Raw genomic sequence first — 102,507 nt, 5'->3', positions numbered from 1 at the left:
TGCGTGCTGTTCCCAGGCACAGCGTTCCCTCTGATTTTCCCCGAACAATTTTGGGGAGGTTCAGATTGAGTAGTGGAATATTCCAGCTGAGCTCGCGCTCTGTCGAAAGGTCCAGTCCTCCAACATCCATCGGTATTCGCAACGGTAAGCGAAAGCGCTGATCGCTAAATGCGACCAGCAGGATAGTACCGAGTGGCAGGGATATAAGCAGTGTTACAGGGCAAATGGCGCCGATCAGAAGAGAAAACACCAGTAGTAGTTGTACGGTAGCTGGCGCCAGGAGTATGCGCTCAACTTGTTGGCCATGGACCAGCCGGCTTATTCGCCAACTGTCCACAGGGCCGTGACGTCCTTTTAAATCCATTAAGGCCTCCTTACTGGCGGGTATCGAGGAATGATTTCAGCGCGGTATCACTGGACATGGCCTGCAGCGGGATCATGCGGCCGTCATCGCTGATGACCGTCGGTGTCCCCGGCATGCGATACAGCTCAAATGCCAGGTCATTGCGCGCCAGGGCCAGCTTGCCGGCATCACAGGCGGCCGGTGCAATACTCGCTTTTTCTTTCTCTGCCAGGTTGAGCATGCCGGCGCCGGTGTCGTTCAGGGCCTTCCACATCTGTGCGCGCTTCTCAGGTGTGGCGCAGAGCAGGGGCACCACCTCGTCTGCCGTGCGGGTTTTGCCAATCAGCGTCACCGGAAAAATCTCCACGTTGTAGTCTTCTGCCAGAGCCTGGACAGTCGGTTCAAAGATGCGGCAGTTTGGGCATTCCGGATCAAGGAAGATGTAAAGTGAGCGTTCATGGCCAGAGGACAGTCGAACAGTGAACTCCTGCTTTGCTGCACCATTTTTTAGTCTTTCTGCGAGCAACGCCCTGGCCTCAGCTGCCGCTTCCGGAGAGAGGGATGGGGTACCCTGAACTTGGGCGGTTTGCGTTTGCGGGACCACTTGCGGCGTCGTCACTGCGGTTACTTTAGTCGGCGCAGGCTGAACTTGTGACACCACTGGAACTGGAGTGGCCACCGGTGCCTTTATCGGACCACTGAACTGCGGCGCCAACCAGGCAGCTGCAAGGGCAAGGCACAGAGCACCCGGTGCGAACCATTTCCACTTGGACGTAGTATGAGAAGGCGCTGGATGGGCCTGGCTCGTGACCATGGCCATACGTGTAAGTACGTTGGCCGTGGTATTCATAATCAGGCTGGCGAGCTCAGGATCTTCCGTTGAATAAAGACGGGCGAAGCCATTATTGCTTTGGCGCATCCAGATAACATAGTTTCCGGCATCCTGTTCCAGGGTGAGCTGATAACGCTCAGCGGTCGGCTTGTTCAGGCAGAAAATGCTGCGATCGTTTAAACGGACTTGCAGGTGCTGGTCGTGAATTTCGGTGCTGATATTGAAAATGGTTTGCTCTGACATGGGATTATCTCATTTTTGGGCGAAAGGAATGGATGTGGCGGTGCGCGTGAGGTTCTACTGTGTGGCCAGCTGTTGGGCCAGCATCTTCATCGTCATCCTCAATATCGTCCTCCTCTTCAACAGGAGAACGGACCGTTCCGGGCGTATCATCAACAACTGCCCCGATGTTCCGCAGGTCGTCTTCCAGACCATTCAGCGCGAGGCTCATGATGGGATGGCTCAGGCGAACCCTGTAGCGTGCTGCCAGTGTTTCCCAGTGGGCCTGGCTGACGACGCCAGCTGCTTCAACAAACGGCCAGGGGCGTCCAGTAGACGCCAGGGTGTACCAAAGCGGACGGTCGAGCCCTTTCAACCAGCGGAAACGGCGAATGGGCAAGTGCAGATCGTTGTCATGCAGGGCCGAGATGGCCGTACGAACGTAGCCGTACTGCCTGATGAAGTTCCGGGCCTGTTCTGTAGCGATAACCTTTTTGAATGCGCTGTTGGCCAACGCCAGATTGGGGTAGCCAATTTTGTTTCGGTACCTGCGGTCAGTTTTCAACGTGGAACGGTTGAGCACATCCAGTAGTGCTTCAGCTTCCTTACGCTTGTCCAAGAAGTGCTGCAGGCCAAAGATGGCGAACATGGCCCGTTCATGGTCATTAAACGCGTTGAAGAGTGGCGTCACGTCGGCGCCGGTGGCGACTTTGGGCAGTGGGGTCCCCAGCTGGGCAATGAACAGTTCCTGAGCCACCTCCCGGCGTAACCGCTGATTGACGACCAGTTTATGCTCGATAGCGAACTCATCCGGCGTCTGCGCGCTCCGATGTTCTTCAGGGTCTACATTCAGCAGCTGCTGCTTTTTATCGCCGTAGGTCAGTGCCGGAATAATTGACGGTGAGAAAGCAGACATAATGCGGGGCAGCGTATGGATAGAAATATCACGCCGGGTACGACTTACCTGGTGCCGGCGAACGGCGATAATGCCGGTAATGACAAGAGGGACCAGCGCAATCATCAGAATGCCGGCAGTAACGTCCATTACGGGAAAAAACTCGCCCCAGGTAACGTCCGGGGCGTTATTGTGCGTTCTGGCCAGAAGATTAATACGCCAGGCAGTAAACTCATGTGTGCGAGGAAAATCGGCGATACTCCATAGCCAGTAAAGCACTAAGGAACAGGTCTCGACGGTGAGCTGTCGGAAAAATAGGGCTGCGATAATCAGCGTGATTAAGCCGCCGACCACAGCCATTGACCAGTCATGAGACCGGACGTCATTGCGTGGTGGTTGCGCCATAGGAGGGCCTTTGATAGTACGAATGCAAAAGAAAAGGCACTCTGAAAAGAGTGCCTCTGATGAAGGGGTTGCGACTGCTTAAGAATTATTTCGGTGGCAGAACCAGGTTGATGCCGTTTTTCTCTGCGATCCTTTGTGCCTGATGCTCCACGTAGCCAGGAACATTATTCTCGTAAGTCCAGTTCTGATTGCGCATGGCATAGATTTTTTCATACAACTCGTTCGCCTTGCCGGTTGAAATAGATACTATTGGAAGCTCTGGTATGCCGGTATAGATTCTGAGCGTGTTTCCCTCAACTTCAACAGACTTCCAGTCGTACATACCAAACCCCATGACCCGTACATCTTTTGGAATGAAAAAATTAAAGATAGTAGTGTCTGGATGGTTAATGTATAGGATGGTTCCATTTTTGGTGTCCAATCCTAAGTAGCTCAATCCAGTCCATGATTTTGAAATGTTTGATTTAGTAGGAGTATTGAAATTCATTTCGTGAAAGTAACTTGTGAAAAGTTTGATGTTTTTGTTTTGCCGATATATTGAGTATGTGGTTAGTGAAATTGCTGCTAGTAAAGAAATCCATGTTAATAATGCCATGGGGATGTCTTGTTGACGAAGTCCGTATACATAATCGTTTCTTAACGCAAACAACCAGCCAGCGAAAATTAAATGAAACGGGAATGCAAAAAATAAATACATTCCTGACAAGGTGCCGGCGAAAGCTACAGACCATTTCTTTGAGTAAGTATCTAAATATTTTACAGTCATATGTTTCGTCCTGATTTTATCTTAGCCGTTTGCTAGCCAGATTATAAACTTTGCTGTGCTCCCGTTTGCCTACAGCGACCACAGCAATGATTAGTTCGTCGTTAATAACCTGATAAACCAGCCTGAAGCCCGATGCTTGCAGTTTGATTTTATAGCAATCGGGCATTCCTCGTAACTTTGCGGAAGGGATATGAGGATTCTCCGCACATTTCTTTAGCTTCCGGACAAACTGCTGCTGAATAGCCTTATCAAGATTATTCCATTCTTTCAGCGCATCCGTTCTGAACTTCACCCGATAGGTCATAAGTAGCTATCCAGATCCACATCATGCAATGCCTGTTTGCTGCGTTTAGTAACCAGTTTAGCAAGCTCTTCCTCGTCAATGTATTCGAGCATCTGCTCATAGAGTTCAGCTGGCACACAGTAAAAAGCAGGTTGGTTATGGTTCAGAATAGCCACGGGAGAGCCGGCGCCTGCATTGACAGTGGCCATAGGGTTTTTCTTCAGCTCACTGATGCTGGCTGTTGTATCGCTGTGAATGAGGTTTGGCATAGCTTCTCCATTAGTGAGACTGATTTACAGGTCATATCATAACATAAAATGACCTGTTTTTAAGTCTTTTCTAGTTGTGCTACCTCACACTATTTGAAGCCGTCAGCATCTCCTCCTGGCTTAGCTGCATCAACCTTCTTCAGCCCTGGGGCGTGTCCAGCTTTACCTCCAAACCCAGCAAACATACTACGGGCGGATTCAACGGCCCCTTTCATCATCTGTGCGGCTTCACGACCACCTAACCAGGCAATGACATAATCTGGCAAGTAGACCTGCAGACTGAATGCCGATGAAACCAGCGTGGTACATGTTCTGGCGTATATCATCAGAATGCCAATTAAGCTGGCTAACCCAGTGATTGAGTCAGCCTGAACGTTAGCCATTGCGGGCAATATCAATATATTGAGCAATGTCCCAATAGCAACAACCACGAGACTGGCAAAGAAAAACCCAAAAACCATCAGTGAGGGGCGAATGGCAGCATCAATCAGAAATATATAACCATAATTAGCGCGGCTCCCTTTATCTTCTTCTGTGCCTATATGTGTAGCTGCCCATAAAGATCCTGCTGTAGTACCAATTAGTACGCTTGCCAGCCATGAGGTACAGGCTGTAATCCAATAAATCAGAGGGATGAATGGAAGGAAAATTGATAGTGAGAATCCTATGCTTAACAGTATGAATATGACGAAATATACAATTGGAGCTATTGCGCCAATTATGCTTTTCGCTATGTAACCAGCTCCTGATACTGCATTAACTAATTTTCCAACACCAGTTCCGTTACCCCAATCAACAATTGTTTTAGCAGCGGTAAAAGCAATAAATGTCGCTTGAGCAGTTCCAAGTGTATAGTCTCCAATGGCTTTCATCTGTAAAATAGGGTTAACCTGAGTAGAGCCATCTTTATTCCCGCTAGTCATGACCGAGTTTGCTATCCATGCGGTGAATACCTGCATTTTGGGCATGACTTTTATTATGGCCGAATTGGCTGACTGAACATCATCAAGATTATCATTTCCCGGTAAGTTTGCAGAGCCTAGAGGAGGGGTGAATGTTGAGTTTTTCCTCTGAGATCGTAAAGCTATTTGAATTTCCTCCTGCAATTGACCTACACCTGTTTCCCCGATATTTGATGGTCCTGTAACGATAGGGCTTTGGTTGGCCACGCTATTAACTTTCTGATTTGCTGTAGCGAATGACTGGTACCACGCACCCAGCGAAATCCAGCCGCTTTGCTTCAGATAGTTTGCGAGCTCGCTTCGGATTGTTCCTTCATTGTCCACGCTTGCAGTTGCTGCAGTAATTGTGTCTTCATACTGGCGTGCAGCCTGCTGAATTTCCGCTTCAGCATCCGGAAGTCGGCTTTGTCCTCCATCCTGATAGCTTCGCCAGGCGCTGACAAAGTTATCCGCGTTCTGTGAGAGTGTGCTGTTCATCGCCGTGAAGGCACTCATCTGAGCATTTTCTAGCGGACCGGAATTTATTGGGACACTAAAGGGGAACCAGGAACCACTGTCAGTTGTTTCCGGCAATTTGGCGCTGCCGCAGAGCGCACTGCCGTTCGAAATGCGTATCTCTCGGCCGTCAGAAGACCGCTGTTCAGACATTGGGGGGGTGTTGCTACTACCGGCCTGGTGCATTTCAGCCTGTTCGGTGTTCATCGCCGCCTTGCACAGGTACATGTCGAACATGCCCCGGGCCGCAGTGATGGTTTCACCGGCAACGGGCTGCATAATCATGGACTGTCCGTCCATAATGACGTCTGCCGCTTTATCGGTGAGTAGATTGGCGCTTCCCACGCCCATGATCGATGCCATCCATAAGAACGCGAGATTCGAAATGGACCAGCCAGAAGGTGTGGGTACCAGTGCCATAAATCCCGCCAGCGATGAGACGGGCGCCATCATGGTGTTACCACGGCCAAATACTTTACCGCGGTTTCCGGTCAGTACCGTGGCACGTAGGGTAACCCCCATAAACCAGACGAAAGCAAGACCAGCGATAATAGCGTTAAACACGCCATAAAGCTGGCCGATGAAGCTGACGTTCTGAGGCTGCAGCGGGTTATTCACCACGTCGCCATAAACCATAATAAGCAGCTGGCGTGAGAGGTCGGTGGACCGTGTGGCCGCACCGCTAATCGTGTCGTAGTTGATATTTTCTGCAAATGCCGGCAACGACAGACCGACCAGCGCGAAGGCGGCCAGTAACAGTAGCAGTCTTTTCATATTGGTTTCCGTAACGAACAGAATGCGCATCCGGAGGATGGCAGAGGGAAAAGGTCAGAACGGGGCACGCCAGCTGAAGAGCTCGTTAAGCCAGGTGCCGGTTGCCCGCCATTGAGTAAACGATCCCAGTTCCTGGCTGAGAAGTTGCCAGAGGTGAAACTGGTTTTTCATGGCACACACAAACAACATGCCGGCGAAGGCGGAAACCATGAACATCAGGCTGAACATACGCATCAGCAGCACCCCGGAACCCGGAGGGGCTGCAAGGAGTGTTCCCATCGGTAGCAAAATGACGATGCTTATGGCCACGATGAACATGGCCAGCCAGATCCGTTTAGCCAGTAGGAAGCGGCGCATCAGTGCTTCTCTGCTGTGTCCACTGGCGGCCACGGCTTCGTCAAAAGTGAGAATTTCTTTTTCTCTCTGTGCGGCTTCAGGCCACAGACGCCGGAACCGCTCCGCATTTTTCTCAGCCGCATACCGTGCAGCATTTACCATGCGACCGGCCTCCCAGAGCGGGAGGACCAGATTGGCGGCAAACCAGGCTTTCTTTCCTATTTTCTTCATTGGCGGGTAGCTCCGGCGGCGGCCTGCTGCAGTTTCTGCGCCAGGCGAGGTTCATAGTACTGGGCCCCCTCAAGACTTAACTGCTGGCCAGAGATAATGGCGTTCTCCTGCAGCTGCTGCTTGATGCCTAACAGTAGGGCGGTCTGAAGGCTCTGGATTCGAATGGATTCACGCAAAAGGTTGTCGCCATCCATAGCCTGCAGGTCAATCTGGTAATCGGTATTGGCGTACCGGCGATTGACTTCGAAGGACTCAAATTCACGCAATGACATCATGCCGGTGCGCTTTGCTTCGGCTGAGGCATTCTCATCAAACCAGGCCCTGCTCGATGGCGTCTGGAGTGTTTCGGCCAGCACGTCTTTCGTTGCTTCATTAGGCTGACTGGCCGCGACCATCGCCAGCTGAGGTTGCTCAGCTGCGCTTTGTATGGCGTCATGCTCTGTCATCATCCCGATGTACTGACGACCACTGTCGGTTTTCACTTCTCCCTTTTTCAGCGCCCGGCCGGGGCTACGGCGGGCTGAGTTTTTAAGGTACATCATCGCCGCATCGGTCTGTTCCTGGGTGAAGGTCAGCTCAGGGGCTTTATCTTCGGGCCCGGCGCCAGCCAGTAGCGAGCGGACTTCCTTATCTCCGCCCGGTAACGTTGATTCCCCGCTGCAGAGGTCACCCCAGGCATCCGCATCTTCCTTGGTGCAGTAGTTTCGGTGGATTTCTGCTGTGGCAAAAAGCCCCTTTTCAGGGACGTCGGGTTTAGAAGACAGGGCTTTTTTGATGGCGCTGTTCCGTACACCGCCACCGCTGGAAAGCGCTGATTGTTTCGCGGCCGACTGACGGGCTACCTGCGAGGCCTGCCCGGAGGCAGACTCACTGCAGATGCTGTCCGGCACGGTGTAGCTGCGCCTGGCCTGCTCCAGGTTTTGCACCTGCTGCGCATAGGTGGCGTATTGCTGCATGTTCTCCGTCGATTGTTGGATCATGGCCGCAATCTTGTCGTTGCCGGAACTGATGGCGCCGCCAATCTGCTGGTTGGTTGATAGAATAGTGCCCAACGTGCTGTTGGCCGCACTCAGTTGCGGAACTACTTCGGTGGTGATAGGGCGACTGCTCGTCACCTCCACCGGATAAGCCATCGCCTGTGTAGCAGACAGCAGCAGGCCGCCGATGGTGACGGCCAGGAGTCGTTTCTTCATGGGTTTCGCCTTAATCAGATTTGCAGGCCACGTGCGGCAATCAGCTCGTTGGCCAGTCGGTTAATTACGTTGCCGTGATCGGTTTCTCGCGCTTCTTTCTGGCGCAGGTCGATGAGGCTGACGGCACTACCGGTCGGGAAGGCCTCAGCCAGGATAGCCCTGGCCTTCCTGCCGTCGAGCAGGTCATATAGCTGGTCGCGCAAGGCAGCATCTTTCGGGGTTGAGTTGAGCGCCCACAATTCCTTGGGGCCGAGAGTATTTTTTAGGATCTGCACTACTCTGCCGGTTTTCAGGCGGAAGCACGCCAGGAAGTGCGTACCACTGCCGTCTGGGGAAGCACCGGAGCCAATATGGCGGAACGCCTGTGCGGTATGTGCCGGCACGCCAAAATGCTCAGTCAGCAATGGAAGATCCTCATGGCTGACCTGCATCAGATAGAGACTGTTCGCTGACTTCAGGATTTCATGCGGGAAGTGATTCAGATACTGAGAGCTCAGCACGGTTCGGATGAAGAACTTGCGGTTCTCCAGATCCTGGGTGACCAGTTTATTCATGATAAACGGGATGTCCTTGGCGTTGTGCAGCTCGTCATAAATCTTGGTTTTCACCTCCTGGGACAGTTGGGTCAGCCGTTCGTGGTGGAACGGCTGGTACATTTCCGGCAGTTCGCGCATTAGCTCATTACGGTATTGCGGCAGCTCAAAATGCCCGGCAGCTAGCTGACCGGCGTAGAGATACATAAGACCTGTTTTGACCTGCCCGGCCCGCGTTTTACCGCCGACTACGTTGTTCAGATCAATGGCAATAACACGTGTGTCAGGGCTAAGTTCAAACACGGTACGGCCCGAAAGCATTTTATAAGTGCGTAAGGCATCTGACAGACAGCGACTGATATAAGAGAGCAGCGTTTCACCGCTCCCCTCACGGGTGATGGTGCCGTACTGCATACGGACGTCCTCATCATTGAGGTACACCTGCAGGTCACTCAGCTCCGGCATGGCCTGGTAATGGGCTCGCGTTGCGGCGGCCAGTTCCCCGCGGGAGAAGAGCAAATCCCTGACTTCATACCACGTGGCTTTTGACCACCAGTTACCATCGTACTCATGACGAATACCGGTTTTTTCAAGTGCCTCATCGACCAGGGGCTCAAGCGTCTGTGCGTATCGAACGGGTGTCAGACTGGCATTTGTTTCATAGGCCGTGTCGATAACCCGGCTGAGGATCTGCCGGCAGTCCTGGGAGTTCGGCGGCGTACCGGTTTCCGGGTTCACGCACAGTGTTTCGCAGATGCTGAGCAGATATTCCTTTTCCGGCGTCAGCGGATATTTCATCCCAATCTGGACGTCAAACGGGTTCTTACAGTGCTTGCGACTGTTTTCCAGAACGATGCCAACCACTTCGTTTTGACGTGATTTAGGTAACGCATCACGAATGAGCCTTATCAGTCCCTGGGCAGAAAATCCTTTATCGACGTAGGACAGAAACGGCAGGTTGCTCAGGCCTGAGAATAAGATGGCCTCGCTGAGCGCCCCCAGGGCCACTGACTTCCCCGTGCCGGGTTCACCGGCGACTATCTCCGTGAATTTTGTTTGCAGGTTACTGGCCAGTTTCACAGGAAAGGGCTTGCCGTCAGGGGTGGCAAACACAATGCTGGCATCGTCTGCCCATGGCGTGGCCGGGCGCTGTAGTGGAAGTAAAGCAAGCGCTGCTGAGAGAGGCGGATACATCAGTGATGGAATGCTAAGGGCGTTCGCCCCGACCAGGGTTGATGCCCAGGCGCGCGCCGGGTCGCCAAAGGTCCCCGTTACTTCACAGACGCCCCAGGACTGAAGCCCCTTCTGAAGCAACGTCCGATTACGCTTCGCGGTTTCTTTATCCCGGGCCCACGTGCTGGCGCAGATGGTCATTACGCAGACCGGTTCGCTTTTATCCACCTCTTCCAGCCACTGAACAGAATCATAAACCGGGCGCAGAGGAGGCAGCAGGCCAGCCAGGCCCAGGATGGTTTTCTTTCCGCCGAGTGCCTTCATGCCGCCCGGCATCAGGTCCATACGGATACGCCAGGGCAGGTGACGGTTGATTTTGTCGAACAGCTGGCTGAACGTTTCCGGTTGCTGAGGACCCAGCGAAAGTGCCAGGGTGGTGTGCCAGTGGTCATCAACATGAATGAAGCTGCCATCGATGATAGGTTCACTGTTGAATAACTGATAATGGAGATGAGGTGCGAGGAGCACCGAATGGTCGTTTCCTTTCGGCCGGCCATGTGGCCACTTTACATCCCCGGGCAGAAACGGACGCCAGGAATCTGAGGTACTTTCGCGTTCGATTTGTTCACGTAACGAGAAACCAAATTCATGGGCATTCATCAGCCGAATGCGGGTTCCAAAGTCACCTTTACCAAACTGGTTTTCCAGCATGGTGATAAAAGTATCGTGGCGAATTTTTAGCCCTTCCAGCGCCTGAAATACCGGGTTCTGGCCATATCGCGCACCCGGACTTTTCTTCAGCAAAGCCTCACGGCGCTTTTCTTCATCGCGGATTTCAGTAGAGGAGAGTGCTTCGCGAGCGGTATAGACCACCAGGAATGCGCGCTCCCGGGCGATGAAGGGGGCCATTTTCTCAATACGTTCATCCAGAATATCAGTCAGGTTGAGGCCCATACGCTTCATGCTGCGGTACTGATGAGCCAGCAGTTTTTTCAGTTCAGCCCGGGCTTTGCCCGGATCGCATTCGAAGACGAAACTCAGCTTACGACCGGGTTCTTTAAACTCGCTGGTCAGCAGCGTTGTCAGGCGGGCAATGTAGTTACTGAACAGTGCTTTATCCCGCCTCTCTTCTTCCGTAATGGCCGTCTCCTCATTGAAAGCGCAGTAGGTTCCCTCGATTTCGAACACGCTGGCATAGTGGCCTTCCTCTGTGAGGAATATATACGGAGAGGACATTCCGGGGCGGCGCTTACGATCGTCGTCGGTCAGGCCTATGGTGGTGCGAAGATCGCAGTAACGCGTAAAGTCCTGCCCCAGCGCATAACGCGAGGCCCAGGCAATGGCTTCCTCCACGCATTCCAGCGCGGAGACCAGTGGATTTTTCATGCGAATGTTCTCTGATAGGGCCGTCAGGACTGGCGGCAATACTGGTTGTACAGGGACGTCCATTGACCAGGTGTAAGACTCAGGCTGAACGACCTTGCGGCGATAATGTCCGGGTTGGGAATGAGTGCAACATGGCGCAAGCGCTGTTGTAGCGACTCACGCAGTGGGGGCGATGACTGCTGCAGCGCCTGTCCAAATTCGCCCGGATGGCTGGTTCCCCAGAATCGTTCAGTCTCAGCCCGGTGTGCGGCAAGCCAGTTGAGGATCATGGTCGCACCCTCTTGCTGGCGTTCGTTCCCGTCGCGCCGGGCAGTAATCACCGTTCTTATCAACCGGCTGATGTCAGCAGGTGCAAGTTCAGGCAGGTAAACCATCACGCCATCGTTGGCACCCAGACGATTCAGATGGCGGCTGCAGAGGCATACGCTACAGCCGACAGTGAGGTTATCGTCGTGCGTGTTTTCCGGATTGCCGTCACGAAATGCCAGCAGATTACTGGCACTGACATGCCCGCAGTATTCGCAGGCGTTGCCGGTGAGTTTCACCGCCCGCCGGTACAGAGCGGGACTGTGTCCAGTTTGTTCATGCCCCCAGACCTGCTGCTCGATGTCAAAGTGCTGATAGCGGATAGCTGCAGTCAGGCGCAGGTGTGTGACGCCGTGACGGGACCAGCGCCGGCAGGCTTTAGTGAGAGGTGCAAACAGTTTGATCCCATCATATTGCTCTGGCGTCAGTTTTTGCAGCCGTTCGCTCAGAGGAGCCAGTGGGATCAGCCACACATTACAGTCGTAGCCAGCATCGGCAGTGACACCACAGTGATAAAATTCAGGGAGTAGTGGAATAAGCCACTGGCAAAAGGTAATTGCTTCAGGAGCTTTCAGGTTCAGGGATGGGAGTGCTGTATCGCTGTCGTCTGGCGGGCAAGGCTCCAGCTGAACGGGGAAAAGGAAACTGACTGCTGCCGGGAATCGGTTCAAGAGAGACCTCCATTAAGTCAGGACCCCGGCGCCAGCGCGCCGGGGAATGAAGTTAACCCACGTCAACCGGGTTCAGCTGAATGGTGCTCTGACCTTTCTTGATGAACTGGTCAATGGCAATCATGATGCAACCGGCACCGATACAGGTCAGGACCCAGCCCCAGCCAATCTGAGGGTTCTTTTTCTTGGCTACCCAGAGCACTACGCCAGTAATAACAAGCCCAATACCGCCAAATTTCGCCAGTTTCAGAAAACTTTTTCCGGAATTGTCTGCACCATCAGCGACTTTGTCGAACATGCCGAAAAAGTCATCGTCGGCATAAGCTGGCACAGTCAAAGAGCCCAGGATTGCGACAATCGGTGCCATAAGGCGTTGGCCCAGTGAAGAAGCAGCCAGCCACAGGCGTACGGAAACGGACAGTGTGAAATTACGCATTGTTAAAACCTCTTTTGTTTATGGAGTTAATTCCAGCTCAGATGCAGCGTTTTTTGCAGTGCGTCGAGCAGTTGTGGATTGCAGGCCAGGAGAATGCCGCAGATGAGGATCACCATGCCTGCAGAGACATCTTCACGTGCAGTCAGGCCTGTGTGGCCATCAACCAGAGAGCGACGGACACGAGATATACCCATGAAGAAAAACATCACCCCGACCGCACGCAGCAGGGTAAGAACGGCATCGATGGCGAGCTTGGCCTGACCCATGGATTCCGGGGCGTAAGCGATGGCATCAAAGGAAACATCGCCAAAACTCAGGGTATGGGAGGCTTTATTCATCATCTGATGCAGGGCGATGAGGGCGCCTCCGAGGCAGACCGATGCCAGAACTTTAATCCCGCTGACAGGTTTACCGTGGCGGGCGCGTTGGGCGGCGGAGAACAAGGTGAACATGCAACCACCGAGCCCGAACATAAAGGCCAGAGCCAATATCAGGCGGATACCGCTGGTTTTCAGACCGTCGGCGACCTGAACCAGGATTTGAATGGCGTCCATTAGCCCCCCTGGCGAATGACGCCCCTGTCAGTTGTGACGGTGCGTGCAGTGGCATTAATGCTGCGGATGGTTATGCCGTTGATGTTATCGCCGGCCTGCACCGACCAGGTGAATCCTCCGTGGGTTATCCAGGCCATGCCCGGGTAAATGGTATGTAACCGCCAGCCCTGTACGCCGGTACTGCGCTGATTGCCAGTCCCTGCTCGTGCAGCTGCTGTACGGTGCGTTGATGCTGATGTCGATTTAACGACGGTACGTTTTACTGGTTTGCTGGCGGCTTTGGCTGGGCCAGTTGCACCGGTTCCCATTGCCTTCATTCGTGCTTCAAGTTCTGCCAGACGTCGCTCTGCATCGGTGACACGGCCATCCAGTACGTTTATCCCTTGCTGGTTTGCCTCGCTGACCTGCTGCAGTGCCTGGGCATCTACCGGAGGTACTGCAGGCTGAACAGATTCAGTGTGTTGAGTTGGCTCCGGCACTGGGGCAGGCGCTGGGAGTCGTTCGGGTTCCGGTGCGGGAGCCTCTTCCTCCGTTGGCGCTGCCACAGGTGCGGCCTGATGGTCAGGAACAAAGGCACGCGGAGGTGGTTCATCTGGCCAGACGGCATAGACGAGAAGGGCAATCAGTACGCCGCCGGCAATCAGCAGCGTGCTGAGGTCATACCCCATAAACTGGCGTTTGCTTTTAGGGGTTTCGTCTTTGGCTGGCGTCTCAGATGCTTCCTCTTCGGGCTCCGGATGAAGTTCAGGCAACGGCGAGGCTGCGGGCTCAAGGTCCGAATCGAAATAGTTTTCTTTCATGGCGTTTCTCTTCAGGGATGTAAGGCGGGGACCATGCGGCTGGCGGGTTGCATGCTGACAGCCGCAGGCTCATCACGGGTCCTAATCACTTTGTCGCTTTCTTTTACAGCAGACATGAACAGCACGGCGATGCTCTGGCCACGATCGACAAGAACCTGCTTCACCGGGAGTTTCTGTGCGTCCTGGCTTACCACCTGACCCGCTTGCTGGGCTGCGCCGCCGAGGATGGTACCGGCCACAGCTTTACCGTCAGGCATACCCACGCGCCCTTCAAGGGTGTTGTAACCGTTGCTCAGGATTTGAGTATTGGCACTGGCATACAGCTGACCGCCTAACCCCAGACCATGCGCAAGTGCCGGCAGCAGAATGCGTGTGGTATAGCGGTTGTTAACTGACGAGGCGACGGAGGACTGCAGCGTATCCGGCATGGCTGCCCAGGCATCGATACGCCAGGTATTGTTGTTCCAGTCCATGTTGGTGAAATGGATAGTCACGCCATCGCCGGCGAGCTGGACACCGTTGGCTGTTAAGGTGGCGCCGGCATAAGGGCCTGCCGGAATACGGGCCAGCACCTGCGAGCTTGTGTTGTCGGAATCAATCGCCGTCTCAATCAAGCCACCCGGACGACTGCCCAGAGGAATAACAATGCGTTCAGCTGCTGTGCCGCCTGATCCTGAAACGCTCCCGGTTTGCGATGCCGGGGAAAGGCTGTCCGTCCATCCGGAGAAGGGACTTGCTGCAGCCGCACCTGGTACGCCTGCGGTCTGACCCGTCTGGCCCGGGGCCTGTCCTGTTACACTGGCCAGTTGACCGACCGGAGCGCCGCGCTGGGCTACAAGCTCTTTGAGCAACGCTTCCAGCGTTTTTTTGCGGTCAGGGTCAAGCGTCTGTGCCGGAACATGCTGAGGCGGCGTTAAAGGATTCTCTGCCCGTGGCGGCGGTGGCGTTGGCGGTGCCTCCTGTGAAATTGGCGGAACCTGACGCACGGTACCGGAGCCTGCTGAGGCGATAAAACTGGTGTTATTCGCCATCGCCTGCTTAGCGCCTTCAGCGTTGTTCTCTCTGAGCAGCGTCTGGTACTGCGGGCTTTCTGCGGTGGCTTTTCCTGTTCCACCGGCAGTTTTATCCACGCTGATGTGCGTCACCGCCTCAGGTGGAGCATTGAGCCATGACACCAGTATGAAAAGAAGGGCAACGGCTGCGAAGCCACCAATAACAATGATTAAGCCGGTTTTCTTTACGTCCCGGCGGGCGTCTTTTTCTGCGGCCATGATTACTCCAGAGATAAGGTCATCCAGACCGTTTTACCGGCATGAGAGAAAGCCACTTCCGGGGTCAGTGGAAGTTTGTACAACCAGGTCCCGTCGCCAGAGGCCAGGGTCTGTTCGAAGGCATCACGCAGCTCACTGCGGGTGCGGATGTAGAGGTCGTCTCCCATCTGCCAGACCTGTGTATCCGGTACAGCCCCTTCGGTTTTCAGCCGGCGGGCATCTTTAGGGGGAACGCCATGGAGAAAGGCCTGCAGTGTTGGGTCATTCAGGCCAATCTTTGATTGAGGTGCCGGCATCTTTTTCGCCTGTGGGCCGCGCTGTGGGATGCGCAGATCCAGACGGGTATCAATGACGCGGGATTTGGCTGTGTTACTGGCCTCACCGCTGGTGACATCCACGATGATTGGCACGGCAAGCCCTTTCAGATACACCGTGATATTCCCGCGGTCATACTGCCGCCTGGCCTGAACCGTCATCACGCTGCTGTCCGGGATAAAGTTCACTGTAAAGCCATCGGCGTTAGCGTTATAAGGCGGGGCCGCCAGTGGCCACGGAGCCCCGGTGTTGTCCGTAAACATCACAGTGCTGGCCTGATGCGTGGCTGTTCGCAGTACCGGTAGTGAAGCGCCCGGGGAGAGATTCACTGTCAGAGTGGAAATACGAGGCACGACATCTGCAGGCTGCCAGGCACGTCCACGACTGGCGTCATCGACAGCCCGGCTGACGTTTTCAATCTCACCGCGGTTAAGCGGAGCGGCCTGGCCGATAGCCCAGGCTTCGGCTGCAGAGGGTGGTGCCGGTGGTGACTGGCGTAGCGGAGCAGTAATGTCCGCTGCGGGTTCGCTTTGCTCTGCCGGCGGCGCCGTTGTGGCCACTTCCGGAGCTGCCGGGGAAGGTGCGGGCGGTAACGCCGTCGTGGGGGTGTTTGTTCGGGCGTCTGCCCAGTCAGCAGCCAGCACAGAGCCCGCCGACAAGAGCAAAATTGCTGTCGTGAGAAGTCGAATTTTCATGAGGTTTCCTGATTTCTAGCGGGCATCCCGGGTGACCACGGAGGCCACTTCGATTCCTTCAGGTTTGCGCCTGACGTCGGTTCGCTGAATGCGGATCGTAAAAATGAAGTTCTGAGGTGGCAGGCTGCGGGTCTGGCCATCGATGCTCAGGGTGACGGGATACTGAACTTCCCAGATATAGGGTCCGTCCGAACCTTCACGGCCGCGCCGGTAAATCATCCCCTTACGGGTGATGTTGGCCGACATCAGCAGCTTGTCTGTCTTCACCTTTGCAAACAGGTTGGAGTTTGTCAGCGCGCTGTAGTAACTCCTGAAGCCGTCTTCTGAGAACTTCTGCTGTTGATCGCTTATCTGCGTGCGGAAGTTTTTGAAGTCGAGCTGGAAGGCGCTGCGGACAACTTTGTCACCAAAGGCAATGACGTCATCGTCGCTGTAAGCCGGCTCAGACGTTGGATATTGCGCCAGTACGCTGCCGTTGAGCGTGGCGAAGTATTTCATCGGAGGGTGAGCGACCTGCCAGGCAAGCCAGGCGTTAACCGGAAACTGCACCAGGTTGAAGGAGACGGACACCAGAGCGACCGCCAGACATTTGCGGGCAAAGGAGGCGTTAAGCATCCTGTCTTTTTGAAGCTGCATTGCCTCCATGAAAGGGGCGAGGTGTTTCTCATCAAACTCGTGAACCTTTTTGGGTGTGTCTGAAGACGCCTCCCCCGGGGAGGCTGAAGATTGTTTGGTCACTTGGTGGTTTCCATCAGTTCAGTGAGATAAAAGAACGGCCACTGTTAGTGGCCGCCGGGGACGATTGAGGGCTGACGGGAATGGATGTCGTTCCCGAACTGTAGGACGACAGGCCGCTACTGGAGGCATAGTCTCCCCAGGGGTCGATGGTCGGAGGGACATAGTCACTGATTTTGTCACGGGCTGCCTTGCAAATTTTCTGGCCAATCTGGTTCATTACGTCGGTCAGATTGGGAAACGTTGGCGCCGTAATAGTGGTGGAAATGTTCCCCAGACAGTCACCCAATGACGCTGTGACATTGTTCTGGCGCTGTGACCAGGCATCTGCGGCTTCTTTGGCCCGATTGTAGCCGGCTTCACTACCTGCTTTTGCAGCAGTGCCAGCACGACATGAAGCCGCTTCAGCGGCAGGAAGACACGCCAGAAACAGAAGGGTGGTACAGAGCATTTTTCGCATGAGATCCTCACATGGGTTGCGGTTGGTTAGCCGGCTTGACCTGCGCCCGGGGTGCCTGCTCCGGCTCCGGTGCTTTCGGCGGTGTCCAGGGTTTGTCGAACCCCAGCTTGCTGTGCAGGGCCGGCGGGATCTTTTCCGGTGAAGTCAAAGGAACGGCGAATTTGGGTGAGTCCTTCCCTTTGAGCTGAAAAGCAAAGGTATCCCGCGGGGCTTCACCATTCTTCACAGCGTTTACCGCCGAACCGTGGCCAATCAGAGCGAGAGCGCCGGTATCGGAAACCGTATTCACGGTAAGCCACGTGTTTCCGTTGGCGCCGGTGCATACCCGGGCCAGTACGTGGCGAAGTTCACCTTCATGACGCATCACTCCCTGCAGGTAATCGCCGTGACCTTTCACAAGGTGCGCCAGCAGTTCGCCTTCAGCGCCAGCTGCCTGCATGACCACTGAGCCTGCGGCTTTGGACAAAGCCGGTACCACAGCGTTTTCCGGAGGCGACTGCGGCGGTTTTTGTCCTTCACCGTCCGGGCCGGTATACAGCAGACCGTGGCCTGTGGGGTCCGGAAGCGATAAAGACAGTGCGGCCGCTTTAACAATCTGATGCTGGAGCTGCCAGAAGGCATTGCCGTCATAGGCTGACAGTTCTGCCGGCGCGACGTGGTGTCGGTCAGCAACCAGCAGGTGGTTATCCTGGGCTGGCGTCAGCGACCAGTGATTGCGATGTTTTTCCTGGCGTTCGTATCCGGTTACCACCCCTTCTGCATTCGTCAGCGGAACGTTGATGGTCACCGGCTTTTTGCCCAGATACTGCAGCTTCACCATGTCGCCCTGTTTCTGTCCACTGTCTTTCAGGGCTTGTTCCAGCTCCACACCCCAGTACGTCTTGTTGCCTGCTTTTGTGCGCAGCTGGACATAAAAGCTGTCCGTGTTGGCTTTATCGAACTGATACGGCGCCCGTCCGGATTCGAGTAGCTTTCCGGTCAGGCCTGTTCGCAGCGTCTCTTTCTCGAAGACGGTCATTTCCGGAGTTGAGGGGCCAGCTACTTTTGAAGGTGCCTGACTGGCAGTGTCATTCCCCGGGGCGATCGGTGTCGGGCCAGGTGCAGCAGGCGGTGTATCTACGACAGGTGAGGGTGCTGATTCCTGCCCGGGCGTGCTGATGTTGATGCCATTCTTTGCCATCACCTCAGCGGCTCTGGCCTGCAACAGCGCTTCAAATTGCTCGCGCTGCTGCGGGTTTTTCAGATGTACCTCGATGTTGTGATCGGCAATCAGCGTCAGCGTGCGTTGGATGAACTCCGGACTGCCTGTTACCTCAACAGCACCACGCTGATTGGCTTTAGCGGAGAGAAGGGCGGCCAGGATCATGCGGTCGTTTTCGCTGGCCTGCGGCGAAGCCATCACGATGCGATCGCCATAATCGCGGAATGCGTCTTCGCCATCGAGCGCATACACCCAGGTTCTGTCTTCCTGGCGGCTGGTCAGCCCCTGCAGGAGTTCGTCCAGATTAATCCGGGCGACTTCCGGTCCCCCCGGGCTGGTGTCACCCGGCAGGCGCCCAAAGGTGAATGAGAAGCCATTTTCCTGAGCCGGTACGGTATCAGTGTCCGCCGCTGCCGGCTGCTGTGGCTCTTCCGGTGAAGACACCTTTTTCAATGGCGGCTCTGTCACTGGCGGAATACTGGCATCGGCCAGCTGGGTCTCTGCAGCTGCATCTACTGGAGGTGGACTATCAGCCTGCGGCATTTGTACATTTATAGCTTCTGCCAGAGGTGCATTCTGCAGGTCGGGATTATCCGTGGTCGCATTGGTCACGACTGGCGTCTCTGCCGCTGATAACGATGCTGTTTCTGCAGGCGATGCTCCGACGGCATCTGGTGCAGTGGGTTCAACGTTTAACACCGGCTCCTCAGGGACCTGTTGAGAAGCTCTGTCATCTGGAGATAATGGAGGCGTTGCCTCTGCCTCCGGAGCCAGTGGTGGAACAGAGGGTTCTGGCGGCGCGATTTCAGGTGACGGCTCCGGTAAATCCTGTGCCTGCGCGGAGGTCAGCGTGCTCTCAGGTATATCCTCTGGTGGTGCAAAAGCTTCGTGAATGTCATCGCCGAAGTCCGGATAATCCGTAATGTCAGGGAAGGAAACGGCAGGGTCATCCTGCCGGATGTCGTTGTCAGGCATGCTGTGAGTCTCCGTAAAGGACTGACGCCAGTCGGGAATGAGTTCATCGAAAATCGGTGCCAGCTGTTCGCGAACCGCATTCAGTCCGTTGGCCACGTGGATATCGTTGAAATCGCTGAATGAGGCGGTACCGGCGAACGCCTGCGCACGCTCGCTTTCAGAGAATGAAGGGATGATGTAAATGCCGTTAATAGCCGCTGCGGCTTCCTGTGCCTTTTTCGCTCCCTTATTGTCCTGTTCACCGAGGTTGTTGGTTTTGGTGAAGTCATCTTCGCCGAGGATGATGTGGTGGTTATCCGGATAGCGCTCCTTTAGATTTCGTGACACTGTCACCAGATTGCCTGCATCAACTGTCATTACAACCGGCATTCCGGTCGCAAGATGCAGGCTGGCAGCCGTAGCATAACCTTCGGCATACAGAACAGGGCGCTGAGGGCTAAGTTCACCCCCTACCACAAAGAAGTTGCCCGTCTTCTCCGCGCCTTTCTTCAGGTTCTTGGTACCATCGGGCTTGATGTACTGCAGCGTGCGAATATCGCCGGCGACGTTGCGCAGCGGGATAACGAGGTTGTCGTACTTGTCCAGCTTCACGCCGTCTGCGGCGGGCACCCCTTTACGGGCCAGGTACGGATGGACATCGGAAGGAACCGGCATCTTTTGCCACTGCCCGGCCAGCGTTCTGGCCATGCGGGCATAGTCGGCCTGCGCCTGTGCGTCTCGGTCCCAGCGGTTCTGCGCCGAGAGCGCGCGCTGCTTCATCATTTCCGCCGGGTCTTGCTGAAACTGACCCGATGAGGTCCATTTCACCTTTTCTTCACTGGCGCGATGGTCCTGATACCAGCCGGCCGGGCGGCCGTTCATGTAGCCCTGATAGACGCCGGACTTTTTGCCGTGACTGTCGCCCTCTGTGGCTACCCGATGGCGCTTGCCGTCCATCTCAGGAAGCTCGCCGCCTGGCAACACAAACCCGGCATCTCTGAGGACCTGGCCAAACTCTTCGGCCGGGCTGAGGTCGTACGCGACGTCTTTCACCTGCCCGGTCACGGTATTTTCCGGCAGCCAGGCTTTGATTTTGTCCAGATCCGCATCCGGCCCGGCGAACCAGAGTTTTTGCGACCGATCATACTCAAGCGGGTAGCCGCCGTCGGGCAGGCGTCCGGCCGCACGCAGCGCGTCTTTTTTGTCGTCCGGGGTGATGGTGAGGTAGGTACGTGTTTTCATTATTGCCTCCAGAACAGGCAGCAGAAGGCCTCCGTTGCCGGATGCGCGCGCCTGTGTGAATGAGAGAGGGGTAAGGATGAATGCGGATTAAGGCCCGGTCGTGAATACCGGTGTTAAGGGTTCAGAATGCGTACTGAGGGTGAAACTGAGTCAGTAGTAGCGTGAAAAAAAACGATAAGAGAAGAATAAGCGCCATGATGATCAGCATGACGCAGTTCTTCAGGGCGACGGCGAGAATGATATTCACGATGAGATAGCCCACCATAATCCCGGCTTTAGCCGTGTCCGAAATATCGATAAACGCCAGAACGGCAAGCAGTAGAAATACCGGAACCATCATCATCATCGTAAATATCTGTGCCAGCATGCCGCCATCCCAGGGATACTGCGGTTCTTTCGGTGGCCGGGCCAGTCTGGCCCGTACCGTTAGTGCTTTCACAGTATCTATCATGGACTGAAGGCAGGTCGTTATTTGCGTTGCACGTTGTTTCTCTCGCTTCTCTCTGAATTTCTCTTCCCTCAGTAAACGGGCAAGATAATCCAGGTCATCAGGATCGGGATAACCTGAGGGGTGCGATGCTTTCATCATCCCCTCTATGAGCGCCAGAGCCCGGGCAATTCCGTCCAGCCTATGGCAATTCTCTTCCATCAGGCGATGGCGAAGGAGGCTGAGCTCGTTCAGAACGTCCCGCGCATCATTCAATAATGCAGGATCCTTGAGAGGTTTCGTTGTCATCATGCTCCCGTTATTCGAAGAACATCCGGTACCACCAGGGCCGACCCGTAAGGCGTCTGCCGCGCAGCAGCCGGACCAGCCGCTGCCACAGCACCGTGATGGTAAAGCCACGCCACGAGAGCAGGCGGAAGAAAATAATCAGGCCGGTGACGGCGTAAAGCGTCGACGTCTCCGGCCACTGAAACCACGCGGTATAGAGCGTGAACAGCACCACCGGGATGCCAAAGATTTCCAAGCGCCGTCCCGCGTCCCGCCAGGGGTTCCCCTTCATGACTGCCTCCTGATGTCCAGCTCGCGACGGGTGATGACGCTCAGCAGTTCGCGCTCGTCAATTCGCCCATCCTGATACAGCGACCACGCCCTGTCGCTCATGCGTGCGCCGCGCTCAGACAGATGGTTATCAATCCAGTCGCGCCAGCGGGTGTGGTCGAGCCGCCCAAGTGCCGTGCGGATCTCCTCGTCAAACACCAGATACTCCCTGACCGACTGCCGTTTGCCGTCGGTGGTGCGCAGCAGGCGCTGGGCAATCACGTACTGCAGGTTGCTGAGCAGGTTATGCGCCATCGCCTCATGCTGCTCTTTCGGCACCAGGTTCAGCGCCCGGGGGATGGTCTCCCCGGGCGAGTTGGTGTGCATGGTCGACAGGCAGAGGTGGCCGGACTGGCCGTTCATGATGGCGCCGAGCAGCGTTTCGGGATCGCGGATTTCGCCGACGCCGATAACCCCGGGCGCGCGGCGCAGCGTCAGGCGCAGGTGCTCGGAAAACGACGCCACGTCGCGGCCTATCTGCGACTGTTCCGGCATCAGAACCGCATCGGGAAAGTTGAGCAGAAACTCGATCGGGTCCTCGGCGGTAACGATTTTGCGGTCCGGGTCGGTGCGGGCGCAGTACTGGTAAATGGCCGCCAGCAGCGTGGACTTGCCGGATCCGGTCTCGCCGACCACCAGGCCGATGCCCTTGTGCGGCAGCAGCGCCGGGAATAAATCGGCCTCCAGCCCGAGGGTTTCCAGCGCCGGGATGACCGTCGGGATGGTCCTGAGCGTCAGTGCCGGCACCATGTCGTAGTCACCGACGGTGGCCTGCACGAAGTTACAGCGAAAGCGCAGGCGCTCGCCCCGGTCGAGGCCATAGCGCTGATAGATATCACCGGTCAGCTGCAGGGCGCGGTCGACGCCCTTACCGGCCTTGAGGTCGCCCTTGATCTGCCCGGAAAACACGTCGTCCATCAGGCGCGTCAGCTGCGGCGGCTCGATGCGAAACCCGGTGGCTCTGACCTTGCGGCCGTGAAGGTCAACGACAATCGGCCCGCCGCCCTGCAGGAAGATATCGGACACGCCGTTGCGCGCGCAGTGGACCAGAAACCCGCGCAGCGCGTCGCCGGTGATGCCGCCGTGCCGGTGAAAGTCGAACGCCGGAAAGGTCATTTTTGCTCCTTACGGATAACCGGCTTCCAGTGGTTTTTATCCACCACGAAGCCCGCCGGATCCTGAATGCGTTTCACCTTGTCGCCAATCATCAGCGCGTCGCGCGTGCCGGTGACGCTCTGCTGCGTCTCCTTCACGTCCGGCGCCTGTATCATGCCCTGCTGCAGCAGCGTGGAGTAGCGCAGCATGCCGGTGTAGTCGCGGGTCAGGCGGTTGAAGTTGGACTCCAGGGTGCGATCGGCGCTGAGGCGGCCTTCCTCCCAGCCCCGGCGCACCGCCGCCTCCCAGACGGCCTTCTCTTTGCCGTTTTTGGGGCGGACGCTGACGTCGGGGGCCTCAATACGCTTTGCCGCCAGGCCTGGCAGCAGCCAGGTGCGCCAGCCGGGCGGGTTGCTGACGAAGCGCGCCGGCAGCAGGATGTTGTAGGTACGGTACGCCGAGCGGATCTGGTCGGGCGTCACGTGCGCCATGTCGCTCGCGGTGGCGATGACCGGTGGCAGGTAGCCCTGGCGGCTGATGAGCGGGCGAAAGTCGTACATGTCGTTCAGCACGCCGTCGCGGGCGGTCAGCTGCTGGCGCAGCTCCCACGCGCGCTGGGCCTTGCCGCCCTGAAAGCCCACGGTCTGGCCCGCGTCGTTGAGCATCTGCCAGACCGTGTCGCTCAGGCCGTTATAGTCGTTCACCGGCGGGCTGATGTAGTCCGAAAGGCCGCCGGGCGGGGCGTCCTCCGCCAGTCCGTTGGTGGCGCAGCCCAGCAGCAGCAGGGCGGTCAGGGTACGTTTCATGCGAGGCGCCCTCCCTTATCCGGCAGGGCAAAGTACAGGTGCAGCTCGGCGGACTGCTGCTTCAGGGAGGCGCGCCAGCTTATCTGCGTCTCCAGCTGGCGCAGCAGGCTCTCAAAGGTGACGTTGTCGGCGTGAACGCTGACCGGCAGCGGCAGGCGCACCCCGCTGTAGGCAAAGTGCAGCCCGCGCTGGCGGGCCAGCTGCGCGAGCAGCTCAACGGCGTCGCCCTCCCAGTCAACCGACAGCCGGTCGCTGTTGGCGCTGAAGGTGCCGGGCAGGCGCAGGGCCTTCTGGTTCAGCGCGCCGGCATGGTACAGCTGCTGCTGCGCGCTGCGGAGTTGGGCGGCACCGGCGGATGCCGGGGTCAGCTCAGGTGCGGCATCCGGCTGGCTGGCCTGACAGCCGGACAGCAGAATGACGGCCAGAGTGGCCAGAGGATTAATTTTCATAGTAGCGTGTCCAGAAAAGAAGTAATGAGGCACTGACATCAGGCATGTCACCCAAAACGGGCGCAGGTGACGTACAGCTCGCGGAGGGTATAGAAAGACGCAATCCAGTAGCCGTTCTGAATGTAAATGCTGTAGGTGGCGTTGACGACGGCTGAATCGCCTTCTTTCTTGCCGGTGATGTAGCAGAGGTTGGTATCCGCTGCGGCAATCGGTTTACCAACATCAAGGCCGCCCAGCGTATGTACGGTGTAGGTGATGTTCTGCCCGCCGTTCAGCACCCATTTCAGGTTCTGGCAGGAGAGCGTGGCCCCGGCCGCGTTGCGGCTGATGTTGCCGTTTTTCGGGCAGGCCTGGCCGACCGTGTTGATCCTGTCGAGCTCGATGGTGTTGCCCACCGACAGCTGCCCGTCGCTGCGCACGCTGCCGCCTTTGAGCTGGCCGCTGGTCATGATGCCCTTGCCGTTCACCGACTTTATCCAGCTGTTGTCGTCCATATACAGACCGCCGCCGTGCGCCTCGTTCATCCAGCCCTTGCCGCTGCCGGTTATCAGCCAGCCGCCCCTGGTTTTGATGTCGTCTTCTGCGGTAACGGTCTGGCCAAACGTGCCGGTGTCGGCGCTGACGTCTTTTGCCTTGTTCAGGCTGCTGCCGTTCATGTCGATATCGGTGTGCATGCGGTTCAGATCCGGACGGCCGCTGACCTGATAGCGGTACAGGCGGTCGCTCTCCTGCAGGTCGGTGCCGAGCACCTCGGACGACAGCCAGGTGGCGAGGTGCCCGCGCGCCGCGCTCAGTCCGTACGTGCCGAGGTTCATTTCCCAGCCGGCGAACGCGCCCGTCGCGACGTTGGCCGGCCAGACGTAGCCGCCCGCGCCGTCCACCTTCTGCGAGATGTAGCGCAGCCCCTGGAAGCTGAACTCGCGCCCGCCGGTGGTCAGCACGAACGCCACCAGTTTCTGGTTAAACGTCGGGTCGCGGGCGATGCCGACCGTGTAGCTCTGGGCCGCGCCGTTGCGCAGGCCAAACCCCGGCGGCAGGTAGCCGTCCGTCTGCAGCCTGGCGGCGGTAATGGTTATCGGGGTGCCGCCGCTGACCTGGGCGGTCAGCGCCTCGCGGTTGTCGCGGATAAAGCTTTTGGCCGCGCTGCCCACCGCCGTCATGTTGCGGGCCTCCACGCCCCACTCCAGCTCCTCCAGATAGCGGGCGTAGCGCGGATAGCCGTAAACGGCGGCGAGCATGATGACGAGCAGGACGAGAAGCACCTCGATGCTCAGAAAACCCCGGTTAACGGGGGAGGGAGTCGGTTTTTTCATGCGTGTCAGCCTGTTGAAAAGGGAAAACGCTGCGCCAGGATGGACGCGGCGAGGCACAGGGAGAACCAGGGGGCGAACGGCACCTCCCGCGCGCGCGCCATCAGACCGGTCAGCCCGGCGAGGTGGCGCAGCGCAATCAGCCCGAGCGCGCAAAGCGTCAGCCCGGCCGACACCGGCAGCGTCAGCCAGGCGCTGAAGCCCGCGAGCAGCCAGACGTCGCCCTGGCCAAAGCGCTCCGGGCCGTGCCGGTTCGCCCAGTGGCGAAAGACGCTCAGGAGCGTAAACATCACCAGCCCGTTCACCACCGCAACGGGCAGCGTGACGGCGGCACCGGGCAGCAGTGAGAACAGCAGTCCACTGGCGATGAACCCGCTGGTGTGGCGCAGCGGCAGCCAGCGGCGGGCCAGGTCAAGCGTGCTCAGCAGCAGGCACCATCCCGTCAGCAGCAGGTCGCGCAGCACCTCCGGTGCCGGCAGCGTGAGCACCAGCCCCCGGGTGGCCACCAGTGCGGCAACTCCGGCAAACAGCAGCACCAGTCTGCAGGCACCGGGCAGGGCGCGCGGTCGCTTTCCCTCCTGTTCATGAATAAATCCGGCGGCCTGGCGGACCAGCTGCCGTCCGGTAAGAATAAACGCCGGATAAAAGGCGCAGAACGTCAGCAGCGGCATCGTCATCGCCTCGCCAGCAGGCGGCTGTAGTGGCCGTAAACCAGCCCGGCATAGCGCATGCGGGTCGGTTCGCTCTCCTTCTTAAACCCGGCGTTGTAGGAGCCGAGGCAGCTCCAGTTCACGCCGCACTTTTTAAGATGGGTGGCGAGGATCCACGCGCCAATCTGCACGTTAAGGCAGGCGTTGCTCAGCAGATCCTCCTTCGAGCGGATAATGCCCATTTTGACGAGCGTCGGGATGTGGCTGGAGTTGACCTGCATCACGCCGTAGTCGGTGCTGGTCACCTGGCCGGCCTTATTGCGATTGGCGTTGGTGGCCCGGGGGTTCAGTCGGCTTTCCTGCACCGCGATGGCCTCCAGCAGCACGGGATCTATCTGGTAGCGCGCGCCGGCGGCCTGAAAGCAGAAGGCGCTGGCGGAGCCGGAGGCGAAGAGCAGCAGGAGCAGCGCGATACGTGGCAGGGTTCTTTGCATGGCATCAGTCCGGTAAGGGGGCAGGCGCGCGGCCTGCCCGGTCAGTCAGGTGTTGCTCTTGAACTTCAGGGTGTTGTTGCCCGTGGAACCGGTGTCCGCCTGGCACTGCGAGCCGGCGTCGGATGCCGTAACGGGACCCGCGGTCATCGTGCCGTTGAGGGTGGTCTCCGAGACCACGGAGGTCTGCGACATCTTGGTCGCCATGGTCACGCAGGCCTCCTGCGGCACGGCCTCGTAGGTCAGCGAGAAGCCGGTTTTACTGCCGCCGCCGGTGGCCTCGGCCTGTACCGTCACGCTGCCGCCCCAGGTGTTGATGACGGTGGCACTGCCGCTGCTGCGATCGCCGACGGTCGTCATTGAGGCCGGTACGCCGCCGAACTGAATCAGCGATCCGGTCATGCGGGCCGCGTCGCTGAACTCATAGCCGCCCTGGGTTTTCAGCAGGGTGCGGGTCTGGGTCATGATCTCCTGCATATTGCCGAGCTCCATGGTGGTGTCATTTTTACGGAACAGGCTGCCGCTGTTGGCGAAGATGACCACCACCATCACGACGATGACGGCGAGGATGACGGCCATCTCAATGCTCAGTACGCCGCGATGAACCGGGCGCGCGCAGGCCTGTGTTGCTGATTTTTTCATGGTGTTTCCTTTTTGCTGTGAATGGCGGTAATGCCGGATAGAACTGAAAAAAGCGAGGGTGAAACGGGTCAGCCGCCAAGGCGGGCGGCCATGTCGTTGAGCTGCTGAATCACGCTCACCAGCAGGAACATGTAGCCGCTGACCAGCAGAAACAGCGCCACAGAAAGGCGCAGGATGCGGCGCTTAATCAGCCTGACGGCGCGCACCAGCCAGTGGCGGGCGTAGTTCTCAATGATGATTTCGGCGTTGTCGCCGTCGGTCAGCAGCGCCAGCTTGTTGACGGCGTCGCGCGACGGAAAGTGATAGCCGGTGTTGCGCAGGGCGAGCCCCAGATGCTGCCCCTGCCGCACCAGGCGACGCGTGGCGTTGAGACGCTCCAGCAGCCAGGGCGAGGCGTTGCGCGCCAGGATATCGAGCGATTCGAGCGTCTTCACGTCGGCGCGCAGCAGCGCGGAGACGTTAAGCAGGAAGGCCACGCCCTGAAAATCCCGGTATACCGACCAGGGCACCAGGTGGTCAAGCACGCGCCGTACACGCCCGGTCAGGTTGCCGAACGACCAGATAACCCAGGCGGTCAGCACGGCGGTGGTCAGCGACAGCAGCACGCCGTTCACCACCACAAAGTCTGACAGGGCCCCCAGCCACCATATCCCGCCCTCCCACGTCTCGCGGGGCACGATTTTCGCGAGCTGCGGAATGAAGTGCTCGCTGACCAGCACCATGATGCTGACGACGGTACCGATAAGCGCCAGCGGGTAGCCCAGCGTGCTGAACACCGTGGTCTTCATCTCGTCCACGCCCTGTACCACGGTCATGGCGCGGCGCAGCGCGTCGGCCACGCGCCCGTCCATGACCCCGGCGCTGATAATGGCCGCCTCCTGACGGGGCACCCAGTCGGCCAGCGCCACGTCCAGCGACTGGCCGTGGCTGAGCGACGTCAGGCAGTCGTTGAGCCAGACCGCCGACGGGGACGAACGGCGGCCAAAATCGGTGGCGGTGTCGCGCATGCTGGTCAGCGCCACCTCCAGCGTGCGGTTGTTGTCGAGCAGAAAGGCCAGGTCCTCATACAGCGCCAGCCGGTCGCGGGTGGTAAAGGTGTGCCGGTAGATCCAGCGGGTGGCGGCGTACCGCCAGCCCGCCGTTCCGGCGCTGCCCCGGCGGGCCCGGTTACGCAGGGCGCTCAGGGCCTTCATGACGTCACCCCGGCATCAGATGTCAGCCAGCGGTCCTCGTCCAGCGGGCTGATGCGGTCGGCGGCCAGCGGGTCGACCCGTCCGGCGTTGACGTGATGCAGCAGGTGCGCGTTGCGGGTGATGCCGCCGAGCGTGGTGTGCCAGTACGCGCGGGCGGCAAGCTTGCCCTGTTCGCGGTAGAGCTGCATAAACCTGGCGTCGGGGCTGATGACCTCGGCGATCACCGTGCGTCCGGCGATGCCCCGGTGGCACTGCCCGCAGCCCGCCTCGTGGCGGAAATACAGGTTCTCAGGCTGGCAGCCGTGAGTCAGCAGCGCGTGCTCCTCCGGCGTCAGCGCGTCCTTCACCTCAGACCACGGCCGCTTACAGGCCGGGCAGAGCAGCTGTACCAGGCGCTGGCTGATAAGCCCGATAAACAGCTGCGGGTCGGTCAGCAGCGCCGGGTTGATGCCCATGCCGAGCAGGCGCTCAAGAATGTTGATCGGGTCGTTAGCGTGCAGGGTGGTCATCAGCAGGTGGCCGGTCATGGCCGCGGTGACGCCGGTGCGGGCGGAGTCCGCGTCGCGCAGCTCGCCGACGATGATGGCGTCCGGGTCAAGACGCAGCCCGGCGGACATCATCCGCACCCACGCCGTGGCGACGGCCGCCGGGTTGTTCTTGTCGGCGACGATCGCCGTCTGCACCGCGCCCTCAATGCTGCCCTCCGGCGGATCCTCAATGGTCAGCAGGCGGCGAAGGTTGCCGGTGCTGTCCAGATACAGTTTGGCGAAGGTGCGCAGCGTGGTGCTCTTGCCGGAGCCTGTCGGTCCGGACAGCACGACGATGCCCTCGGGGCGCTGCAGCATGCGCCGCAGGCTTTTTTGCTGCGCGGGCAGGTAGCCGAGCTCGTCGAGGGTGGGCGGCGAGGCGCCGTCGTCGGGGATGATGCGCATTACCACGTACAGGCCGTACACCGCCGGGGTGTGGGCATAGCGCGCCCCGAACAGGTTCAGCCCGTGCAGGAAGTCGCGGCGCAGGCGGCCGTCCTGCTGGCGGTTGGCGTTGAACTGCGCCTCGGCCACGTCGCACATCGACAGCACGATGGTGGAGGCAAGGTTCATGCCGTCCTCCTGTGAAATCGAGTCGACCCGGACCAGGTCGCCGTGGACGCGCATCATGACCAGCGTGGTGCCGCCCCGGCCAATCTCCAGGTGGATATCAGAGGCGTGTAGTGCGGTCGCCTGACGAAAAAGGCCGACCACACGCTTCTGGCTGCTGCTGAAGTCCTGGCCTGCAGACGCATCCGGCTGGGCGGTTTTCAGCTCGCGGAGCTCGTCGAGCGGGATGAATTGCAGGGTGACGGGCTGCTTCTGGCGCAGCGCGTTGACGTAAGACTGGACGCGCACGTCGGCGCGGTGGTGCTCGGCGATGTGCAGCGTGGTCCTGCCTGAGTCATCGCTGACCGGGTGCAGCCAGTCCTTTATTGCAGGGGGGAGCAGTGTCTCTGACATGGAAACCTCATTCGGTGAACGCCAGGGTGTGGGTTTCCCCGGCGGCGGTGGTGACCTGCACTTCCTGCGCGGTGATGTGCTTCACGGTATGGCCCGAGCCCGGCACGCGCTGGCCGGCGACCACCTCGACGCCCGCACCGTCGGCAAGCACCAGGCGGGCCCGCAGCTGCTTCCCGCTGCCGGCAATTTCGGCAATGCGCGGCAGGCTGCCGCGCACCGGGTCGGGCGTTTTGCCCGGCGCGGGGGACAGCAGGGTCTGCGTCAGGGCGGAGGGCACGGAGGCGTCATAGCCGTTGTTCTGCTGCAGCGAAAGCAGGGCTTTGGCGCGCGCGCCCTGCGCTTCGTACAGCAGGGTGTCGCTCTGAATACGCTCAAGGCGGGCGAGGTTCAGGGTGTCCGCCGGCAGGTCAGCGGGCACCGGGATGGCAACGGGCGGCGGCAGTGCCGGTCCGGTGACGGCAGCGGTCGGGACCGCCTGGGCGCCGAACGCGAGTCCGGCCAGCAGAACGCCCGTCAGGGCGCAGTGAAGTTTAACGTCGGGCATAGAGGGTTCCTTCGAGAACGTAGTGCAGGCGGGCCTGGGCGAGGCTGACGGTGATGCGCGTCAGCCGGATGCCGGAGGCGTCGAACTGCGCCGGATTGAACAGCCGGTCCGGCGGGATGTCGGTGCTGAACGTAAAGCTGAAGCTGCGAAACGGCAGCGCCAGCTGCTGCCCGTCGATGCGGGTGGTGGCCGCGCCGTCTTCGGTCAGGCTGAGCCGCGCGCGCAGCTGCTGGGCGTAGTGGGTCAGGCGCTGCGTCTGCGCCTCCATGCTGCCGGCGTCCTCCGGTGAGGCGGGAAGCGGCATGCTGAGCGCCACCGCCACGCCGCCGGTGTCGGCGCTGCCCGGGATGTTGAACAGCGGCGCCAGACCCGGATACCAGTGCGCGAGGCGATGTGCAAAGTCGCCGATGGTGCCGCCGGCGGGCTTGCTCCAGGCAAAACGAATGGCGTCCTGCGTGCAGTCGGCGGTGGTGAAGCGCCAGCCCGCGATGCTCAGCGGAGCGGCCTGCCACCGGCGGCTGCAGTGGCTGACGAAGTCCTGCAGCACGGGCTGGCTTTTCCAGGGCAGCAGCACCGCCGGGGTGGCGGACTTGAGCTGCTCGCGGGCCTTGAGAAACGCCGCACGCGCCGCCGCCTGCTTCGTCTCATCCTGAAAGGTCTGATACTGCTGATGGCCGAAGTAGCCGCCGAATACCAGCAGCAGCAGGGCCGACCAGGCAAGCAGCGCCCGGCGACTGGAGACCGGCTGCAGCCTCGCGGTGCGGGACACGGTCAGTCCGGACAACAGGTCTTCCAGCGCCCGTTCGCACCCCGACACGCCCGGCACCAGCCCGTCGGGGCAGTACAGAATGCGGTCATCGGCCGCCGCCGTGTCAAAGCTCAGGAAGGTCTCCAGCGCCTGGCAGACCGCCTCACGGTCGCCCGTGACGTCGGACAGCACCGAGAGCTGCCCGTCCTGGGCGGCGATGAACCAGTAGCGATCGTTACCGAGCGGGAAGATGCCCCAGCCGTGCGCCCCGAGCTCAGGCAGCGCGCAGAGCGCCAGCGACGCGGCGCGGCGGGCCTCTTTCGGCGTGAGTCCGGCGTCGCTGAGGTTGCCGGTCCCGGTCAGCAGCTGGCCCCTGCCTGCCGGGACGGTGGTCAGCCGGTCGGCCTCCCGGGCGCGTGCGGCGCGGCGGGCGGCGGCACGTGCGCCTGCAATCAGCTCCCAGTGCAGTCCGGCAACCAGCGAATGACGACCGTGGGGAATAACATACGGTGCGTTCTCTTTGCTCATGGTCTACCTCAGCAGGGTTGGCGTGATGAGAATGACCAGCATCGTGTCGTTGTTCTGACCGTTCGCGCCGCCGCCCAGACCGAAGAAGGACGGTGAGCCGACGCCCTGGCTGTTGGCCGCGTTGTTTGCCTGCTGGTAGCCGCTGATGAGCAGGGCCTGACCGGAGTCGAGAATGACGTTCTGCGCGAAGTTCTGCATTTTGGTTTTGGGCAGCTTCAGCGTGACGTCGCCGATTTTTTCGGTCTGCATCTCCGGATCGTCGCTCATGGAGATGGAGAACTGCAGCTCGGTGCGATCGGAGGCCGGCATGATGTAGGGCAGCATCGTCATGTTGAAGCCGGTGGATATGGTCGACTTCTCCACCGAGGTGGTGGAGCCGACGTTGGCCGTGTTGTCGGTGCTTATCTGGCTGAAGTAGTCCTGCTGCGTCACCACCTGGATCCGGACCGGGTTCATATTGGTGGTGGTGCTGGCGTTCTCCGTCACCGTTGAGACGTTGGCCTGCAGCGACAGGGCGTGAATAAAGGCGTTCGAGTTGGCAAACTTGCCGTCGAGGATAGACACGCCGCCGGTCATCGCACTCCCGGCCATGCCCGGCATGCTGCTGCCCAGCGACAGCCCGACGCTGCCGGACCTGAACACGGCGTCCCAGTCGAGGCCCATCTGGTCCTGACGCTTTTTGGTGACGGAGTAGACCTTGACGTTCAGCAGCACCTGACGGGTGAGCTCCTTATTGCGCCCCTCAATGTAGCTCTGCACCGAGCCGAGCACCCTCGGGGTGTCGGTGACGGTCAGCATGCCGCTGGAGAGCGACATCCGTCCGGATCCCGGGGTCAGCATCTCCTTCACGGTGGCCTCGATTTCCTTATACCGGTTGGTGGTCATGTCCGTGGTGGTGGTCTGCGAGGTGTTGCCGTCGCCGGAAATGCCGCCCTCGCCGGACGTGGAGGAGGAGCCGTACACGGAGCGGGAGGCAAAGGAGGTTTTGGAGTCCTGGAACGCGATCGGGAAGGAGCGGGTGTCGAGGTAGAAAATCACCAGGGTGCCCTTCTCATAGCGCCAGGACAGCCCGAGGCGCGTGGTGACGTAGTCCATCAGGCCGGCAACGCCGCCCTGCCAGTAGACGCCGCGCAGCGTATTGCCCGCGCCTGCCGTGGCCCGGACGGGCGCGGCGACGGCGCCCATGGCGTTGAGCGGCACCATGCCGCTGGCGTCCGGGGCGGGTACGCTGCCCTGAATGCGCTCCGTTTTGCCGCCGCCCGCCGACATGGCCGACAGGGCGTCCGGCGTGATAACCACCGGCAGCTTACAGTCGCGGGTGATGATGGCGCCGATTTCCGCTATTGAAATTTCGCCCGGGCGGGTGAGGGTCAGGGCGCAGCCCGGCAGCTGCGCCGCCGTCTGCGCGGTACCGTTGAGTGGTACCGGGTTAATCCACTGGGCGGTCAGGTCGCGCACCGGCGAGCCCGACGACAGCTTACTGATGTGGTCGCGCGCGGCGCCGAAGTCCCGGTCGGACTGCGCCATCGTCTGGTCTATCCGGTTCATGCTGCTGCAGCCGGACAGCAGCAGGCTGACGCCGGCGGCGAGCGCCAGCGTCTTAGGTGTGTTGTGCATAGAGAAAGTCCCGAAGGTCAGTTGAGATATACGAGCGAGGCGTCGGGGACGACGGCCGGTACGGTGACCCGCATGTCGTTCCCCTGGTTATCGGTCAGGCGACGACTGCTGACCCGGCCGAGCAGGGCTGAGCCGCGCGTGAGGGCGGCCAGCGCGCCGGACAGGCCCCGCGCGTCTGGCTGATAAACCCAGACCCGGCCGTCGCTGATGACGTGCTTCAGTCCGGGGTAGGGCGTGAAGCCGAGGTCGGCGTCGCGGATGACGCCGCTGCTCTGCGGATGGTCATACAGCCAGTCGTTGATAAGGTTGATGTACTGCACGGTCTGACGGGCGTGCTGCTGGCTTTCACCGCCGGCCAGCTCAGACACGCGCGTCGCGTCGCGGTGCGTCATATCGGCCGAAAACAGAAACCACGCCAGAAACATCGACAGCAGCCAGTAGCCTGCACCCATCAGCGCACCTCCCTGTCGTCCACCTTCAGCAGGCACTGCGCGGTGCTGATGCCCGCGTACAGCGGCACGCTGGCGGCGCTGTACAGGCGGAAGACGCCGTCGAGCGCGTCGCGGAACGAGCCTGCGAACGCGAGAGGCGCATCGATGCGGTAGTTAACGTCGGTGAGCCAGGCCACGCTCCAGGTTCCGTTCTGTCCGGTGGCGCACTTTTCCTGCGAGGCCCAGATAAACAGGGTGTCGCGAAGCGTCGCGCCCCGTTCGGCGTGCCAGCGCGGGGTGACCGGTGCGGGTGCCGTCACCGCCGGCGGCGTGAGCGGAGGCGTCACCGCTGGCGTTGAGGTGCTGCCTGTCGCACGGGTGAACAGGCTCTTCGCCCCGTCTGGCGCGGGCGCAGCGGCAGGCGAAGGTGGTTTGACGGCCACTGGTGGAGCAGACGTCGGTGGGGCAACGAACGCGGCCGTCATGTTTGCCACGGAGACGCGCCTGGCCTGCCAGTCTATCAGCGCCGCCCAGCCCTCCCGGCGCAGCAGCGCGTCCAGCACGTAAGGCCACTGGTCCGCCGCCTGCAGGCTGAGGCTTTTTCCGGCCTTCACCTTCAGGTCGGCAGACAGCGACACGGTCCAGCCCGGCGGGATAATTTTCCGCAGCAGCGCATCCGGCTTCAGATCCCGTTCGCTGACGCTGATAAAGGTCAGCGCCGGCGGCGGGCCGAGAGTCCTGACGCGGGTCAGGTTGCGCAGCGGCACCGGTGCGGGCGGCGTACCGGGTTTCGCCATCGCGGTTTCGGGCTTGCCGGAAGAGGGCAGCGGAGAGGCGCGTGCGGGCTGCGCGGACGTGCTGGCGAGCCTCAGGTCGTTCTGCGCCAGGGCGATGATGCCGGACTGCGTGGCAATCTGCTTATCCACGAAGGTCCGTGCATCACCGTCGGCCGGCCGGACGTGGGGCAGGCTGCAGCCGCCCAGCAGAACGGGAAGCAGTAGGGTGGTGTGTATTTTCATAGGTATCGTCGGATTGTGGCGTGCCGGGCCGGTAACAGCGTGGCGCGGAACTGCCGGAGGAAAAAGGGGGGTTAGCTCATAAAGTTTTGGGTGAACTCGGCAATCTCCTCCTCGGCGTCGTCGATAAGGCTGCGCAGGGTGGTCAGCTTATCGAGGGTGATCGCCTCCGGGGCTCTGGCGCGCAGACGGCAGGCGCGTCTGAACTCAATGATCCGGGCGGCCCGACAGATCTGCAGCTCGCGCAAATCCTTTTCGGTTACGGTGATGCACATTGTGATTGTCCTCAGCATGAATGCGGGTTCTCGCTTAACCCGTTATCAGTGATAGCGTTCATCATCAGAGCATGATGGTGCAGTTGATGGCTGCCAGAAGCGGTATTTCAGCGGGCTCCATTCGCTGGCGGGCAGTGACGCGGTTCCGATATGCAGGGTGCGGATGAAGCGTCGGTTATCAAGTACCAGCTCGGTATCGGCCACGACAACCTGAAAACCTTCGGCATGGAAGATAGCCTCCGCACCGTCACCTTCGCCGTCATCCGGCGCGCGGTTCATCAGCAGCTGAAACGTCACCGGCAGCACCATATCTCCGGTCGACTGGAAGGCGTTCTCCGTGCGCGTAAGCTGCAGCGCATGCCTGCGGCGATCTTTGAGGCGCTGCACCAGCTCCTCCGTGATGTTTTCCGGAAACCGACAGACGACAAGGCGCCACTCTTTCTGCATCAGGAGGTTAAGCGTCGTGCGAAACCGAAAGAGATCGCACCGCTCAGCAGCGGTGGCATGGCTTAGCAGCACGCTGAGCGTGGAATCTACGGGAATGGACTTATCGCTGGTGTCGAGCAGCTGGCGCAGCGTGGTGAACTCGGCACACATCCCCCGAAAAACGGGGTTTTCGCGTGCCGTATCGAGCCAGCCGGATATAAAGCGTCTGCGTCCCATCTCCGAAGCGAAGGGGGTCTCCTGATCCGCCGAACGAAGCGCGACCAGAATGCACCAGAGCAGATGCTGTACGGGATTATCTGCGGAGTACAAAGGCTATCTCCTTGAGTGAGGAGCACTACCGGATGCCGGCAATGGTGTCTGGAATTCCTTCCGCCAGGAGGAAAACGCCAGAAAAGGCTAACCGGTAAAAGGAACAGGGGACGTCCAGGCAGGACCGGTTCAGGCACCATTGCCGGCAGCCGGCAATGCAGTAAGTTAGTGAACAGGGATCCGGCGTGCCGCCGGGTTAACGGGAAACTCCCGGGACTTCATCAGAACCCGAGCGAACCGGGTTCGAACACAAGCTGCATCAGGAGGGCCACGTTCGACACCGGGCGCGCGTCCTGCTCCATACGCAGCAGAGAGTGGTACTGCGCCGCCGTGAGGTGCTTTTGGGAGGCTTCCTGCAGTTCGTCCCGGGCTTCAGGGCAGAGGGTAGGGTCAGGGTGGAGCATCATCAGCCCCTCAACCACCAGTGGACGCATGGGGGCAATCTGAGAGCCGCTCATGACAAATCCGCAAAAGGCAGAGTGCGTGCGGATTTGAGCGACAGGCTGCGTGGCCAGATTGGCCTTGAGGAAGAAATAGCCGGGAAACAGGGGGGAAATGCGTTTCCGCACGCAGTTTACCTTGTCGGCGCGGGGGATGGTTTTGACGGTAAGCGGCGTCCATGGGGTGATCTGCTGGTCACTCAGCCAGTCAAACATTCTCTCCCGGTTTTTACCGCCGGTAATGTACTGCGCCAGATACCAGTTTTGTCCATTGATCTGTTCAAAATTCATCATGCTCTCGCCCGAACCGATCCCCCTGTGGGGTCATTCTGTATCCGGCTGAGCCAAATACACTGGGCGATGACGCTGGTTCAGGGCTGTCATACTCAGCTTTTGTCCATCAGACAGCGGCATCGCTCAGTCTACTTTTTATGGTTGTCATGCACACAGTTCTCTTGGCGGTAGAACCGGGGATGTTTAAAACTATAGCACCAAAATACATTGAAACAAATATCTTTGCGATAATGATATTTGTTGTTGTCAGTGCTTTATATGATCCCCTGATACGCAGAGGTGGTAGAGCATGGTTCCCAAGCGACTAAAAGCAGCTCGCGAAGCCGCAGGATTAACACAGGCACAACTGGCAGAGCTTATTGGAATTGAAGGGGTTAGCCTCAATTCACGCTTGTCGAACTATGAGAGCGGTCGCTTTACACCGTCTTTCGACGTCATCATTCGTATCGCCAAGGCTCTGGATTATCCGGAAAGCTATTTCTACACGCTCGACGATGATGTAGCAGAGGCTATTTTTCATTTTCATCAGCATAGAAATGATAGATCGCTAAATCCGTTTTACGATTCACAGGATGAAGCAAAAAAATATAAGGCATCGCTTGATGAAGCAAAGAAAATGATTGAAAAATTGTTGGATTTCATCAATAAATCAATAGGTTAGTTACTTTTCCGTGTAAGGTGCTAACGAGTCATTCTTTATCCGCTTAGTAAGTGCTCACCATAAATCCTTTCCAGTAATAATTAACTATAAATATTTGAGAAAACCTTTGTGATTAAATGATGTTAGCCACAATTCCCTCTTGGCGGAAAGGAATAATGGTTTCATCTTGGTGATATTTTAGTAAACAGATCATCTCATGCTCTTTATCTGAAATACAGACCCCTGCAGGGGTCTCATGGTAAGAATGGGGTGGGTTATTTCAGGATAGTGTTTGGCTTAGACCCCTCCCCAGCGGGTAAGGGAGAGGTGTGGTATGTCGCGATTAAGCTAAGTGCTGCAAGTTTTGACGCTTATTTATCGCATCAGAATATTTCTTGGAAAAATCATCAGAAGCCAAAAGAGCAGTACTTACTCTGGAATGATAGATGATCCTCACCGTATCAAGTTTTTCAACTTTCATGTTCTCTTTTATCCTTCTTAGTGAGAGCTTTACGGCATTTTTTGAACACTTTAATATGTCCGCCGTACTATCACTGTCTGAGCCTAACGCATAGAACATCAGCACCTGAAATTGTGAATCAGTCAGTTCAGGAAACATGAGCCTGATTTTAGATATTTTTCTTAAATTCAACATGATACGCCCCTATTTGTATGGCAGAATGTAGTGGGGCGGGTATATGCATTGCACGCCGAAAGTCATTTGATAGCTAAAGAATGTTTTTATTTCATCAGGGCGATTTAAAATCGCTATGGCACGCTAGCTGCTGATGCTATGCATACTATATTTAGCGTAGAATTGCAGTTCATATTCCTTTTCAGCACTATCGGCAGGAACTGGGGCGTTAACTCCCGTTAGTTAGATGCTTTTTTACAAGCTTCATGTGTGGTGATTCAAAGCTGAAGTGTCCTTCGTATCGTCATCTGACGAAAACACGCCTATAGATATGGCTCTATTTAACTCTTACGATTCAGCTGCCTATACCTATAAGTTCGTGATCTTCATCATAACTTCAGTTATTGGAGTTTTTTTCGCCGTAGTTTGAATCTATGCGTCACTCAGGCTGGATTTCAGTTACATCAAAAGGTATGCTTTGCTGAGTGGTTTTCCAGGCGTTAACTGGGGATCCTTCTAAGTAACGGTAACATAAGTAAAAATATGTGTTCCGATCCTTCAGCGTTCATGCCGTTGCGGGATAAAAGAAAATTCAGGGATAGGACGTATCCGTAAAAACGTCCAGGGCGGTGGTTCAGCAGATTGTCTGGACCCCAAATGCAAAAACCCCCCGAAATCTGTCACTACTTGGCGGCAGGAGCAGATATCAGGGGGTCGAAAGCAGGCGCTGGCCTGTGAAGGATTATAACGCATGCAATTCATAAGACAACCCCTGTCCGCCATAAGTCCGGGACAGGGTGAATGACAAGGTAACTGCGCTCAAGGCGCCCTCCCCAGATCTTAACCCTTCCACGCGGCGTGGCGAGTCCAACAGCCAGCGTAAGGGACAGTCTAAGACGCACCGCAATCATCAGCCCGGATTTACCGGAAAAGTGCCGCGTGGCATGGCTTCAGTCGTTGTCGGCTGCATCCGAAATCACGACTGGTGTCGTAATCCCGATCTGATCGAGCTTCGCCGTCAGGGCTATACCCCGTATTCGCGCATTTTTGACCGGACGTTCCGGCCTAAACCGATGCGCATTACCGCCCGCTCTGAAAGCCGGGAAGCGCTCAGCGCCCTGTCGCTGGTGCTTGCCGCAAACTGTGACTACAGCCCCGACAGCGAGTACATGTTCGAAATCATGATGCCCGTTGAGGATATCGCCCGGCGCATGGGCGTGCTGCACGTCTATGAAAGCGGCCGCAAGGCGTATGACGTTCTGCTTAACGCGTTGCGGGTGCTGGAACAGATGGACTACGTGGTGGTTCACCGCGATCGCGATGCGGATTCCGGGCAGAACAAACCGATGCGCATCTTCCTCACCGACAGCTTCTTCACCTCGCGCGGCATGACCATCGAGACCGTCAGGCAGTCCCTGCACAAATACCGGCAGTGGGCGGTGGCCTCCGGCGTCGCGGAGTCGATGAAGCAGAAGCACGAACGTCACCAGCTCAAAATGGCGAGACTCGGCATCAACATTGATAACCACCACTCGCTCAAAAACCGCCTGAAAAAGATTAAGCGCTGGGTTGTCAGCCCGGACCTGCGGGAGGAAAAGCAGCGGGTAACTTCCGACATCGAGGCCGCGCTAGATGGCCACTCGCAGAAACTGCGTCAGCTTCGCCCGCGCGGCGGGGCTGACCGCTACCAGCAGGCCTGGACGCGCTGGACGTCGAGTCCTGAATGTTATCCTGCCCTGAAATACAAACTGGAAGCGGCCGTTAAGGCTGAGCATCCCCAGCTGCACGTGACGGACGCCGAGAAATACTACAGGCTGCTGCTGGAGCGCGCCGGCATCCCCGTCTGAACTACCTGATTTGAAACGTTACCGCGCCTAGCGCGGTGTCTGCGCTGGCACCTGCCCGTAATCCCACTCATCAAACCGCCCGCAGCGTCCTCAGGCCGCCTAAAAACAGCTCATGAAGCGCTACTGGTGCAAGACGTTCGCCCGCTGCGTGGCGCATTGACCACAATGAGTGCGGTTAATTTCGTAGCACTGGCGATGCTATTGCGGCAGTAATCATTAACTTCGAACGGCAGTATCCGTATATCGTTAACTTCGAACGTTACTTCTGAATAAAATATGCTTTCTAAAGAAAGAGTACCCTGCCAGCTTCGCATGGCGTGGGTCGCTCTCTTCGCTTTGCTCAGAGCCTTTCCGTGAACTAATGCAGCCTTCAGCAATCCTGTGAGAAAAGAAACCGGGCACCTCCCCGGCAACGCCGGGGCATCACCGTGGCAGGCGCTCAGCAACACAACTCCGCCACATCACCCCCGCTGAAAAGCCCCGCCGCCCCGGGCCAGAGGCCCGGAACCGTGTGGCTTTGAAACTGGGTGTTCTAACTATCTGTTTTATGGCTTTGAGAGGCGTGGCTTGAGGTTCTGAATACACACCCGTAAGCGGCCCTCACGGCCCGCTAACGCGGAGATACGCCCGGTCTCCGACCGGACCACTCCGACGGCGCAGGACAGGCTTCTTCGTCGCGGTTAGCCGGTCTGGCTTTACAGGGCGGGGGATGGGATTTGTGCAGCCTATTAAGTACAGGGCGGCTGCGCCGCGTCACGGCGACCCTTACCGTTCGAGCTCTCCAGGACACTGGTTGTCGCCTTCATGCGCAGGCGCATAGAAGGTATAGGGAACATTCAGTTCCTAGTTAACGTCGGGTATAATTAATACAGTTTATCAGACATGACAATTACACCCGGAGAGACAACCGCAGTGGAACCTGAAACGCTTACGCAGAAGACCGGCCATTTTACCTGGTGTGGCATGACGGCTCTCTCACTGGCCCGGAAGGAAGGCCGGATAACCTCCTGGGAATTAATGCAATCTCCATACTAATTTGAAAAAATACTTATGAAAAAAGAGGCTGAATGTGAGTAATAAGATACCTAACAGTGTTATAGGGGCTGTTTCAGCAGTTATTGCTGCACACTATTATAGCCACACAACACTAGAAAGTATTTTTATGGAATCTGGCGCACCTGGTGATGTGCCATTGGGTAATTGCGAAACAAAATGCAGCAATTGGATTAAAATTTGCAATGATGACCCAGATACAGATACAGATGCATTTTCAGTTTTAGGACTTGTAATCCAAAAGTATATGGACTTGCCGCCAGACTCATATTCCAAGGCAGGAGGAGACCTAACCGTAAGAGAGGGTCAAAAACGGATATCTGATGCTCTGTCTAGAAGTCAGTTGGAATACAGGACCAATGGAATAATAACCAAATCTGGTTCAACAACAATTTCTAAAACGCTAGAAGACTATATAAAGCTAGGTGATTACTCATCAATTGATAATGAGTTTCGTCGCGCTGTAGAAAATATTCAAACCGATCCACATGCATCGGTGACTGCCGCATGTTCAATAATCGAATCAACGTTGAAGCACTACATAGAAAAGTTCAATTTACCAATGCCACAAAAACTAACAGTGGCACCTCTATGGTCAACTGTAATGCCGGATTTAGGCCTGAACTCTGATCCAATGTTAGCAGCAGACCAGCACAAGGTTTTAAAGGGTATGTCATCGATAATTGATGGTGTGGCCGCGTTTAGATCACACATAGGTTCAGCACATGGTCGTGGGCCTAATCCTCCAATGATCGTAGTTGCTGAAGCAAGATTGGTTGTCAACGTATCCCATACCATCGTCGTATTCATCATGGATATACTCCATGCAAAAAAAACATAGAAGATAGCTGTCAATGGGGTTTGAGGGCCAACCGTACGAAAACGGGGTTTGATGCTCAGTCGAACGAAAACTCACGTTAAGCGAAAAAAATCGTCTGAAAAATCAATTAATAGACAGTGGTGTCCGATAAATGGCATTTATCGATTAAAAATACACCGCTTTAGGCGCATTATTCACTGTCCATAATGTTTTGATTTATCGGAGAAAAAAGCCTTAACGTGTGAAACCGTTCCGTTGAGCGTCGAACCCCGTTTTCAGCTGCCTGCTGCGCTGCAGCCGAAAAGCCTGCCTGGAGCCGGTTGCGATCACGGGCAATGGGTGAATGGATCGCGATGTGGATTATGATGCCGAAACGATGGATCATGTTGAGCGATTCAGGGCCAGCACCTTCCATCCGCCGCTGCCCTTGTTCATTCCGCCGCAGACTGTTGAGGCTAGTTTTAAATCTCCGGGTTTTAGCTAAATTGAAATGTCCGTCAGGTCTTGCCGAATATATCCTGGCTGCGGGCGTTGTCATGGAGTTTGACTGCTTCAATTTTAAACTATTCGGGATATCACTTACCGCTCATGGGCATCTCTCTTTAAGCCATCTTAAATGACCCTGAGGTGTCTGTTAAACCCGTGTCGATTCGCGATATTGAGCGTTGAGCAATTTTCACAAGCAACGTACGTACTGTAAAAAAAATTTTTGGAGGAAAGAGTTGTAATGGCTGAGAAAAAACGCTAGCATAAAAACCAATGATGGATATCTACGCACAACAAAAAACCCGCATAAGCGCTGAGGGATCCCCATAAATCAGCGCTAATAAACCAACACCATATTCTGGTAGGTTCTGGCGAGGTGATTAAGAACGGTGCTCAGCACCGTTCGATTTAAAATTAGCGGGGAGTGTCGCAAGACATTCTCCGCTAACGTCAGATACGAGATGACACGCCGCGTTTTAATGCTGTTGGCCTGGTATCTCAGATGTAATCCTTTATTTTAAGCGTGATAGCCAATAAGCCACAGGACTATTGTGCTCAGCGTCGCCAGCAGGCTCAGTACCAGCATTCTTCCCGCGGAACGACTGTAACTGGCACGCAGAGCGAACCCGAAGCGCTCGCTTTTTTCATCCCGGAAGTTCTGCTCGATTTGCATGCGACGGCTGTACAGCTTCATGATTTCCCGTGGTTTAAAGTCATTCATACTGCTAAAGATAAGCCACGGTTCTTTTGCCGAAGAACGTCCATCCTGTATTTGGGATTTACGCTCTATGCGGCACCGGGAGCGACGATTCTTCCGACCTTTCGGCTCTTTTTTATGCAGATAAAAATGGCCATCACATCGGGCATATTCCGAACGGGCAAGTGTACCCGGCCCCAGATATTCTGGTTTGCTACTGGCCTGTAATTCCTGACGCCTGAACCAGCACTCGCCTTTGCTGTCCAGCCGCATCTGGATATTCCCCCTGACGCGACCGATAAAATCCCATCCGAGTGACCTTATATGCCGGAACCAGGCATTCTGGAAGCCCGCATCGGTAACTATTATGACTCTCGCCCTGGGGTTTACAGCCCCGGCAAGGGCATCCAGGAAGGTTTTTTGTATCTGCGAGTTCTGCTGTTTTTCTGACGGGACTATCCAGCTTAACAGGGGAAGCGAGCGTCCGTCACAGAGCAGGCTGGCGCGGAGGAAATGGTATTCCTGAGATGGATATCCACTCCAGTCAACAGCAATGACACAAAGAGATAGCTGGCTCGTCAGCATGGCAATAATATTTCTGAAAATCAGTGGGATATCGCGGTGAAGAGATTCATTACCGAGCAGTCGATCAACGCGTTTGATTTTATTTTTGACCTGAGCCGTGCCGGGTAAATAACGCCCGATACTGGTCAGCGTCAGTGATGCGCCATTGATGAGAGCAATGGTGGCATCCAGCAAAGCATTTTGTCGGTATTTGTGAAACGGTGCTAACGCATCGCGGAAAAAATTCTGACATACTTGTCGAGCAGGCATAGAAGTGATCTCATTGAATTGGTTGCACAAATCAGTAGATCACAAAACTCTATGCCTGTCTTTTTTTACCCGCCCATTGCTGGGGATTCCTCAGCGCATAAGCGGGTTTTTTGTTGTGCGTAGATATCCATCATGCGTTCTGTATAGCTTTCAGCTTTGGTTCAGTCATTAGAATCCCTTGATGTTTAGCTAAGCAATGCTGAACTGCATAATTAAATCCTTTTTGGGTAAGGCGAAATCTTGATGGTTAGGAGTTTGGATCGTTTCTTTTGAGAGCAACAGACCATGAACGGTAGCGTGCCGTATCCCCTGATGGTGCAGTATCGCGAAGAGTTATACGTAAAAATGCCGGTTTTGCTGTGTTTTTAATCTAAAACCCATTTTTCAGACGCACTTATCCAGAGCCGGTGCCTGAAGCCATCGCTTTTTCTCCATCCGCTGTAGCCTGGTCGACAGTAATTCTGTCGCATGCCTGCCAGCCTCGGCGCCGGCAAATCGCAGCCGATCGCCGCACAGGATGCATTGGTACGGATCTGAGCCCAGGAAGCCTTTCATCAACACTGCGAACCCGGGCCGTTTGGGCTTATCCCGCACCGTCATCGACAGCGCTTCGTAAACCTTCGGCAACAGTTGGCCCCGTTTACGGTTGGCCAAAAAGCCGTAGTACCGCACCATTTTAAAATGCCGCGCCGGAATATGGCTGATATAGCGTTGTAGCATCTCTTCCTGGGTTAGCTTCTGGCGTTTGTGTTGCTGCGTGTTGTGGTCGTAGTACTGATGAACGATCGAACCACCGCGGTAATGGCGCAACTGCGAGGCTGCCACCGGTGGTCGTTTCAGGTAACGGCCGAGGTATTTCACGCTGCGCCAGGCACCCCGGGTCTTTTTGGCGAAGTGGATTTTCCAGGCGCGGCGATACTGGGCATGCAGGTAGCGGCGCCACCGGTCCTCATTAAGGATATGGCCGAGGCCCGGCAGGTCACCGGGGTTGATGTGCGTATAGTTGTCACGTAGCAGGTAAATGACGGCGTTACGCCAGATTTGTTCTACGTCTTTCTTTTTAAAGAAAAGCTGTCGCCAGGTGTTGTGTTTGACGTCGAGGCCGCCACGGGTGACGGAGACGTGGATATGCGGGTGCTGATTGAGCTGCCGGCCATAGTTGTGGAGTGCACAAAAGATGCCGACCTCGATACCCTGTCGGCGGGCCCAGCGGAGCATGGCCCGGGTGGCACAGCGAAACAGGTCGTTGAGCAGGGGCCAGTTGTTGTTGAAAAACGGCCACAGCAGGTGGGGCATGGTAAACGTGATGTGTTGCCAGTCGCAGTCGGGCAGGATGTGCTGCTGCTCGGCAATCCACTGCTCGGTGGCCTTGAAGCCGCAACTGCTGCAGGCCTTGGACTTGCAGCTCTGGCAGAAAAAGCGCGAGTGTGTGCAGTTCGGCGAGGCACAGCAATAACGGCGAACGCCCATGAGGCAAGTACCGCAGGCGAGCATGCGCTCGACGGCGAGTTTGGTCCAGTCGCTGAGGGTGTCGCCATGTTTATCCAGATACTGGCTCCAGCCGTCGTTATGCTGGAACAACAGCTTTGTGGGTCGCGGAATGTACATTGTGCAGAGTATAGAGGGTGGCAGGTAATGGGAAAAGGGCCTCGGCGTCAGCGTGCTCACGTCGCAGGCGTGCTAATTTATGCGGATATCAGCGCGGGGGCGATCAGGCGGCACCGACGTTGATGTGAGGTAGGGGGCTTAAAGACTGTTGAGGCAGCAACGCTGCCGTGCTCGCCCCGAAGGGGCGCTACGTTCAGAGATTTATATAAGCTTGATTTTCCATCTTATGTATAGCCTTTTCTTTGATATGACCGTCAGATACCAGTATTTCAATATTTATAAGCATTTGATGATCACTGATATTAGAAAAGCAATTATAATATTACCTCCCCATTAGAGCTAATGGAGAAAATCTGAGAAGAGAACACAGAATATAATATTGCAGTTCTAAGGGAAATAAACTTTCTTTCATTAGGACTCCTATTATTCCAGCTTCCATGATTGCATGTGATTTTTTATAGTGTACAAGCTTACTTTCCATAAAGTTATTTATCAATATCAAGTATGTGTGTGAATAGCATCATGTAATATGATTGATTAACCGAAAAAAATCTCTCAAAGAGTAGAAATATACTTTAGCGTTAACAGCACGCTTCACTATTTCTCCTCCTGCCCTGAGGGATGGGATACTTAACCAATCTGATAAATAAATGGAAAGTCTTTTGTTTCCTTAGGGCATATCGTCTTTATACTTTATTTATAATTGAGTAGCTAATAATGATGAACTCACATTTATAACTTCATGGAATTAAAAGTTTTTTTCATCTTCTTCTGTCATAAAGAACCAGAACAGAGGCTTGCCAGTCAGCCCTGGGATTTTTTCCAGTACTTCACTCCTAGGAAAAGTTCGGGACGTACACCATCCATTTACTGACTGAGAGGTAACACCTATCAGGCGAGCAAATTCTGACTGGCTGATACCCTGTTCATGGAGCACCTTTTGTAGTTTTTGGCTAAATACCTTCATCTTTGTTACCTATTATAGAAATTGAACATATAAATTTAAGAATTTTGAAATTTCACTTACCAATCTATTGTAAATTAGCATCAGTATCTGTAATTTATATTTACAGGAGGCAGGTGATTAGTAAGAAATCAGTTTCATCTTTACAGTGTTGATATAAATACATTTATGAATTTACACTTATGTTATATGAAAAGGCCAGAGCTACATGGTTCATTTTACTGGAACTGACAAAACTAAGAAATACAAATAAACAACATTAACTCTTACTTGCTGTATTTACTAGAGTTTATGTGTTGAGGTCATAAGGGATATTAACGTATTTTTCATAGTTTAGGAGATAACAATGAAGCTTGAGCTAATCAGTCGTGCATTTATGCCATCATCTGTTGCAGGTGCAATTGATATACCTTCAAAAAAAAATCCTGTAAGAAAAAATAAATCCGATATTGTTGCTTCCCTGGCCTTTCTTAGAGGTGAGAATCTTATTGGATTAGAGCTTTTTCTCGCAAAAATAAAAATTAACAAACCAGATAAATCTTTTGATTTTTTATATCAAATAGCAATTGAAAACTGCGAATCAGTTCCTTCATTAAAAAAACTCTCACCCTCACAGAGAAAATCTGTTTTAGAAATTATTTGTGCGAGCGCATTTGAAGACTTTGCCAGGAGTGCAGCAACTACAAGGCCTTGTAAGAACTGTAGTTCTATGGGTTTTTTAGAAGCTGAAGTATTTACAAATTGCTTCAGCAAGAATAAGGCGTGCTCACCAGTTCTAGTTGAAGAAAATGCAAAATCAACAACTGAAATCAAAGGAAAATGGCGACAGATTCGAGAAGTTGTACGGGTATTGTGTCATGACTGTAAAGGTAAAGGTTACGTATCAAGCGCATGCCAATGTCGGGGCAGGGGAAAGGTCATAAACAGAGAAAAAACGGAGCTTGTTGGATTGCCGGTGATGAAGAACTGTTCGAAATGTCACGGTAAAGGATATACAAGGCTGCCCTTTTCAAGCGTTCTTGGAAGATTAAAACCATTATGGCCTGTCGGTAAAAGCAAAGCATATAAAGAAGTTAAACCGTTTTTTAACATGCTTGTTGCTCGCTGTCATCAAGAAGAGGCCAAAGTTGAAACAGAGTTAAAGAAAATTAACTATGATGAATTTTGATTATTTTGTTGGTGTAAATGCAATTGTAAATATATTTTTAATTCATTATTAGCGTTTAATTATTATTAAAGGTAACATATGTCATATCCAAAAATGATTTTTGCAGAAATATTACTATGGGTCCGGGAAAACAAAGGCCCGCTTGGTTACGCTCTTTCAGGTGGTACGATGGCTGTTTTAAGATGTATTTATCATGGCGAATCGTTTAAAAATACCTGCGCAGAAGGAGGTATGTGTGCCATGGCTGCCTTCGGAATCAGTGAGGTCCTGGTTGCCATGGAATGGCAACCAGACCTCGCATTTCCTGCCTCGGTTTTTTTAGGTTATGTTGGTATTTCATCTGTACTTCAGTTCATGCGGCTTAAAACGGAAAGCGAAAAAAAAGATAAAAAAATGAAAGATATTCAGGAAGAGGCTTGAGATATGTTATCGCTATTTTTTTTGCGGTTTAAATATCTGATAATTTTTACTTTTATCTTAATGCATGTTTCCTTCACTGGAATAATGGTCGTGTCGTGGAAAAAAGAAAAGGTCCGCGCCTCGGTTTATGAAGTAAAGCTGGCTGATTTAAAGACTTTATATGAAAAACAGCTCAACCAGTTGAAACAAATTTCTGAACTTGATAAACACTATACGCGAGCATTGCACGATGAAAATATTAAAATTGATGATTTGCACAGTCGGATTAACTCTGGTACTCAGCGGTTGCACATCTCAGCAAACTGTGAGCAACAATTGCCCTCCTCCTCCGCCACCTCCGGCATGGATGATGCAGCCTCCCCCAGACTTACTCAGGACGCTGAACAGGGTTATTTCACCCACCGCAAGGACCTTGTCAGAGCAGAAAAAATGATTCTCGGTCTGCAGGATTATATTAGAGAGCAATGCATTAAATAAGAGTAAGCACGAAAGAGGATTTATGACACAGGATGAATTTAAAGTCGCCGCAGGAATAACGGATGAGCTTGTACAGAAATGGTTTTATCCGGTTATGGTGGCTATGGAGACATGCTTTATTAATACTCCATTACGCCAGGCCCATTTCATTGCACAAATTTCTGTTGAATCGATGGGGTTTCAAATGATTCAGGAATCATTTAACTATTCATCAGAGGGGTTGAAGATTTTTGGATCCAGACTAACGGAGCAACAGCGTACAGAGTTAGGAAGAAAACACTGGGAACTCGTTTTGCCGGTTGAGCGTCAGATAGCTATCGCGAATATTGTTTATGGTAACAGATACGGTAACAATGCTAATGGAGATGGCTGGAAATATCGTGGGCGAGGGCTAAAGCAATTAACTTTTCGCTGGAATTATATTGCATGTGGCGAAGATTTGGGACTCGATCTTGAGGAAAAACCAGAACTACTCTTAGATCCTATTAACGCTGCATGTTCTGCGGGCTGGTTCTGGAAAAACAATAATTGTAACTACTTTGCTGACAGGAATGATATTAGCGGTCTGACGCGGCGTATTAATGGCGGATTTAATGGGCTTAAGTTAAGAACGCAACATACAAACAGAGCAATTGCTGCACTTACTCCATGATGCCCTCACTTCTGATTATTAGAGAGTTAGAGGGTTTCTATACTGAATTTTAAATTGATTCACCGGATTAAAAACATATTTATTTAATAATTCTTTAGTTCCAATCATTGTTTATGTTGAAAGTAATTATAAAGGAAAGTCTTCAATTTATTTTAGATGCCTAATCAATCACTGATTAAAAATATGCGAAACTTCTGGGTCAAGCTCTAAGGAAATAAATCAACCTGAAATACCAATAATTACCCTGCTTTAGATGGTTGTGAGTCTTTAATAGCCATGCGCTATCATTTTTATTTTTTAAGAATAATTTGGTTTGGGAGGGTTGTATTTTAAATTCTTACAATGCCAGTTTTTAGAGTAATGAATGGTGTCCGATAGAACATCATTATTTCAATCTGTATGTGGCTTTAGTTTTTTTATAATTTAAAGGAGAACATGTGTTAAATAGTGATTTTAATAATAGTAATCAGACCTGGGTAATTGATCGGCCTGAAGTAACTATTTCTAATCCACATGTTACAGGTAATGGGAACCAGCAGGTTCTGGTCCGCTTTTATGTGGAAGCCCGCGTCGGAAAGGACCCTGTTAAACTAACGGGATCTGAAAAAGACAAATTATGTCTTGTCGATTACTATGATAAAGAAACAGTTATCCCCTTTGATAAATACAATGAGCTTGGATGGAAAGCTTCCCGGATACGTGATATTCGTTTTGACTACTATCAAGCTTCAGTTACGGGTGTAAAATCAAATAGTCAGGGCACTATGGCCGGAGGTGAGGTTTTTGATTTTTATCTTTCCTGCAATGACCCCTATGCATCACCTCTTAAAATTGCTGTTAAAGTTACTGGCGATAATGGAAAGGTTTTTATTACTAACGGTGAGTCGTTTGATTCTTCTGGTGAACCTATGACTCCTGTGTTCCCCTTACCGCTGACACCAGAGATTAACGTACATCCACCAGTTTATTACGACGCTTCTCGTTTTTTACTGGGATCGCCTGTTGACATCATTGATTCGACTGATATCCCACAGGCGGCTATTTTCAATCAGGGTATTTTTCTTTCTCTCTCACCGGATGGCTCCCGCCAGCTCGCATTGCGTAAACTTGATGCGGATCCTGCGGGTATGATCCACTGGCAAACACCTGATGTTGATGACCGCACCCCCTGTTTCATTGGTTTCGCCAGTCCTGGCGAAACCCTCATTCAGTGGAATTCAGACGAAAATCAGGTCCCGACAGGCAGTCAGCCACTTCCTGAACTAACAAAAAGTTATACAGACCCCAATAAATGCATGATCGTTATGTGCGGGCGGAATGACATCAGGCAAGGCGATTATCCTTCTGGTTTTGGCGGACCATGTTTACTTAGCGTTACTGACATTCATGGCACTACGCATAAGCTAAAAATCTTATTCGTTGCCGGTCAACGAAACGAAATTATTATTTCAGACTAATTTTTACCACAATCATATGTGAGGATTTATGGAACAATTTAATAACTCTCCCAATGCAGCAACATCCTGGGCCCAGATTGATAAATTCAAAATTCGGCATGTTCATCAGCCAGAATTTGATGGTTCCGTTAAGTTATTCAACAATGGGCGTCAGCAATTAACATTTGAAATTGATGTTCGTGCACTGGATGCCAGTGGAAAGGAGGTGCTTTTAAACCCTGAAGCCCTTTCATATATTCGCTTAATTGATTATCATACTGGAGAAGAAATTCCGCACGGTAATGGTTTCACGGGTAACTGGTACAGCTCTTTCACTCATCGTGGCTATGAATGGAACCACGATATGTTTTCTTATATCGGACTATCAGCAACAGAAAATACTGAAGAGAATTCCTATAAAATTCCTAATGAAGAAGATATCCCTAAAGAATTGTCAGCAACCGGAGTTATCTTACGCGATCTGCCTGTTTCTGTTGAACGTGCCGCTGAACCAGACCTTGTAAAAATGAGTCCTGTTACCAAGTTTTTTTTATCATGTTCAGCACCATCCGGAATTAATCGAACTTTTGCAGCTAAGATTACCAGCCCGGATGGGTCCATTACTGTTACGACGAACAGTCGCGAAGCACCGGAAGGGGATCCGTCCGGTGACGGCCAGGGGAAATTTAATAGCTTTGTAACCGTCATCCCGGTACAGCTGAAAAATTTTGATATCTCCTGTTATTGTGAATTGCTTGAAGTTGGTGGTGAAGATGTACTTAACAATCAGTTAGTGCATGATTCAACATTTATTTCTTTCTACGAAGGAAAGTTGTATTGTGAACCTGTAAATGGGATGATTATTGATTTTAACCTTGCCTTAAACTATCCCGGATACCATACGTACTTTTCTTTATATAATGACGCTGGCAAAGATGACCGTATTGAATTAATGTACACGTATGTTGGTCAGCCGGGAGAGGAACAATATAAGCATAACTGGCCGAAATATTTAACATATAATGGTGATCATGATGTTATGAGCACTGACGAATTTACCAGATACCATTTCAACAGAGTTGGTCGCCCTGAAAAGGGTAAGGTGATCATAGGCGGAGTTTTTGTGAAGGTGGATTATGTTCTTGTTAATGAACCATATGGCGGTGCAGTACGTAATTATCAAGAAAAGCTTTATTTATATGATATTTATGGAAACGGTCATCCTGTCGGCATTAAGATCGATAAGACCGGCGTAAGAAATATCGTTCCTTTTAAATGGTGATTATTTTCAGGCACCTGTCTCTTCAGGTGCTTTTTACTTATGTAATCAAAGTGGTTATTTCGCTTGTGTTATCAATCACTTCAGGTCAAGTTAATTTATCATTTATGACTTCTGCTGCGCATACTCATATGAATTTGTGCAATGGACCATACTCCGTATGACGTTTATTTTAATTCTTTAGCAAAGGTATAATTCAATGTTGAAGCAGAATATTGGAATACAAGACTATTCCATCATGGATACAGGGGCCGTACATTCGACTGCACAAAATTTTCTCAGCAGTATTGAGGCTGGTGTTGACCCGCGTACGGGACTTTACTCTGCATCAATTTCTCTGCCTGTTGGTGAAGGTAATTGTCTGCGTGGACCTGGCTCTGTAGTCTCCCTTTCATTTAGTGCACTGAACAACCGTAACACAGGTTTTGGCGTTGGCTGGGGATTATCTGTTACCAGTCTGGATTTGTCTGCAAATCTTCTGCAGCTTTCTTCAGGCGAGCGTTTCCGTATTGACCCCTGGACTCAGGGCGAGGAATGTACTTTTCCCGATCGTAAACTTGACTCGTTTTCATTGATTGTTGAGAACCCGTATCGGGCCGTTATTTCACATTACAGTTCAGGAATAATCGAGATCCTTGAAGCGCCTGATGGAGGAAGCCGCTTAGTCACAACAAACCTCATTGGCACAGATGGCAGCAGCATTTTCATGGAATGGCAGTCTTTCGGTACAGACGATATCAGGCTGATTTCTATTTATGATGATAATAAAACCGCTCTCCTGAACGTGGATTATGATTTCGTTTCGTCTCTGACGCTGCACCCAAACACTAGTTATGCCACCCAGATGTTGTTTCATTGTGAAAATGAGCGCCTCGTCCGCATCTCACTACCCACTCTTCAGACTTATAACGCATATCAGGTTAAAGCGCATGAAGAAGTTGAATGGAATTTCACTTATGAAACCACATCGTCACCAAGCTTATTGCTCCTGAATTCAGTTACCCAGCCTTTTGGAGCCCATGAACGGGTGCAGTACGATGAATCTGCCATGACACTTCCTTCCGGTGCTCCACGCAGTACTATGCCCGCAGTGATACTTCGCACGCTCTGGGAAGATGACTCTTTAAACAGAAAAGTCCATGAAAGTCAGTTCCAGTATAATCTGAACGGTAATTCAAACTACTATGGTTATCCGGCAATCAGCAACTGGCGCGACAGTGAAGATAATCTGCTTCACTGGACTGGCCGCGAGGATTTTATTTACGGCTCTACTGAAACGCTATATGACAGTGACGATAACCCGCTATGCATTACTGAACGTCAATACAACCGCTTTCATCTGATCACCCGTGAGACGTCGAGCTATACTGATTATGTACATGAAGTTTTAACAACCTATCACGACGATGTGACTCAGCCATTTGAAGCCCAGCTACCCTATTGCCAGTTACCCCGCACGGTTATGACGCGACAATGGATGACCAGTGCTCCCGAAACCGTATTAATCACAGAGGTTACAACCACCTATGATGAGTATGGTAATCTTAAAACACGTTACGACAGCGCAAGTGGTCAAACCGTTGCAAGAGAATATTATCCGCCTGCCGGTGCAAGCTGTCCGGCTGGTACAGAGCTGTGTCCTCCAGATCCGCACGGTAAGGTCCACCGACTCAAATCGCTTACACTGATGCCTGATGAACGAGGTGGCCCCGTTCGTCAGACAAACTATGTTTATACCCGCGTTCCGTTGCGCGAAGGTATTCAACAACGTACAGGCTATGCCCATAAGACAGAGTATTATATCCAGGCCAGTGGCGAAACTGTCTGGGCTACAGAGAATGGGACAACAAGGCTTATTGAAGAGAATAAGCAATATTTTTATACCGACGGGGGGGAGCAGCATGGAAGTTTACTGGAAGAGCGATCAACCCGAAATGGTCATACTGCCAAGCGAGAATACCGCTATGTCCTGGATCGTGTTGCCGGAGAACTGAATACTTATACCACTCTGACCACTCATGACGGGATCTGTGTAACCACATCTGAAACCCGGCAATTACAGACTGGCCTGACCTTAAGCACTGTGGGGTTGAATAATACGGAGACCCGCATTAGCTACGACGCACTCGGTCGTAAGGTCTCTATAAATTCAATGCCAGGAACTGAGTTTGAAGCCATAACGTCGTGGAAATACCAGATGCAGAAAGGGGAAGCCTGGCAGCAAACAACAGATCCTACGGGCCTCGTATATTACACCCGATTTGACAGTCTGGGACGCCCCGTTGTACTTGACGCTCCGGGACATGATGGTGTACCGGTAATAGTTAAAACGAGTGAATATAATTCGCTTGGCCAAGTTATTGCGGAAACTGAGGTCGATCCGGGGATGCCGGGTATTGACCCACTGCATTTAAAAACGAGTTATGAATATAACAGTCTAGGTGAAATCCGGCGTGAAATTCGACCTGACGGTGTCTGCGCTGTTCAGGAAACAGAATTCACCCTAAAGAATGGTCAGGTTGTCGTCAGTACTCTGGCCTGGCTTGAGGATCCTAACGGAGAAGAAACAGCCTATACCCTCACAGAAAAAAGCGCCGATGGAACAACGCTGCGTACTGAGAGAGGCAAACGTGACTGCAAACGTCTTCGTCATCCGGCAAATGAGATGAGCTGGACTTATGACGGACTGGGTCGTTGTCTGAGCTTAACTGACGCATGCGGACAAATTACTCTCCAGCGCTGGGATGATGAAGATCGCCTCATTGAGAGCGTTCTTCCGGATAAAACTTTAGTAAAACGGAGTTACCCGCCACACCTTAGCGACGACTATCCGGAAGCTATTTATGTGCAGCATGCTTCACTGGGAAGTGAACCAGTCATGCTGGGCCGTCGTGTCTACGATGGTCTGGGACGCGTGCTTACGGAGGAGGTGGGTGGCTCAGTCAGTTACAATATCTATGAAGATGTACAAATGAGCCCGGCCAGTACTATTCGTGCTGACGGATCCGAATTGAAAATGGTTTGGGAATCCGCACTGGGTGAAGCCCCATTAACGCTTTCTTCAGGTAATGATAACCAGCCTTATGTAGAAAACCAGTATCATCCCTTAACTGGCCGCCTGATTAAAACTCAGACCAGCGGGGGGGCTGTAAAACTGACATATGATTTGCTGGGGAATGTGATGCATGCCGATCATGCTATTATCGGTGACCAGAAACGGCAGGTTACACAGACAGTAACGCCAGGCGGACGGCTCATGCAGATTAAGGCTCAGGATGGCGTGACTACAACTTATCTGTATGACCAGCTTGGTCGTTTAGTCAGTCAAAAGGATACAGATGTCGAAGTTAATCTTTTTTACGACAGCCTGGGACGCGAAAAGGAGCGTACGGTAATTTCTGCTGATAACGGTAACCGAATTACGACCTTTACTGCTTATGACGAATTTGGCAGGCCGGCGCAGCAAACCTGGGTAATTAGTACGCTTGCCGGCGATACCACACGCTCTGTATTCTTTATGTACAGAGCAGACAATAAGCTCGTATCAAAACGCCTGGAGGATAGTGCCGGAAATATCCTGCGCGAGGAGAAAATGGAATATGATATGCGTGGGCGTCTTGTATGCCACAGTATTCTTGCTTTTGATGATGCAGAGTGGCCTCAAGATGAACAAGGCTCACTTTATCAAAAACAAGAGTTTGTATATGATGCACTGGATAATTTATTAACGGTCACCACTGAATTCCTGGATAATACGGTAAATGTCACCACCTATGGCTACGATTCTGCTGATCCTGTAAAACTGATTTGTGTTGAGAACAGCCGGGCGGGTTATCCGGGGCATAACTCTCCTCTCATTCTGCGTTATGACGAAGAGGGTAATGTGACAAATGATGGTGACGGACTCAATTTTTATTATGATAACCTTGGTCTGCTAAGCCGTATCCAGAGTGATGATGAAACACAATGCACTGAATACGAATATGGACCTGATGGAAAAGCGTGCAGGGTAGCTGAAGGAGATAGTCATGTTTATAGATATTATAAAGATGGCAAACTTCGCTGTGAAATGAGGGGTGATAAAAGCACCCGATTTATTAGGTGTGGGGAAATGACTATAGGGGAAAGTTTTATGGTTGATGCAGAAAATGAGCTTCACACTGAAGAATAACCTGAAGGTCTGATTCTTTATATTGAATAACCTGCGTTTCTGGTAATGTGGGTTATTCCGCCTTTTTAACAGAGGAAATAATGGATATGCATAATTATATCACCCAAGTTCCTATTATGCCGGGACCGGCTCTGCGTTCACGACAGACCCTGCTGTACGGCACAGACCCCCAGGGCTCCGTCACTGCGGAGGCCGGTCTCCGCACCGCCCTCCCCGTCTACGGGGCCTGGGGCACCCGCCGCCCCGGCGGCGCCACCGGACGTACCGCCTTTGCCGGCGAAGTCCGTGAGAACCACGACCTGTACCGGCTCGGTAACCGCCTCTACAGCCCACGCCTGCGCCGCTTCCTCTCCGCCGACCCCCTGAGTCCTTTCGGGGCTGGCGGTCTTAACCGCTATGCCTACTGTGGCGGGGACCCGGTTAACCGTATTGACCCGACGGGCAACAGCTGGCTTGACTGGCTCGGGGCCGCCCTGGGCATTGTCGGCGCTGTGGTGGGCACGGTGGTGACCGGTGGAGCCCTGCTCGGGGCCGCCGCTGTTGCTGCGACAGGCAGCCTGGCGGCGGCCATGTCCACCGCATCAGGCCTCGCCCTGACCGCCGGTCTTGCGCTGGATGTTGTCTCGCTGGCTGCCGAGGTGGGAGCGACCGTGGCGCTGGCCACAGGGGATAAAAAGGCAATGAATATCCTGGGCTGGGTGGCATTCGGTACCGGTCTTGCCTCTGCCGGGGCCGCTATGGTCCCCCGTGCTGGTAAGGCTGTGGCTCGTACCGGTCGCTTTGTGGGCCGCTGGCAACATCGGCTGCAGCATGCCGGCGGCAGGACGCGCAGAAAAGCATTTTCTGAAAGTTTGCATCAAAGCCCTGGTACGTCCGAAAATATAGTACGTATTGGTTACCATGGTACCAGTCAGAACAATGCGGCTAAAATCATTGAAAGCGGCTTCACAAAGGATCTGTTTCTGACAGATAGTTATTTGAATGCAAATAAATACGCCCTTGTCGCAGCAGACAGTAATTCCTCATCTCCTGTCGTGCTTGCTGCATCAGCAAATAAAAACGATATCCAAAATATAACAGCAGTACAGGTTAAGGCCTCTAACAGTTCGTATGTTCCTGAAGTGAAAGTTGATAAAAATTCACTTCGCTTTATAAATTTTGATAATGAAACGGATACAAATGCAGTTATGGACAATTTTTTCGAATTCTGGTATGAAAAAACTCCAAACCCATTAGAACGGCTTAACAGTGTTCAGCTTGAAAGGCTTCAGAGGCTAGGGGCGGAGGCGATTAATCGAGAAAACAGACGCGCAGGATGCTTTGGGTTTTTGAATTTTTTTCGCAAGAGGTAGGGGCGACTACCCCAGAGATTTACTGCTCGTTTAAAAGTTTAAGCTCACATTAGCAGGATTAATTAGACCAGACATTAATTCCAGACCATTATGCGATTTCACTTTTATAACAAAACATTATGCCGAGAATGTGCGTCATCGCCTTAATGCTTTCACCTTTAATTACTTTTGGGCCACAATATGTGTATCCAGAAAATGAAATTATCAATCCTCGTAAATTAGGGTTCTGGCCGCCAAATTTTAGTATATTGAGATAGTGGCCAGAAAATAGAAGCAAACAATACACCCATGCTTTAAATTGTGGTGTTTTATAAAACCGCCAGAGTGCTATATATTTATCAATTCTAATTGAAGTGCTTTAATCATGATGTGCTTCCGCAACTGAGTTACTGGATTAGTAAAAAAGTCGAATTCCTTTGTGCTATTCATGGCATAATATGATATTAAGCAAGGATTAAAAGATGCATAGAAAAATTATAATTCCTATTATGCCGGGACCGGCTCTGCGTTCACGACAGACCCTGCTGTACGGCACAGACCCCCAGGGCTCCGTCACTGCGGAGGCCGGTCTCCGCACCGCCCTCCCCGTCTACGGGGCCTGGGGCACCCGCCGCCCCGGCGGCGCCACCGGACGTACCGCCTTTGCCGGCGAAGTCCGTGAGAACCACGACCTGTACCGGCTCGGTAACCGCCTCTACAGCCCACGCCTGCGCCGCTTCCTCTCCGCCGACCCCCTGAGTCCTTTCGGGGCTGGCGGTCTTAACCGCTATGCCTACTGTGGCGGGGACCCGGTTAACCGTATTGACCCGACGGGCAACAGCTGGCTTGACTGGCTCGGGGCCGCCCTGGGCATTGTCGGCGCTGTGGTGGGCACGGTGGTGACCGGTGGAGCCCTGCTCGGGGCCGCCGCTGTTGCTGCGACAGGCAGCCTGGCGGCGGCCATGTCCACCGCATCAGGCCTCGCCCTGACCGCCGGTCTTGCGCTGGATGTTGTCTCGCTGGCTGCCGAGGTGGGAGCGACCGTGGCGCTGGCCACAGGGGATAAAAAGGCAATGAATATCCTGGGCTGGGTGGCATTCGGTACCGGTCTTGCCTCTGCCGGGGCCGCTATGGTCCCCCGTGCTGGTAAGGCTGTGGCTCGTACCGGTCGCTTTGTAGGCCGCTGGCAACATCGGCTGCAGCATGCCGGCGGCAGGGCGCGCAGGCATGGGGTAGTATTGATGGCTCCAGAAGCCGGTAATTCGGCACTGGAGCAACTTCCCTCTGTGGCTTTCCGGAAAATCCTTGAAAACCTTCCCGGCAGGGACATGGCAAATCTGGCAGCAACATCCTCAACGATGGCCAGCAAAGTCGCAAATAATATCCCACCAATAACGATAAATCGGATTTTTAACCCGGAGGTGATTAAGAATCCAGTCCGCGTAGGGTATACCAGTAATCCGCGGCTACATTTTGAACAAGATTATCACACCCTGCGTGCGCAGAAGGCCCTGCTTGGCCAGACGCAAGGTGTACATGCAGGAAGGTTGCAGGCGATGCTAATGGAGCAAGGCATACCACCTGCAAGCATATCTGTTAATAAATATATGGCTCCGCCGGGGTATATTCACGCAAAGGCATTTAGTCATGATAATCAATTCCTTTACAGGACTCTTGATTTTGAAGAAATTCGGTCAAGGAGTCGTACAGAGAGGCTAAGATGGAACTGGTTTCATCCGGATGCACTGCCTTAGTTTTACAACGCTCAATAACCCATCATTTTTTTACGAAAGGTACATCCCCGATAAAGGGTGAGGAAGATATTGTTTATGGTAACAGATACGGTAACAATGCTAATGGAGATGGCTGGAAATATCGTGGGCGAGGGCTAAAGCAATTAACTTTTCGCTGGAATTATATTGCATGTGGCGAAGATTTGGGACTCGATCTTGAGGAAAAACCAGAACTACTCTTAGATCCTATTAACGCTGCATGTTCTGCGGGCTGGTTCTGGAAAAACAATAATTGTAACTACTTTGCTGACAGGAATGATATTAGCGGTCTGACGCGGCGTATTAATGGCGGATTTAATGGGCTTAAGTTAAGAACGCAACATACAAACAGAGCAATTGCTGCACTTACTCCATGATGCCCTCACTTCTGATTATTAGAGAGTTAGAGGGTTTCTATACTGAATTTTAAATTGATTCACCGGATTAAAAACATATTTATTTAATAATTCTTTAGTTCCAATCATTGTTTATGTTGAAAGTAATTATAAAGGAAAGTCTTCAATTTATTTTAGATGCCTAATCAATCACTGATTAAAAATATGCGAAACTTCTGGGTCAAGCTCTAAGGAAATAAATCAACCTGAAATACCAATAATTACCCTGCTTTAGATGGTTGTGAGTCTTTAATAGCCATGCGCTATCATTTTTATTTTTTAAGAATAATTTGGTTTGGGAGGGTTGTTTTTTAAATTCTTACAATGCCAGTTTTTAGAGTAATGAATGGTGTCCGATAGAACATCATTATTTCAATCTGTATGTGGCTTTAGTTTTTTTATAATTTAAAGGAGAACATGTGTTAAATAGTGATTTTAATAATAGTAATCAGACCTGGGTAATTGATCGGCCTGAAGTAACTATTTCTAATCCACATGTTACAGGTAATGGGAACCAGCAGGTTCTGGTCCGCTTTTATGTGGAAGCCCGCGTCGGAAAGGACCCTGTTAAACTAACGGGATCTGAAAAAGACAAATTATGTCTTGTCGATTACTATGATAAAGAAACAGTTATCCCCTTTGATAAATACAATGAGCTTGGATGGAAAGCTTCCCGGATACGTGATATTCGTTTTGACTACTATCAAGCTTCAGTTACGGGTGTAAAATCAAATAGTCAGGGCACTATGGCCGGAGGTGAGGTTTTTGATTTTTATCTTTCCTGCAATGACCCCTATGCATCACCTCTTAAAATTGCTGTTAAAGTTACTGGCGATAATGGAAAGGTTTTTATTACTAACGGTGAGTCGTTTGATTCTTCTGGTGAACCTATGACTCCTGTGTTCCCCTTACCGCTGACACCAGAGATTAACGTACATCCACCAGTTTATTACGACGCTTCTCGTTTTTTACTGGGATCGCCTGTTGACATCATTGATTCGACTGATATCCCACAGGCGGCTATTTTCAATCAGGGTATTTTTCTTTCTCTCTCACCGGATGGCTCCCGCCAGCTCGCATTGCGTAAACTTGATGCGGATCCTGCGGGTATGATCCACTGGCAAACACCTGATGTTGATGACCGCACCCCCTGTTTCATTGGTTTCGCCAGTCCTGGCGAAACCCTCATTCAGTGGAATTCAGACGAAAATCAGGTCCCGACAGGCAGTCAGCCACTTCCTGAATTAACAAAAAGTTATACAGACCCCAATAAATGCATGATCGTTATGTGCGGGCGGAATGACATCAGGCAAGGCGATTATCCTTCTGGTTTTGGCGGACCATGTTTACTTAGCGTTACTGACATTCATGGCACTACGCATAAGCTAAAAATCTTATTCGTTGCCGATCAACGAAACGAAATTATTATTTCAGACTAATTTTTACCACAATCATATGTGAGGATTTATGGAACAATTTAATAACTCTCCCAATGCAGCAACATCCTGGGCCCAGATTGATAAATTCAAAATTCGGCATGTTCATCAGCCAGAATTTGATGGTTCCGTTAAGTTATTCAACAATGGGCGTCAGCAATTAACATTTGAAATTGATGTTCGTGCACTGGATGCCAGTGGAAAGGAGGTACTTTTAAACCCTGAAGCCCTTTCATATATTCGCTTAATTGATTATCATACTGGAGAAGAAATTCCGCACGGTAATGGTTTCACGGGTAACTGGTACAGCTCTTTCACTCATCGTGGCTATGAATGGAACCACGATATTCTTTCTTATATCGGACTATCAGCAACAGAAAATACTGAAGAGAATTCCTATAAAATTCCTAATGAAGAAGATATCCCTAAAGAATTGTCAGCAACCGGAGTTATCTTACGCGATCTGCCTGTTTCTGTTGAACGTGCCGCTGAACCAGACCTTGTAAAAATGAGTCCTGTTACCAAGCTTTTTTTATCATGTTCAGCACCATCCGGAATTAATCGAACTTTTGCAGCTAAGATTACCAGCCCGGATGGGTCCATTACTGTTACGACGAACAGTCGCGAAGCACCGGAAGGGGATCCGTCCGGTGACGGCCAGGGGAAATTTAATAGCTTTGTAACCGTCATCCCGGTACAGCTGAAAAATTTTGATATCTCCTGTTATTGTGAATTGCTTGAAGTTGGTGGTGAAGATGTACTTAGAAATCAGTTAGTGCATGATGCAAAATTTAGTTTTTTCTACGAAGGAAAGTTGTATTGTGAACCTGTAAATGGGATGATTATTGATTTTAACCTTGCCTTAAACTATCCCGGATACCATACGTACTTTTCTTTATATAATGACGCTGGCAAAAATGACGGTGTTGAATTAATGTACACGTATGTTGGTCAGCCGGGAGAGGAACAATATAAGCATAACTGGCCGAAATATATAACATATAATGGTGAACATGATGTTATGAGCACTGACGAATTTACCAGATACCATTTCAACAGAGTTGGTCGCCCTGAAAAGGGTAAGGTGATCATAGGCGGAGTTTTTGTGAAGGTGGATTTAGTTCTTGTTAATGAACCATATGGCGGTGCAGTACGTAATTATCAAGAAAAGCTTTATTTATATGATATTTATGGAAACGGTCATCCTGTCGGCATTAAGATCGATAAGACCGGCGTAAGAAATATCGTTCCTTTTAAATGGTGATTATTTTCAGGCACCTGTCTCTTCAGGTGCTTTTTACTTATGTAATCAAAGTGGTTATTTCGCTTGTGTTATCAATCACTTCAGGTCAAGTTAATTTATCATTTATGACTTCTGCTGCGCATACTCATATGAATTTGTGCAATGGACCATACTCCGTATGACGTTTATTTTAATTCTTTAGCAAAGGTATAATTCAATGTTGAAGCAGAATATTGGAATACAAGACTATTCCATCATGGATTAAGGCTCAAGATGGCGTGACTACAACTTATCTGTATGACCAGCTTGGTCGTTTAGTCAGTCAAAAGGATACAGATGTCGAAGTTAATCTTTTTTACGACAGCCTGGGACGCGAAAAGGAGCGTACGGTAATTTCTGCTGATAACGGTAACCGAATTACGACCTTTACTGCTTATGACGAATTTGGCAGGCCAGCGCAGCAAACCTGGGTAATTAGTACGCTTGCCGGCGATACCACACGCTCTGTATTCTTTATGTACAGAGCGGACAATAAGCTCGTATCAAAACGCCTGGAGGATAGTGCCGGAAATATCCTGCGCGAGGAGACAATGGAATATGATATGCGTGGGCGTCTTGTATGACACAGTATTCTTGCTTTTGATGATGCAGAGTGGCCTCAATGAACAAGGCTCACTTTATCAAAAACAAGAGTTTGTATATGATGCACTGGATAATTTATTAACGGTCACCACTGAATTCCTGGATAATACGGTAAATGTCACCACCTATGGCTACGATTCTGCTGATCCTGTAAAACTGATTTGTGTTGAGAACAGCCGGACGGGTTATCCGGGGCATAACTCTCCTCTCATTCTGCGTTATGACGAAGAGGGTAATGTGACAAATGATGGTGACGGACTCAATTTTTATTATGATAACCTTGGTCTGCTAAGCCGTATCCAGAGTGATGATGAAACACAATGCACTGAATACGAATATGGACCTGATGGAAAAGCGTACAGGGTAACTGAAGGAGATAGTCATGTTTATAGATATTATAAAGATGGCAAACTTCGCTGTGAAATGAGGGGTGATAAAAGCACCCGATTTATTAGGTGTGGGGAAATGACTATAGGGGAAAGTTTTATGGTTGATGCAGAAAATGAGCTTCACACTGAAGAATAACCTGAAGGTCTGATTCTTTATATTGAATAACCTGCGTTTCTGGTAATGTGGGTTATTCCGCCTTTTTAACAGAGCAAATAATGGATATGCATAATTATATCACCCAAGTTCCTATTATGCCGGGACCGGCTCTGCGTTCACGACAGACCCTGCTGTACGGCACAGACCCCCAGGGCTCCGTCACTGCGGAGGCCGGTCTCCGCACCGCCCTCCCCGTCTACGGGGCCTGGGGCACCCGCCGCCCCGGCGGCGCCACCGGACGTACCGCCTTTGCCGGCGAAGTCCGTGAGAACCACGACCTGTACCGGCTCGGTAACCGCCTCTACAGCCCACGCCTGCGCCGCTTCCTCTCCGCCGACCCCCTGAGTCCTTTCGGGGCTGGCGGTCTTAACCGCTATGCCTACTGTGGCGGGGACCCGGTTAACCGTATTGACCCGACGGGCAACAGCTGGCTTGACTGGCTCGGGGCCGCCCTGGGCATTGTCGGCGCTGTGGTGGGCACGGTGGTGACCGGTGGAGCCCTGCTCGGGGCCGCCGCTGTTGCTGCGACAGGCAGCCTGGCGGCGGCCATGTCCACCGCATCAGGCCTCGCCCTGACCGCCGGTCTTGCGCTGGATGTTGTCTCGCTGGCTGCCGAGGTGGGAGCGACCGTGGCGCTGGCCACAGGGGATAAAAAGGCAATGAATATCCTGGGCTGGGTGGCATTCGGTACCGGTCTTGCCTCTGCCGGGGCCGCTATGGTCCCCCGTGCTGGTAAGGCTGTGGCTCGTACCGGTCGCTTTGTAGGCCGCTGGCAACATCGGCTGCAGCATGCCGGTGGTAGACCTGGTAAACTTTTACGACAACCAGAGCTGGAGATTAATCGTATTACTTCAGATAGATTATGTGCAATAGAAGAAGGCTTCAGAAGATTTGGAGTCAAGAAAATGGATTACCCTGCATACAGGACAAGGCTCCGCAATACAGCTTTAGCTCCTGTTCCGGAGTATCTTTATCGGGGAGATTCAATGCCTTTAAGCATCGTTACTGCCGGGGATGAAAGTCGTGATGACAGGATGGTTCTTGCCCTACTACACAGTGGACGGCAATCGGGTTCAGGAGGAGCAATTCAGTCGTACACTGCCAGTCCTTATGTTGCAGAAAGGTTTGCTAAGCTCCGCGCTGGAGGTCGCGTTCATAGTATTAATACGACTGTTGAAGGACGGCAATTCGTCTCTACAGCGTACATACTTGAATATCATGCACAACGTTTAGTTGATCAAAAGTTAATACGCGGCGGAACAGTGGCTCAGGCAGTATTTTATTATTTGTCAAGCAATGAGCAGGAGTACTTCTGGCTGACAACAAAAAGCCCTTTGCAATAAATTGATTACGTCCGTCAACAAATAAAAATCATCAATACTTGCCGAGTCAATTATTTAATCAAGAAGGTTTAGATAGATAAACCATATTTTACAACAGCCTATGAAGGGTTTTCTTTCTAAAGAGAAGGTATTGTCTGTGATGTATTATATTTTAGTTCACGGACTGCACACGCTCTAGATATGGCGGTTATTTAGTTATTCTTAGCATGATACCGTTAAGTAATCATTTCTTCATTAAGAGGTAATAATGAATATAGTCAGTTGCAACTTTCCTGCCCCAGCTGTCTGGAGACAGACCCTGCTGTACGGCACAGACCCCCAGGGCTCCGTCACTGCGGAGGCCGGTCTCCGCACCGCCCTCCCCGTCTACGGGGCCTGGGGCACCCGCCGCCCCGGCGGCGCCACCGGACGTACCGCCTTTGCCGGCGAAGTCCGTGAGAACCACGACCTGTACCGGCTCGGTAACCGCCTCTACAGCCCACGCCTGCGCCGCTTCCTCTCCGCCGACCCCCTGAGTCCTTTCGGGGCTGGCGGTCTTAACCGCTATGCCTACTGTGGCGGGGACCCGGTTAACCGTATTGACCCGACGGGCAACAGCTGGCTTGACTGGCTCGGGGCCGCCCTGGGCATTGTCGGCGCTGTGGTGGGCACGGTGGTGACCGGTGGAGCCCTGCTCGGGGCCGCCGCTGTTGCTGCGACAGGCAGCCTGGCGGCGGCCATGTCCACCGCATCAGGCCTCGCCCTGACCGCCGGTCTTGCGCTGGATGTTGTCTCGCTGGCTGCCGAGGTGGGAGCGACCGTGGCGCTGGCCACAGGGGATAAAAAGGCAATGAATATCCTGGGCTGGGTGGCATTCGGTACCGGTCTTGCCTCTGCCGGGGCCGCTATGGTCCCCCGTGCTGGTAAGGCTGTGGCTCGTACCGGTCGCTTTGTAGGCCGCTGGCAACATCGGCTGCAGCATGCCGGCGGCAGGGCGCGCAGGCATGGGGTAGTATTGATGGCTCCAGAAGCCGGTAAATCGGCACTGGAGCAACTTCCCTCTGTGGCTCTTGAGAAAATCATCAAGAGCATACCCGGAAAGGATATTGATAATCTGGCGCTAACATCTAAAACAATGCAGAGAAACATCAATCAATTACCATTGAATATCAATAAAATATTCGATGTTGATTTGGTCAAAAATGCACAAAGTATGGCTGTGGTTAACCCTGGTCCGCATTATCATCCTTCCCAGCATTTAGACCTCGATCGTGCATTCCTGACTGCAGTGAGCGGTTATAATGGCGAGTTATCCGGTGTTTCACGGCACAGATTTCGTTCTGCAGTTGCAGAGGCTGGATTGACGATAGAGGATTTACAACCTATATCCTATATGTGGATGTATGATCTCAGCCTTAATGAAAATGTAAATATGTATATATTTTGGCAAAACTTTAAAGAGGGGCAACATAATCTCAATAGGCTGAGGCAGATATATCGTCCCGATTGGCGTTATTGGTTCCTTCCTGAAGCGCTGCCATGATTTTTTTCTGAATATAAAAAATTAGCAGTCTGGTTGAAGCTGCAGGCTGCTTTTTATTGGTGTTAGCACCATAACGCTTGAATAGGATATTTAATCGATACGTCTATGAATGGTACCGCTTAAAATTTTTTACTTTTGATAAAAATTAGATATTAACCAATTGAACCTTATTGCTCCTGAATTCAGTTACCCAGCCTTTTGGAGCCCATGAACGGGTGCAGTACGATGAATCTGCCATGACACTTCCTTCCGGTGCTCCACGCAGTACTATGCCCGCAGTGATACTTCGCACGCTCTGGGAAGATGACTCTTTAAACAGAAAAGTCCATGCATGGGAGACGCTGGGGCTGGATAATGCACTGGACGTTCTGGATGCCATGTTGGCTGTAATCATCCGTGACGCCAGAAAGATTGGGCAGAAAAAACGGCTCTGTTCGCTGAAGGATCTGGATAAATCAGCACTGGCGCTCGGCAACGCGTGTTCGTACCTGCTGAAAGAATAAACACCGGACGAATCAATCCGGGCTGAGGTGTTCAGCCACATCCCAAGGCTAAAACTGGCCGACATCATCGCGCTTGTCCGTGAAATTGTCCGTCCCTCAGACGATAACTTCCATAATGAAATGGTGGGGCAGTACGATCGGGTTCGTGGTTTCCTGCCTCATCTATTGCATACCGTCAAATTTTCAGCAGCTCCCGTAGAGAGCACTACCCTGACTGCCTGCGATTACCAAAGCCACGAGTTTAGCTCATGACGATAGTATTTTAACGACGCACCAAAGGAAATCATCAGCCTGCCATGGAAACGACTGGTGATTAATATGGAAAATCATATCACCCGGAGGGGATACACGCTGTGCTTTCTCAGTAAAATGCAGGACAGCCTGAGACGGCGGTATGTCTTCGTTACTGTCAGTAACCGGTGGGGAGATCACCGCAAAAAAATTACTATAGGGCGCAGACTGGCAGGCAAACCGGATCAAAGTTTATCGTTCTTTGGGGCACCCGACGAATCCACAAGACACAATAAAATCGCTGGGTCTTCAATTGGACACCCGTTACAGGCTGGTTGCCGCTCGCCTTTGCGAAAATGAGGCAGTTCAGCTGGATATTTCAGGCCCAAAGCCCTGGCTGACAATTTCTCCCCTCGCTAGTTTTGATGAACCTCTGGAACAGGAAACCGGACTGAATCCCACCGAAATGATGACCGATACCGCAGGGACCAGCGATCTTGTTTTTGGCCTTTTCTTGCTGCTGGGATACCAGTTTTCCACGCGTCTGGATGATGCCGGTGCTTCGGTTTTCTGGCGCATTTACAATGACGCTGATTATGGCGTACTGAATGATATTGCCAGAGGGCTGTCAGACCCCCGAAAAATAGTCCTTCAGTGGGACGAAATGATCCGGGCCGCAGACCCCCTGAAATTGGGCAAGGTGCAGGCTTCGGTGTTGCTCCGTTCATGACTGAAAAGTTTTAGCAGGCCTCAGCCGACGAAACTTACCGGAGGCCGGTATTCTGTTGCTTTTCCAGATGTAATCGCCTGTCAGATTGATATGCTCCCAGCCTAACGGCGACAAATGTGACAGCAGTTGCTCGTTGATCTTCATCCCTTTACGCTTCAGGGCATCGACCGCCCTTTCCATATAGACGGTATTCCACAGCGAGATAGCTGCCGTCAGCAGTGTCAGTCCACTGGCGCGATAGCTCTGATTTTCCGGTTTACGATCCCTGATTTCACCTAGACGGTGCAGGAATACCGCGCGCGCCAGCGCGTTACGGGCTTCTCCTTTATTCAGTCCCGCCTGGACCCGCCGACGAAGTGCCGGATCGCGGAACCAGTCGAGCATAAACAGCGTCCGCTCAATGCGGCCAATTTCTCTCAGCGCCTTTGCCAGGCCATTTTGTTTGGGATAGCTGGCCAGTTTTTTCAGCATCAGGGATGCCGTCACGGTTCCCTGCTTTATCGAGGTTGCCAGACGCAGCACTTCACGCCAGTGAAGTTCGATCTCTTTCAGATTCAGGCTGGTCGTTGATATCGGTGACTGAAGCGCCGGGTACTGGTCCGATTTCCCTTTGATAAACAGCTTCTTGTCGTGGAGATCCCTGATTCGCGGACAGAACGCAAATCCCAGCAGATGCATCAGGGCAAAGACATGATCGCTAAAACCAGCGGTATCGGTGTAATGCTCCCTGATTTCCAGGTCGCTTTCGTGATACAGCAAGCCATCGAGGACATGGGTTGAATCCCTGACCCGACTGATTATGCAGGTGTAAAACGGGCTGTATTGATCCGAAATATGGGTATAAAACTGACGCCCAGGCTCCTGCCCATATTTAGGGTTAACCTGCCCTGCGTAGCGGCCTGAGCTGCCTGTTCTGAAATTCTGTCCATCTGATGATGAAGTTGTCCCGTCTCCCCAGAATGCCGCCAGTGGTCTTTTCCCCTGTGCATTTACCAGCTCAGCAAGAGCAGCTGAATAGGTTGCGTCGCGGATGTACCATGCCTGAATATCTTCGAGTGATGATTTGGTGCTACCTGGGCAGGCTTCCGCCATTTTGGTCAGACCAAGATTGATGCCATCCGCAAGAATAGTGGTGAGGAGCAGGCGGGTATCGGGACGGGTAATGTCATTTTTTATATGCGAAAAATGACGGGTAAACGCCGTCCAGCTGTTTACCTCGTCGAGAATTTCCGTGATTTTAGGTCGCGGTAGCATGCTGTAAACCAGCTCTGCCAGCGGTGAAACCTGTGCCGGAACGCAGTTATCCAGCGGAGAGAGTTTTACGCCCCTGTCAGATATTTCCACATCGGGCAGTTCACCAAGGGCAGCCATAGCATTGACCTCTTCAAGTCTGGACTGAAGCAGAGTCATGCGGCTGGTAATGTACTCATGATAATCAGCAGATACGGGCAGTGGCAGCGCCGGTGTGAGGTTGTAAAAGTCTTTTTCGGGAATGAGGTAATCATCAAAATTTTTGTAGCGGCGTGAGCCTTTAACCCAGATGTCCCCGGAGCGCAGCGCCCCCTTAAGCTCGCTGAGCGCACAAAATTCATAATACTGTCGGTCAATACCCGCAGGTGTAATCACCACCTTGCGCCAGCTTTCAGGGACAAACTCAAGCGGCGCTGTCGCCGGAACTTTACGTGACTGCTTCCGGTACATATCCTTGATCACAACCAGCGAATCAGCCAGAGGTTGTGCTGCCGGGGTGGCGACTAACTGTAAAGCAGACAACATGCGCGGGGCATATTTCCGTAATGTGCTGTATTTCTCAGTAATAATATGCAGCGGGTCAAAATTATTTTTTCTGGCGAGATGGCGTGTTTCCTCCAGACTGGCGACAAATTCGGGCCACGGGAGTATGTTTTCTATTGCGAGCCATGGATCGCCACCGGAATCGCGGGCATCAGACAGCGCCTGACCGACATCGATGTACTGCCTCAGTTTGGACTGGATCAGCTTTCCGGTCTGCTGAAGGCGCTCAGCCTGTGTTCTTTTGGCTTTGCTGAACAGGCTGTTCAGCATTCGCTCATGCAGCTCAATCACTTCGTCTGTCAGTGTGGCTCTGGCTTCTTCCAGCACGCAGACCAGGATTGCATGACGGCGGGCTGCTGAAAATCGGGTCAAATCCCGGCTACTCATCTTTCGGCCTTCCCGCGCCAGTTTCAGCAACCGGTTCTGGTGAATGGTACGATCTGTACCTTCAGGTAATGCCAGCGATTCAATGCTGCTGAGCCGATCAAGATGTTGCAGCACGTTCTTACCATTGATTTTACCCGGCGGTTGCAGAAGCCATGTCAGCCTGGAAGGCTGATTGTCTGATGACTCAAGTAAACGATCCAGGGCATCCCTGTGAGCCGGAGTTAACGGGGCATTCAGGGTCTGAAATACGATTTTATCGCCGCCAGCCATGGCCTCCGCACAGGTACGCTCCACGACATCAATCGCGGGGATTATCACGTTGTTCTGCCGGAGCCAGACCAGTAACTCTTCGGCCAGGAGAATACCTTTATCGGTGCGCGTCGCCATCGACAGCAGGTGTGTAATACTGTCCTGCTGTATTTTGCCGGTGAACGCCTTTACGCCAAGATAGCGGTACAGTTCGGTTAAATGCTCACGCCGGGTTGTATCCCTGCCGGAAAGGTAAGCAGGCCAGAGATCCCCGGTAAGTTTTAGCCTGCTGGCGATATGCTTCAGCAGCGCATCAGAGGGTGGGATTTTTTTATCCGGTGCAAAGCCGACATTTTTCAGGTAGCAAAGAAGGACGGCAAAACCAAAACGGCTGGCAGGTTTACGGTGAGCACTGATAAGTGCCAGATCATGCTCACTGAAATAGGCCATTCGGGTCAGCGTTAACTCATCATCTGGCAATGCCAATAATGATTCTCTTTCCGACAGAGAAAGAATCTGCCTCCTTGCCATATAGTTTCCCTCATAAATTATTCAGTGCGGTATTTTTAACAAAAATGCTTATCGCATAAGGGTACACCCTGACGCCATAATCAAAACGTGACGGCACACGATGAATGACACAACCTATATGCGATAGAATAAATGCAATAACCTAAATGAGATGATGTGGTGAAAAAATGTTCATCAGAGCTTATTTAAGGGCATCGACGGAAGATCAGTTCGCGGATCGGGCAAAAGAGATGCTGGAGTTGTTCGTCGAGGAACGGGGACATAAAATAGCCAGCTACTACCGGGAAAACATCAGCGGTACAAAACTTGACCGCCCGGAGCTGGGACGCTTACTGATGGACAGTCACCGCAATGATATTTTACTGGTCGAGCAGATAGACCGTCTTACCCGTCTCAGCAACAGCGACTGGATAACGCTGAAAAAGCAGATCGAACAACACGAGCTGCGGATTGTCAGCCTAGATATTCCCACCTCGTGGCAGGCGCTGTCAGATAAAGCCCCTTCACAGGCTGATCCGATCACCCGTGCCGTAATAGCTGCCATCAATAACATGCTTATCGACCTGATGGCGGCGATGTCGCATAAGGACTGGCTGAGCCGCAGCCAGCGCCAAAAGCAGGGAATTGAACGGGCCCATACGCTGGGTAAATACCGTGGAAAACAGGCCGATCACGAGCGGCACCAAAAAGTGCTATATTTCAGGAGAGTAAAAAAACTGAGCATCCGTGAAACAGCCGTCGCTACCGGATACAGCCTTTCTCAGATATGCCGTATACAGACATTATATCCGGAAGAGGGCAGTTCCTGAATTAATGAAAAGGATTATGCTATGAATGAAAAAACAGAATGGAAAGAAATCCCGGGGATGAATATTCAATCAGACAGAGATGCCGTGACAGGTGAGAAGATATGTGCTTTTGTTATAGATCCCCAAACAGATAAAATACTGGAAAGCAATATTTTCACGCCGAATGAGAATGAAACCGGACAATATACTTGGCCGATGAAACTGGCTGAAAAAATAAATGCAAACAGCATTAATATTCGCGCAGGTGAAATGGATGAGAATGGGAATATAACGCCTATTGGAAGCCAGTACAGAAACAAATTATGGACAAAGGAAAGCTCTGATCTGATTGTATATCCCACAAACTGTTTTCTCGATAGCTGGAAAAGTGATGGTGTTATTTCCTCAGAGGGACCAGTTATCCCCGGAATAAAAATAAATGTTTCGGTAAGTAGCCTAGGTTGTAATTTATTGTATGAAGAATTGGAATTTATTACTGATAATAAGACCTCATCAAGGTATGGCTGGCCATACTACTTATCTGACCACATAAACAAGAATAGTCTATTTTTGCGAGCAGGGGAGAAAAACATAGAAACAAAAAGAATAACCCCGCTACAGAGTAGTTATAGAAACGAAGTCTGGGTGCCAAATGGAAATAACTATACATATGAAATAAAATATGAAGCAAGCGGCAATATAACACATGATGCAGAAACAGTATACAACAATGCCCTTGCGATGTTGACTGCTGCTCAGCCCCCGTCAAAGGAGGTAATCGATGGGTGGCTTAATGGATTTAGCCAAGGAAAATTCAGCGACATATCATACCCAGGAACTAATGCAGGAAGTAATACATCCCCTTTGTATGACCATTTGAACAGAACGAAGCATATTGCAAATTATATTCATTACAATCCTGTTTCAGAAAATGATTTCTATTACACGTCAGCCGTCGAAGCAATACATTTTTATACCAGCCAGGACTTTAAGACCAGTAACTGGTGGGACAGGTAGATAGGACTTGCAAAAATCGTTTCAGAAACTCTAATAATATTGACAGAAAAAAATTCCCCACCACCCTTGAACGAGTGTATTAGTTATTTAAAGAGAACAACCAACACTTCTATGGGTCAAACAGGGGCTAACCAGGCAGACTTCGCATATATACAATTACTATGGTCCATGAGTGGATGGAGAAATGAAGGACTAACATCTTTCCTTAATGAAGCTTATGCAGCTTCGGATTCGATATCATCGCTATGTTTACCCGTTACCCGGCACGGCAAGGAGGACGGCGAAGGGATCAGTGTTGATAATTCATTCAGCCAGCATAACCCTCAGTCGGGTAAATACTCCCAGTTGTATGCAGGAAGTTATGGAACTGTACTGTTAGGCAACATATTCAAAACTCAGTCTGTTCTTTATGGTGTTTTTTCTCTGAATAAAGCAGCTATCCGAAGTCTTGAAGATTTCATCATAAACGGGATGGGCTGGTTCAGTTATGCCAGATTATATGATTTTCAGGTATGTGGCCGGGCAATCAGTCGGGGTATGAATGGTAGCAATGCTTTGGCTGGATGGTGCAGACAGCTTATGAATACCACTCCTGAGCATCCGGAAATGTTGCAGGAACTTATCCGCAGAGCTGATGGTGATGAGGGAAGTAACGATTACTACCTCGGGTGCAGGGCATACTGGGTTAATGATTATCTCGCAAAAATATCGGGGAAATATTGCCTGTGGGCAAAGGTAATATCTTCAAGAACTGTCGGCGGTGAGAGTGGCAATGGCGAGAATCTCAAAGGATATTACATGGGAAGCTGTAGCTATTTTATTATCAGGACTGGAAATGAATATCGAAACATACAACCACTATGGGAGTGGCAGCGTATTCCAGGCACAACCGTAGAGCAAGTCGATAATTTCAGTTACCCTCTGATTGACTGGGGCAACAACAACTGGGGAAGTGATGATTTTGCGGGTGTCATTAGTAATGGGGAGACAGGGATAGCCTCAATGATTCTTACCAGAAAAAACGTAAAAAATGCCAAGAAATCCGTTATAACGCTCCCAGGTAAGGATATATTCGCTGGTTCTTCGATTGACAATTCATCCGCTAACAATCCTGTGTACACAAGCGTCAATCAATGCAATCTGAATGGTGATGTGGATGTTTATTTTAATGACGGAACTCAAAAGCTTATCACTTTGGGAGGAAAAATAACATCTGATAAAATAGTTGAAGTTATTCACGATGGTTTTTCCTATTGTTTCCCAACCCCACAAGTTATCACAGTGCAGGTAGGGACCCAAACAGGTAGCTGGCGTGATATAAATAAAAATGAAAGTAATGAAATTATATCAGGTGAGATTTTTTCTGTCTGGATTGAACATGAAAAAGGTAACTCGACATCATACTACTATGAGATTACAAGTACAGAAGGGGAAACACCCGCACAAAAAACGCAGGCTATATATGATAATCTAGCTCATGTTATTACTGGTGATGATAAGAAATCCGTTGCCGCTGTAATTTTCACAAATAATGGTTACGACATTGTACTATCTAATGTTAAGTTCAAAGTTATGAACTCTCTTGCCGTTATCGCATCTGTAAGAGAAGACGGCATACTGGAAATAACTATTGCTGACTTGACGCAGAAAATGGAGAAAGCTGATTTGCTTTTCACATGGGGGGATGTGACATCTTTAAGGAGCTTTCCATTACCACAAGGTGATAATAAGGGGGAAAGTATTACTTACTTAGTTTCACCCGTCACCAAGTATGAACGATGAGGTAGTCTATTTTCTAAACATCAAAAACAGAGGCTGAACAGATTATGAGCGGGGATGTATAAATCTGTTCAGTGCTCTACCTGATGTCATAACTACCCCAACAATCGCGTCATGGCTCTGAGCGCTTAGAGCCCTTCTCTCATAAGGAATTTGATCCAAATACGAACGTCTCCCTCTACTAAACTGCCCCCCCTTCATGATCTACCTTCTTTTTGCAGTTAAAGTAGGATGGGTTCAAAAAACAGCTTTAACGTACAATAATTTTCGATATCCAAACTGACCCCTACCAAAACGGCCCACTCACTTTTAGAGATCTTCCCGCACACAGATTATGTCCCCTAAGGAGATCGCTATGCGTAAGATCCGATTCAATGAGCACCAGATCATCGCCGTACTGAAATAGTCGAAGCTGGCAGGACAAAAAAGTTCGATACCGCGAGGCCGCTATTTCCGAAGCCTGCTACTACATATGCACGACGCACTAACATGTGGACGACGTCTTTGGAATTTCAATTTCGTTGATATTTTTAACCGTGAAGCACTGGATATCGAATTTGACCTGAATATCCTGGTACAGCGGATCCTACGGGTGCTTGATAGAATATTAGCAAACCATGGATATCCGCTGGAAATGAGGTGGATGGATAACGGATCCTAACTTTATCCACCTGGATTAAAAACAAGAATATGATGGGTAATGTTTATAACCGAGCGGAGGGTGTTAATTCATTTAAAATAAATATTCTCAGTTGCTCTAATCGATAGTGTCCGTTTTTAAAGACGATGTTAAATAATTTCTTTCCGGATATTAAAGTGAAAACGTTGAGATCTTTGATAGATCAGAAGCTATTTGTCATCGAATTGCATTAGCCATGCGGGATTACTTCAGGTTTAACCAGGGTTTCAAAAAACTTTCAGCTTGTGTTTAGCTTACAAAAATTACAAATCGTCTATTTTACCAGAAGGGGATAATGCACTCATAACAGCGCTAAAGTCAGTGAATCTCAAGCTGGAAGGTAACCCTAATAGTTTAATTAAAGCTCTCAATGAATATAACCAGTTGATGACACAATAGAGTCCTGAAAATTTCACAAGTGAAAAATATGACAGGCTTTTTTCACTGAATACCAGTATCAAAGAGATGGTCAAACCAATCAGATCTCCAAGACCGCGCAGGTCAGCAATGAATCAAGCCGGTCAGTGACGCTTTACTGATGGATGGGGCATACAGCGTCAGGCAGTGGCCCCGTTTTCTGCTATTTACTGGTCCGCCAGGCATCCAGCGGAGAGTGCCTGGTGCCTTCCCCTGCGGCTCATTTCCCGGATTTTCCCATACCCATCAGGATGTTAACTTCTGGAATGACGGTTTTTCCACCACACATACCGCGCGTGTCTTAACAGACTCACCAGGTTATTCTCTGCATAGAGGAAAATAGCCTGGTAACGGCCGCGCGCCGGAAAGCCGGACGCTGATTTATTGAGGTCGGTTTTTCTTTACAGATGGGCGAAAATGGTGTCAACACCCGGACAATGCGGAGATTAAAAAATTGAGCAACTTACCCCGCGAAACTCAAAAGAATTCGCACAGCGCGATCGGCGCCGAAAACGTGCCGGCGGCGGCGCGCTACTTCGACTACGGCGCGGCGGTGGCGCTGCGAAACCTCGCGGCCGCGTTCGGCACCGCCATGCCGCGTTACCTGCTGGCGCCCGAGGTGGCCATCCTGCTGTCCCACGAGCCGGACCTGAAGAAGCGTCTGCTGATCGACACGTTCTGGAACACCGGCGGCCGCCTGAACGAGGTGCTGCCGCTGACGGCGGAAGATTTTGCGCTGGACGATGCGCACGGACAACCGCTGCTCTCGCCGTTTGTGGTGCTTCACACCCTGAAGCAGCGTACGGCAGCTGCTCGAACGCGGCGTCGCGGACGCCCGACCCGGGAAGAGCAGGCCGCGCTGCGCGAGGCCGAAGCCAGCCCGCCGCGCGCCCTCCCCCTAACCGATCCTGCGTATGTGCAGAGACTGCGCGAATACCTTGCCACCGTGCAGCCGAAAAAGGGCGAGCGCATCTGGGACGTGAGCAGTCCCGACACCGTCCGTACCTGGATACGGCAGGCGGTGATGGCGGCGCAGCGCGGCGGGGCAACTTTTACGGTTCGGCCGATCACCACGAAGACGTTCAGGGACTCGTTTGCGATGCACCTGGTGCAGCACGGGGTGCCGAAGAAAGTGATACAGGCGATGATGGGGCACAAGGATGAGAAGAGCACCGAGTGGTACACCCAGGTGCTGGCGCTCGACGTCACCCGCCAGCTGGGGGTGCGGTTCTCGATGGACGCTGGCGACGCGCGTGCGCTGCTGCTGCCGTCAGGTGCCGCAGGGATAACAAACGCAAGGGATGAGTATTGATGACGGCAGAAGCAGCTGAAACCGTTTTTACCGCATGGCCCGTGGTGGCCGCTGCCGTGACCGTCACCGGCGGTCTGCTGGTCGTGATACTGACCCACCACTTTACCCGCCGGCGTGAGTTGCAGATGCTGGAAGAAAAACGGCGGCGGGAGAAGGAAGACGCCGTAGAGAAGCGCGAGGCTGAGTTCCGCTATATCAGCACCGAGCTGATCTTCAGGCTGGAAGAGTTTGCACAGAAGTGTGCCCTGGTGGCGGCAGATTACGGTGTTGCTCTGCGGGAAGATGCTGAACTGGTCGCGAGCGTCTCCGAACCCGAGCTGATGCTTGAAGATATTGACGGGGAGTGGAAGTCTGTTCCGCCCGAATTACTTTATTTCATTCGTGAGCTGCCGGTGCGCCTGAGAGCTGTCGGGCCTGTTCTTGATGAAGTTTACGATAATCTCTGGGATCCCCCTGAGAATGGCCCCTGGTTTGATGAGAGGCAAAAGCAGTATGCACGGATCGGCCTGAGCGCCATCCGTCTGGCGCGCAGGCTGCGCAGGCTGGGTGGATACCCGGAGACACGGCTTGCTGGCGGGCCACATTCTGCCATGCAGGTGATGTGGAAGGTCTACCGGCGTGAGCTTCGGCACAGGCAAATCATCAACCTTGCCACAAACGTGAGCAGGCAGGCATCAGAAGTCAGCTAAGGGTTGCTCTGGCCTCCAGTTCAGGCTACAGGCTTATTCATTTCTGGATCGTGTACTTGCCTTCGTTGGCACCGGCCAGCTTTTCTCAAACGTGACAAACTACCCTCACCAGGATTGGCCATAACATAATAGTAGTCTGTCATCGCGGGGCTGACTGCTGTGACAACCCGCCATCAGTATTCTGACAGGAAGGTTATCTCCATGATTCGCATTAGACCGTGACAAGTTGCTCTCAGTAAAATGTGATGCCATCACCCTATCCTCGTGTTCATGTTGTGACAAATTGCCCTCATAGCCACAGCGCTGTGTACCTGACTTCCTGACAGGCACTTAAAAGTTCTCACTTAATAATGAAGCCCTGTCGTCGTTCATCAGGTTCAGGTGTGACAAACTGCCCCTGCAGTAATGCCAGATTTCAGAATCTGGCAGAAATGACGGCATGCTGTGAGGGTTGCTGAACTCTGTTCAGCCTGACGTATCCCACTTTCCAGTTCTGTGGGAACATCAGTCAGTGATTCGTCCTGTGACAATCTGCCCTCTTCTTCTCGATGAATATCTCTAACCATGAAGATAAAGCCCGGGTGCAGGTGTGACAAACTGCACTTACCGGGAGCAGTGTTGAGAGATCAGTTTCAGAGTGTTGGTAAATGGAACTGCTTCAGGAAGAGCATCAAATGCGACAATCTGTATTGGTGCAGCACAGAACAGTCGTTATGGGGCAATATCTGATTTGCCGTGGCGAAGACGGAATGTCCTGACATGGCGACACGGAAAACAGAACTGAGTGCCGGATGTCACACTTCGGTAAATGAAAAGATGATGTGGGTGGTCAGTCGTCCTGATTTCTTTTCGATATAGCTTACCGTTAACGGAGTGCGGCGATTGATTTCTTCGACTACCGGGATCAGGAATCTGCGTCGAAAATCGGGCATGCGGGTATAACTCTGTGGCAACTGATAGCGCTCAATCATCCATTCAATACCCAGTATGACGGTACCGTATGTCTTGTCGCCCCGGTACTGACAAAGAGACTCGTAGAGTCGCATAGCATAGGGACTGGTTATCTCGCGGGTTTCTCCCAGGCGGAACTGGGTAAAACGGTTCTGCAATCCGACAAAGTAAGGGATCAGATACGGGTTCAGATGAACGCTGTAGAGACCTCGTGCAGGGCTGTGCGAACGTTTGATAAACCAGGGAAAAGACTCGTAGCCCTTTTCATCTCCCTTATCCTCTTCTGGCCGGTAAAACACGACTTCTTTACCGACAAAATTCTTCAGGGCGTTACGAATATCTTTACTTGCTTCTGCAGAGGTCAGCCCGAAGGTTTTTGCATAGTGGGCTACGGCAATTTCGCACTTACCGTCGTGGAAATCTTCGCTACCTGGGGTTTCAGTTCTGCGGATCTGGTCAACAAACAAATAGAGCATGCGTTTCTGATCACGAGACAAACTGTAAGCGGCCTCCGTCAGTTCATTTGACTGCACGATGCGCTGACCCACTTTTCTGGGTTTATCGGCCAGTAGTATTTCAGTGGTCATCGGGTGTCATTTGCTCCGGTGTCGTGACAAGTTTTAAGGTTGTCACGCTGTCATAAACTTGTCAATAACTCTATGTTTTTAAAGATAGTTAAGGGCAATTTGTCACACTGTTGAGGGCGAATTGTCTCAGCTTAACCCGGTTTTGAGGGCAGTCTGTCACAGCATCAGGGCATTTTGTCACGTTAACTTCTTTACAGGCCGCGTCAGCTCTGGGCTGAGAGCCGGCTAAAAAGGTTTAAAAACAATATAAAAAGATCTCTTAAAAATATGAGCTGTATATGTGGATAAATACGCCTCCCCGGAGACTAACGCGCCTTCGGCTTGTTCAACCTGAGACAGAACCATAAACCATTATGGTTCTGTCTCAGGTTCATTATTTAAACCCAGCTGTCTTACCCTCAGCCTTTCAGCACGCTGAGGAATCATCCTCATGCAATATTTATAAGCAAATGTTGATTTTTAGATTCATATGCAGGATTATTGATTTTATGGTAATTTCCTACATAAAAGGATATTCAATGAGTACTGAATCACATCAGGCTGAAAAGATAGCGGTTCGCGCAGGAAAGATGCTTACGGCCTTAACAGACCAGATACAAGCTCAGAAACAGGAATTCAGTGAAGACAGATACTTTCAGGTTTATGCTAAAGCTGCACTGTCCAAGCTGCCAAAGCTTACCCGGGCTAACGTTGATTATGCAGTGAGTGAGATGGAAGAAAATGGTTATGTTTTTGATAAACGTTCGGCGGGTTCGTCTACAAAATATGCCATGACCATTCAGAATATTATCGATATTTATCATCACCGCGGCGTACCCAAGTACCGGGATCGTCATTCGGAGGCACTGACCGTATTTATCGGCAATCTGAAGGGCGGTGTATCCAAAACTGTATCAACAGTGTCCCTCGCGCACGCTATGCGCGCTCACCCTCACCTTCTGCACGAAGATTTACGAATTCTTGTGGTTGACCTCGATCCGCAGTCTTCTGCCACCATGTTTCTGAATCATACTCGCGCCGTGGGCATGGTTGACACAACATCCGCGCAGGCAATGCTACAGAACGTCAGTCGGGAAGAACTGATTGAAGAGTTCATTGTGCCTTCGGTTGTTCCTGGCGTGGATGTGTTACCCGCTTCAATTGACGATGCTTTCATTGCATCAGGATGGGAACAGCTGTGCCTTGAACATCTTCCAGGACAGAACCCGCATGCTGTATTAAGACAAAACATCGTTGAAAAGCTTGAGCACGATTATGATTTCATTTTCATAGACAGCGGTCCTCATCTTGATGCTTTCCTGAACAATGCCATAGCAGCTGCTGATGTTCTTATGACACCGGTCCCGCCAGCTCAGGTGGACTTCCACTCAACGCTTAAATATCTCACCAGATTGCCAGAACTGGTCAGCATTATTGAGTCATCAGGATGTGAATGTCGTCTTCTGGCAAACATTGGATTTATGTCGAAGTTGTCTAATAAAGCCGACCATAAAATGTGTCACAGCCTCGCAAAAGAAATTTTCGGTGGCGACATGCTTGATGCTGCTTTACCCCGCCTCGATGGGTTTGAAAGATGCGGAGAGTCGTTTGATACGGTGATTTCTGCTAACCCTTCAACCTATGTTGGAAGCAGTGAGGCCCTTAAAAACGCACGCGCGGCGGCAGAAGATTTTGCAAAGGCAGCCTTTGACCGTCTTGAATTTATCCGGGTTAACTGAGGTATTGTATGAGTAAATCACGACCTACTATTGGACGCACATTCAACTCACCTGTTCTTAAAAGCGAACCATCTGCTGAAGAGTTCCAGCAAATATTTACTCTGACCTCTGGCAGAAAAGTGCGTTTTACGCTTATCAGGGTATCTGCGCCTGATGTTGAACGAACTACATTTGTGGTGCTTGAAAATAATGGTCGCGACCAGTCAGCACTGACCGCTGAATCGCTCAAAGACATTACCCGGACCATCAGGTTACAGCAGTTTTTCCCGGCTATTGGCGTCAGAAAAAATGACGTTATTGAGATCCTTGATGGCTCACGTCGCCGCGCATCAGCGATTCTCAGCAAATGCGGGCTGGATGTTCTGACTACTGATGAGAACCTGACGCCGGCTGAAGCACGTGCACTGGCAAAAGATATTCAGACTGCTCGAGAACATAACCTTCGTGAGGTTGGGTTGAGACTGCAGACCTTGAAGAATAGCGGTATGTCCCAGAAGGACATTGCAGAAGCTGAAAATCTGTCCCAGGCCACTGTTACAAGAGCACTTCAGGCAGCAAGCGTTCCCCTGGAACTTATATCAGTCTTCCCGGTGCAGGCCATGCTTTCGTTTGCTGATTATAAGTCACTGCTGAGCATTGAGGAGATCCTGTCCGTTAAAGGGATTGAATTATCTGAGTTGATATCAAACCTTAGTGAGGTTTTCAGGGGCATCTGCGATGATTCATCACTTGCTGATGATGAGGTAAAGAACAAACTCATCGCGGAAATTCGAAAAGAGGCGTTGGTTATAGGCTCTTCATCGGTCAAAGACAAAACGGTCACTACGGCAATCTGGAAGTTCGAAGATAAAAACCGTTACGCGCGAAAGAAAACAAAAGGCCGGATGTTCAGCTATGAATTTAACAGACTTTCTCCCGAGCTTCAGACCGCAATAGACGAGGCGCTTGAGAAAATACTCTCTGATCATCTTGAAAAATGATTTGTTCTCCATCTGTTTTTCATGCCTAACTATATGATTAATTGGTTTTTCCTCTGGAAATTTCAAGGTGAAATCTCCAGAGGAAACCGCCATTACCTGGATATCAAACCTGCTATCAACATTTTTCATGCTTCATTTTTGAGAAAACTCTCCACCCAAATTTCATACCTAACTTATTGAATATAAATATTTTCATCAAAGAATTTCAGGGTGAAATCTCCATGCTTTTCATCATCCGAATGGTTTTTTTGCACGCCAATTCCAGCTAAAGTCTGGCGACTGGAATGTCTTTCCAGCGGGTTGTCCATGCAGGTGAAAGCATCTCACGTTTCATCTGCCATTCCGGGGCAGTGCCCTGACCGGCAAACCACAATCTACCCAGTCCCGAATTATTGACCTTGTCCAGAACGGACATCAGCTGAGCACTGGCAGGACGGGGAGGGGAATTGTCAAACAATGCCAGCTGGGCCATTGAGCCCGAACTGAAATCACCCAGCATCACACCGGCCTTTGCATAGCGGTGTCCATCGCGCCAGATATGTTCGAGACCCCGCATGGCCGCCGCAATAATGTCCCGGGTATCCTGAGTGGCCACCGTCAGCTTTTCCCCTGCCACGTTGCCGTAGTAGGGTTCGCCCTGGGCGAAGGGTGAGGTTTTAATAAAGGCGGAAATATGCTGACAATACTGGCCTTCCTGGCGTAATTTTTCCGCCGCACGCTCCGCATGTTTGCAGACAGCCTGACGCATATTTTCAAGCGTGGTGACCCGTTCACCAAAGCTGCGGCTGCAGACGATCTGCTGTTTCGTTGGTGGGACTTCTTCCAGCGCAATACATGACTCACCGGCCAGTTCGCGCACCGTTCGCTCAAGCACAACGCTGAAATGCTTCCTGATAAAGGCAGGGTTGCTGCGCGCCAGGTCGAGTGCGCTGATGATACCCATGGCGTTCAGTTGCTTGCTGAGCCGGTGCCCAACGCCCCAGACCTCCTCAACGGGCTGGTGAGACAGCAGTTTTTCCGTGCGTGCAGGATTTCCCGTGGTCAGTGCCAGTACTCCCCTGAACTGAGGCCATTCTTTGCCCGCCCATTGCGCCGACTTTGCCAGTGTTTTTGTCGGTCCCATTCCGACACCCACCGTAAGGCCGGTGACTGCTTTTACACGAGCCCGAACCTGACGGCCAAAATCCTCGAATGCCATCACCCGGTCTATGCCGGTAATCCCAAGAAACATCTCATCAATACTGTACTGCTCCACGGCGGGGGAAAGCTCTTCAAGTGCCGACATGACGCGCTGGCTCATGTCGTGGTAGAGCGAGTAATTTGATGAGAATACATGTAGTTGTGAGCTGTAGGACTGCGATTTTATCTGGAACCAGGGTTGGCCCATTTTGATGCCCAGTGTTTTACTTTCTACCGATCTTGCGATCACACATCCATCGTTGTTACTCAAAACGATAACAGGTTTGTCTTTCAAATCCGGTCGGAACACCTTTTCGCAGGACGCATAGAAACTGTTGACGTCAGCCAGCGCAAACATGGTTTACCCCCGTGTGGCGTGAAGAAACCAGGTCACCACACCGAATATTTCCAGCGCGTCCGGTTCCGGGTAGATAGTGGAGAATGAGGTGTTCATCGGTTGCAGTGCCAGACAGGGGCGAAGCTGCAGAACTTTGACGGTGAACTCCCCATCCACGGCGGCAATCACGATGTCTCCGTGAGCGGGCTTCTCCGACTTGTCGACGACGAGAAGGTCTCCATCCTTTATGCCGGCGTCAGTCATGCTATGACCAGAGGCTCTGACAAAATACGTGCTGCTGCGGTGGCGTATGCACAGGTCATTCAGGTCGAGCATCTCCTCGACGTAATCCTGAGCCGGGCTTGGAAACCCAGCAGGGCAGGTTCCTCCAAAGAGGGGGATTTGGAGTGTCTCTGTGGGCAAAGACGGTGGAGTGAGGAAAATCAGCGGCATAATAGATTCCAATAATACTGTATTTATATACAGTATATCGCAAAGAATAATTTTGCCAGTGATTTACAATACGCTGCCCCGGTGGTTAGCCGAACCACAGGCTGGAAGTCGAATCAGGCTAAAATCTGCGACTTGGTCGCGGCGCTTGCCGCATTGCCTGCAGCGCCCGGTGCGTCTCCTGCGCACGCTGAGTCCGACGCGGAGTTGATAATAAGGTGGTTGATTTTTAATCATCTGTGGGGTGCGTTACCGACTCGGCGTACAGGGCGGGTCTCCTGTGGAGACTCTGCTTTATCCACAGCGCTCAGGGCGAGTTATCCACGCATTTTGTGGACAGCATCTCCGCCTGTCTCTCCTCATTTTTCCTTATCTGATCCTGCATCATCGGCACGCCGCCTTAACTGGGATGGCTATGCGTATGGCTGGGGCGGTGTCGTGGTGATGCCCCTTCTGAACATAGAAAAGAACAGAACAAAGGAGACGAACTTAAAGGCCGGGGGACTGGTTCTTAGCCACGCACCACATAGATGGAGGTGCGTGTTATGTTAGAGCCAGTGATAGTAATACTTAACTTTGCTGCGGCAGCATTGCAGCTTATCAACTGGTTCCGCTAAGGCTCCGGAATCGGGTGCGAACCCGGTAAAACATCAAAGTTTATAGCCGTCCTTCGGGGCGGCTTTTTTGCTCTTACCTTTAGTGCAGTGTGTATTTCTTGTGCATGTTAACGATTTCAATTACTATGTATTAAGTGTAATCGTTAAGGAGGTTTCTCATGAACACCGTTCAGGAAAAACACCACGTTCAGAAATACCCGGATAATCAGGCTGCGGCGCTTCGCCTGGAAAGCTTTGCGGAAGAACTGGCGCAGGATATGCGTGCCGGTTCAACGTCCGTCACTCAGAATACTATGGGGCAGACCGATGCGCTGTTTGCCATAGACGCTATCGTTCAGTTCATGCAGCAGCGGGCGCTGAACGCCATGACGCCTGAAAAGAAGAAACTGCTCCGCCGTAAGGTGAGTAAGGCAAAATTCCTGCAGACCGTTGAACAGGACGGGGGGGCGTATACCTCCGCTGAAACGGCTGAACAGCTGGGTTGCTCAAAAGTCACCGTTAAGAACAAGAAGGACGCGCACAAGCTGCTGGCGCTGAATATGGACGGCGAATTCTGTTACCCGGTCTTCCAGTTCACCGGTGATGCCGATGTCTCTGAAAACGGCGTGCTGAAAGGTGTGCCGGAGCTGCTGGCGCAGCTGCAGGGAATGAGCGACCGCATGCAATACTCGTTCTTCCTGGAAGAGCGCACCACGCCGCTTAATGGCCTGAAGCCTGCAGGGCGTACATACACCGTGGCCGGGCTGCTCAAAGAGGGGCCGGATGCGGTTCTTATGGCGGAAATTCACCGCCTTGCCCGCCTGTACGGGAAGCAGGACGCGGCATAATGAAGGGGGGCGGTGCCCCCCTTTAGTACGTTTTACTCTTCTACCGGAATGCCCAGTTCGTACGTCATAATTTCCGCCGCGTCTCTGCCCTGATGCTCAAACTCGCTGAGACGGACCTGAGCCTGCGTCCTGGCCATGCCGCTGCCGCCGGGGGCATCATGCCAGAGCGCGTAACACGTTTCTGTGGTCACGTTGGACGCGAACTCGATGCCGTTAAGTCCCGCCGCGTGCGCCTGCGTTGCCAGCGCCTGCGTCACCTGTCTGGATGCGGTGGTCAGCTCATGGAGCGTGACGTCCGTTTTCATGACCAGCTGTGACGTCTGCAGTAGCCTGATCTCTCTCTCTGTCACCAGGCTACCCATGACGTAGCGTTCAAGATCGGACTCGGTCATGCCCTTGCTCTTCTGAAACACCTCTTTCATCGCAGTGCGGGGCTGAACGGCCGCGTACATCGTCCCGTTCTCTCCGTCCGACAGTCCGTAACGCGTATCCGAGCCGTTACGATTGAAAAAGGCGCTGTTACCGCCATGTTCGCCCTCCTGCAGTCGATACATACTGCTGCCTGCAGGAAGGGGACTGCTGCATGATCTCAGCACTGTGTCTGTCAGCGCGTTGATTTTTACAAGCGTCACGGTGTCCCGAGCGGACTGCTCCGGGCTGGATTCCTGACCGATGGCCAGACTAGCGTCGTCGTCGTGTTTTACTCCTGTCATCGATTTTATCTCCTGAAAATTGTTCCGGATTCTCGTAAGCCATAGGCTTAACCTCCACTGATTGATGATCTGCCCGGTAATCTGTCCCCGGGACGTTTTCCCCTGACTGCGGGGAGGTAAATTCTATAGGGATCATGAACGTGAGTAACCTGCTTCCTGATGTATTCGCGTCAGGAGCCGTGAAGCGTTCCCGGCAGATGCGGGTAATCAACAGGAAAATTGTGAACGGGGGGTGACACCTTTTGTGCGTTACTTTTCGGGGCAGCAGGCCGTCAGGCTTCTTTCAGCACGAAGGTATCAAGAATACAGGGGCGGGTAATCTTGTAAGTCTGGAAGGTCAACACGTCAGGTGATAGCTTATGCTGGCCAGCCAAAAGCTGCGGGCTTTTTCATTGTCTGATAAAGTTTTCGATCTAACCAAAGCCCCGGTTTATAAGGGCTGCGGGCGGGGTGGACTACGAAATCTGAAAATCCTATATGTTGTATGGTTGCATCTCAGAAGCACTATATCTAGGATAGGCGTACAGAACGGAAGGCTGATTTTTTCAGTGATTTCAGGTGGTAGGGGTTAAAGCGCAGAAACAAAAAAAACCGCAATTAAGCGGTTTCTTGTAAAAGAGTGGCATCACTGTTCAGGAAATGCCTCTCTTGGGAAAACTCCGGTTCTCAGGCTGAAGTATTCCAGGCGCTGAAAGCGATTTTGCGATCGCTTCACAGACAACTACTCCTGAAAATGAGTATACGTGCACATTATGCAGATTCAACAATTTTGTTTGCATGGTTTTTAGGGCGCAAAAAAACAGCCTTACTATTCTGCGATTCTATTTTGTGATTTTTACGGTCGTACCGCCAGGATTCTCAGCCTGGAACCGGTGATGCTGGAACGGCCAATGCTAATCCCCGCTTCACAGACAACTACTCCTTGTTGTCAGTAACCTGATGTTCTGCCGGTGCGGCCATCAGGAGCGGGTTCTTGTGGGAACGACGATGAACCGACAATCTACTGTACTGATTGCGCTTCTCCTGGCCCTGAGTGTGATGCATCCCGGAAGTGACGGGTGGTCTGTTAAGACCACGATTCACTCCCAGGTCACAATCAGCCGCTGAGTGACGTGTAACGGGTGACGCCGCCTCCGGGCGGCTTCATTAACGCATTCCTCTTCTTTCACTGCTTCCACTTCGCTTTTCACTTCGCCGCGCCACAGAACCTTCTGAACCCGTCTGCGATCCCGAATTCCCCCATTATTTCTGCCCATCAGTGTTGTCGTGCTGCCTTCCTGCAGGACGCTGTTTAGCACGTTCGCCACGCTGCTTTTTGCCTGTCGGTGATAGCAGCTGTGGAACGACAAAGGCGCTTACCCACTGAATCTGGCCCCCTTCTGCTCGCCACCCGTTCCGGGCGGGTCGTCGAGCCCTACTTCGCCAGGGCGTCCGCTCGCGGTCGCCAGTCTCCGCCGAACCGCAAAAGGACGCGTTTCGTGCCTGGCGGCTAGGGTCTGATGGCAAAGTCCAGGCCAACCCCCGCAGCCGGCCGCTGCCGGCGCCTTTCACTGGCCACTGACGTGGCCGCTGAGGACCGGACGGCGTTAACGCCGTCCCGGGGGCGTGCCCCGTTCACTCCCGGCATGACTGATGTTCTGCTGAGTTCCCCCGCCGCGCAGAAATTTCCCACGCGGGGGACGCGATGCAAGGGCCGCTCCCGCTTAACGGCTGCTCCCGATCCCTTCGGGCTGCGGCCTTGCCGTTTCCCCTGCATCCCGCCTTATCCCCGAGTGGTCGTTCTGCTCTCTGCGGCGCTGGATCTCAAAGAATCATCACTTATCACCACAACGGGAGAACAAACATGTCACAGCACAACGTCAACCTCGCAGCACAGAAAACTCAAGAATCATCCACTTTTAACGGCAATGACAGCGTAAATCCGGCGGGGGAACTTGTCGGCGACGTGTTTTTTGCGCCCGTGTCGGCTGACCTGGTCGATAACCTGGTCAGCTGCTATACGCAGATGCGCTCAACGCTGACAAATATTGCTGACGTGGTCAGTGAAGGGGTGAATGCTCAGGCCGTCAGCTACTTTATCAGGGGCAATCACCACGGCCAGCGGGGCTACATAATGCCCGTGGAAAAAATTTTCGAGCTGCAAGGGGCGGTTGCCTCGCTGAATGCGGAATACTGGGCCAGCGCGCTGGCGCTGACTGACGTTTACGAATACATGCCCAACGAACGAAGGAACGAGTGGAACGACCAGATCAGTGAGATGAAAGCGCCGGATTTTGACGAAGCCACCGTCAGGGCCACGCTGCATGAACTCCTTTTCTCCCGTCAAAAATTCTTCTCCGAGCGCGTCGATGGCATTTTTCGCAGCCTGTCGGGGGAGCATATCACTAACCGCCCGGAAGGATTTGGCAAGCGCATGATCATCGCCCGCGTGTTCAACGAGTGGAATTCGCTGGACCATGAGCGCAGCGGCTACGTTGACGATCTGCGCAAGGTGATTGCAAAGTTTATGGGCCGCGACGCACAGGGGCTGCGTACAACCGATAAGGCGCTGAACATTGCCCGTCGCCGCGCGGGTGAGTGGGTGACGCTCGACGGTGGCGCACTGCGCGTGAAGGTTTTCCTCAAGGGCACCGTCCATCTTGAGATCCATCCAGAGATGGCCTGGCGTCTCAATGACATTCTGGCCTTCCTTCATCCCTTCGCTATCCCCGCTGAACATCGCCGGAAGCCACGGGCAAAATCAAAAACGGTGGAGCTGACGTCGAAACTGCTGCCCTTCAGCGTGCTGACGCAGCTGTCCGAACTGGAAGCCCTGCGCCATCAGCCTTACCGCTATGAGCGCTGGGAAGAGCTACGCGGGCCGGTGACAACCAACCCTTATAACCGCCGCTTTGCATCAGTATCCGGTGCGGATACCGCCGCCCGTAAAGAGGCTGAGCACGTCCTGATGAGTCTCGGCGGGGTTCGCATGAACGTTAACGCGCTGGTCTGGTATGAGTTTGATTACGATCCGACAACCGCCATCGAAGACATCCAGCTTTGTGGCGCGGTGCCGGACGTGAAGACCCACCAGTATTATCCGACCCCGGAAGGGCTGGCCGCGCAGCTGGCTGACGATGTGGCCATCAGGGCGGGAGAGACGTGCCTTGAGCCAAGCGCGGGTATGGGCGGTCTTGCAGACCAGATGCCAAAGGCTCAGACAACCTGTGTAGAGATTTCACCGCTGCACTGCCGCGTGCTGGAGGCAAAAGGGCACCGGGTGATAAATGCCGATTTTCTGGCGTGGGCAGAACGCACGGCGGAGCGCTTCGACGTGGTGATGATGAATCCGCCATTCAGCGAGGGGCGTGCCGTTGCGCACCTCAACGCCGCCGCTGAACTGGTCCGCGCCGGTGGCCGTATCGGGGCCATTCTGCCCGCAGGCAGCGACAGAAGAGGGTTGCTGCCGGGCTGGGACTGCAGCTGGTCAGAGCCGCATCACGGTGAATTTGCCGGGGCAGGCGTGTCGGTGGTGCGCCTGGTGGCATACCGCCCGGAATAACGGAATGAAGGGGGCAGGCGTATCATGCGTGTGCAGCTTCCGCCCTGATGACCCCCCGCCTGTGACTTTACAGACAAATAATGAGCGTGAGGAGGGGGAATGGGAAGCTGACGGGCTGGCTCCTGTCAGGGGATCGGTCAGCGCTGACAGCTGCATACGGTGAAAACACTTCGGCAGCAGGATGCAATGCGGGCGCGGGAGGCCGTTAATTATCATCGCGTGTTGCAGATGGGCGTCATCTGTTGTGGTCAGCTAAAAGCGGGGCATTAAGTTCACAATACGATCGCGACATGTCTAACTGACGGTTGTATCTGATAATGGGAACAGGTCGACGTGTCTTGCCATATGCATTCGGTGGTGCAATACTTGTAATGACATTTGTATTTACAAGAGGTATTCCATATGGGTAGCATCAATTTACGCATCGACGATGAACTTAAAGCCCGTTCTTACGCTGCTCTTGAAAAAATGGGGGTAACACCCTCAGAGGCACTTCGCCTTATGCTTGAGTATATCGCGGAAAATGAACGTTTGCCGTTCAAACAGACCCTCTTGAGTGATGAAGATGCTGAACTTGTGGAGATAGTGAAAGAGCGTCTTCGCAATCCTAAGCCAGTACGCGTGACGCTAGCTGATCTCTGATGGCGTATTTTCTGGATTTTGACGAGCGGGCACTAAAGGAATGGCGAAAGCTTGGCTCGACGGTACGTGAACAACTTAAAAAGAAGCTTGCTGAAGTGCTTGAGTCGCCACGGATTGAAGCGAACAAGCTCCGCGGAATGCCTGACTGTTACAAGATAAAACTCAGGTCATCAGGCTTTCGGCTTGTTTACCAGGTCATTGATGAAAAGGTTGTTGTATTTGTTGTTTCCGTAGGGAAAAGAGAACGTTCAGACGTTTATACTGAAGCTGTCAAACGTATTCTCTGAATGACAGCAGGGCATCTTGATATCGAACAATGATGCTGCTTCTGTTTTTGCTGCGTAAGGCTCTCAGGATTAAACCGCCCGATGCCCCTTTTCAACTGCAACTAAGACCTGGACCGTTCGTCCTGCGCCCGCTATGTGAAGTCGTACACGACCTGAACAATAACCGTGTTTTCTCCTTTCAGACTGCCGACATATATCGTTTCCTGCGGATCTGCCCCCTTCCAGCACAAGGTATCTTCGTCACAGTCGCCCTGCTTCTGGTAGCCAGATGAAGATAAGTATTTATTAATTTCGTCCGTGTCTTTGCTGTCATAAAACTTCACGGCATAGACATGGCTGGCCGGACCGGTCACGTTGGCAAAATCGAAATCATACCGCTCAGAAATGCGCGGCATTTTCTTCAACACTTCGGGAGTGTAGAAATTATATTCCCGACTATCCTGCTGCGTGTAATGGGCGCTGCCTGCAAACTCCATCTCAATCCAGGGTCTGGCAAAAGCCAGTGCTGCGATTCCGATAACAATGGTGATACTGGCAATCTTGAGCGATTTACGCATAGGGTAAAGATCCTTCTTTTGCGTGGTCGATGTAAGATCCATCCGCTGAAGCGATACCGACTAAGCCAGAGCGGAAGTCGTTCCATGGCCTGATGGTTTGCATGAAATTTGGCAACGCGCCCCGGCGTGGTGACAGGTGTGGGAATTTTTCAGGGTCCGGGAACAGCAGTGGTGAAAATGTGTCATTTTTCCATGAGCCAATCCTGCCATAGTAATCCCAGCGCTTCAGCGCTTCCTCTTTACTCACGGGCCGTAGCATCTGAAAGGGATTACTAATGGATACGACGCGGTAAAAGCCAAGAAGGTCGGATACGAGATCTTCCCCGCTAAATCCGCTGTCGGTGGCAAAATTGAGAGGAACGGACGCCTGTAGCCCTTCAAACTTACGGGCTAATGACATCATCATGCCAAGCGCGATGCTGTTACGTTCGGCGTATGAACGGCCACGTTTAATGCGCCACGTAATGAATTTACCCATCTTAATGGTGCGGGTGGGATCGACCATTGACTGGGAATAGCTAACGTCATAGCGGTCCTGCCTTCCTGATTCCCCTGCGTTAATTGCAGTGAGTAGTTTCCGTATATCAGTGCCCTGTGCGTGGCCAAGGTCTATCCAGCCCAGCACCTCAGTATAAATCAGGCCATATCTCAGGTGACTTTGCCGACCATCCAGAATGTCAGTGCGTTTGCTCATCCTTAACTCCTTTCCGTGTAACTACATCCCCTAATCCATAGTGAGTATTTTTAGCATATCTTGGTTAAAAACGGCATTACCAGAATTGCCGCTCAGCAGGGCAAGCTACTTTCTGGTCATTCTTTCATCGCAGTTAACACCTGCAACTGGCGTACCGGCTGCGCGGCTTTCACTGCCCGCCTGCGGCGGGCGCTGAGGATGGCAGGGCGGTTTCTGCCGCTCCCTTACTTCCGTGTTCGCACGGGATCCCTTTCTCCGTGACGTACCCTGGCCCGGGGCGACGTCCTGTCGAGAGTCCGGCTTACGCCCGTCATCCTCTCCCGTTCGCACTCACTTCCTGCGGTCGTTCGCTTGCGCTGCGGCCTGCGGTGCCGCTCCCGACATGCCGCCTGATACCCCGGACCGGTAGCCGTGTCACGGAGCAGGGCTCCCCGCAGCGGCGGACCCGAAAAGGGAACGCCAGAAAGACGTCACAGGAGGCAATGATGAACAGCACGACCCCACCCGAAGCAGGCCAGCTGATTGCGCACAAAGCGGTACATAAGAGTAAGCATAAGCAGTTCTTTCCCTGGCTGTTTGGCCCCATAAGCGGAGAATTCTGCGTGTACCGCTGGGTGAATACGCACTGTCAGGGCTATATCGGCGCGAAGTGGGCGTGTTACCACACGGATAACAACACCGGATTTCTGGCTCCGGTACTGGACGGCTCGCTGAGCGTGACCGTGGCGAACGGCTTTGAAGGGCTGATGACCGCAGAGGCCGTGGGGATCACCGCCACGCTGTACGCCCTTAACGGGGGTATCTGGGAAATATACCACCGCAGTCAGTCTCATCCGGGGCTGACGTATTTACAGCAGAAATATGACAGCCTGCGCGACTTTGCCAGCCAGCACGCGGAAGCCGCGCTGATTTGCCGGGCCATTGACTGAATGCTGACCCGTCCGGGCGAATGGCCCGGACCCTTAGCCGGAGACGCTGAGATGACAGAAAAATCGCTGACGATGGAGCAGGGGCTGGAGATTCTGGCCCTCTGGCTGGAGGACAATATCCGGATGGAGAGCGATCTGGTATTTGACAGCCCCGAAGAGGGGACGAGTTCGGACATGCTGCTGCCGTGCGTTGTGGCCGCGCTGAAAATGGCCGGGGAATGCGCGGGCGGCGGTAACGGGGAGCGGACGAAATGACGCAGAAAAAAACGGGCATGGAGTCGCTGGCGGTGGTGGCAAAGGCAGGCAGCTATGAGGCGGGCGCTGACGCCGACAACAACGATCGCGCCGCACTGGCGGCGGAAGTGCTGGGCGTGTTTGCCAGGCAGGCCGGGCTTGAACACAGCGGCGAGTCAGCCGATACCATGATGGTGGATCTGGTCACGGACCTGATGCACCTGTGCGACAGCCTGGAGACCGATTTCGCGGCTATCATCCGCGTGGCGGCCATGCACTACGGGGATGAGGCCGTAGACGACGGCTGAATCATCGGCCTGCTGAACTCCCCGCGCGTCGAACGCGGGGAATTCAGTCCGTCGTCTGCAGGTCCAGTGCCTTTTCGCCTTTAATATATTTACCGGGAGTTGTAGTCTTCCAGCGGACCGTGTCAGATATGGTGGAGGAAAGATATGATTCAAATAAAGGGTAAAGATCTCCTTAATGAGATTAACTGGCAGGAATTAGCTGCAATGTTTTCTTCAGCTGGACTGAATCAACGGGATGAGAAAATGTTGGAGCAGGCGTTCCGTAACAGCACATTCTGTTGGTTTGGATATGAAAATGAAAAATTAGTTGGTGCCGCCAGAGCAATAAGCGATTTGACCTGGAGCAGCTATCTTTCGGATGTTGTTGTGACGCCTGAACGACAGGGAAAGGGGTATGGGGATCAGCTGATGAAGGTCATTTGCACCGACTTAGCGCCGTTTGGTAAAACCTTCATTTATTCCGTCGTCGACAAGACAGGTTTCTATAGGCGTCACGGATTTGAACTGTTAAGCACCGGCATGGTTTTTGCCGAGGCGGGGACATTAAATAGCATGCGCAAGCAGGGATATCTTCTCTGAATGTCCGAAACTGGAATTACAGGGAGCCAGCCAGAGTTCCGCTAATTGACCGCCGTGCAGAAAAGTAGAACTTACCTAACATCCGCCGTCATCGCCTGCAGCAGATCCAGTATGGTCCGCTTGCTGGTCGTTTTTTTTTCAAACACCGGCAGCAGGTCGCCCAGCGCCAGCGCGACGGTGGCAAGCTCAATCGCCCGCTTCACCCGGTCCGCGTTTTCGTAATCCTTGTAGGCCCGCAGGCAGACGCCCAGCTCCTCCGCCGCGCGGTCGCGGCTCCAGCCCAGGCCTTTTCGCCACAGTCGGAGGTCATATCCGGTCATTATTTTTTCCTTAAAAAGTGCAAATTCTGCACTTATATTAGCAAGATAATGCATGATTAAAAAACAATTAAGTGCAGATTATGCACTTTTACAGACATGGATTTGGTCCCTTCGGCTCCCCGTCGTGCCGCCGGGCCGTCGCCTGCACTTCGCGTGGCGCTCTGCGATCGCCGCGCTGCGCGGAGCCCTGCCGGTCTCCGCTCCGGAGGATAGCAAGCGATACCTGAACCCGGCGCATGCAGCTGCCGTTCCGGCAGCGCGCTTTCACTGGCCGCTTCGGCGGCCGCTGAGGAAAGCCGGTAAACCGGCTTCTTCCGGTTCTCCCTCAACCCGCTGCACCTGCGAAAGCCTCTCATTGCTTATGCAGACTGACAGCGTTCTCTTCCCCACTGCAAGGGCCGCAGCAGAGCTGCTTTCCGGTCGGTTTTTTTTCTCGCGGGCTCCAAATAAATCCGCCCTCCACCCCTGCACCCGGTCGTTCCGCTGTCCGGGCGTCTGCGCAATGAGGGGCGTTCCGCAACCGGCCAGAGGGCAGGAAAGGGAGACGCCGGAAAGAAGCCGAAAGGCAAAACCGGGAGGATTTTCTGATGAGCAAGATGGTTTTCTGGAATAAAAATGCGGCCCGTACTGACTGGCGTGATGCCTTTCTGGTTGACGGCGTTTACCGTGCTTCGCCTGAGGCAACGGCCTGGACGCTTGAGCAGCTGAACGCAGACGGCGGAAACTTCGAAATGGTGACTTTTGAAGAGGCATACCAGCGCCACTGCGACACGTACATTTTAGCGCCCGTTGAAATCAGCGCCGAGCGTTTCAACGACATGCTGGAGCTGCTTCCGCCGCTGGACTGGCACATCGGCGCGTCTTCCCAGTCATTCAGGCTGATGGAAATGACCTGCGTCAACGTGACCGCCATTTTTGCGGTATACGGGGGCCGTTACTTTGAGCTGTGTGACCGGGTCACGCTGACGCACGACGAAATCATCGGAAAAATAAGGGGGAGCATCGGAGCAAAGCAGAGCGCCGCATAGGGGCGAAAAAAAGCAGGGTATTCACCCTGCTTCTTCACGGGTCGGCGTGGATCAGACGCCAGCCCAAATCACGCACATTACGGAGGTAACATCATGATTTTTGATGAGCAGATAGTGTCACAGGCGAAGGCGTTTGTAAACGACTGGCGGGCGGGCCGCCGCGCCCGCATGCCCGCGCTGCGCTTTGAGCACTGGCAGCAGTTCATGACGACGGTGCGCCGCGAGCTTTCCGCGCAGTAACCCGACCGCCGTCCCGGGAGGGGCGGCACTGCATCGCGGCTGGCACCGCCCGGCATTGAGCCGGACGACGCCAGAACCCTCCCTGACCCTTTCGGAAACCATCTTGAAAAATCATCACCCTGAATGCGCCGTAAGGAGTGACCCTGATTTATGTGAACAACTGCGACAAGACAGTATTGCCGCCTTACGCGCTGCCCCGCGATGCCGGGCATACTGTTGCCCGATCACCACTGCCCGGATGACCTTACCACCGCCCGGGCTTGCTGCTGGCTGACGCCCGCGCCGCCCCCACTGAGGAAACGGGCGTTCGCCCGCCTCTCCTTCCGGCGTTTCCCTTTTGTTCCCGGGAACCGTCACGGCGTGCCTCTGCCGTGAAAGACGCTGGCACGGTCCGTGACGCCCCCCCCAGGGTAAAGGCTTCGCCTGCTGTCCTCGCCCGTTCGCACTCTCTCCCTGCGGTCTTTCGCTTGCGCTGCGGCCTGCGGCAGCCCCCACGGCGCTCCCCACCGATGGCCCGGGCCGGTCTTTATTTCACGGCAACGGCATCCCGCGAAGGTCATTCACCTTCAAAAGGAAAACGCCGGAAGACAGTCATTTTAAACATCACTCAGGAGACTACACATGACCCGCTTATCATCCGTATTTCGTTCCGCTAACGTTATCCGCAAAGAACGCGCCCTGACCAACGACGAGCTGATGCACTATGTCCCGAGCGTTTTTTCTGAGGAAAAGCACGAGTCGCGCAGCGAACGCTATACCTACATTCCGACCATCACGCTGCTCGATAACCTGCGCAGGGAAGGTTTTCAGCCGTTCTTCGCCTGTCAGACCCGTGTACGCAGGGAAGACAAGCGTGAGCACACCAAGCACATGCTGCGCCTGCGCCGTGAAGGTCAGATTGTGGGTAAGGAGGTGCCGGAAATTATTCTTCTGAACAGCCATGACGGGAGCAGCAGCTACCAGATGATCCCGGGCATGTTCAGGTTCGTCTGCATGAACGGGATGGTATGCGGTCAGACGTTCGGTGAAATTCGCGTGCCCCACAAAGGCGACGTGGTTGGTCGCGTGATTGAAGGTGCCTATGAGGTGCTGGATATTTTTAAGGGCATCACCGAATCGAGCGAGGAGATGAAAAGCATCACGCTGAACCAGGAAGAGCAGCGGATTTTTGCCGAGGCCGCACTCGGCTGGAAGTACGACGAAAAAGGGCTGGGAAAGCATATCCCGCTTGAGGCCGATGACGTGCTGCGCGTACGCCGCGAAGAAGATAAACCATCGGACCTGTGGACGACCTATCAGCGCGTACAGGAAAACATGGTCAAGGGCGGATTATGGTCCAAATCGGAGAAGGGCCGTTATCAGCGCACCCGCCCCGTGACGGGCATTGATGGCGACGTGAGGCTGAACCGTGCGCTGTGGGAAATGGCCGAAAAAATGAAGGCCATCAAATCCTGACGTGAACCAGGCGGAGTACCGGCTCCGCCACATTCTGCGCCCCGCTCATCCGCATCAGGCACTAAATCTGATGCGGAATGTAAACACACCAACGCCTGCCTGGGTTTTTTACGATTCAACCGCAGTTGAATTTTCCGATAAATTCGGAGACTTTTTACGGAGAGACGCTGCGCGCAGGGAGGATTTTTTACGGGCGTTAAGAATCTCACGAATGGCTTTTACGCTGGTCTGGATTCCGGCACTGTCCAGCCCGCTGCGAATATCCTCCACGCTATATCCTTTGTTATCCGCCAGCTCAATAATTTTATCCTTCAGCTGCTCCAGCACGTCCGATTTAGTTAGACGCGTTTTTGACAAATCCGGTAACTCATCCAGCGACGTTTTCGCCAGCTCCACATCTTCAACGCTGTACCATTTTTTATCCGACATTGTACTTTTTCCTTTCAGACTGCTGCGTGTAATTGGCCTCAATTATACCGTCGTGCATTCATTCCTGCCAGAACCCCGTTTTTCCGGCGTCTCCCCGTGACGGCGGGGCAGGTTTCGCATATAATTCCGGGAAGATAACGAAAATGGTTGTAAAACGTGGGACAGGGTATGTTTTGTAGCACCGCCTGCACGCAGACGGCCCCACAAAACGACCTGGTCAGGACTCCGTCCCGACACCCTACTTGCAGTGCCCGCCTCCGCGGTTAAGCAGGATTGAAGATGAGCAAGAGTGAAAAACGCCAGAGAACAGCTTTGCTGGGCAGCGTGCGATGCTTCCCTGAAGAGAAACAACAGATACAGGCCAGTGCCAAATCAGCCGGTCTGTCTACCGGTGAGTTTCTTCGGCGTTCAGCTCTTGGTCGCCGTATTGTGGCTAAAGGCGACACACGGCAGATGAATGAGATACTGAAGCTGGGGGGATTGTTGAAGCATCTCTACAGTGAGATGAAGAAAGACGGTGTTATGACGACGGAAAGAAGCAAAGATTTTTCTGACGCTCTGATTGCGACAAAGGTTGCTTTGATGAAGTTCAGAGCTGACAGCCTGAACAATACTGAGGACTAAGATGCTTGCGGTAGTCGCTGAAAGAAGGCGTGACGGTAAATCCAGTTTCGTACAACTTATCTCTTACACCATCCTGCGTGATGATGTGGAGATGAGCGAAACGCTGTCGCCAGAGAAACCGTTTGTTCGTAAGTCCCGGGCGGAAGATAAAATTTTCAATGACCTCGTTGGGTACGCGACACGTAATGCGCTGCCTGATTCGCAGGATATTATCGCAACGTTCCTGGACGGACGCCAGCAGGTGCGTTGCGATAAAGTCATCTGCGAAACTAACTGTTTTTCACTGGAGACTTCGTCTACGGAAATGGACATGGTTGCCATGCAAAACACGCGCTGCAATGACCCTGTCTACCATGCCATCCTGTCCTGGCCGACCTCAGAACGGCCGACGCCTGACCAGATTTTTGAGTCAGCAAGGTATTGTCTTAAGCGTCTGGGAATGGAAGATCATCAGTATGTTTTCGCCATACATGATGACACTGATAATGTGCACTGCCACCTGACCGTAAATCGTGTCAATCCGGCCAGTTACAAAGTCGCCGCCCCCTACAATGATTACTTTACCCTTGACCGTTGCTGTCGTGAGCTGGAGCTGAAAAATGGCTGGAAGCATGACAATGGACCTTACATGGTTAATGGCGACGGTGCGATTTCCCGGAACCGCAAGTTTTACAAATCAGCACCTTCTGCTGCACGACAGATGGAGCACTTTGGCGACAAGGAAAGTCTGTTCTCTTATGCCGTAGATAATTGCAGGGAGAAGCTGAATTCTTTGTTTATGCAAAGTGATTACAGCTGGGATGATGTGCATGACATTCTGATCGCTGCCGGGCTTGAGCTACGTCAGAAAGGTGAGGGCCTCGCTATTTATGACGTTGCCGATGATGAACAATGTTCAGTTAAGGCCAGCGATCTACATCCGGAACTAACGCTGAGCTGTCAGCAGGAGTTGATCGGGAAATTTAATCCAGCATCCATTGTTCGTGAAGTTAACAAGGATGGTAAAGATGTACTGCTGAGTGCCGTGGATATTGAATCCCAGTACGATAATCGTCTTCACCGTCGTGACAAAGGTGCCAGAACGGAACGTCGTAATGCCCGTGCGGAGGCTCGCCAGGATCTTATTGCACGCTACAAGGCATACAAAACCAGCTTTGTTCGGCCGGGTATTTCAGCTGATGCTGCCCGTACGCGCTTTCGCGAACTGGTGGCCGGCTATCGTATTCGCAAGAATAATGTTCGCATGACTGAGCGCGATCCTCTCTTGCGTAAACTGATGTTCCGCGCGCTTGAAGTGGAGAAGATGAAGGATATGGCCGCCCTGCGTTTACAGATCAGGGATGAGAGGAAGGCGCTCAAAGAGATGCCGGGTTCCCGTCCATTGTCGTATCGGGCTTGGGTGGAAGTGCAGGCTAGCGGTAATGATGCAGCGGCAATTTCCCAGCTGCGCGGCTGGGCATATCGCGAGAAGCGGAAGAACCGTACTGCGGCTATCTCTGACAATATTATTCTTCACTCAGTTGCTGATGACATTCGTCCGTCGCAGATTCGTGGTTATGATACGACAGTGAATCGTGATGGTGCGGTTGTGTATTCATCCGGAGGTAAGCCGGTGCTGCTCGATCGAGGTTTGTATATTGAGGTTGCCGATGTGCCGGCTGAGAAGGGTAAAAATCTGGCGATGGCGTTGCACATCACCGGGGAGAAAAGCGGGGAGACGGTGGAAGTCAGGGGAGATAAAGCGTTTGTGCAGGGTACCATTCAGTACATTCCGCACTTCAATGCGTCGTCCGGTAATACCGTACCTCTGACTCATCCTTTGCAGCGCCAGCAGGCGGGTTACACTGGCATGAAACGTCAGGAGCCGGACACAACGATCGGTAAAAATACTATGCAGCCTCAGAGCTCGCCTAAACCCGACAGGCAACCCTGAAACTGGAGGATTAAATGGAATTATTTCACGGATCGCGCGCACGCTTCACCGAGTTTGATACCTCCTTCAAGGGCACAGGGGAAGCAGGCACAATCGATGCTATCTGGTTTACCAATAACTTTGCCGGAGCTCGTAATCATGCCCGTTACAAATGTCGTAACGGGGGCTCCCCGCTTGTCTACCAATGTAAGTTATCGGAGAGGGCGCTGCTCGCGGATTTCAGCAAACCTCTCAGTGAACAGCCGCGAGTTGCGGAACTTTTGCATCGCCATCTCCCGGTCGGGATCAGCACGTCACTTTCGCAAGGAAGGGAATGGTATGGGTTAGCGCAGCCTCATTACCAGAATTTCAAAGGTAGAATGCTCTACACTGGCAACAGAGGTGTTAATTCGGAAGAGAGCATCGAGCTGTTCAAAACCTGCGGGCTTCACGGCGTTTATGACTGGGAAGGTGCATGGACCGATTCTTATCTTCACGGACCCTCAATCATCATCTTCGATCTTTCTGTGCTGGATGGCCTTACATGTCGTGATGCCTGAAGCGGCAAACTCAAGTCCTGAAGTTATCTGGTCCCAGAAGCAAAAAAACCGCCACGAAGGCGGTTTTGTGATCGGCGCATTAGCTTATTTTTTTAAATGATTCTGTGGCCCTGGCCGTCGCTTTTCTCTCTCTTTACGTTCGTGATAAATAAAATAAACCGAAACGGCTGCTATCAAAATTGTGAGAGCAAGAAGGACGTTAAGGTTTAACACCAGAAACGGGTCATGGAAATCCATTAGAACCTCAGCTGAGGAAGTGGGTGGTTGTAGCCTAAAATCATCCAGGTGCAGCTGCGCGACGTGATCAGCCAGATTGCCTGGCGTTAATCAGTCCCTTCACTCCAGAGACGATTAAATTCCCCCTGATAGGCCTGAGCAGTCGAAGGCTCACTCCAGATGACTACCGTGTTTTCGGCATTGCGTTTAAATGCGCTGGACGTGTAATTAAACGAGCCCGTCTGAGTAGTCACTCCGTCAATCACCATGAATTTGTTGTGCTGGATAGCGTAGCGGTCGTTCAGACGAACCGGGATACCCTTATGCTTTAACCAGGTGACAGCTGAATAGTGGCCGCCGTTGTCTTTTGCATCCGCGACCACCCGGACTCTGATACCACGCTGGCTGGCGTTATCCAGCGCGATGGCCACAGGCTTGCTGGTAAAGCTGTATGCAGCAACGTCGATGCTTTGTCGGGCGCTATTAATTGCAGTCAGTATGTTTTCGATGGCGCTTCCTCCGGGAGAAAATCCGGTAGTGATTCTTACCTCAGATGCGATCGATGACAGAGGAAGAAGCAAAGTCGTCAGTAAAAGCGTCAGGCGCGAAGTTCTGGTGCCAGTCATCATAGGTGCTGTTCTCTGTATAGTGGGTTTGTTCGGGGTATGAAGGGGCCGCCGGCTGGAAGAAATTTTCCGTTGGTGATGGTTGTGCCGGTGGCGTGCTGTATCCGGCATTGTTCTGGTGTGCCTCTTCAATACGCTTCTTCGATATGCGTATATTTTCGCGGTCCTTCAGCCAACGGTATTTGCCCTTGTTCTTCTCAAGGGCGTTAACAGCTGCTTCAAACAGCAGAATACCGCGTTCATCGTCGCTGTAGTCCACATCGGTACGGCTATCCAGATCGCTGGCCAGTTTTGTGATGGCCAGAAGTGTCTGGTCCTCGATACGGGCTTGAAGGTGGCCGTGATACTCTTCCGGACTGGTCGAGTGGCAGATGTCCAGAATCTGGCTGACCCGCTCCTGGGATACCGGACGCCGGCGTTCGGCTGCCGGTACTTCACGACAAAGGTCATTGAAATCCGGGCGACGGATGGGGACGTAACGGTTGATCTTAACGTCCAGTTTCGAAATTTTCTCACTATCCGGGATATAGATGGAGTTGCTGCGGACCTGCTGGTCTTCAAAGACGATGATTCCCTCACCCTCTTTCAGTGACTTGAGCTCATCCAACTGGATGTTGTCTTTATCGCGGAACTCCACGCGGTCAACATCCTGATAGCTCCCCATACTGGTCCGTTCCATGGTGCGCTGCTCAGCATACTGACCCGTACCACCGACCGCGCGGATCATCTTCAGGGTGTCTTCCGTATCCTCCGTTTTCATGAACTGCTTGGTACCGAGGTTGGCGTTCACAGAATGCACTTCTTTCCCATGTTTCAGCATGGCCTGCAGGTCCTGGCCAAGGATAACCAGCATGTAACGCAGGCTTCGCATCTGGGCGGCCAGTTTCTCCAGACCAGGTGCGAAGTAGTAACCCACTTCGTCACAAAGCAGCATGAAAGGAAACTTGCTGGCGAACTTCTTCACGGTTAGCGTGTGTTCCGGTGAGCCATCAATCTTGTTACCCAGGTCTTTGGCGATGTTCATCCTGATGTCTGAGATATAGAGCTTGCCCAGTGTGGCCGCCTCGTTATCGGAAAGCTCAAGCGCCGGTATGAGGACAACCAGCGTGCGATCGTTGTGCAGGATGTCCTGCATATCGATGTCCCCGCCGTTTTTGGGAAAGACATGGCCATAGGTATCGTTGAACATGCTGAGCATGCGGGTGAACTGCTGAATGAGGTACCCGTGCTGGTCCAGTGCGCCCTGGGACCATTCTCCCGGACGGTTAATCAGGTTCATATCAAAGCCGGCGAGGTTGGCCAGATAGTTTTCCATCGGCTTGTAGCCTTCCACGTGCCAGCCTTGATCCAGCGCTTCACGGTAGAGCCCCACAAACTTAACTAACGGGAGATAGGACTGAATGACGTCCTGTGTCAGCAGAATGTTGTCCCTGGCCCGCTTGTAGCACAGGGCGTAAATCAGCGCGTTCATCATGGCGCGCGCTTTGTCTTTCCACCCTTCATCGCTTCCGTTGCCAGCTGGCTGTAATGATTCCATCAGCTGAGTGATGAATGTCGGACTCCCATAAGCGAAAGGATTGGTGCCGTTCGACTGTGGTCGGGACTTGTCACCGAGTAATATCTTTTTGAACTTGTCATCGCTACCGGTAATGAAGTTCAGGACGTGCCAGTCGTCTTCCTGACCGAAACGTCTGGCCATCGACCAGGTAGCGACGGCGAGGTCTATCTGTGCCTTACCGTCAGAGATACAGCAGCCGCGCGACCAGCATAGAGAGTTGAGGTACATGCTGTAGAGCGTTTCCGTTTTCCCACCGCCTGTGGTGGCCATAATTTGCATATGGCGCAGGGCATCAGAAGTTTGCAACCACAGTTCTCTGCCTCTGTCCTGCT

The 102,507-nt window shown here is 52.8% G+C and carries 93 protein-coding genes and 6 pseudogenes; 45 read left to right on the top strand and 54 right to left on the bottom strand.

Translation table 11 applies throughout. The features are described 5' to 3' along the window. From J2Y91_RS22515 to J2Y91_RS22330, 38 genes and pseudogenes are all read right to left on the bottom strand, one after another. Window positions 1–364: pseudogene (locus J2Y91_RS22515) on the bottom strand (F-type conjugative transfer protein TrbC); the annotation flags it as partial. Window positions 365–374: 10 nt separating this feature from the next. Beyond that, window positions 375–1,418, bottom strand: a complete 1,044-nt coding sequence (locus tag J2Y91_RS22510) for a thioredoxin domain-containing protein (protein WP_253539742.1) — start codon at window positions 1,416–1,418, stop codon at window positions 375–377. Between the two features lie 4 nt (window positions 1,419–1,422). After that, window positions 1,423–2,694, bottom strand: a complete 1,272-nt coding sequence (locus J2Y91_RS22505; protein ID WP_253539740.1) for a secretion/conjugation apparatus DotM-related subunit — start codon at window positions 2,692–2,694, stop codon at window positions 1,423–1,425. A gap of 85 nt (window positions 2,695–2,779) precedes the next feature. Then, window positions 2,780–3,460, bottom strand: a complete 681-nt coding sequence (excA, locus tag J2Y91_RS22500; protein ID WP_253539738.1) for a plasmid IncI1-type surface exclusion protein ExcA — start codon at window positions 3,458–3,460, stop codon at window positions 2,780–2,782. A gap of 16 nt (window positions 3,461–3,476) precedes the next feature. Beyond that, window positions 3,477–3,764 carry a type II toxin-antitoxin system RelE family toxin gene (locus J2Y91_RS22495; protein ID WP_233480948.1) on the bottom strand — a complete coding sequence of 96 codons (288 nt, stop codon included), beginning with the start codon at window positions 3,762–3,764 and terminating at the stop codon, window positions 3,477–3,479. Beyond that, the gene (locus J2Y91_RS22490; RefSeq protein WP_233480947.1) at window positions 3,761–4,012 is read right to left on the bottom strand and encodes a type II toxin-antitoxin system Phd/YefM family antitoxin; all 252 of its coding nucleotides are present in this window, start codon (window positions 4,010–4,012) and stop codon (window positions 3,761–3,763) included. The genes J2Y91_RS22495 and J2Y91_RS22490 overlap by 4 nt, the downstream gene beginning before the upstream one ends. An 89-nt stretch (window positions 4,013–4,101) precedes the next feature. After that, window positions 4,102–6,243 (bottom strand): DotA/TraY family protein, encoded by a 2,142-nt coding sequence (locus J2Y91_RS22485; protein ID WP_253539736.1) that lies wholly within the window; start codon window positions 6,241–6,243, stop codon window positions 4,102–4,104. Window positions 6,244–6,297: 54 nt separating this feature from the next. After that, window positions 6,298–6,810, bottom strand: coding sequence for a conjugal transfer protein TraX (gene traX / locus J2Y91_RS22480; protein ID WP_253539734.1), 513 nt, complete (start codon window positions 6,808–6,810; stop codon window positions 6,298–6,300). Beyond that, window positions 6,807–8,003 (bottom strand): conjugal transfer protein TraW, encoded by a 1,197-nt coding sequence (gene traW / locus J2Y91_RS22475; RefSeq protein ID WP_253539732.1) that lies wholly within the window; start codon window positions 8,001–8,003, stop codon window positions 6,807–6,809. The genes traX and traW overlap by 4 nt, the downstream gene beginning before the upstream one ends. A 14-nt stretch (window positions 8,004–8,017) precedes the next feature. Continuing rightward, the gene (locus J2Y91_RS22470; protein ID WP_253539728.1) at window positions 8,018–11,095 is read right to left on the bottom strand and encodes a putative type IV secretion/conjugal transfer ATPase; all 3,078 of its coding nucleotides are present in this window, start codon (window positions 11,093–11,095) and stop codon (window positions 8,018–8,020) included. 23 nt (window positions 11,096–11,118) lie between these two features. Then, window positions 11,119–12,072, bottom strand: a complete 954-nt coding sequence (locus J2Y91_RS22465; RefSeq protein WP_253539725.1) for a hypothetical protein — start codon at window positions 12,070–12,072, stop codon at window positions 11,119–11,121. 52 nt (window positions 12,073–12,124) lie between these two features. Continuing rightward, window positions 12,125–12,508 carry a DUF6750 family protein gene (locus J2Y91_RS22460; RefSeq protein WP_253539721.1) on the bottom strand — a complete coding sequence of 128 codons (384 nt, stop codon included), beginning with the start codon at window positions 12,506–12,508 and terminating at the stop codon, window positions 12,125–12,127. Window positions 12,509–12,534: 26 nt separating this feature from the next. Further along, window positions 12,535–13,062 (bottom strand): conjugal transfer protein TraQ, encoded by a 528-nt coding sequence (gene traQ / locus J2Y91_RS22455; protein WP_253539719.1) that lies wholly within the window; start codon window positions 13,060–13,062, stop codon window positions 12,535–12,537. Continuing rightward, complete coding sequence (locus J2Y91_RS22450) at window positions 13,062–13,862, bottom strand: hypothetical protein (RefSeq protein ID WP_253539716.1); 801 nt, start codon at window positions 13,860–13,862, stop codon at window positions 13,062–13,064. The genes traQ and J2Y91_RS22450 overlap by 1 nt, the downstream gene beginning before the upstream one ends. 11 nt (window positions 13,863–13,873) lie before the next feature. After that, window positions 13,874–15,133 carry a conjugal transfer protein TraO gene (gene traO, locus J2Y91_RS22445; RefSeq protein WP_253539714.1) on the bottom strand — a complete coding sequence of 420 codons (1,260 nt, stop codon included), beginning with the start codon at window positions 15,131–15,133 and terminating at the stop codon, window positions 13,874–13,876. Window positions 15,134–15,135: 2 nt separating this feature from the next. Next, window positions 15,136–16,143, bottom strand: coding sequence for a DotH/IcmK family type IV secretion protein (locus J2Y91_RS22440; RefSeq protein WP_253539710.1), 1,008 nt, complete (start codon window positions 16,141–16,143; stop codon window positions 15,136–15,138). Window positions 16,144–16,158: 15 nt separating this feature from the next. Further along, window positions 16,159–16,779 (bottom strand): DotI/IcmL/TraM family protein, encoded by a 621-nt coding sequence (locus J2Y91_RS22435; protein ID WP_253539707.1) that lies wholly within the window; start codon window positions 16,777–16,779, stop codon window positions 16,159–16,161. A gap of 115 nt (window positions 16,780–16,894) precedes the next feature. Continuing rightward, entirely contained in the window at window positions 16,895–17,338 is a 444-nt protein-coding gene (locus tag J2Y91_RS22430; protein WP_253539705.1) for a hypothetical protein, read from the bottom strand. Window positions 17,339–17,345: 7 nt separating this feature from the next. After that, window positions 17,346–20,735, bottom strand: a complete 3,390-nt coding sequence (locus J2Y91_RS22425; RefSeq protein ID WP_253539702.1) for an LPD7 domain-containing protein — start codon at window positions 20,733–20,735, stop codon at window positions 17,346–17,348. A 121-nt stretch (window positions 20,736–20,856) separates the two neighbouring features. Beyond that, window positions 20,857–21,474, bottom strand: a complete 618-nt coding sequence (locus tag J2Y91_RS22420) for a hypothetical protein (RefSeq protein ID WP_253539699.1) — start codon at window positions 21,472–21,474, stop codon at window positions 20,857–20,859. 7 nt (window positions 21,475–21,481) lie between these two features. Next, entirely contained in the window at window positions 21,482–21,742 is a 261-nt protein-coding gene (gene icmT, locus J2Y91_RS22415) for an IcmT/TraK family protein (RefSeq protein WP_133625200.1), read from the bottom strand. Next, window positions 21,739–22,896, bottom strand: coding sequence for a plasmid transfer ATPase TraJ (traJ, locus tag J2Y91_RS22410; protein ID WP_133625201.1), 1,158 nt, complete (start codon window positions 22,894–22,896; stop codon window positions 21,739–21,741). The genes icmT and traJ overlap by 4 nt, the downstream gene beginning before the upstream one ends. After that, a complete protein-coding gene (locus J2Y91_RS22405) occupies window positions 22,893–23,681 on the bottom strand; it encodes a type IV secretory system conjugative DNA transfer family protein (protein WP_133625202.1) in 789 nt (262 codons plus the stop codon). Before J2Y91_RS22405 ends, traJ begins: the two co-directional genes overlap by 4 nt. Then, window positions 23,678–24,130, bottom strand: a complete 453-nt coding sequence (locus J2Y91_RS22400; protein ID WP_133625203.1) for a DotD/TraH family lipoprotein — start codon at window positions 24,128–24,130, stop codon at window positions 23,678–23,680. The genes J2Y91_RS22405 and J2Y91_RS22400 overlap by 4 nt, the downstream gene beginning before the upstream one ends. A 47-nt stretch (window positions 24,131–24,177) precedes the next feature. After that, window positions 24,178–25,368, bottom strand: a complete 1,191-nt coding sequence (pilV, locus tag J2Y91_RS22395) for a shufflon system plasmid conjugative transfer pilus tip adhesin PilV (protein WP_436232202.1) — start codon at window positions 25,366–25,368, stop codon at window positions 24,178–24,180. 80 nt (window positions 25,369–25,448) lie between these two features. Next, entirely contained in the window at window positions 25,449–26,111 is a 663-nt protein-coding gene (locus tag J2Y91_RS22390; protein ID WP_253539694.1) for a prepilin peptidase, read from the bottom strand. A 2-nt stretch (window positions 26,112–26,113) separates the two neighbouring features. Beyond that, window positions 26,114–26,584 (bottom strand): lytic transglycosylase domain-containing protein, encoded by a 471-nt coding sequence (locus J2Y91_RS22385; RefSeq protein WP_133625206.1) that lies wholly within the window; start codon window positions 26,582–26,584, stop codon window positions 26,114–26,116. Between the two features lie 45 nt (window positions 26,585–26,629). After that, a complete protein-coding gene (locus J2Y91_RS22380) occupies window positions 26,630–27,223 on the bottom strand; it encodes a type 4 pilus major pilin (protein ID WP_133625207.1) in 594 nt (197 codons plus the stop codon). Window positions 27,224–27,291: 68 nt separating this feature from the next. Continuing rightward, window positions 27,292–28,416, bottom strand: a complete 1,125-nt coding sequence (locus J2Y91_RS22375; RefSeq protein ID WP_133625208.1) for a type II secretion system F family protein — start codon at window positions 28,414–28,416, stop codon at window positions 27,292–27,294. Further along, on the bottom strand, window positions 28,413–29,906 hold the full coding sequence (locus tag J2Y91_RS22370) for a GspE/PulE family protein (RefSeq protein WP_133625209.1): 1,494 nt from the start codon (window positions 29,904–29,906) through the stop codon (window positions 28,413–28,415). The genes J2Y91_RS22375 and J2Y91_RS22370 overlap by 4 nt, the downstream gene beginning before the upstream one ends. Before the next feature lie 7 nt (window positions 29,907–29,913). Further along, entirely contained in the window at window positions 29,914–30,450 is a 537-nt protein-coding gene (gene pilP, locus J2Y91_RS22365) for a type IV pilus biogenesis protein PilP (protein WP_253539691.1), read from the bottom strand. After that, complete coding sequence (gene pilO2, locus J2Y91_RS22360) at window positions 30,437–31,726, bottom strand: type 4b pilus protein PilO2 (protein WP_133625211.1); 1,290 nt, start codon at window positions 31,724–31,726, stop codon at window positions 30,437–30,439. The genes pilP and pilO2 overlap by 14 nt, the downstream gene beginning before the upstream one ends. Before the next feature lie 3 nt (window positions 31,727–31,729). After that, a complete protein-coding gene (gene pilN, locus J2Y91_RS22355; RefSeq protein WP_166643222.1) occupies window positions 31,730–33,343 on the bottom strand; it encodes a PilN family type IVB pilus formation outer membrane protein in 1,614 nt (537 codons plus the stop codon). 17 nt (window positions 33,344–33,360) lie between these two features. After that, on the bottom strand, window positions 33,361–33,795 hold the full coding sequence (pilM, locus tag J2Y91_RS22350) for a type IV pilus biogenesis protein PilM (protein ID WP_133625212.1): 435 nt from the start codon (window positions 33,793–33,795) through the stop codon (window positions 33,361–33,363). Then, a complete protein-coding gene (locus tag J2Y91_RS22345; protein WP_253539688.1) occupies window positions 33,795–34,793 on the bottom strand; it encodes a toxin co-regulated pilus biosynthesis Q family protein in 999 nt (332 codons plus the stop codon). Before J2Y91_RS22345 ends, pilM begins: the two co-directional genes overlap by 1 nt. Before the next feature lie 71 nt (window positions 34,794–34,864). Continuing rightward, window positions 34,865–35,065: a hypothetical protein gene (locus J2Y91_RS22340; protein ID WP_133625213.1), complete on the bottom strand. Its 201-nt coding sequence runs from the start codon at window positions 35,063–35,065 to the stop codon at window positions 34,865–34,867. 45 nt (window positions 35,066–35,110) lie between these two features. After that, window positions 35,111–35,821 carry a hypothetical protein gene (locus J2Y91_RS22335; RefSeq protein ID WP_133625214.1) on the bottom strand — a complete coding sequence of 237 codons (711 nt, stop codon included), beginning with the start codon at window positions 35,819–35,821 and terminating at the stop codon, window positions 35,111–35,113. Between the two features lie 221 nt (window positions 35,822–36,042). Then, window positions 36,043–36,555, bottom strand: coding sequence for a transcription termination/antitermination NusG family protein (locus J2Y91_RS22330; RefSeq protein WP_366521332.1), 513 nt, complete (start codon window positions 36,553–36,555; stop codon window positions 36,043–36,045). Between the two features lie 289 nt (window positions 36,556–36,844). Here J2Y91_RS22330 and J2Y91_RS22325 point away from each other — a divergent pair, with 289 nt between their 5' ends. Further along, window positions 36,845–37,216, top strand: a complete 372-nt coding sequence (locus tag J2Y91_RS22325; RefSeq protein WP_133625215.1) for a helix-turn-helix domain-containing protein — start codon at window positions 36,845–36,847, stop codon at window positions 37,214–37,216. Window positions 37,217–37,538: 322 nt separating this feature from the next. On the opposite strand, the gene J2Y91_RS22320 is transcribed toward J2Y91_RS22325, so the two are convergent. Then, the gene (locus tag J2Y91_RS22320; protein WP_133625216.1) at window positions 37,539–37,850 is read right to left on the bottom strand and encodes a hypothetical protein; all 312 of its coding nucleotides are present in this window, start codon (window positions 37,848–37,850) and stop codon (window positions 37,539–37,541) included. A gap of 923 nt (window positions 37,851–38,773) precedes the next feature. Here J2Y91_RS22320 and J2Y91_RS22315 point away from each other — a divergent pair. From J2Y91_RS22315 to J2Y91_RS23085, 3 genes and pseudogenes are all read left to right on the top strand, one after another. Beyond that, on the top strand, window positions 38,774–39,676 hold the full coding sequence (locus J2Y91_RS22315; protein WP_253539685.1) for a Replication protein: 903 nt from the start codon (window positions 38,774–38,776) through the stop codon (window positions 39,674–39,676). A 634-nt stretch (window positions 39,677–40,310) separates the two neighbouring features. Beyond that, window positions 40,311–40,496: pseudogene (locus J2Y91_RS23205) on the top strand (hypothetical protein); the annotation flags it as partial. A gap of 249 nt (window positions 40,497–40,745) precedes the next feature. Beyond that, window positions 40,746–41,570, top strand: coding sequence for an abortive infection family protein (locus tag J2Y91_RS23085; protein ID WP_253539682.1), 825 nt, complete (start codon window positions 40,746–40,748; stop codon window positions 41,568–41,570). A gap of 169 nt (window positions 41,571–41,739) precedes the next feature. Here the strand turns inward: J2Y91_RS23085 and J2Y91_RS22305 are convergent, their stop codons facing one another. The 4 genes and pseudogenes from J2Y91_RS22305 to J2Y91_RS22290 form a co-directional block, all read right to left on the bottom strand. Further along, the gene (locus tag J2Y91_RS22305) at window positions 41,740–42,087 is read right to left on the bottom strand and encodes a hypothetical protein (protein ID WP_166643223.1); all 348 of its coding nucleotides are present in this window, start codon (window positions 42,085–42,087) and stop codon (window positions 41,740–41,742) included. Between the two features lie 285 nt (window positions 42,088–42,372). Beyond that, window positions 42,373–43,566 (bottom strand): annotated as a pseudogene (locus J2Y91_RS22300) (IS4 family transposase). 384 nt (window positions 43,567–43,950) lie between these two features. Next, entirely contained in the window at window positions 43,951–45,174 is a 1,224-nt protein-coding gene (locus J2Y91_RS22295; RefSeq protein ID WP_133625232.1) for an IS91 family transposase, read from the bottom strand. A gap of 748 nt (window positions 45,175–45,922) precedes the next feature. Then, the gene (locus J2Y91_RS22290; RefSeq protein ID WP_133625220.1) at window positions 45,923–46,141 is read right to left on the bottom strand and encodes a helix-turn-helix transcriptional regulator; all 219 of its coding nucleotides are present in this window, start codon (window positions 46,139–46,141) and stop codon (window positions 45,923–45,925) included. 343 nt (window positions 46,142–46,484) lie between these two features. On the opposite strand from J2Y91_RS22290, the gene J2Y91_RS22285 reads away from it, so the two are divergent. The 18 genes and pseudogenes from J2Y91_RS22285 to J2Y91_RS23150 form a co-directional block, all read left to right on the top strand. Then, on the top strand, window positions 46,485–47,306 hold the full coding sequence (locus tag J2Y91_RS22285) for an antitermination protein Q (protein ID WP_133625221.1): 822 nt from the start codon (window positions 46,485–46,487) through the stop codon (window positions 47,304–47,306). A gap of 78 nt (window positions 47,307–47,384) precedes the next feature. Further along, a complete protein-coding gene (locus J2Y91_RS22280) occupies window positions 47,385–47,726 on the top strand; it encodes a phage holin family protein (protein WP_133625222.1) in 342 nt (113 codons plus the stop codon). A gap of 90 nt (window positions 47,727–47,816) precedes the next feature. After that, on the top strand, window positions 47,817–48,203 hold the full coding sequence (locus J2Y91_RS22275) for a lysis protein (RefSeq protein WP_166643224.1): 387 nt from the start codon (window positions 47,817–47,819) through the stop codon (window positions 48,201–48,203). A gap of 22 nt (window positions 48,204–48,225) precedes the next feature. After that, a complete protein-coding gene (locus J2Y91_RS22270) occupies window positions 48,226–48,855 on the top strand; it encodes a glycoside hydrolase family 19 protein (protein WP_133625224.1) in 630 nt (209 codons plus the stop codon). Window positions 48,856–49,292: 437 nt separating this feature from the next. Then, a complete protein-coding gene (locus J2Y91_RS22265) occupies window positions 49,293–50,312 on the top strand; it encodes a hypothetical protein (RefSeq protein ID WP_133625148.1) in 1,020 nt (339 codons plus the stop codon). 28 nt (window positions 50,313–50,340) lie between these two features. Then, window positions 50,341–51,573: a hypothetical protein gene (locus J2Y91_RS22260; RefSeq protein ID WP_253539676.1), complete on the top strand. Its 1,233-nt coding sequence runs from the start codon at window positions 50,341–50,343 to the stop codon at window positions 51,571–51,573. A 196-nt stretch (window positions 51,574–51,769) separates the two neighbouring features. Then, window positions 51,770–55,741 (top strand): RHS repeat protein, encoded by a 3,972-nt coding sequence (locus tag J2Y91_RS22255; protein WP_133625144.1) that lies wholly within the window; start codon window positions 51,770–51,772, stop codon window positions 55,739–55,741. 80 nt (window positions 55,742–55,821) lie between these two features. Further along, complete coding sequence (locus J2Y91_RS22250) at window positions 55,822–57,093, top strand: RHS repeat-associated core domain-containing protein (protein ID WP_133625145.1); 1,272 nt, start codon at window positions 55,822–55,824, stop codon at window positions 57,091–57,093. A 461-nt stretch (window positions 57,094–57,554) separates the two neighbouring features. Beyond that, complete coding sequence (locus J2Y91_RS22245; RefSeq protein WP_133625146.1) at window positions 57,555–58,826, top strand: RHS repeat-associated core domain-containing protein; 1,272 nt, start codon at window positions 57,555–57,557, stop codon at window positions 58,824–58,826. Then, window positions 58,793–59,221, top strand: coding sequence for a glycoside hydrolase family 19 protein (locus J2Y91_RS22240; protein WP_133625147.1), 429 nt, complete (start codon window positions 58,793–58,795; stop codon window positions 59,219–59,221). Before J2Y91_RS22245 ends, J2Y91_RS22240 begins: the two co-directional genes overlap by 34 nt. 437 nt (window positions 59,222–59,658) lie before the next feature. Continuing rightward, window positions 59,659–60,678 carry a hypothetical protein gene (locus J2Y91_RS22235; protein ID WP_253539673.1) on the top strand — a complete coding sequence of 340 codons (1,020 nt, stop codon included), beginning with the start codon at window positions 59,659–59,661 and terminating at the stop codon, window positions 60,676–60,678. Window positions 60,679–60,706: 28 nt separating this feature from the next. Beyond that, window positions 60,707–61,939 carry a hypothetical protein gene (locus J2Y91_RS22230; RefSeq protein WP_253539671.1) on the top strand — a complete coding sequence of 411 codons (1,233 nt, stop codon included), beginning with the start codon at window positions 60,707–60,709 and terminating at the stop codon, window positions 61,937–61,939. 212 nt (window positions 61,940–62,151) lie between these two features. Continuing rightward, window positions 62,152–62,541, top strand: a complete 390-nt coding sequence (locus J2Y91_RS22225; protein WP_166643219.1) for a hypothetical protein — start codon at window positions 62,152–62,154, stop codon at window positions 62,539–62,541. Then, complete coding sequence (locus J2Y91_RS22220; protein WP_133625151.1) at window positions 62,525–63,085, top strand: hypothetical protein; 561 nt, start codon at window positions 62,525–62,527, stop codon at window positions 63,083–63,085. The genes J2Y91_RS22225 and J2Y91_RS22220 overlap by 17 nt, the downstream gene beginning before the upstream one ends. A gap of 80 nt (window positions 63,086–63,165) precedes the next feature. Next, window positions 63,166–64,449, top strand: coding sequence for an RHS repeat-associated core domain-containing protein (locus tag J2Y91_RS22215; RefSeq protein WP_133625152.1), 1,284 nt, complete (start codon window positions 63,166–63,168; stop codon window positions 64,447–64,449). A gap of 247 nt (window positions 64,450–64,696) precedes the next feature. Continuing rightward, entirely contained in the window at window positions 64,697–65,971 is a 1,275-nt protein-coding gene (locus J2Y91_RS22210; protein WP_133625153.1) for an RHS repeat-associated core domain-containing protein, read from the top strand. A 236-nt stretch (window positions 65,972–66,207) separates the two neighbouring features. Then, entirely contained in the window at window positions 66,208–66,474 is a 267-nt protein-coding gene (locus J2Y91_RS23155; protein ID WP_413449709.1) for a hypothetical protein, read from the top strand. A gap of 664 nt (window positions 66,475–67,138) precedes the next feature. Continuing rightward, a pseudogene (locus J2Y91_RS23150) lies at window positions 67,139–67,432 on the top strand (Tn3 family transposase); the annotation flags it as partial. Here J2Y91_RS23150 and J2Y91_RS22200 read toward each other — a convergent pair. Next, entirely contained in the window at window positions 67,430–70,396 is a 2,967-nt protein-coding gene (locus J2Y91_RS22200) for a Tn3 family transposase (protein ID WP_253539668.1), read from the bottom strand. The pseudogene J2Y91_RS23150 and the gene J2Y91_RS22200 sit on opposite strands and share 3 nt — an antisense overlap. Before the next feature lie 167 nt (window positions 70,397–70,563). On the opposite strand from J2Y91_RS22200, the gene J2Y91_RS22195 reads away from it, so the two are divergent. The 7 genes and pseudogenes from J2Y91_RS22195 (at window position 70,564) to J2Y91_RS22170 (ending at window position 77,077) form a co-directional block, all read left to right on the top strand. Next, a complete protein-coding gene (locus tag J2Y91_RS22195) occupies window positions 70,564–71,205 on the top strand; it encodes a recombinase family protein (RefSeq protein ID WP_133625154.1) in 642 nt (213 codons plus the stop codon). Between the two features lie 21 nt (window positions 71,206–71,226). After that, window positions 71,227–72,201 carry a hypothetical protein gene (locus J2Y91_RS22190; protein ID WP_253539665.1) on the top strand — a complete coding sequence of 325 codons (975 nt, stop codon included), beginning with the start codon at window positions 71,227–71,229 and terminating at the stop codon, window positions 72,199–72,201. A 39-nt stretch (window positions 72,202–72,240) separates the two neighbouring features. Continuing rightward, window positions 72,241–73,983 carry a polysaccharide lyase family 8 super-sandwich domain-containing protein gene (locus J2Y91_RS22185; protein WP_253539662.1) on the top strand — a complete coding sequence of 581 codons (1,743 nt, stop codon included), beginning with the start codon at window positions 72,241–72,243 and terminating at the stop codon, window positions 73,981–73,983. 352 nt (window positions 73,984–74,335) lie between these two features. Then, window positions 74,336–74,450, top strand: a pseudogene (locus J2Y91_RS23145) (IS3 family transposase); the annotation flags it as partial. A 2-nt stretch (window positions 74,451–74,452) separates the two neighbouring features. Further along, window positions 74,453–74,635, top strand: a pseudogene (locus J2Y91_RS22180) (IS3 family transposase); the annotation flags it as partial. Between the two features lie 895 nt (window positions 74,636–75,530). Then, window positions 75,531–76,388 carry a tyrosine-type recombinase/integrase gene (locus J2Y91_RS22175; RefSeq protein WP_133625156.1) on the top strand — a complete coding sequence of 286 codons (858 nt, stop codon included), beginning with the start codon at window positions 75,531–75,533 and terminating at the stop codon, window positions 76,386–76,388. Beyond that, a complete protein-coding gene (locus J2Y91_RS22170) occupies window positions 76,388–77,077 on the top strand; it encodes a hypothetical protein (RefSeq protein ID WP_133625157.1) in 690 nt (229 codons plus the stop codon). The genes J2Y91_RS22175 and J2Y91_RS22170 overlap by 1 nt, the downstream gene beginning before the upstream one ends. Window positions 77,078–77,871: 794 nt before the next feature. On the opposite strand, the gene repE is transcribed toward J2Y91_RS22170, so the two are convergent. Next, a complete protein-coding gene (gene repE, locus J2Y91_RS22165; protein ID WP_133625158.1) occupies window positions 77,872–78,615 on the bottom strand; it encodes a replication initiation protein RepE in 744 nt (247 codons plus the stop codon). A gap of 518 nt (window positions 78,616–79,133) precedes the next feature. Between repE and J2Y91_RS22160 the strand changes: the two genes are divergently transcribed. Both J2Y91_RS22160 and J2Y91_RS22155 read left to right on the top strand, forming a co-directional pair. Then, window positions 79,134–80,333 carry an AAA family ATPase gene (locus J2Y91_RS22160; RefSeq protein ID WP_133625159.1) on the top strand — a complete coding sequence of 400 codons (1,200 nt, stop codon included), beginning with the start codon at window positions 79,134–79,136 and terminating at the stop codon, window positions 80,331–80,333. A gap of 8 nt (window positions 80,334–80,341) precedes the next feature. Next, complete coding sequence (locus tag J2Y91_RS22155; protein ID WP_133625160.1) at window positions 80,342–81,313, top strand: ParB family protein; 972 nt, start codon at window positions 80,342–80,344, stop codon at window positions 81,311–81,313. A 265-nt stretch (window positions 81,314–81,578) separates the two neighbouring features. On the opposite strand, the gene umuC is transcribed toward J2Y91_RS22155, so the two are convergent. Both umuC and umuD read right to left on the bottom strand, forming a co-directional pair. Then, window positions 81,579–82,850 (bottom strand): translesion error-prone DNA polymerase V subunit UmuC, encoded by a 1,272-nt coding sequence (gene umuC, locus J2Y91_RS22150; protein ID WP_133625161.1) that lies wholly within the window; start codon window positions 82,848–82,850, stop codon window positions 81,579–81,581. A 3-nt stretch (window positions 82,851–82,853) separates the two neighbouring features. Beyond that, a complete protein-coding gene (gene umuD, locus J2Y91_RS22145; protein WP_133625162.1) occupies window positions 82,854–83,282 on the bottom strand; it encodes a translesion error-prone DNA polymerase V autoproteolytic subunit in 429 nt (142 codons plus the stop codon). A 772-nt stretch (window positions 83,283–84,054) separates the two neighbouring features. Here umuD and J2Y91_RS22140 point away from each other — a divergent pair. Next, entirely contained in the window at window positions 84,055–84,723 is a 669-nt protein-coding gene (locus tag J2Y91_RS22140; protein ID WP_133625163.1) for a hypothetical protein, read from the top strand. 32 nt (window positions 84,724–84,755) lie between these two features. Here the strand turns inward: J2Y91_RS22140 and J2Y91_RS22135 are convergent, their stop codons facing one another. Next, window positions 84,756–85,436, bottom strand: coding sequence for an RES family NAD+ phosphorylase (locus J2Y91_RS22135; protein WP_133625164.1), 681 nt, complete (start codon window positions 85,434–85,436; stop codon window positions 84,756–84,758). Window positions 85,437–87,279: 1,843 nt separating this feature from the next. Between J2Y91_RS22135 and J2Y91_RS22130 the strand changes: the two genes are divergently transcribed. From J2Y91_RS22130 to J2Y91_RS22120, 3 genes are all read left to right on the top strand, one after another. Beyond that, window positions 87,280–88,977: a DUF4942 domain-containing protein gene (locus J2Y91_RS22130; protein ID WP_133625165.1), complete on the top strand. Its 1,698-nt coding sequence runs from the start codon at window positions 87,280–87,282 to the stop codon at window positions 88,975–88,977. A 402-nt stretch (window positions 88,978–89,379) separates the two neighbouring features. Then, entirely contained in the window at window positions 89,380–89,619 is a 240-nt protein-coding gene (gene relB / locus J2Y91_RS22125; protein WP_133625166.1) for a type II toxin-antitoxin system antitoxin RelB, read from the top strand. After that, the gene (locus tag J2Y91_RS22120; RefSeq protein WP_133625167.1) at window positions 89,619–89,906 is read left to right on the top strand and encodes a type II toxin-antitoxin system RelE family toxin; all 288 of its coding nucleotides are present in this window, start codon (window positions 89,619–89,621) and stop codon (window positions 89,904–89,906) included. Before relB ends, J2Y91_RS22120 begins: the two co-directional genes overlap by 1 nt. A gap of 131 nt (window positions 89,907–90,037) precedes the next feature. Here J2Y91_RS22120 and J2Y91_RS22115 read toward each other — a convergent pair whose 3' ends face one another. Both J2Y91_RS22115 and J2Y91_RS22110 read right to left on the bottom strand, forming a co-directional pair. Continuing rightward, window positions 90,038–90,463 carry a hypothetical protein gene (locus J2Y91_RS22115; RefSeq protein WP_133625168.1) on the bottom strand — a complete coding sequence of 142 codons (426 nt, stop codon included), beginning with the start codon at window positions 90,461–90,463 and terminating at the stop codon, window positions 90,038–90,040. Next, window positions 90,456–91,157: a hypothetical protein gene (locus tag J2Y91_RS22110; protein WP_133625169.1), complete on the bottom strand. Its 702-nt coding sequence runs from the start codon at window positions 91,155–91,157 to the stop codon at window positions 90,456–90,458. The genes J2Y91_RS22115 and J2Y91_RS22110 overlap by 8 nt, the downstream gene beginning before the upstream one ends. Window positions 91,158–91,639: 482 nt before the next feature. Between J2Y91_RS22110 and J2Y91_RS22105 the strand changes: the two genes are divergently transcribed. From J2Y91_RS22105 to J2Y91_RS22090, 4 genes are all read left to right on the top strand, one after another. Continuing rightward, on the top strand, window positions 91,640–92,086 hold the full coding sequence (locus J2Y91_RS22105) for an antirestriction protein (RefSeq protein ID WP_133625170.1): 447 nt from the start codon (window positions 91,640–91,642) through the stop codon (window positions 92,084–92,086). Between the two features lie 51 nt (window positions 92,087–92,137). Beyond that, entirely contained in the window at window positions 92,138–92,341 is a 204-nt protein-coding gene (locus J2Y91_RS22100) for a DUF957 domain-containing protein (protein WP_133625171.1), read from the top strand. Beyond that, window positions 92,338–92,628 (top strand): hypothetical protein, encoded by a 291-nt coding sequence (locus J2Y91_RS22095; protein ID WP_133625172.1) that lies wholly within the window; start codon window positions 92,338–92,340, stop codon window positions 92,626–92,628. The genes J2Y91_RS22100 and J2Y91_RS22095 overlap by 4 nt, the downstream gene beginning before the upstream one ends. Window positions 92,629–92,772: 144 nt before the next feature. Continuing rightward, window positions 92,773–93,207: a GNAT family N-acetyltransferase gene (locus J2Y91_RS22090; RefSeq protein WP_133625173.1), complete on the top strand. Its 435-nt coding sequence runs from the start codon at window positions 92,773–92,775 to the stop codon at window positions 93,205–93,207. A gap of 71 nt (window positions 93,208–93,278) precedes the next feature. On the opposite strand, the gene J2Y91_RS22085 is transcribed toward J2Y91_RS22090, so the two are convergent. Beyond that, the gene (locus J2Y91_RS22085; RefSeq protein ID WP_133625174.1) at window positions 93,279–93,527 is read right to left on the bottom strand and encodes a helix-turn-helix domain-containing protein; all 249 of its coding nucleotides are present in this window, start codon (window positions 93,525–93,527) and stop codon (window positions 93,279–93,281) included. 587 nt (window positions 93,528–94,114) lie between these two features. Between J2Y91_RS22085 and J2Y91_RS22080 the strand changes: the two genes are divergently transcribed. The 3 genes from J2Y91_RS22080 to J2Y91_RS22070 all read left to right on the top strand — a co-directional run bounded on the left by J2Y91_RS22080 (window position 94,115) and on the right by J2Y91_RS22070 (window position 96,250). Further along, window positions 94,115–94,555: a hypothetical protein gene (locus J2Y91_RS22080; RefSeq protein WP_253539659.1), complete on the top strand. Its 441-nt coding sequence runs from the start codon at window positions 94,115–94,117 to the stop codon at window positions 94,553–94,555. Window positions 94,556–94,648: 93 nt separating this feature from the next. Continuing rightward, window positions 94,649–94,795, top strand: a complete 147-nt coding sequence (locus J2Y91_RS22075; RefSeq protein WP_133625176.1) for a succinate dehydrogenase flavoprotein subunit — start codon at window positions 94,649–94,651, stop codon at window positions 94,793–94,795. Between the two features lie 621 nt (window positions 94,796–95,416). Then, window positions 95,417–96,250 (top strand): DUF932 domain-containing protein, encoded by an 834-nt coding sequence (locus tag J2Y91_RS22070; RefSeq protein WP_133625177.1) that lies wholly within the window; start codon window positions 95,417–95,419, stop codon window positions 96,248–96,250. 108 nt (window positions 96,251–96,358) lie between these two features. On the opposite strand, the gene J2Y91_RS22065 is transcribed toward J2Y91_RS22070, so the two are convergent. Beyond that, window positions 96,359–96,679, bottom strand: coding sequence for a molybdopterin-guanine dinucleotide biosynthesis protein MobC (locus tag J2Y91_RS22065; protein ID WP_253539656.1), 321 nt, complete (start codon window positions 96,677–96,679; stop codon window positions 96,359–96,361). A 279-nt stretch (window positions 96,680–96,958) separates the two neighbouring features. Between J2Y91_RS22065 and mobA the strand changes: the two genes are divergently transcribed. The 3 genes from mobA to J2Y91_RS22050 are packed head-to-tail and all read left to right on the top strand — an operon-like array spanning window position 96,959 to window position 99,775. Then, window positions 96,959–97,303: a plasmid mobilization protein MobA gene (gene mobA, locus J2Y91_RS22060; protein WP_253539651.1), complete on the top strand. Its 345-nt coding sequence runs from the start codon at window positions 96,959–96,961 to the stop codon at window positions 97,301–97,303. A gap of 1 nt (window position 97,304) precedes the next feature. Further along, window positions 97,305–99,236 carry a TraI/MobA(P) family conjugative relaxase gene (gene traI / locus J2Y91_RS22055; RefSeq protein ID WP_253539649.1) on the top strand — a complete coding sequence of 644 codons (1,932 nt, stop codon included), beginning with the start codon at window positions 97,305–97,307 and terminating at the stop codon, window positions 99,234–99,236. A 14-nt stretch (window positions 99,237–99,250) separates the two neighbouring features. After that, a complete protein-coding gene (locus tag J2Y91_RS22050; protein WP_253539646.1) occupies window positions 99,251–99,775 on the top strand; it encodes a hypothetical protein in 525 nt (174 codons plus the stop codon). A 323-nt stretch (window positions 99,776–100,098) separates the two neighbouring features. Here the strand turns inward: J2Y91_RS22050 and J2Y91_RS22045 are convergent, their stop codons facing one another. Then, on the bottom strand, window positions 100,099–100,620 hold the full coding sequence (locus tag J2Y91_RS22045) for a phospholipase D family nuclease (protein WP_253539644.1): 522 nt from the start codon (window positions 100,618–100,620) through the stop codon (window positions 100,099–100,101). Further along, on the bottom strand, window positions 100,541–102,507 hold a 1,967-nt coding region (gene trbC / locus J2Y91_RS22040; protein ID WP_253539643.1), incomplete at its 5' end, for an F-type conjugative transfer protein TrbC. The genes J2Y91_RS22045 and trbC, both read right to left, overlap by 80 nt.

Origin of the sequence: Erwinia aphidicola (assembly GCF_024169515.1) — a bacterium.
In the GTDB taxonomy this organism is placed as follows: domain Bacteria; phylum Pseudomonadota; class Gammaproteobacteria; order Enterobacterales; family Enterobacteriaceae; genus Erwinia; species Erwinia aphidicola.
The sequence above is the reverse complement of the archived record's forward strand: the minus strand, read 5'-3'. Positions and strand labels throughout refer to the sequence as shown.

Excerpts from the sequence above, each read along its gene's own strand:
- J2Y91_RS22510 (WP_253539742.1), bottom strand. The coding sequence starts at position 1,418 with ATGTCAGAGCAAACCATTTTCAATATCAGCACCGAAATTCACGACCAG.
- J2Y91_RS22505 (WP_253539740.1), bottom strand. The coding sequence starts at position 2,694 with ATGGCGCAACCACCACGCAATGACGTCCGGTCTCATGACTGGTCAATG.
- excA (WP_253539738.1), bottom strand. The coding sequence starts at position 3,460 with ATGACTGTAAAATATTTAGATACTTACTCAAAGAAATGGTCTGTAGCT.
- J2Y91_RS22495 (WP_233480948.1), bottom strand. The coding sequence starts at position 3,764 with ATGACCTATCGGGTGAAGTTCAGAACGGATGCGCTGAAAGAATGGAAT.
- J2Y91_RS22490 (WP_233480947.1), bottom strand. The coding sequence starts at position 4,012 with ATGCCAAACCTCATTCACAGCGATACAACAGCCAGCATCAGTGAGCTG.
- J2Y91_RS22485 (WP_253539736.1), bottom strand. The coding sequence starts at position 6,243 with ATGAAAAGACTGCTACTGTTACTGGCCGCCTTCGCGCTGGTCGGTCTG.
- traX (WP_253539734.1), bottom strand. The coding sequence starts at position 6,810 with ATGAAGAAAATAGGAAAGAAAGCCTGGTTTGCCGCCAATCTGGTCCTC.
- traW (WP_253539732.1), bottom strand. The coding sequence starts at position 8,003 with ATGAAGAAACGACTCCTGGCCGTCACCATCGGCGGCCTGCTGCTGTCT.
- J2Y91_RS22470 (WP_253539728.1), bottom strand. The coding sequence starts at position 11,095 with ATGAAAAATCCACTGGTCTCCGCGCTGGAATGCGTGGAGGAAGCCATT.
- J2Y91_RS22460 (WP_253539721.1), bottom strand. The coding sequence starts at position 12,508 with ATGCGTAATTTCACACTGTCCGTTTCCGTACGCCTGTGGCTGGCTGCT.
- traQ (WP_253539719.1), bottom strand. The coding sequence starts at position 13,062 with ATGGACGCCATTCAAATCCTGGTTCAGGTCGCCGACGGTCTGAAAACC.
- J2Y91_RS22450 (WP_253539716.1), bottom strand. The coding sequence starts at position 13,862 with ATGAAAGAAAACTATTTCGATTCGGACCTTGAGCCCGCAGCCTCGCCG.
- traO (WP_253539714.1), bottom strand. The coding sequence starts at position 15,133 with ATGGCCGCAGAAAAAGACGCCCGCCGGGACGTAAAGAAAACCGGCTTA.
- J2Y91_RS22440 (WP_253539710.1), bottom strand. The coding sequence starts at position 16,143 with ATGAAAATTCGACTTCTCACGACAGCAATTTTGCTCTTGTCGGCGGGC.
- J2Y91_RS22435 (WP_253539707.1), bottom strand. The coding sequence starts at position 16,779 with ATGCAGCTTCAAAAAGACAGGATGCTTAACGCCTCCTTTGCCCGCAAA.
- J2Y91_RS22430 (WP_253539705.1), bottom strand. The coding sequence starts at position 17,338 with ATGCGAAAAATGCTCTGTACCACCCTTCTGTTTCTGGCGTGTCTTCCT.
- J2Y91_RS22425 (WP_253539702.1), bottom strand. The coding sequence starts at position 20,735 with ATGAAAACACGTACCTACCTCACCATCACCCCGGACGACAAAAAAGAC.
- J2Y91_RS22420 (WP_253539699.1), bottom strand. The coding sequence starts at position 21,474 with ATGATGACAACGAAACCTCTCAAGGATCCTGCATTATTGAATGATGCG.
- icmT (WP_133625200.1), bottom strand. The coding sequence starts at position 21,742 with ATGAAGGGGAACCCCTGGCGGGACGCGGGACGGCGCTTGGAAATCTTT.
- traJ (WP_133625201.1), bottom strand. The coding sequence starts at position 22,896 with ATGACCTTTCCGGCGTTCGACTTTCACCGGCACGGCGGCATCACCGGC.
- J2Y91_RS22405 (WP_133625202.1), bottom strand. The coding sequence starts at position 23,681 with ATGAAACGTACCCTGACCGCCCTGCTGCTGCTGGGCTGCGCCACCAAC.
- J2Y91_RS22400 (WP_133625203.1), bottom strand. The coding sequence starts at position 24,130 with ATGAAAATTAATCCTCTGGCCACTCTGGCCGTCATTCTGCTGTCCGGC.
- pilV (WP_436232202.1), bottom strand. The coding sequence starts at position 25,368 with ATGCTCGCCGCCGTTTACGGCTATCCGCGCTACGCCCGCTATCTGGAG.
- J2Y91_RS22390 (WP_253539694.1), bottom strand. The coding sequence starts at position 26,111 with ATGCCGCTGCTGACGTTCTGCGCCTTTTATCCGGCGTTTATTCTTACC.
- J2Y91_RS22385 (WP_133625206.1), bottom strand. The coding sequence starts at position 26,584 with ATGCAAAGAACCCTGCCACGTATCGCGCTGCTCCTGCTGCTCTTCGCC.
- J2Y91_RS22380 (WP_133625207.1), bottom strand. The coding sequence starts at position 27,223 with ATGAAAAAATCAGCAACACAGGCCTGCGCGCGCCCGGTTCATCGCGGC.
- J2Y91_RS22375 (WP_133625208.1), bottom strand. The coding sequence starts at position 28,416 with ATGAAGGCCCTGAGCGCCCTGCGTAACCGGGCCCGCCGGGGCAGCGCC.
- J2Y91_RS22370 (WP_133625209.1), bottom strand. The coding sequence starts at position 29,906 with ATGTCAGAGACACTGCTCCCCCCTGCAATAAAGGACTGGCTGCACCCG.
- pilP (WP_253539691.1), bottom strand. The coding sequence starts at position 30,450 with ATGCCCGACGTTAAACTTCACTGCGCCCTGACGGGCGTTCTGCTGGCC.
- pilO2 (WP_133625211.1), bottom strand. The coding sequence starts at position 31,726 with ATGAGCAAAGAGAACGCACCGTATGTTATTCCCCACGGTCGTCATTCG.
- pilN (WP_166643222.1), bottom strand. The coding sequence starts at position 33,343 with ATGCACAACACACCTAAGACGCTGGCGCTCGCCGCCGGCGTCAGCCTG.
- pilM (WP_133625212.1), bottom strand. The coding sequence starts at position 33,795 with ATGGGTGCAGGCTACTGGCTGCTGTCGATGTTTCTGGCGTGGTTTCTG.
- J2Y91_RS22345 (WP_253539688.1), bottom strand. The coding sequence starts at position 34,793 with ATGAAAATACACACCACCCTACTGCTTCCCGTTCTGCTGGGCGGCTGC.
- J2Y91_RS22340 (WP_133625213.1), bottom strand. The coding sequence starts at position 35,065 with ATGTGCATCACCGTAACCGAAAAGGATTTGCGCGAGCTGCAGATCTGT.
- J2Y91_RS22330 (WP_366521332.1), bottom strand. The coding sequence starts at position 36,555 with ATGATGAATTTTGAACAGATCAATGGACAAAACTGGTATCTGGCGCAG.
- J2Y91_RS22325 (WP_133625215.1), top strand. The coding sequence starts at position 36,845 with ATGGTTCCCAAGCGACTAAAAGCAGCTCGCGAAGCCGCAGGATTAACA.
- J2Y91_RS22320 (WP_133625216.1), bottom strand. The coding sequence starts at position 37,850 with ATGTTGAATTTAAGAAAAATATCTAAAATCAGGCTCATGTTTCCTGAA.
- J2Y91_RS22315 (WP_253539685.1), top strand. The coding sequence starts at position 38,774 with ATGGCTTCAGTCGTTGTCGGCTGCATCCGAAATCACGACTGGTGTCGT.
- J2Y91_RS22305 (WP_166643223.1), bottom strand. The coding sequence starts at position 42,087 with ATGACAACGCCCGCAGCCAGGATATATTCGGCAAGACCTGACGGACAT.
- J2Y91_RS22295 (WP_133625232.1), bottom strand. The coding sequence starts at position 45,174 with ATGTACATTCCGCGACCCACAAAGCTGTTGTTCCAGCATAACGACGGC.
- J2Y91_RS22290 (WP_133625220.1), bottom strand. The coding sequence starts at position 46,141 with ATGAAGGTATTTAGCCAAAAACTACAAAAGGTGCTCCATGAACAGGGT.
- J2Y91_RS22285 (WP_133625221.1), top strand. The coding sequence starts at position 46,485 with ATGAAGCTTGAGCTAATCAGTCGTGCATTTATGCCATCATCTGTTGCA.
- J2Y91_RS22280 (WP_133625222.1), top strand. The coding sequence starts at position 47,385 with ATGTCATATCCAAAAATGATTTTTGCAGAAATATTACTATGGGTCCGG.
- J2Y91_RS22270 (WP_133625224.1), top strand. The coding sequence starts at position 48,226 with ATGACACAGGATGAATTTAAAGTCGCCGCAGGAATAACGGATGAGCTT.
- J2Y91_RS22260 (WP_253539676.1), top strand. The coding sequence starts at position 50,341 with ATGGAACAATTTAATAACTCTCCCAATGCAGCAACATCCTGGGCCCAG.
- J2Y91_RS22255 (WP_133625144.1), top strand. The coding sequence starts at position 51,770 with ATGTTGAAGCAGAATATTGGAATACAAGACTATTCCATCATGGATACA.
- J2Y91_RS22250 (WP_133625145.1), top strand. The coding sequence starts at position 55,822 with ATGGATATGCATAATTATATCACCCAAGTTCCTATTATGCCGGGACCG.
- J2Y91_RS22245 (WP_133625146.1), top strand. The coding sequence starts at position 57,555 with ATGCATAGAAAAATTATAATTCCTATTATGCCGGGACCGGCTCTGCGT.
- J2Y91_RS22240 (WP_133625147.1), top strand. The coding sequence starts at position 58,793 with ATGGAACTGGTTTCATCCGGATGCACTGCCTTAGTTTTACAACGCTCA.
- J2Y91_RS22230 (WP_253539671.1), top strand. The coding sequence starts at position 60,707 with ATGGAACAATTTAATAACTCTCCCAATGCAGCAACATCCTGGGCCCAG.
- J2Y91_RS22215 (WP_133625152.1), top strand. The coding sequence starts at position 63,166 with ATGGATATGCATAATTATATCACCCAAGTTCCTATTATGCCGGGACCG.
- J2Y91_RS22210 (WP_133625153.1), top strand. The coding sequence starts at position 64,697 with ATGAATATAGTCAGTTGCAACTTTCCTGCCCCAGCTGTCTGGAGACAG.
- J2Y91_RS23155 (WP_413449709.1), top strand. The coding sequence starts at position 66,208 with ATGACACTTCCTTCCGGTGCTCCACGCAGTACTATGCCCGCAGTGATA.
- J2Y91_RS22200 (WP_253539668.1), bottom strand. The coding sequence starts at position 70,396 with ATGGCAAGGAGGCAGATTCTTTCTCTGTCGGAAAGAGAATCATTATTG.
- J2Y91_RS22195 (WP_133625154.1), top strand. The coding sequence starts at position 70,564 with ATGTTCATCAGAGCTTATTTAAGGGCATCGACGGAAGATCAGTTCGCG.
- J2Y91_RS22190 (WP_253539665.1), top strand. The coding sequence starts at position 71,227 with ATGAATGAAAAAACAGAATGGAAAGAAATCCCGGGGATGAATATTCAA.
- J2Y91_RS22170 (WP_133625157.1), top strand. The coding sequence starts at position 76,388 with ATGACGGCAGAAGCAGCTGAAACCGTTTTTACCGCATGGCCCGTGGTG.
- repE (WP_133625158.1), bottom strand. The coding sequence starts at position 78,615 with ATGACCACTGAAATACTACTGGCCGATAAACCCAGAAAAGTGGGTCAG.
- J2Y91_RS22160 (WP_133625159.1), top strand. The coding sequence starts at position 79,134 with ATGAGTACTGAATCACATCAGGCTGAAAAGATAGCGGTTCGCGCAGGA.
- J2Y91_RS22155 (WP_133625160.1), top strand. The coding sequence starts at position 80,342 with ATGAGTAAATCACGACCTACTATTGGACGCACATTCAACTCACCTGTT.
- umuC (WP_133625161.1), bottom strand. The coding sequence starts at position 82,850 with ATGTTTGCGCTGGCTGACGTCAACAGTTTCTATGCGTCCTGCGAAAAG.
- umuD (WP_133625162.1), bottom strand. The coding sequence starts at position 83,282 with ATGCCGCTGATTTTCCTCACTCCACCGTCTTTGCCCACAGAGACACTC.
- J2Y91_RS22140 (WP_133625163.1), top strand. The coding sequence starts at position 84,055 with ATGAACACCGTTCAGGAAAAACACCACGTTCAGAAATACCCGGATAAT.
- J2Y91_RS22135 (WP_133625164.1), bottom strand. The coding sequence starts at position 85,436 with ATGACAGGAGTAAAACACGACGACGACGCTAGTCTGGCCATCGGTCAG.
- J2Y91_RS22130 (WP_133625165.1), top strand. The coding sequence starts at position 87,280 with ATGTCACAGCACAACGTCAACCTCGCAGCACAGAAAACTCAAGAATCA.
- relB (WP_133625166.1), top strand. The coding sequence starts at position 89,380 with ATGGGTAGCATCAATTTACGCATCGACGATGAACTTAAAGCCCGTTCT.
- J2Y91_RS22120 (WP_133625167.1), top strand. The coding sequence starts at position 89,619 with ATGGCGTATTTTCTGGATTTTGACGAGCGGGCACTAAAGGAATGGCGA.
- J2Y91_RS22115 (WP_133625168.1), bottom strand. The coding sequence starts at position 90,463 with ATGCGTAAATCGCTCAAGATTGCCAGTATCACCATTGTTATCGGAATC.
- J2Y91_RS22110 (WP_133625169.1), bottom strand. The coding sequence starts at position 91,157 with ATGAGCAAACGCACTGACATTCTGGATGGTCGGCAAAGTCACCTGAGA.
- J2Y91_RS22105 (WP_133625170.1), top strand. The coding sequence starts at position 91,640 with ATGATGAACAGCACGACCCCACCCGAAGCAGGCCAGCTGATTGCGCAC.
- J2Y91_RS22100 (WP_133625171.1), top strand. The coding sequence starts at position 92,138 with ATGACAGAAAAATCGCTGACGATGGAGCAGGGGCTGGAGATTCTGGCC.
- J2Y91_RS22095 (WP_133625172.1), top strand. The coding sequence starts at position 92,338 with ATGACGCAGAAAAAAACGGGCATGGAGTCGCTGGCGGTGGTGGCAAAG.
- J2Y91_RS22090 (WP_133625173.1), top strand. The coding sequence starts at position 92,773 with ATGATTCAAATAAAGGGTAAAGATCTCCTTAATGAGATTAACTGGCAG.
- J2Y91_RS22085 (WP_133625174.1), bottom strand. The coding sequence starts at position 93,527 with ATGACCGGATATGACCTCCGACTGTGGCGAAAAGGCCTGGGCTGGAGC.
- J2Y91_RS22080 (WP_253539659.1), top strand. The coding sequence starts at position 94,115 with ATGAGCAAGATGGTTTTCTGGAATAAAAATGCGGCCCGTACTGACTGG.
- J2Y91_RS22075 (WP_133625176.1), top strand. The coding sequence starts at position 94,649 with ATGATTTTTGATGAGCAGATAGTGTCACAGGCGAAGGCGTTTGTAAAC.
- J2Y91_RS22070 (WP_133625177.1), top strand. The coding sequence starts at position 95,417 with ATGACCCGCTTATCATCCGTATTTCGTTCCGCTAACGTTATCCGCAAA.
- J2Y91_RS22065 (WP_253539656.1), bottom strand. The coding sequence starts at position 96,679 with ATGTCGGATAAAAAATGGTACAGCGTTGAAGATGTGGAGCTGGCGAAA.
- mobA (WP_253539651.1), top strand. The coding sequence starts at position 96,959 with ATGAGCAAGAGTGAAAAACGCCAGAGAACAGCTTTGCTGGGCAGCGTG.
- traI (WP_253539649.1), top strand. The coding sequence starts at position 97,305 with ATGCTTGCGGTAGTCGCTGAAAGAAGGCGTGACGGTAAATCCAGTTTC.
- J2Y91_RS22050 (WP_253539646.1), top strand. The coding sequence starts at position 99,251 with ATGGAATTATTTCACGGATCGCGCGCACGCTTCACCGAGTTTGATACC.
- J2Y91_RS22045 (WP_253539644.1), bottom strand. The coding sequence starts at position 100,620 with ATGATGACTGGCACCAGAACTTCGCGCCTGACGCTTTTACTGACGACT.